This is a genomic window from Streptomyces sp. NBC_01446, assembly GCF_026340095.1.
Taxonomy (GTDB): domain Bacteria; phylum Actinomycetota; class Actinomycetes; order Streptomycetales; family Streptomycetaceae; genus Streptomyces; species Streptomyces aureus.
Genome location: NZ_JAPEPO010000001.1, coordinates 3,519,683 through 3,632,980, shown reverse-complemented (window position 1 = coordinate 3,632,980; position 113,298 = coordinate 3,519,683). Strand labels below are relative to the sequence as shown.

Here is a 113,298-nt window from a genome sequence, read left to right as displayed (position 1 = left end):
AGGGGTCGACTCCCATGCCGACACCCTCCACGTCGCAGTCATCAGCAGTAACGGCAGCCACCTCGCGGACGCCGAGTTCACCACCACAGGCGCCGGATACGCCGCGGCCCTGGCCTATCTCGACGCCCACGGCCGCGTACTCGCCCTCGGCGTGGAAGGCACCGCTTCCTACGGAGCGGGCTTCACCCGCGCCGCCCGCTCACACGGACACCGGGTCTTCGAGGTGAACCGGCCGGACCGGGCCGAACGCCGCCGCACCGGCAAGTCCGACCCCATCGACGCCTACGCGGCCGCCAGGGCCGCCCTGTCCGGCCGGGCCTCCAGCGCACCCAAAGACGACACCGTCGCCGGCATACGTGCCCTGCACAACGCCGCCCGCTCCGCCATCAAGGCACGCACCGCGGCCCTCAACCAGATCGGGCAGATTCTCGTCACCGCGCCCGAAGGCATCCGCGCCAAATACGGGCAGCTCAAGGGAACCAACCGCACCGAGACCCTGGCCCGGATACGGCCGACCGGTGACACGGTCCACGTCGCGGTCCTCACCGCGCTCAAAAGCCTCGCCCGACGTGTCAAGGACCTCACCGCCGAACACGAGGCCCTGACCCGCACCCTGGACAAGGAGGTCACCGACCACAATCCCGGCCTGCGAGCCACCCACGGAGTCGGCCCCGACACCGCCGCCCAGCTCCTGGTCAGCGCCGGAGGCAATCCCGACCGGATGCGCACCGAGGCGGCATTCGCCGCCCTCTGCGGAGCCGCACCCGTCCCCGCCTCCAGCGGCAAGACCAACCGGCACCGCCTGTCACGAGGCGGTGACCGGGCAGCCAACGCGGCTCTCTACCGCATCGCTCTGGTCCGCATGGCCAGCGACACCCGCACCCGCGCCTACGTGGAGCGACAAATCGCCGCCGGCCGCACGAAGAAGGAGACCATCCGACTCCTGAAGCGAGCCATCGCCCGGGAGATATTCCGCTGCCTGACCACCAAAGTCGCCGTCCCCGGCATCGCAGACCTACGCCCCCTGAGGCAATCGAAGAACCTCACCCTCACCGCCGCAGCCCAACACCTCGGAGTCTGGCCCGCCACCATCTCCACCCTCGAACGCGGAACCCGCCGAGACGACAACCTCGCCCACGCCTACCGCGAGTGGCTCACTGCCGCTTGACAGCCAATAGGAGCATCAACGCAGCGCCGACCACCACCCCGCCGCCCCCGAGGCCTTCCCGCCGCTGCCCGGGAGGGCCCTGCGCCGGGCGTGCTCCCGTGCGCCCCGGCGCACATATATGCGCCGAGCGCATGTTCCCCTGGACGGAATTTGGAATTCCCGTCCTCTTTTGAGGGATCGTTTCACCCGTACGGATTAAATGTCCCCAAGGGGGAGGAAGGGTGCGGCACCACCCGCCTACGGTCGCACGGGTGATGACCAGCAGGCCGGAAACCCCCACGCAGACCACCGGCGCACACCGGGCGCACCGCGACGGGCGCGGGCGACCTGCGCCGCGGACCGTGACCCAGCGCCCGACATCGCGCTACGAGCCTTATCTGGACGGCCTGTTCACGTACTGCCTGTCCGTTCTGTGCGATCACGACGACGCCATCGCGGCGCTGGGCGATGCCTTGGCGCTCGCCGAACGCCGCGGCTCCCGCGGCCCCGAAACCGAGAGCGACCGTAAGGCGTGGCTGTACGCGCTCGCGCGCTGGTCGTGCCTGCGGGCCCTGACGGAGGCGAAGCGCCGCAGACAGGGGGCGCACGCCTCGGGCCGGCCCCACCCCGAAGCCCCGCACGCCAAAGAGGCCCCTTCCGAAGAGATCCAGGCGCAGCGCCGCCGAGAGCTCGCGCTCCTGGCCTGGCCGGAGGCCGCCGGTACGACGCCCGAGCAGCGCGAGGCGCTGGAGCTGGCCGTACGGCATCAGCTGTCGCCCCGAGAGGTCGCCGCCGCACTGGGCACGGACCCGGGTCTCACCCGGGAACTGCTCGCCTCCGCCGCCTGCGAGGTGGAACGCACCCGCGCGGCCCTCGCCGTGGTGGAGACAGGCACCTGCCCGAGCGTCGCCCGCCTCACCGGAGACAACCAGCTGCTGCTGAGCTCCGCCCTGCGCCGCGAACTGGTCCGGCACGTCGACGACTGCCCCCGCTGCCGCCGCACCGCCGAGCGCGCCGCCCCCGGCGCCTGGCCCGGCACGGCCGTCACCCCGGCCGCCCTGCCCCTCGCCACGGCCCCGCGCGCGGCCCTGCACCGGGCGATGGCCCACGCCGACCGCCCCCAGCGAGGCGCGGCCCCCCGCTTCGACCGGCGCGGCTTCCCGATGGACCCCAAGGACAGGGCGGCCCGCCGGGACCGGCTGCGCGCGCGTGCCGTCACGACGACGGTCGTCGCCACCGTCGTGGCCGCCCCGGTGCTGGCGCTGTGGGCGGCGTACCGGGGGGCGCCGCAGACGGGCGAGGGTCAGGACGGGCGCTCGATCAGCGCGAGCGAGGCCGGCGACCCGGGCGGGCTCGACGGCAACCGCGCGGACGGTGCCTACGAGAACGCGGGCAACGCGCGCACGACCCCCGACCCGCGTTTCACCGCGGGCAGCCGCTCCCCGGACGTCTCCGTGGAGGTCATCAGCCCCGGCGGGCCCTCGCAGTCCGGCCCGGGCCGGCTCACCGTGGAGGCGCAGCCGAGCGGCTCCGCGACCCTCATCACGCTGACGGCGTCCGGGAGTTCACCGGTCCACTGGTCCGCACACACCGGAGCCGGCTGGCTCTACCTGACGAGCACGTCGGGAACCCTGCGGCCCGGAGAGTCGTTCACGATCCGGGTGTACGTCGATCACGACCGGGAGCCCGCCGGTCACTGGTCGGCGCGCATCGGCATCGACCCCTCAGGGGCAGTCATCTCAATAGAGGGACACGGGAGTTCGGGCCCCTCGCACCCCGGCACCTCGGACCCGGGCCCCGACCCGACGAACACGGGAAACCCAGGCCCCGGCCCGTCCGACCCCACGCCCTCCGACCCGGGCCCGTCCGACCCGCACCCCACACCGTCCGACCAGAGCCCCACGCCGTCCGACCCGTCACCGAGCCCGTCGGCCCCCACGGACTCGTCACCGCCGCCGGGCGACGGCGGCGGCGCGAGCCCGAGCGGCGGCTAGCGCGGGCCCGGCGGGGGCAGTTCTCAGGAAGCGGTGGTGGGATCCGCCGGATGCGGCGCGAGCAGCGGCAGCTGGGAGGCCAGGCGCTCCTCGCACAGCTCGGCGAGACGGTCGTAGCCCTCCTTGCCCATGAGCTCGGTCAGCTCGGGCCGGTAGGAGACGTACACCGGGTCGCCCGCCCCGTGGGCCGACGTCGCCGAGGTGCACCACCAGTGCAGATCGTGGCCGCCCGGGCCCCAGCCGCGGCGGTCGTACTCACCGATGGACACCTGGAGCACGCGGGTGTCGTCGGGCCGGTCGATCCACTCGTAGGTCCGGCGGACCGGCAGCTGCCAGCACACGTCCGGCTTGGTCTCCAGGGGCTCGCGGCCCTCCTTGAGCGCCAGGATGTGCAGAGAGCAGCCCGCGCCGCCCTCGAAGCCGGGCCGGTTCTGGAAGATGCACGAGCCGTTGTACGGGCGGGTCTGGCGCTCGCCGTCCTCGTCCTTGGAGACCCAGCCCGTCTCCGTACCGACCTCGTGGTTCTGCCAGATGTCGGGCGTGAGCCGCTCCACGAACCCGGCGACGCGCTTCTCGTCGTCCTCGTCGGAGAAGTGGGCGCCGAGCGTGCAGCAGCCGTCGTCCGCGCGGCCCGCCTGGATGCCCTGGCAGCCGCTCCCGAAGATGCAGCTCCAGCGCGAAGTCAGCCACGTCAGGTCGCAGCGGAAGATCTGCTCGTCGTCCGCGGGGTCGGGGAACTCGACCCAGGCGCGGGCGAAGTCCAGACCCTTCTCGTCAGGGGCGGAACCTTTCCGCGACGACACCTTCCGCGATGACACCTTTGGCGATGAACCCTTCGTCCCGGACCGCTCCGTCCCTGATTCCTTGGACTTCGGCGCCTTCGACGGCTTAGTGGCCGACTTGGCTTCCTTGTCGCTCTTACCGCGCTTGTCGCTCTTGTCGGCGTTCGCCTTTTTCGTCTTTGGCACAGTTCCAGGGTAAGCGCGCTCCGGTGCCCTCGGGGACTGACGCCCGCCCTACGCGCAGTAGCGTTCCGTATATGAGACTCGGTGTCCTCGACGTGGGTTCGAACACGGTGCACTTGCTTGTGGTGGACGCGCACCCGGGCGCGCGCCCGCTGCCCGCGCACTCGCACAAGGCGGAGCTGCGGCTCGCGCAACTCCTCGACGACCGCGGCGCCATCGGCCCCGACGGCGTGGCCCGGCTGACCGCCACCGTGCGGGACGCCCTGGAGGCGGCCGAGGACAAGGGCGTCGAGGACCTCGTGCCCTTCGCCACCTCGGCCGTACGCGAGGCCAGCAACGCCGACGAGGTCCTCGCCCGGGTCAAGGAGGACACCGGCGTCGAGCTGCGCGTCCTCACCGGCGAGGAGGAGGCCCGGCTCACCTTCCTCGCGGCCCGCCGCTGGTTCGGCTGGTCGGCCGGGAAACTGCTCGTCCTGGACATCGGCGGCGGCTCCCTCGAGATCGCGTACGGCATCGACGAGGAGCCCGACGCCGCGGTGTCGCTGCCGCTCGGTGCGGGGCGCCTGACGGCGGGCTGGCTGCCGGGCGACCCCCCGGACCCCGCGGACATCAAGGCACTGCGCAGGCATGTACGCGCGCAGATCGCGCGCTCGGTCGGCGAGTTCACGCGCTTCGGCAAGCCCGATCACGTCGTGGCCACGTCCAAGACGTTCAAGCAGCTCGCGCGTCTGGCCGGAGCGGCCCGCTCCACCGAGGGCCTGTACGTCCAGCGGGAGCTGAAGCGCAAGTCCCTGGAGGACTGGGTGCCGCGCCTGGCCGCGATGACGGAGGCGGAGCTCGCCGAGCTCCCCGGGGTCTCGGAGGGCCGCGCGGGCCAGCTGCTCGCGGGCGCGCTGGTGGCGGAGGGGGCCATGGACCTGTTCGGGGTCGAGACCCTGGAGGTCTGCCCCTGGGCGCTCCGGGAGGGCGTGATCCTCAGGCGGCTCGACCACATGCCGGCGGTCTGACGGGACGTACCGCAGCCGGAGGCCGGGGCGCGGCCACGGACAGCCGCGCCGCGGCGGCTCCCGTCGCCGCCCGGGTCCGCCCGCCCGGGGCCCGCCCTGCAGTACGGGCCCCGTACTGAGGCGCACCCCACAGCACCCGCGGGCCGACCACCTCCCCGGGGCTCAGCCGGGGCCCGTACTCTGTCTCCGTGGCAGAACCAGTGGTGCGCATCCCGGATGCGAAGGTCGCCCTGTCGACGGCCTCGGTCTATCCGGAGTCGACGGCGACGGCCTTCGAGATCGCGGCACGCCTGGGCTACGACGGCGTCGAGGTCATGGTCTGGACCGACCCCGTCAGCCAGGACATCGAGGCCCTGCGCCGGCTCTCCGACTACCACCGGGTCCCGATCCTCGCCGTGCACGCGCCCTGTCTGCTGATCACGCAGCGCGTCTGGTCCACGGACCCGTGGACCAAGCTCCAGCGCGCGAAGTCGGCGGCCGAGAAGCTGGGCGCGTCCACGGTCGTCGTCCACCCGCCCTTCCGCTGGCAGCGCCAGTACGCGCGCGACTTCGTCGACGGCATCTGGCGCATGGCCGACGAGACGGACGTCCGCTTCGCTGTCGAGAACATGTACCCCTGGCGCTACCGCGACCGCGAGATGCTCGCGTACGCCCCCGACTGGGACGTCACCAAGGACGACTACCGGCACTTCACGATCGACCTCAGCCACACCGCGACGGCCCGCACCGACGCGCTGTCGATGATCGACCGCATGGGCGACCGCCTCGGCCACGTCCATCTCGCGGACGGCAGGGGATCGGCGAAGGACGAGCACCTGGTCCCCGGCCGCGGCACGCAGCCCTGCGCCGAGCTCCTGGAGCGCCTCGCCCTGACCGGCTTCGACGGGCACGTCGTGATCGAGGTCAACACCCGCCGCGCCATGTCCAGCGCCGAACGTGAGGCCGACCTCGCCGAGGCCCTCGCCTTCACCCGCCTGCACCTCGCGTCGTCGGTCCGGGTCCCCCGCTCATGACCGACCCGGACGTCCCTCCCGTACGCCGCAGGGGGCGGCCCTCCCGTTCGCAGACGGAGGCGGCCGGGCCCGCGACCCGCGACCGCATCCTGGAGGCGGCCCGCGCGGAGTTCTCCGAGCGCGGTTACGAGAAGACGTCGGTACGCGGCATCGCCAAGGCGGCGGGCGTGGACGGGGCGCTGGTGCACCACTACTTCGGTACGAAGGAGCAGGTCTTCGAGGCGTCCATCGAGGTCGCCCTCGCCCCCGCCCTGGACGCACCGGCCGCGATCGAGGACGGGCCGCTGGACGGCGTCGGCGAGCGCCTCACCCGCTTCATCTTCTCCGTGTGGGAGAACCCGGCGACCCGCACCCCGCTCCTCGCGATCGTCCGCTCGGCCGTGAACAACGAGACCGCGGCGGCCGTCTTCCGGCGCCTGGTCGCCGTACAGCTGATGCGGAAGATCGCCCGGCGGCTGGACCTGCCGCCCGAGGAGGCCGAGCTCAGGGCGGAGCTGGCGGCGGCGCAGCTGGTGGGGACCGCGATGCTGCGCTACGTGATCAAGGTGGAACCGCTGGCGTCGGCGGACGTGGAGCGGATCGTCGAGCGGGTGGCACCGGTGGTGCAGGGGCATCTGACGGGGGAGTGACGCACGCCCCCACCTGGCATACCCCACCCGAACCGTCGCGAGACCCGGCCACCGGGCGCCCGGACGGGACGCGAGGGCCGGGGTGTCCGTACGGGACACCCCAGTCGGGGGCACGTACAGCGAGACGCGCGTCCCGTATTCCGGACACCCTGTCCGGATCTTGGATCGGCGGCGTACGCTCAATAGCAGCCCTATCTGCCGCACGGGCCCCTGAACGGGCCCTTGAAGGAGCGAGCGACGATGCCCGAGCTGAGGTCCCGCACAGTCACCCACGGACGCAACATGGCGGGCGCACGCGCCCTTATGCGCGCCTCCGGGGTACCCGGTGCGGACATCGGCCGGAAGCCGATCATCGCCGTGGCCAACTCGTTCACCGAGTTCGTGCCCGGCCACACCCACCTCCAGCCGGTCGGCCGCATCGTCTCCGACGCGATCACGGCGGCGGGCGGCATCGCGCGCGAGTTCAACACGATCGCCGTCGACGACGGCATCGCGATGGGCCACGGCGGCATGCTCTACTCGCTCCCCTCCCGCGACCTCATCGCGGACAGCGTCGAGTACATGGTCGAGGCGCACTGCGCCGACGCCCTGATCTGCATCTCGAACTGCGACAAGATCACGCCCGGCATGCTGATGGCGGCCCTGCGCCTGAACATCCCGACGGTCTTCGTCTCCGGCGGCCCGATGGAGTCCGGCCGCGCCACCCTGGTCGACGGCACGGTCCGCACGCTCGACCTGGTCGACGCGATCTCCGACGCCGTGAACGACAAGATCTCGGACGAGGACATCCTCCGTATCGAGGAGAACGCCTGTCCGACCTGCGGCTCCTGTTCCGGCATGTTCACGGCCAACTCGATGAACTGCCTGACGGAGGCCATCGGCCTCTCCCTCCCCGGCAACGGCACGGTCCTCGCGACGCACACGGCCCGCAAGGCGCTGTACGAGAACGCGGCCCGCACCGTCATGGACATCACGCGCCGGTACTACGAGGAGGACGACGAGTCGGTCCTGCCGCGTAACGTCGCCACCTTCGCCGCCTTCCAGAACGCCATGGCCCTCGACATCGCGATGGGCGGCTCCACCAACACGATCCTGCACCTGCTGGCCGCCGCGCAGGAGGCGGGCGTCGCCTTCGGCCTGGACGAGATCAACGAGGTCTCGCGCCGCGTGCCGTGCCTCGCCAAGGTCGCGCCGAACGTGGCGAAGGACCGCACGTACTACATGGAGGACGTGCACCGCGCCGGCGGCATCCCCGCCCTGCTGGGCGAGCTGCACCGCGCCGGCCTCCTGAACGAGGACGTCCACTCCGTCCACAGCCCGTCGCTCTCCGACTGGATGAAGACGTGGGACGTGCGCGCTGGCTCCCCGTCCGCGGAGGCCGTCGAGATGTGGCACGCGGCCCCCGGCTGCGTCCGCTCGGCGGAGGCGTTCTCCCAGTCGGAGCGCTGGGAGGCCCTCGACATGGACGCCGAGAACGGCTGCATCCGGTCCGCCGAACACGCGTACTCGAAGGACGGCGGACTCGCGGTCCTCAGGGGCAACCTGGCGGTCGACGGCTGCGTCGTGAAGACGGCGGGCGTCGACGAGTCGATCTGGACGTTCGAGGGTCCGGCGGTCGTCTGCGAGTCGCAGGAGGACGCCGTCGACAAGATCCTCAAGAAGGAGATCACGCACGGCGACGTCGTGGTCATCCGCTACGAGGGTCCCAAGGGCGGCCCCGGCATGCAGGAGATGCTCTACCCGACGTCGTTTCTCAAGGGCCGCGGCCTCGGCAAGACCTGCGCCCTGGTCACGGACGGCCGCTTCTCCGGCGGCACGTCGGGCCTGTCCATCGGCCACGCCTCGCCCGAGGCGGCGTCCGGCGGCACGATCGCCCTCGTCCAGGACGGCGACCGCATCCGCATCGACATCCCGAACCGTTCGATCGAGCTCCTCGTCTCCGACGACGAGCTGGCCACCCGCCGCACCGCCCTGAACGGCGTCTACGCCCCGGTCGCCCGCGACCGCAAGGTCTCGGCCGCCCTGCGCGCGTACGCCGCGATGGCAACGAGCGCGGACAAGGGCGCGGTGCGCGACGTCTCGAAGCTGGGCTGAGAACCCCGGCCGCCTGCCGCCTCTGGTTGAAACCGTGGCCTGACCCTGGCTGTGGCCATGGGTCTGGCTATGGGGGCTGGGTCTGGTTCGGACTTCGGCTATGGGCTGGGTCTGGTTCCGACTTCGACTCTGGCGCTAGCTATGGGGCTGGGTCTGGCTCTGGTTCTGACGTCGACTCTGGATCTGGATCTGGATCTGGTTCTGTCTGAGGCGTGAGCCCGCCCGGTGGCGAATTCGCTGCGGGGCGGGCTCATGTCTGTACGAGGACGGGTCAGGCCACAGGCCTGACTGTTGCCGCGGCCGCGGACATCAGGGCCGCCCCGACTGCGGTCGCCCCCGGCCCGGCCCGGCCGGGCCGAGGTCTCCAGGGCCCGTACGGCCCCACGTCACCAGCGCCCAGGTTCCCGCCCGTCCACCCCGAACACACTTCCGTCGGGCGCGCTCCCGTAGACGCGTCCTCCCTCACCCACGACGGGCGCGGGCAGCTCCCCGACCACCCGCCCGGGTTCACTCCCGAGCCGGGGGCGCGTCTGGCCGAGGGGCTTGCCGGTGCGGATGTCGGTGGCGAGCAGGCGGCCGTCGGGGGCGGTGAGGTAGAGCGTCCGGTCCGATACGACGGGTCGCGAAGGGCGGCTGACTGAGGTCTCCAGGCGCCAGCTGACCGCGTTCTGCGGCCTCGTGGCCGTGGTGTCGACGGCGACGAGCGAGCCGCCGGCCCCGTACACGTAGGCGATGCCGCCGCTCTCGGTGGCCTCCGCCTGGTCCGCGGGCGTGGTCAGCGGGAAGCGGTGTGCGGTCCGGTCGGCGGTGTCGAGCCGTACGACGGCGTCCACGAGGAGGTCCGTGTTCGCGGACAGCAGGTACACGGCGCCGTCCGACGCGCCGAAGGGGCTGAGGCTGCCCGCAGCCTCGGCGGTCCACCGCACGGCACCCCCGTGGGCGTCGATCGCGCTGATCGACGTGGTGCCTCCGTCGGCGGACGCCGTCACGGCGAAGAATTCGCCGTCACCGCCCGGTCCGGCGATCCACTGGGTGCCGAGGCCTCCGACGTGCTTCGTCCACCGCGGCTTGCCGGTCGTGCTGTTCAGAGCGCGCACGGTTCCGCCCGATCCGATCAGCAGCGTCGTGTCCGCGCCGTGCTCCACGGCCTCGTACGCGGACGCGTCGACGACCCAACGGTCCTCGCCCGTACGCGGATCCAGAGCCCTGATCCGGCCGCCGTCGACCAGGTGCAGCAGTCCCCCGGACAGCGTGGGCGCAGCCGGAGTGGCCCGCTGTGCGGCCGTGCCAGAGCTGTGCCGCTCGCCGGAAGCGGCCGAGGCCCACACGACGTGGCCGTTCAGCGGATCGAGGCGCATTGTCCTGCCGCCGCCACTGACGCAATAGAGGGCACCCGGCCCGGACGCACACGCCGGGGCGGTGTCGCTCGCGCCGCCGAGGTTCTTGTGCCAGGGCTTGAAGGATCCTGCTTGTTGCCGCACGGCCGTTCCGCCGGGGCCGGTCCCGTCACCGTCCTCCGTCGTGTGCAGCGCGATGCCTGCGCCGACGGCCGCCAGCGCGAGTGCGGCTCCTGCCGTCAGCGCCCAGCGGCCACGGTGCCGCGGTGACTCGGGCGTGGCTCTTTCGCTTGGCCGGGGATGGGTGGGCTGGTCCGCCCGGGACGCGGGGGAGTCCTGGCCGGCGGATGCGGATGCGGATGCGGATGCGGCTGAGGGCGCGGGCCGGTCCTGGCGGCGGATCCGCCGGGTCCACTGGGTGCCCTGTTCGCGTCCGCCCTCCGCGTGCGGCTCCCCGCTCGGGCGCCGCTGGGCGGGTATGAACGCACCGGCACCGGCCGCCCCCGGCCCGGCAGTGGAAGGCTGCCGAAGCGCCTCCATGATCTCGCCCGGCAGGGGCCGTTCCCCGGGTTCCTTCGCGAGGCAACGCCTGATCAACGGCGCGAGGCCCTCGGGTGCGCCGGCCAAGTCCGGCTCGTTGTGGACGACTTGGTAGGCGACGATGTACGGGCTGTTCGAGTCGAAAGGTCCACGCCCTGTCGCCGCGTGGGCCAACACGGCTCCCATGGCGAACACATCTGCGGCGGGCCCCACTTCACGCGGCCGCTGGAACTGCTCGGGCGCCATGAAGGGCGGCGAGCCGATCAACTTGCCCGTCTCGGTCCGCAGATCACTGTCCGTCGGGCGGGAGATGCCGAAGTCGATGACTTTCGGGCCGTCGGCGGCGAGCAGGACGTTGCTCGGCTTGAGGTCGCGGTGCACGACGCCGACGCGATGGATGTCGCGCAGCGCCTCTGCGAGCCCCGCACCCAGCCTGCGTACGTCGTCAGGCGCCAGCGCGCCGTTCCGCTTCACCCGCTCGGCGAGTGTGTCACCCGGGATGAACAGCGTGGCCATCCAGGGCAGTTCGGCATCCGGATCCGCGTCGACCACCGGCGCGGTGAAGGCGCCGCTGACCCTTCGCGCGGCATTGACCTCTTGCCGGAAACGGGCCCGGAACTCGGAATCCGCCGCGTACTCGGCATGTACGACCTTGATGGCCAGGCGCAGCCCCGAAGCGGACGTCGCCAGGTGCACCACACCCATGCCGCCCGCGCCGAGGCATGACTCAAGACGGTACTGCCCGGCGTACTCAGGATGTTCCGCTTCCCGGCCCGGCCCGGTGCTGCGCAGCGGCGGCATCGCCCACCCCCGTGTCTGTGTCCGCAAGCGCGACGCACGGAGCCTAGTCGATGGTGCGTGCGATGTCGGAGGGGCTTGCTAGCCTGCGCGGGTCGCAGGACACGTACGCATGTTCATGGATGTCAGAGACAGACGTCAGAGTGGTCAACGGGGGAGAACGGCATGGCTGTTGAAGACGGTGCGGGAACGGTTGAGGACATCGCGGCGCATGAGGCCGGAGGGCCGGCGGAGGAGCTGAGCGCCGACGCGCTCGCCATTCGCTATCCGGTCGCCCCTGGAGTCCGCCTGAAGGTACGCAGCGGACCTGGCACCCACTACCAGCTGGTCAAGGTCCTGCCGCTGGGCGCCCGCGTACCGATCAACTGCCAGAAGCCGGGCGAGACCATCAGCGGCACCTACGGCACGACGAACCTCTGGGACAACATCGCCAACGGCCAGTACGTCTCCGACGCGTACGTGAAGACCGGCAACGACGGTTATGTGGCTCCACGTTGCGCCTGACCGGTCGGCGGCAGCTCACGACCCACGACGAAATGGGGACCACATGAAGTTCACAGGGGCCCGAGCGGCCTTGCTCGCGGGAGCGACGGCCGGGGCCTTCCTGATGGTGATGGGTTCACCCGTGGCGGCGGGGGCCGCCGAGCCGACCGTGGCACCGGCCGCGGCCCAGCAGCGGTACTACCCGATCGCCCCGGGCACGACGCTGAACGTCCGCAGCGGACCGGGCACGCAATACCGCCTGGTCCGTGTCCTTCCCATAGGCGCCACCGTCCCGATCTTCTGCCAGCGTCCGGGGGAGACCGTCAGTGGCCCCTACGGCACGTCGAATGTCTGGGACAACATCGGAGTCGGCGAATACGTCTCCGACGCCTACGTGAAGACCGGCAGCGACGGCTACGTGGCGCCGCGCTGCGCGTAGCGGATGGCGGGAGCCGGTCGCGTACTCCGACGTGCGCGACCGGCCCCGTCCTTCACCGCCGTCCCAGGGCCGCCCTTATCCGTCCCTCAACCCCCCGCCTCCTCAAGAAGAATCCGCGCCAGCTCCCCCGGCCGGGAGAACATCGGCCAGTGCCCCGTGTCCATCTCCCGCAGCCGCCAGTTCTCGCCGCGCAGAAGCTCGGCCACATCGTCCGTCGGCTCGGGTCCGTCGAGCAGGCACTTGATGTACGTCGCCGGAAGCTCGCCCGGCGGGCGGGACAGCACGGCCGGCTCCGACAGGGACGCCCCCGGGTGCGGCGTGGCTCCGCCCACGATCCGCGCGACCTGCGCGTCGTCGAGCCCCTGCCCCTCGCATTCGGGCGCGGTCAGCGGCGGCCAGTAACCGTCGTTCGCCGCGATGACGGCCTCCAGCGCCGCCGGCCCCTGCCACCACACGGACACGAACGACTCCCCGTCCGCCGGAACATTCGAGTCGACGAACACCACGCGTTTCAGCCGGTCACCGATCCGCTCGGCGGCCTGGCCGACCGGGATGCCCGAGTAGCTGTGCCCGACCAGGACGACATCGCGCAGTCCGAGGCGCTCCACCTCGTCGACGATGTCCTGGACATGAGTCTTCTGCCCGGCCGGAACGCCCTGCTTGTCGGCGACCCCGGAGAGCGTCACGGTGTGCGCGCCATGCCCGGCCGCGCGCAGCTCCGGCACCACGTCGTCCCACGCCCACGCTCCGAGCCACGCGCCTGCGACTAGTACGTATTCCGTCATGCGGGCAACGTAGAGGAGAGGTCCGACAATGCCCGCAACCCCGGACCCCGGACCCTGCCTGGCGGCACCCCAGCCCCGCCCAGTCATCACACCAGCCCCACCCAGGCCCAGGCCCCGCCCCCACCCCCAGCCCCACCTCCGACCCCGGAGCCGCCGGGGGCGCGCGCCATAATCGACCCGTGAGCGACGAATCCGGCACCCCCCGCCCCACCCCCGAGACCCCGGAAGCAGCCGGCGGCATCCCCGCGGGCCCCCAGCCCGAGGAGATCCGTTTCTTCGGCAGGACCTGGGTCGAGCACGACGGCGGCTACATCTGGCGGCGCGTCGCGGTCGCCGCGGGCGCGCTCGTCGGTGCGGCGGCCGGCTGCTTCGTGCTGCGCTTCGCGTACGAGGGACTGGCCATCGCCGATGTCGGTTCCTTCGTGAACGTACTCGTGGTCCTGATGTTCGCGGTCTGCAGCGCCCTCGCCTTCCGCCGCACGTGGGACGGCTTCTCCAAGCGTCCGGATCCCGAGGCGCAGGCGTCCCTGCGAGGCTTCATGTCGATCGGTTTCGTCGGCGTGCTGCTCGCCTACTGCCTGCGCTGCTTCTCCGAGGCCCCGGGCGAGAAGCTCCGCAGACAGGAGTACGCGACCGCCCGCGAACAGTACGAACGCCGCAGCACGCGCCGCACCGGGAACCCGTCGAAGAAGAAGCGCAAGGGCTGACGCCCAGGGGTCTACTAGCTCACGGGCTCACGGGCTCACAGGCACATGGGTTCACGGGCACATGGGCACATGGGCACACAAGGCACACAGGCACGCGAACGCACGGGCACATGGGCACACAGGTACGCGCTCACCCGCCACCGCCCGAGCCACACACCACGTACTGACGAGAGTCCCCCGCACAGGACAGGATGGCGGCATGCCCACCGTCTCGCGCGCCCACTCGTTCAACGCCGCGGCCGCCCAGTACGCCGCGAACCGCCCGTCCTACCCGCCCGCCCTCCTGGACGCCGTCGAGGACGCCGCCGGACGGCCCCTCGCCGGCGCCCGCGTGGCCGACGTAGGCGCGGGAACCGGCATCTCGACCGCCCTCCTGCACGCGCGCGGCGCCCGCGTGGTCGCCGTCGAGCCGGGCGAGGGCATGGCGGTCGAATTCCGCCGGGCGCTGCCCGGCGTACCGATCGTGCGGGGCGACGGCAACGCCCTCCCCCTCGCCGACGCCTCCCTGGACCTCCTCACCTACGCCCAGTCGTGGCACTGGACCGAGCCGGCCCGCTCGGCCCCCGAGGCGATGCGGGTCCTGCGTCCGGGCGGCGCGCTCGCGCTGTGGTGGAACACCGTGGCCCTCGACGTTCCGTGGATCGCCGCGCAGCACGAACGCATCGCGCGCCACGTAGGCGTGGAAACGGGCGCCAGGCAGCGCCCCGACGAGGCCCGCGCCACCGAACTGTCGGGCCTTACGAACCTGCCGGGACGCGGCGACGTCACCCTTCGCCATGTGCGCTGGAGCCGGCTTGTCCCGCTGGACACGCACCTCGCCAACATCGGCAGCCACTCGGCGTTCCTCGTCCTCGAAGAGGGCGACGCGCAGGCCTTCCTCACCGAGGAGCGCGCCCGGGTCGGCGAGCTCTTCCCGGACGGCACGGTGGAGGAGACCTACGTGGTCGAACTCCTGGTGGCCACCCGCACCTGACCCACAGCCACTACGACTACGACACCGGTGGCCACCCCCGTCACCTCACGAAATCGGCGGCCACCCTCACAGCCGCTACGACACCGGCGGCCGCCCCCACCTCACGACACCGTCGTCCGCACGAGCCCCGCCACCCATCCCTTCAGCGCCGTGGCGCACGCGTGATCAAGATGCCTCAGCCAGCCAGCCAGCCAGCCAGCCAGCCAGCCCACCCACCTCCGGCCGCACCTCCCGGTCGGCAGGCAACGCTTCCAGCGCGTCGAGCAGCTTCGGCAGGCGCAGAAACGTGGCATTGCCGGCCACCCGTACGACCAGCCCCGTAGCCCCCCGGTCCTCGGTCCGCACCTGTACGTGGCTGACGTCCCACGCCGTCTTCGCGACGGCCGGCGCAACCACCGCCCGAGCCGCAGCACCCCCAGCCCGATCTGCAGGAGCCCGGCGGCCGCCACCAGGACGCCGAGCGCAGCGGGGCCGTGGGTGTGCATGGCCCCGTAGACGAGGACGGTCAGCCCGGCCGCGGGCCCGCTGACCTGGAGGCTGCTGTCGGGCAGAGCCCCGGCGACGAGACCGCCGACGATGGCCGTGATCAGCCCGAGCTCGGCCGGCACTCCGGAGACGACGTCAACGCCGACACACAAGGGGAGCGCGACAGGAAAGACGACGAGGGACGCGCCCAGATCGGCACGGAAGAAGCGACGGGGGAGGCGACGGATGAGGCGGCGGGGGAGGCGACGTGAGGGGGAGTCAGGGGTGGGCGAGAGACGGGCGAGGGAGCGGGAAACAGCTGCATGACGCATCTGGGGCGCACCTTTGAGGGAGATGCGTGGGCGCCGGAAGCGAAGGAGGCCCCGCCACTGAAATCCATCTCAGGTAAAGGAGTTGAGGACGGGCCGAGCTGCGGATACATCCCGATGCCCTCGGAAGCGCGGAGTCACCCGCCCTCGGACCCCCCGCTTCCGATCACCCCCACGAGCGCCGGCGACGCCAAAGCGCCCCTGGCGCTTGACGCCCCGGCCCCGCCGGAGGAATATTCATCACATGATGAATATCCCCGGAGATCCATCCTCCCCGGAGCCTGCTCCCTTGCCCTCCCCCTCCCCCTCTCCCTCTGCTTCGCCCTCCCCTTCGCCGGAACCACCGGCGGCCGCCGTCCGCGCCACGGACCTCACTGTCGTCCGAGGCCCCCGCCCCGTCCTGCACGCCCTGGACTTCACCGTCCCGCGAGGTCAGATCACCGGTCTCCTCGGCCCCTCGGGCTGCGGCAAGTCCACGCTCATGCGCGCGATCGTCGGAACCCAGGCCAAGGTCACCGGCACGCTCACCGTCCTCGGCCACCCGGCAGGCTCCGCCGAACTCCGCTCCCGCATCGGATACGTCACCCAAGCCCCCTCCGTATACGCGGACCTGACGGCCCGCCAGAACCTGGACTACTTCTCGGCAGTACTCCAGCCGGGCCGCGCCGCCGCCTCCCACCGCCGGGACGACGTCGCCCGCGTCATCACCGAAGTGGACCTCACCTCCCACGCCGACGCCCTCGCCGGCAACCTCTCGGGCGGCCAGCTCAGCCGGGTCTCCCTCGCCGTGGCCCTTCTCGGCACTCCCGAACTCCTCGTCCTCGACGAACCCACCGTCGGCCTCGACCCCGTCCTGCGCCGCGACCTGTGGAACCTCTTCCACTCCATCGCCGCCGAGCGCGGCGCCACGCTCCTCGTCTCCTCCCACGTCATGGACGAGGCCGAGCGCTGCCACCGCCTCCTCCTCATGCGCGAAGGCGAGATCCTCGCCGACGACAGCCCCGACGCACTGCGAGCCGGTACCGGCGCGGCGACCGTCGAAGACGCCTTCCTCCACCTCGTCGACCAGGCCAACACCCTCCAGCGGAGCCCCCGATGAACGCAGCCCGCACCCTCGCCACCGCAGCCCGAGTCCTGCGCCAGCTCCGCCACGACCCGCGCTCCATCGCCCTGATGCTGCTCGTCCCGTGCGTGATGCTCTTCCTGCTCCGCTACGTCTTCGACGGCAGCCCCGGCACCTTCGACTCCATCGGCGCCTCCCTCCTCGGCATCTTCCCGCTCATCACGATGTTCCTGGTCACGTCCATTGCCACCCTGCGCGAACGCACCTCGGGCACCCTCGAACGCCTCCTCGCCATGCCCCTCGGCAAGGGCGACCTCATCGCCGGTTACGCCCTTGCCTTCGGCGCCCTCGCGGTCGTCCAGTCCGTACTGGCGACGGCCCTCGCCCTGTGGGGCCTCGGCCTCGACGTCACCGGCTCAGCCTGGCTCCTGCTCCTGGTCGCCCTCCTCGACGCCCTGCTCGGCACCGCGCTCGGCCTCTTCGTCTCCGCCTTCGCGGCTTCCGAGTTCCAGGCCGTCCAGTTCATGCCGGCGGTGATCTTTCCCCAGCTGCTCCTGTGCGGCCTGTTCATCTCGCGCGACAAGATGCAGCCCGTCCTCGAAGGGATCTCCAACGTCCTCCCCATGTCGTACGCCGTCGACGGCATGAACGAAGTCCTCCGCCACACCGACCTCACGGCGGACTTCATCCGTGACGCGGCCGTCGTCGCCGGCTGCGCCGTCCTCGTCCTGGCCCTCGGCGCCGCAACGCTCCGCCGCCGTACGGCCTGACCGCCGCCGATGCGAGGATGACCCCGACGGACGCAACCGCACCGAACCCCGCGCCCCGAAGGGTGGCCTCCATGCCCCAGCAGCACGTCGCAGTCCTCGGCACCGGAAAGATCGGCGAGGCCCTGCTCAGCGGAATGATCCGAGCGGGCTGGGCCCCTGCCAACCTCCTGGTGACGGCCCGCCGTCCGGAACGCGCCGAAGAGCTCCGTACCCGCCACGGCGTCACCCCCGTCACCAACGCGGAAGCCGCCAAGCAGGCCGACACCCTGATCCTCACGGTCAAGCCCCAGGACATGGGCGCCCTCCTCACCGAACTCGCCCCGCACCTCCCCGCCGACCGCCTGATCATCAGCGGCGCGGCGGGCATCCCCACCACCTTCATCGAGGAGCGCCTCCCCGAAGGCACCCCCGTCGTGCGCGTCATGACGAACACGCCCGCCCTCGTCGACGAGGCCATGTCCGTCATCTCCGCCGGCTCCCACGCCACGACCGCCCACCTCGCCCACGCCGAGGAGATCTTCGGCGCCGTCGGCAAGACGCTCCGCGTCCCCGAGTCCCAGCAGGACGCCTGCACCGCCCTGTCCGGCTCGGGCCCGGCGTACTTCTTCTATCTGGTCGAAGCCATGACCGACGCGGGAATCCTGCTCGGCCTGCCCCGCGACAAGGCCCACGAGCTGATCGTCCAGTCCGCGATCGGCGCCGCCACGATGCTCCGCGACAGCGGTGAACACCCCGTCAAGCTCCGCGAAAACGTCACCTCCCCCGCCGGCACCACCATCAACGCCATCCGCGAACTCGAAAGCCACGGAGTCCGCGCCGCCCTCATCGCCGCCCTGGAAGCCGCCCGAGACCGCAGCCGCGAACTGGCCTCCGGAAACAGCTGACCCACCGACGTACGCCCTTACGGGCCCATGCCCCCACGGACGTACGCCCCCTACGGGCCTCAACACCCACGTGGCTGATTACTCACCTGGGGCGACGTCCAGCCTGCCGGTCCCAGGCCTGGCTAATCCAGGCCTGGGGCGATGACCGGCCTGGCTGCCCAGGCCGGGATACCTCCGGCCTGGTCATCTCCGAACCGGCTGATCCTGGCCCTTGCTGGAGCTCGGCCCGTCCTGCTCCCACGCGGCTTGCCGGGAACCGGGGGGCTGGCCCGACGGGGCGGCGAGCTTCACCTCGCCCGAGCCGACCCGACCCGCCCCGGGATGCGGTGGACCGCAGCGGCTCGCCTCACCTGCTGCCGACCTGGCCGTCCCACCACGGTGGCGCCCCGTCGCCCCCTCGTGCCGCAATCCGCTCGCCCGCGCGAGACAGGACTGCAGGGACGACCCACCCCAGCGCCGCGACGACCCGCACCGGCCTGGACGCAGCAACTCACCCCGCGGCCGGCCGATCCGGTCATCCCGGCGCCCCACGAACTACGCGGCACGGTGATGCCGCACCGGCTTCGCGACGGCTCACACCCGACGTGAACGCGGCTGCCCGCGCCACCCGGCCGCCCCGTTGCCCCATGCCCCCCCCGCACGCATGCTGGCGACACGGAACCAGTACCCACCGTCACCCGCGAAGCGCCCCCGCCTCCGCCGCAGCCACAACCTCCGCCGTCGTGACCACCCGGGCGAAGCCGCCCCCGTGCAGTGACACCGCTGAGGCCTGGGCCAGCTCCTCCGCTGTGCGGCGCCAGCCGAACGGGCCCTCCAGGTCGAAGGTGTGCGTCGCGTCCAACGCGAACAGCACCTCGTACCCCAGATTCCCGCCCATGCGCGCCGTGGTCTCCGCGCACATGTTGGTCTGGATCCCGGCCACCACGAACTGCCCGATGCCAGCTGCCCTGAGCCACGCGTCCAGGTCCGGCGCCCCGTAGAACGCCGAGTTCACGGACTTCGTCACCAGGAGCTCCGCCCCGCCCCCCTTTCCACGCCGCTCCTCCACGTACTCCTTGAAGCCGTTCCCGGCATACCTCGGCCGCAACGGCGACTGAGGCTTCGGCGAGTCATGCCGCACGAAGACGACCGGTCGCCCCGTCGATTGCCACGCGTCGATCAGCGACGCGATGTTCTCGTCAGCCCCAGGGTTGTTCCGCGGCCCCCAGAACTGCTCCTCCTCGAACCCCTTCTGCACGTCCACCACGATCAGCGCTGCGTTCTCTGCGATCTCCATGCCCACGATGCTCCCGCCGGGAGCGCGCCTGCCCCAGAGGCACAAAAGACAGCGATCGATGGTTTACTGCCACCGTGCCGCACTCAGACCCGCACACGCTGCCGCGCCCCACTCAGCGCATCGCCCTCCTCGCCTTCCCCGGCATCCGGGCATTCGACGTCTCCGTCATCACCGAGGTCTGGGGCACCGACCGCACCGACCGCGGCGTCCCCGCCTTCGACCTGCGGCGCATCGCCGAAGACCCGCGACCCGTCCCCATGCGAGGCGGACTCACCCTCACCCCGGATCGCACCCTCACCTGGCTGACACGCCTCGCGCCAGCCACGGACCTGCTCGTCGTCCCCGGCCTCGACGACCACCTCACCCCCGCGCCCGAACCGGTCCTCGAGTCCCTGCGCCGCGCCCACGCCCGCGGCGTCACCATCGCGGCGCTCTGCGGAGGCGCCTTCACACTCGCCCAAGCCGGCCTACTGGACGGCCGCCGCGCGATCACTCACTGGAACCTCGTCGACCTGCTCCGCGCCCATCACCCCCTCGTCACCGTCGAACCCGACGCCCTCTTCATCGAGGACGACAACATCTGGACCGCCGCCGGCACGGCCGCCGGCATCGATCTCTGCCTGCACCTCGTCCGCAGGACCCACGGCGCGGAGACCGCCGCCACCATCGCCCGATCGATGGTCACAGCCCCCTTCCGCACCGGAACGCAGGCCCAGTTCATCGAGCACCCCACGCCACGAGCCGACCGCGACGCCGATGCCCTCACCTCCGTCCGCGCATACGCCTTCCAGCACCTCCACGAACCGCTCACCGTCGCCGGCCTCGCCGCCCGCGCCGGCATGTCCTCGCGCTCCTTCGCCCGTCACTTCACCGCAGCCACTGGCACCACCCCTCTGCGCTGGCTCCTGGATCAGCGCATGGCAGCAGCGCAGAAGCTGCTCGAACGCACCGACCTCCCCATGCCCGAGGTCGCACGCCGCGCGGGCTTCGGCAGCGAGGTCACGATGCGCCAGCACTTCGCATCGCGCCTCGCCACCAGCCCACGCTCTTACCGGGCTTCCTTCGCCCAGCGACCCTTCACCCCCTTCTAGGAACGCCTCTCCTAGGAACGCTCCTCTTCTAGGAACGCCTCTCCTAGGAACGCTCCTCCAGGAACGTGCCGCCTCTAGGCACGCTCGTACAGGGACGCTCAGGTAGGGGGAAGCAGCCCGATCGCCCGATAGGCGGCGTCCACGGTCGGCTTCGCCATCTCCCTCGCCCGCTCAGCTCCCCGCCGCAGCACCTCCTCTACATACGCGGGATCCGCAACCAGCTCCTTGTGCCTCTTCTGCAGCGGCGCAAGAAGCTCCACCACGGCCTCCGCGGTCGCCCTCTTCAGCGCGCCATACGACTCATATACACCGCTCAAGCCTTCTGGGTTCCCACCCGCACAAGCGGCCAGAATCTCCAGCAGATTCGACACCCCGGGCTTGGCCTCGCGGTCGTACTCGACCTCCGTGCCGCTGTCCGTGACAGCCCGCAGGATCTTCTTCCGCACGACGTCCGGCTCGTCGAGGAGATAGACGATCCCGGCCCCGCTGTCATGCGACTTCCCCATCTTGGAAGCCGGGTCCTGGAGGTCCATGACTCGCGCCGCGACAGCGGGCGGCGTCGCCCGCGGCACGACGAAGGTGCGCCCGTAACGCTGGTTGAACCGCACCGCCAGATCCCGGGAGAGCTCGACGTGCTGCGTCTGGTCATCACCCACAGGAACCTCGTCCGCCCCGTAAGCGAGGATGTCCGCCGCCATCAGCACGGGGTACGTCAGGAGCGACAGCCGCACACTCCCGCCCCGCTCCCGCTCTCGCGCGGATTTCTCCTTGTACTGGATCATCCGCCGCATCTCGCCGTCCGTGGCGACGCACTCGAGCAGATAGGACAGCCGGGCATGTTCGTCCACATGACTCTGTACGAACACGGTGCACGCCTCGGGATCGAGCCCCGAGGCAAGCAACAACGTCGCCGCCTGCTTACTGAGTCGCCGCACCCGCCCAGGGTCGTGGTCCACGGTCAGCGCGTGCAGATCGACGACGCTGAACAGCGCGTCAGCCCTGTGCTGATCGACTTCAGCCCACTGACGTACGGCGCCCAGATAGTTCCCCAGCGTCAGATGCCCGGTCGGCTTGACCCCGCTGAAGATTCGCGTCATTACTCCACCTCCTGGTCTGGACCGCCGCGACCCGGCTGCCGGGCTCCGTGGTCTCCAGGAGGGAGATACAAGAACGGCCGCCGAGGCGGCGGCCGTTGGGTGCATGCTTCTGCCGGCCGCCGTCAGGCGGCCCACCACTGCTGGGTGTGCGCATGCGTAGTCACGAGGCCAAGAGTAGACCTCACAGGCGTGAAGTTGACACTCCTAGGCCCGGTACGTAGTGTTCTCCGAGTTGCCCGACGTGAGCTCCGGTTCCTGACCGGTCCCCGGGTGGCCATTCCGCAGGAACCATTCAACGATCGATGTCGCGTCTCCTTGAGATGCGCCACGGTTCGTTTTCATGCGTCTTTGCGAAATGAGGAATCCGCGTTCGAAAGGACGCCCCCGATTAGCTCGGGAGCCAGGATTCCGCTAAAGTCTCACTCGTCGGAACGGCCCAACAGCCGCGAAGACAAGCCCCGCTGACTGGGAGTCAGGCCCGAAAGGATCTGATAGAGTCGGAACCGCCGGAAAGGGAAACGTGAAAAGCCGAAAGGCCGGAGCGGAAACCTGAAAGGCACCGAGGAAATCGGACACGAAAGAGTCTGATAGAGTCGGAAACGCAAGACCGAAGGGAAACTGCCCGGAGGAAAGCCTGAGAGAGTATCTCGGGTGAGTACAAAGGAAGCGTCCGTTCCTTGAGAACTCAACAGCGTGCCAAAAGTCAACGCCAGATTGACAACCCCGGCCCACCTTTGGTGGGTTGGAGGTTCCTTTGAAAAAGTCCTCACTCCCACACCGGGGTGAGGCGCACTAGCGAGGACGCAGTGAATCGTGGGGATTATTCCTCCCGACGGTTCCGCTCTCGTGGTGTTCACCGGGATATCCCGGAAACATTCACGGAGAGTTTGATCCTGGCTCAGGACGAACGCTGGCGGCGTGCTTAACACATGCAAGTCGAACGATGAAGCCCTTCGGGGTGGATTAGTGGCGAACGGGTGAGTAACACGTGGGCAATCTGCCCTGCACTCTGGGACAAGCCCTGGAAACGGGGTCTAATACCGGATGACACCCCCTCTCGCATGGGAGGGGGTTGAAAGCTCCGGCGGTGCAGGATGAGCCCGCGGCCTATCAGCTTGTTGGTGAGGTAGAAGCTCACCAAGGCGACGACGGGTAGCCGGCCTGAGAGGGCGACCGGCCACACTGGGACTGAGACACGGCCCAGACTCCTACGGGAGGCAGCAGTGGGGAATATTGCACAATGGGCGAAAGCCTGATGCAGCGACGCCGCGTGAGGGATGACGGCCTTCGGGTTGTAAACCTCTTTCAGCAGGGAAGAAGCGAAAGTGACGGTACCTGCAGAAGAAGCGCCGGCTAACTACGTGCCAGCAGCCGCGGTAATACGTAGGGCGCAAGCGTTGTCCGGAATTATTGGGCGTAAAGAGCTCGTAGGCGGCTTGTCACGTCGGTTGTGAAAGCCCGGGGCTTAACCCCGGGTCTGCAGTCGATACGGGCAGGCTAGAGTGTGGTAGGGGAGATCGGAATTCCTGGTGTAGCGGTGAAATGCGCAGATATCAGGAGGAACACCGGTGGCGAAGGCGGATCTCTGGGCCATTACTGACGCTGAGGAGCGAAAGCGTGGGGAGCGAACAGGATTAGATACCCTGGTAGTCCACGCCGTAAACGGTGGGAACTAGGTGTTGGCGACATTCCACGTCGTCGGTGCCGCAGCTAACGCATTAAGTTCCCCGCCTGGGGAGTACGGCCGCAAGGCTAAAACTCAAAGGAATTGACGGGGGCCCGCACAAGCAGCGGAGCATGTGGCTTAATTCGACGCAACGCGAAGAACCTTACCAAGGCTTGACATATACCGGAAAGCATCAGAGATGGTGCCCCCCTTGTGGTCGGTATACAGGTGGTGCATGGCTGTCGTCAGCTCGTGTCGTGAGATGTTGGGTTAAGTCCCGCAACGAGCGCAACCCTTGTTCTGTGTTGCCAGCATGCCCTTCGGGGTGATGGGGACTCACAGGAGACTGCCGGGGTCAACTCGGAGGAAGGTGGGGACGACGTCAAGTCATCATGCCCCTTATGTCTTGGGCTGCACACGTGCTACAATGGCAGGTACAATGAGCTGCGATGCCGTGAGGCGGAGCGAATCTCAAAAAGCCTGTCTCAGTTCGGATTGGGGTCTGCAACTCGACCCCATGAAGTCGGAGTTGCTAGTAATCGCAGATCAGCATTGCTGCGGTGAATACGTTCCCGGGCCTTGTACACACCGCCCGTCACGTCACGAAAGTCGGTAACACCCGAAGCCGGTGGCCCAACCCCCTTGTGGGGAGGGAGCTGTCGAAGGTGGGACTGGCGATTGGGACGAAGTCGTAACAAGGTAGCCGTACCGGAAGGTGCGGCTGGATCACCTCCTTTCTAAGGAGCACTTTGGCTGCCGGGTTTCACCTGGTGGTCCAAGAGCCATTTCGTCGGCAAATGTCCGGCGGTGGTTGCTCAAGGGTGGAACGTTGACTATTCGACCGGGTTCACGGGTCGGAGGCTGTGAGTACTGCTCTTCGGGGCGTGGAAAGCATGATCTCCGGGCGGAACCGGGTCGGGCACGCTGTTGGGTATCTGAAGGTACGGCCGATTGGTCGCCTTCAGTGCCGGCCCCAGTGCACTCGAATCTGTTGGTTCGGGGTGATGGGTGGTTGGTCGTTGTTTGAGAACTGCACAGTGGACGCGAGCATCTGTGGCCAAGTTTTTAAGGGCGCACGGTGGATGCCTTGGCACCAGGAACCGATGAAGGACGTGGGAGGCCACGATAGTCCCCGGGGAGCCGTCAACCAGGCTTTGATCCGGGGGTTTCCGAATGGGGAAACCCGGCAGTCGTCATGGGCTGTCACCCATACCTGAACACATAGGGTATGTGGAGGGAACGCGGGGAAGTGAAACATCTCAGTACCCGCAGGAAGAGAAAACAACCGTGATTCCGGGAGTAGTGGCGAGCGAAACTGGATGAGGCCAAACCATATGCGTGTGATACCCGGCAGGGGTTGCGCATGTGGGGTTGTGGGATCTCTCTTTCACAGTCTGCCGGCTGTGAGACGAGTCAGAAACCGTTGATGTAGGCGAAGGACATGCGAAAGGTCCGGCGTAGAGGGTAAGACCCCCGTAGTCGAAACATCAGCGGCTCGTTTGAGAGACACCCAAGTAGCACGGGGCCCGAGAAATCCCGTGTGAATCTGGCGGGACCACCCGCTAAGCCTAAATATTCCCTGGTGACCGATAGCGGATAGTACCGTGAGGGAATGGTGAAAAGTACCGCGGGAGCGGAGTGAAATAGTACCTGAAACCGTGTGCCTACAAGCCGTGGGAGCGTCGCGCAAGGAACTTGTTCCTTGCGTCGTGACTGCGTGCCTTTTGAAGAATGAGCCTGCGAGTTTGCGGTGCGTTGCGAGGTTAACCCGTGTGGGGAAGCCGTAGCGAAAGCGAGTCCGAATAGGGCGATTCAGTAGCGCGCTCAAGACCCGAAGCGGAGTGATCTAGCCATGGGCAGGTTGAAGCGGAGGTAAGACTTCGTGGAGGACCGAACCCACCAGGGTTGAAAACCTGGGGGATGACCTGTGGTTAGGGGTGAAAGGCCAATCAAACTCCGTGATAGCTGGTTCTCCCCGAAATGCATTTAGGTGCAGCGTCGTGTGTTTCTTGCCGGAGGTAGAGCACTGGATAGGCGATGGGCCCTACCGGGTTACTGACCTTAGCCAAACTCCGAATGCCGGTAAGTGAGAGCACGGCAGTGAGACTGTGGGGGATAAGCTCCATGGTCGAGAGGGAAACAGCCCAGAGCATCGACTAAGGCCCCTAAGCGTACGCTAAGTGGGAAAGGATGTGGAGTCGCACAGACAACCAGGAGGTTGGCTTAGAAGCAGCCACCCTTGAAAGAGTGCGTAATAGCTCACTGGTCTAGTGATTCCGCGCCGACAATGTAGCGGGGCTCAAGCGTACCGCCGAAGTCGTGTCATTCCAGCATGTAGGGCCAACGCCCGCTGGGATGGGTAGGGGAGCGTCGTGTGCCGGGTGAAGCAGCCGCGGAAGCGAGTTGTGGACGGTTCACGAGTGAGAATGCAGGCATGAGTAGCGATACACACGTGAGAAACGTGTGCGCCGATTGACTAAGGGTTCCTGGGTCAAGCTGATCTGCCCAGGGTAAGTCGGGACCTAAGGCGAGGCCGACAGGCGTAGTCGATGGATAACCGGTTGATATTCCGGTACCCGCTGTGAAGCGTCAAACATTGAATCAGGCGATGCTAAGTCCGTGAAGCCGTTCCGGACCCTTCGGGGAAAGGAAAGTGGTGGAGCCGACGGACCAGACTTGTAGTAGGTGAGTGATGGGGTGACGCAGGAAGGTAGTCCAGCCCGGGCGGTGGTTGTCCCGGGGTAAGGGTGTAGGCCGTGTGATAGGTAAATCCGTCACACATTAAGGCTGAGACCTGATGCCGAGCCGATTGTGGTGAAGTGGATGATCCTATGCTGTCGAGAAAAGCCTCTAGCGAGTTTCATGGCGGCCCGTACCCTAAACCGACTCAGGTGGTCAGGTAGAGAATACCGAGGCGTTCGGGTGAACTATGGTTAAGGAACTCGGCAAAATGCCCCCGTAACTTCGGGAGAAGGGGGGCCATCACTGGTGAGAGGACTTGCTCCTCGAGCTGGGGGTGGCCGCAGAGACCAGCGAGAAGCGACTGTTTACTAAAAACACAGGTCCGTGCGAAGCCGTAAGGCGATGTATACGGACTGACGCCTGCCCGGTGCTGGAACGTTAAGGGGACCGGTTAGTGCACTTTCGGGTGTGCGAAGCTGAGAACTTAAGCGCCAGTAAACGGCGGTGGTAACTATAACCATCCTAAGGTAGCGAAATTCCTTGTCGGGTAAGTTCCGACCTGCACGAATGGCGTAACGACTTCTCGACTGTCTCAACCATAGGCCCGGTGAAATTGCACTACGAGTAAAGATGCTCGTTTCGCGCAGCAGGACGGAAAGACCCCGGGACCTTTACTACAGTTTGATATTGGTGTTCGGTTCGGCTTGTGTAGGATAGGTGGGAGACTTTGAACTCTGGACGCCAGTTCAGGGGGAGTCGTCGTTGAAATACCACTCTGGTCGTGCTGGATGTCTAACCTGGGTCCGTGATCCGGATCAGGGACAGTGTCTGATGGGTAGTTTAACTGGGGCGGTTGCCTCCTAAAGAGTAACGGAGGCGCCCAAAGGTTCCCTCAGCCTGGTTGGTAATCAGGTGTTGAGTGTAAGTGCACAAGGGAGCTTGACTGTGAGACCGACGGGTCGAGCAGGGACGAAAGTCGGGACTAGTGATCCGGCGGTGGCTTGTGGAAGCGCCGTCGCTCAACGGATAAAAGGTACCCCGGGGATAACAGGCTGATCTTCCCCAAGAGTCCATATCGACGGGATGGTTTGGCACCTCGATGTCGGCTCGTCGCATCCTGGGGCTGGAGTCGGTCCCAAGGGTTGGGCTGTTCGCCCATTAAAGCGGTACGCGAGCTGGGTTTAGAACGTCGTGAGACAGTTCGGTCCCTATCCGCTGCGCGCGCAGGAATATTGAGAAGGGCTGTCCCTAGTACGAGAGGACCGGGACGGACGAACCTCTGGTGTGCCAGTTGTCCTGCCAAGGGCATGGCTGGTTGGCTACGTTCGGAAAGGATAACCGCTGAAAGCATCTAAGCGGGAAGCCTGCTTCGAGATGAGTATTCCCACCCCCTTGAGGGGTTAAGGCTCCCAGTAGACGACTGGGTTGATAGGCCAGATCTGGAAGCCCGGTAACGGGTGGAGGTGACTGGTACTAATAGGCCGAGGGCTTGTCCTCAGTTGCTCGCGTCCACTGTGTTGGTTCTGAAACCACGAACAACCCCACGTTTGTCACAGAGCGTGGTGCGGTTGACAGTTTCATAGTGTTTCGGTGGTCATAGCGTGAGGGAAACGCCCGGTTACATTCCGAACCCGGAAGCTAAGCCTCACAGCGCCGATGGTACTGCAGGGGGGACCCTGTGGGAGAGTAGGACGCCGCCGAACTATTTTTGAAGAAAACCCCCGTAACGGATGAGAATCCTGTTACGGGGGTTTTCTGCGTTTAGGGTCGAGCTATGCGATACGACCTGGTCATTTTCGACAACGACGGTGTTCTCGTCGACAGCGAGCCGATCTCCAACAAGCTTCTCGCCGGCTATCTCACCGAACTCGGGCACCCCACCTCGTACGAGGAATCCCTCAGGGAGTACATGGGTTCTGCCATGCACCGCGTGCACGACCTTGTCGAGGAGCGCGCCGGGCAACGGCTGCCCGAGGACTTCGACGATGTTTTTCACGGGCGGGTATTCGCCGCTTTCGAGCGGGAGCTGGAGCCCGTGCCCGGGGCCGTGGAGGTCGTGGAGAAGCTGGCCGTCGATGGAGTGCCGTACTGCGTGGCCTCCTCGGGGAGTCACGAGCGGATCCGCGTCGGGCATCGCAAGACCGGGCACGACAAGTGGTTCGACGACGGCCGCATCTTCAGTTCGCAGGATGTCGGGCGGGGGAAGCCGGCGCCGGATCTCTTCCTGTACGCGGCCCGGCGCATGGGTGTGGCGCCGGAGAGGTGCGCGGTCGTGGAGGACAGTCCGCTCGGCGTCCAGGCCGCCGTGGCCGCCGGGATGGACGTGTACGGGTTCACGGCCATGACGCCCGCGAGCCGGTTGAGCGCGGCCACCGAACTCTTCGGCGACATGCGGGAGTTGCCTGACCTGCTCGCATGACATCTCCGTACGAGGCGCCCTGACATTTGTCATCGCGAGCTCCGGACGATCGTTTCTGTTGGGCGGAGAGGGTTCTCCACGAAGCTGAGTACATCGAGAACGGGACGTACACAGTGACGACGGAGGAACCCGATCATGAGCCAGCTCGTTGTACAGACACCGGTCAAGTCCGCTGACGTGGCTGACGCCCCGCAGAGCGACCGTGCGGCCCTCCTGGGGAGTCTCAAGCCGCTGGTCGTGGACGTGGTCGTGCCGATGGCCTCGTACTACGTGCTGAGCAAGGGGTTCGGCATGAGCACGCTGGCCGCCCTGGGATGGAGCAGCGTGCTGCCGGCGCTGCGGACCGTGTGGGGGGTGCTGCGGGATCGGCGGCTCAATGTGCTGGCCGGAGTCATCCTCGTCGTCAACATGGTGGGGCTGCTGCTGAGCACGGTGACGGGCGATCCCCGGCTGATGCTCGCCAAGGACAGTGGGATCAGCAGTGTCGTCGGCATCTCGATGCTGGTGTCGGTCGTGGCCGGCAAGCCGCTTCTCACGTCCGCGCTGAAGCCCTTCGTCACCAAGGGGGATGCCGGGCGGACCGCGGCCTGGGAGCGTCTGTCGGCGGGGTCGGGCCGCTTCGTGCGGGCCGAGCGGGTGTTCACGGCGGTGTGGGGTCTGGCGCTGGTCACGGAGTGCGTGGTGCGGATCGTGGGGGCGTACACGCTGCCGGTCGACACGATGGTCTGGCTGGGCAATGTGATCATGGCGGGCGCCGTGGTCCTGGCCGTCCGGTTCGGCGGGCGTCTGGCCGTGGGGCCGATGGAGCGGATGGTCGAGGACGAGCTGGCGAGTGGCCGGGCCCAGGTGGAGCGCGTCGCCTGACACGGCTCCGGTACGTACGCAGCGCACACCCTCTTCCCGGTCGCCCGATGACGGCGGCCGGGAACTTTCGTTCGAGATGCATCGAGATCCATCTACCCACGGGTAGCTCTGGGGCATACGCTGTGCGGCCATGACAGAAGTGCTGCGGCGTGGCAGAGGCTCGCTGGCGTTCAGTTTCTTGGTGCAGGGCGCCGCGTTCGCGCTCCTGGTGACTCGAATACCAGCTATCCAGGATCAGTACGGCATATCGGATGGGCTGTTGCCCGTCTTTCTCGCTGCGGTGCCGATCCTCGCCGGCGTCGGGAGCGTGTGTACCGAGAAGTTGGTCAAGCGGGTGCGGCCCAGCCGGGTCCTGCGGTGGTCGCAGCCGGTTGTGCTGCTGGCTCTGCTAGGGGTCGGGGCGGGGGGCTCGCTGTGGCAAGCGGCCCTGGCGCTGGGGGCGTTCGGGCTCGCGGTGGGTGCGCTGGACGCGTCCATGAACATGCTCGGGGTGAGCCTGCAGAGGGCGTACGGGCGCAGCATCATGCTCGGGTTTCATGCGGCGTACAGCCTGGGCGGGATCGTGGGGGCATCGCTCGCGTGGGTGGGTGCGCACTGGGAGCTCTCGCTGTTCGTGTCGTATCTGCCGGTGGTCGTGCTGCTGTTGCCGGCGGCATTCGTGGGGAGTCGCTGGTACGTCGACGGGGAGAGCGGCGCCGGTGAGGGTGTTCAGGGCGCCTCGGGTGGCCCGGTGGTGTTCAAGCTGCTGTTGCCGCTGTGTCTGGTGATGACCTTCGCGTACATCGGGGATTCGACAGTCTCCAACTGGAGTGCGAAGTACCTCCAGGACGTGCTGGGCAGTTCGGAGCAGCTGTCGACGGTTCCGTACAACGTCTACATGGTCATGACGCTGGTGGGGCGGGCGCTCGGGGATCTCGGGGTGCGGCGGTTCGGGGCGGTCGTGGTGGTGCGGTTCGGGGCCGTGGTGGCGGCGCTCGGGTTCGCTGTCGTGGCGGTGGCGCCGGGGCCCTGGGTGGGGATGCTCGGGTTCACGCTGCTGGGGCTCGGGCTGTGCGTGATCGTGCCGCAGACGTTCGCCGCTGCGGGCAGGCTCTTTCCGAACGCTTCGGATTCGGCGATTGCCCGGCTGAATGTCTTCAACTATGTGGGATTTCTGATCGGTTCGCCGCTTGTGGGCGCTCTGGGCGATGCGTGGAACTACCGGGGGGCGATGCTCGTTCCCATGGTGTTGGTGCTCGTGACACTCGTGTACGCCCGGTCCTTCGCCCCTGCAGCGGACCGATACGGTGACGGGCATGAGCGGCCGCGCACAGCTGATGTGGGACGAGGCAGTAACGGGCTATGACTTCGGACCGGATCACCCGATGGATCCGGTCCGGCTGGCCCTGACGAGAAGTCTCGTCGGGGCTCTTGGGCTCGATCGTGAGGTGGACGTCGTCGCCGCCAAGCGGGCGGGTGAGTCGACGCTGCGGCTTGTGCACCGCGAGGACTATGTGGAGGCGGTCAAGGCCGCGTCCGCCGATCCGGCTTCGGCGGACGGGGCCTATGGGCTGGGGACGGTCGACGATCCGGCCTTCGCCGGTATGCACGATGTGTCGGCGCTGATCGCCGGGCAGTCCGTGGGTGCGGCGGAGGCCGTGTGGCGGGGTGAGGCGCTGCACGCGGTGAACTTCGCGGGCGGGCTGCACCATGCGATGCCCGGGGGTGCTTCCGGGTTCTGCATCTACAACGACGCGGCGCTGGCCATCGCTCGTCTCCTCGAGCTGGGAGCCGAGCGGGTCGCGTACGTGGATGTGGACGTGCACCACGGGGACGGGGTGCAGGCGGCGTTCTGGGAGGACCCGCGGGTGCTCACCATTTCGCTGCACGAGCATCCGCGGACGCTGTTTCCGCAGACCGGGTGGCCCGAGGAGACGGGGGCCGACGGTCCGGCGGAGGGGGCGGCGGTCAATGTGGCGTTGCCGGCGGGGACCGGGGACGCGGGATGGCTGCGGGCTTTTCACGCCGTCGTGCCCGAGTTGCTGGCGGAGTTCAGGCCGCAGGTCCTGGTGACGCAGCACGGGGCCGATACGCACTTCGAGGATCCGCTGGCGCACTTGGCGGTGTCGCTCGACGCGCAGCGCGCCGTGCAGGTCGCCTGTCATGAGCTGGCGCACGAGCATGCGGACGGGCGGTGGGTCGCGCTGGGCGGTGGCGGGTACGCCGTGGTGGACGTGGTGCCGCGGTCCTGGTCGCATCTGGTGGGGATTGCAGCCGGGCACGAGGTCGCGCCCGAGGCGGTGATTCCGGAGAGCTGGCGGCAGGAAGTGTTCGCCAGGACGCGGCAGTTGGCTCCCACGCGGATGACGGACGGGCGGTGGCCGGTCTCGTACAACGAGTGGGAGTCGGGGTACGACCCGGCGGACCGGCTCGACCAGGCGGTTCTGGCGACTCGGCGTGCGGTGTTCCCGCTGCGCGGTCTGTTGCCGTAGCGGTGTGGGGGCGGGCGGCCCGTGAGGATACGGGGCGTTACGCCAAGTGTGGGGTGTTTTCGGGGTTTTAGGGGTGGCAGGGACCCCAATGCGCCAGCATCACACGGGTGTTGAGCACCGGAGCGCTGCGTGCGCATCTGCTGGCCGCCCATCTGGCCGGGCCCGTTGCGACTTCCCGTGAGGTGAGTCTGCGCAGCTATCGGCTCTTCGCGGCCAGGGATCCCCGGATACTTCTGGGCCTCGACCCGGAGTGGAGCTGGGGGCAGCGGGATCTGCTCGCGCTGATGGCCGACAAGTGCGGGGTGTCGGGCGATCCGGGGGACACCTCGGGGTTCGACGTGATCGATCCGGAGCGGACGCTGGCCGCGCTCGACGCGTTCGCGAAGCGGCTCGGTGAGGCCGCGCGGGGTCGTGTCCCGGTGCTGTTCGGGACGGGGCACCCGCATCGACTCCTCGGTTTCTACGCCGCGTTGGCGGACGCCTTGTCGGCGGCGGGATGCCTCGTCCTCACCCCCGCGCAGGGTGAGAGTGTCGACATAACGACCCGGTTCGGCCTACGCACGTACGACCTCGACTACGTCCATGGAGTCGCGCTGGTGCGGGAACCCGGCGCGCGTGAGCCGGGGAGTGAGACCGGCGCACACACCCACTCGCCTCTCCCGGTTCGCACGGTGCTCGCGGCCGCCGCGCAGGCCGGCGGGCCGCTGCCGGAGCTGGTCGTGGGTGACCACGGATGGGTCTGCGGCGCAGGTCAGTTGGGGTTCGATGCCATCGGGCTCGCGGATACGGATGATCCCGCACTGTTCGTGGGGGAGGCCGAGGGGCAGGTGTCCGTAGCCGTTCCGCTTGATGACGCTGTGCGGTCTGATTACTACCGACCGCTTACTCGCTATGTACTCAATCGAGCGTGTCTGTCACAGTAGGCGGCCATCCGCTGCTCCTCTTCCCCACTCGCACCACACGCCCCTAGTCTGGGGAGTGAGCACGCAACGACGTTGAGTCACCGGAAGGGGAAGCCGGTGGCCGTCGAGTGCGGAAGGTTCAGGTGTGTCATGGCTGCTGGTGAGAGTAGGCCTCTGAACGAGGTGCAGTTCCTGACCGTGGCGGAAGTCGCCTCGGTGATGCGAGTCTCGAAGATGACCGTGTACCGGCTGGTGCACAGTGGTCATCTGCCCGCGATCCGGGTCGGAAGGTCTTTCCGAGTCCCGGAACAAGCGGTTCACGAGTACCTCCGCGAGTCCTACGTGGGGGTGGAGACAGCCTGACGGCATCCTCCGGGATCCCTCGATTACAGGCTCAGCGCTGGGCCGGGTAGGCTAGGCCGACGTAGGTCGTGTGGGCCCAGACGCCCCGCACCGAGTGAAGAGAAGTGAGCGAGGGTAGTCGTGGGCTCTGTTATCAAGAAGCGGCGTAAGCGGATGGCCAAGAAGAAGCACCGCAAGCTGCTGAAGCGCACCCGCGTGCAGCGTCGCAACAAGAAGTAAGGCGACCGCTGCAACAAGCGCGCTCTGTGGCCCCTCCACCGTCCGGTGGAGGGGCCACAGTCGTTCCACGGGCCTTATGAGGCCGGTTTCGCGGTGTTGTGTGGGAACGTAGGGCCACGTCCCGGCGACCTCGGTCTGTACGTACGTCTGTGGCTGTCGTCACTTCCTGCATCGCGCGGTCATCACAGCGCAACATCGACCCGCTAACGTGGCGGCGAGAGCCAGGCGGTGCGGAACTGGGGCGCGGCAAGGCTGCGACGGAAGGTAGGCGCTGATCTTGGGCAAGGTCGTGCTCGTGACCGGGGTGGCCCGGCAGCTCGGGGGCCGTTTCGTACGACGCATCCAGCGTGATCCCGAGGTGGACCGGGTGATCGCTGTGGACGCGGTGGCGCCCGCGCATCACCTGGGGGGCGCCGACTTCCTCCAGGCGGACATACGGCAGCCGGCGATCGCCCGGGTGCTCGCGGAGCACTCCGTCGACACGGTCGTCCACCTGGACGTCACGGGCACCCCGCTGGCCAGCGGCGGCCGGGGCTCCGTCAAGGAGACCAACGTCATCGGCACGATGCAGCTGCTCGGGGCGTGCCAGAAGTCGCCGGCGGTCAAGCGGCTCGTGGTGAAGTCCAGTACGAACGTGTACGGGTCCGCGCCGCGCGACCCGGCCGTGTTCACCGAGACGACGCCGCCCAAGTCGCTGCCCAGCGGCGGCTTCGCCAAGGACACCGTCGAGGTCGAGGGGTACGTGCGCGGGTTCGCCCGGCGCAGGCCCGACGTCGCGGTGTGCGTGCTGCGGTTCGCGAACATCCTGGGTCCCGCCGCGGATTCGCCGCTCGCCGAGTACTTCTCGCTGCCGGTCCTGCCGACCGTCCTCGGCTATGACCCGCGGCTGCAGTTCGTGCACGAGGACGATGTCATCGAGGTGCTGCGGATCGCGTCGCACGAGCCGGCGCGGGGGACGCTCAACAGCGGCACGTTCAACATCGCCGGTGACGGCGTGCTGCTCCTGTCGCAGTGCTCGCGCCGGCTCGGGCGGCCGACGGTGCCGGTGTTCCTGCCGGCCGTGACCTGGGTGGGATCGGCCCTGCGTACGCTGGGCGCGACGGACTTCTCGCCCGAGCAGATCAGGCTGCTCACGCATGGGCGGGTCGTGTCGACGGCCCAGATGCACGAGACACTGGGCTATCGGCCTGAGTACACGACGGCGGAGACCTTCGCGGAGTTCGCCCGTGGCCGCGGCCCCGGACTACTGCCGCCGGAGGCCCTCGCGGGGGCCGTCGACCGGATCGCCTCGCTGCCCTTCCTGGGCGGCGGCCACCCCCAGAGCGCCAGCTGAGGAGCGCATCAACGATGGCGGATGCCAAGGTCATTCCGTTCGACGACGACCGGTCGCGGACCGGCGCCGGCAAGGTGGTTCCGCGCCGCCGTGGCGCGAGCGGCCGGCGCAAGGGCGAGTCCGCGGCCGTACGTGAGGTCGCTCCGCTGCCCGAGCAGCAGGACCGCGAGCCGTCACCGCCCACCGCCGCGCGGGAGCCGGATCCGCGGGAGCGGACGCAGGCCGGTGGCGGCCTGGACCGGCGCGTCGCGGGCGGCCTCGCGTTCCTGCGGCGGCGTCTGACGGGCGATTACGACGTCGACGAGTTCGGCTACGACAAGGAACTCACCGACCAGGTGCTGATGTCCCTGGTGCGGCCCCTGTACGAGAAGTACTTCCGGGTCGAGGTGAAGGGCGTCGAGAACATCCCGGCGGACGGCGGTGCGCTGATCGTCGCCAATCACTCGGGGACGCTGCCGCTGGACGGCGTGATGATGCAGGTCGCCGTGCACGACAACCATCCGCAGAACCGGCATCTGCGGCTCCTGGCCGCGGACCTCGTGTTCATGCTGCCGGTGGTCAACGAGCTGGCGCGCAAGGCCGGCCACACGCTGGCCTGTGCGGAGGATGCGCAGCGGCTTCTGGAGCGGGGCGAGTTGGTCGGCGTGATGCCGGAGGGGTTCAAGGGCATCGGCAAGCCGTTCAGCGAGCGGTACAAGCTCCAGCGGTTCGGACGTGGCGGCTTCGTCTCGACGGCGCTGAAGGCAGGCACACCGATCGTGCCGTGCTCGATCGTCGGGGCGGAGGAGATCTACCCGATGATCGGCAACGCGAAGACCCTGGCGCGGCTCCTTGGCTTCCCGTACTTCCCGATCACGCCGACGTTCCCGTGGCTCGGCCCGTTGGGTGCGGTGCCGTTGCCGACGAAGTGGACGATCCAGTTCGGCGAGCCGATCCCGACGGACGGCTTCCCGCCGGAGGCGGCCGAGGATCCGATGTTGATGTTCAACCTGACGGATCAGGTGAGGGAGCAGATCCAGCACACGCTGTACAAGCTGCTGGTGCAGCGGAGGTCTGTGTTCTTCTGAAGCCGGCCGCGGCCCGGGGGAAGTTCCCGTAGGGACATACGGCATGGGGACATACGTGAAAGGGGGCAGTCACCGGATTTCGGTGGCCGCCCCCTTTCACGTAACACGTGACGGAGTGACTAGTCCGCGTCCTCGCTGTCGATTCCCAGGCCGGGCAGCAGGCCTGGGAGGAGGGGCGGGAGGGTGACGTCGGGCTTCGGGGTGGTGTGTCTGCCTTCGGACGGGGTGGGACTGGTGTCGTCCTTGGGCGGGTCAAGGAGGCCGCCGGTGGTGTCGCCGAGGAGGCCGTCGTCGTGGGTTCCGGAGGAGGACGGGCGGGGTTTGCCCGAGCTGTCCTGGTGGCCGTGCGAGCTTCCGCCGGCCGTCGGGGTGGAGCGGTCGTCGCCGGAGGAGCCGGGCGTCCTGTCGTGGACGCTGGGCTGTCCGCCGGTGCGGCCGTCCTTTTCGGGGGCCTGCGGGAGCAGGGACCGCAGCGGGTCGACCTCTTGGTCTATGGCGTCGAAGACCGAGCTGACCTGTGCGCCCACGTCGCCGAGTTGTACGGGCAGGCGGTGGCGCAGCGCGTCCCAGTTCTCGCGGTGGGACCGGGTGAACGACGACAGGGCCTGGATGGGGCCGAGCGAGCCGTCCCTGCGGTAGGCCTCGAGGAGGAGGCGGTGGCCCTCGGAGGCGTCGTACTGGACGCCGGAGAGCGTGCGCCTGACTTCGCCGAGGGATTCGTGGTCGAGCTGTCCGCTGCGGCCGCGCTCCATGAGCCGGCGCGCTTCGCTCAGGCGGGTGGAGGCCTGGTCGAGATAGATCCGGCCGCGGTCGGAGTCGCCGTCGGCCATGCCGAGTTTCAGGTCCTCCATCCCGCGTTTCAGTCCGTAGAGGTGGTCACCGGGGAGGGCGTCGGAGCTGGCAGCGGCGACGCCGCCGAAGGCTCCCGCGGCGACACCGACGGTGAGGCCGCCGGCCGCGATGCCCTTGGACAGGCGTGAGCGGGGTCGCAACTTCCGCAGTGGGCTCGCCCGGTGAGCGCCCTTGCGCGCGCGCTGCTCGGGCACGGAAGGGCCTGGGCCCGCACCCCCCGCAGCTGTGCCTTCGAGCAGCATGGCCTCCATGGCGGCCACGAGCTGGGCTCGTTGAACCACCTTGACCTCGGGGTCAAGCTCAGGCTTGGGCAGCTCGTCCAGTCCGGTCGCCAGAGCCAACAGCTTGCCCTGCTCGCCTTGTTCGGCGGGGGGCTCTTCTTGCTGTACGGCCGCAGCTTCCCGGTCGGACTGCTCCTCCAGGGCCTGGGCGAAGGCGTTCGCCCGCCGGTGTGCCGATACGTTCGCGATCACTGGCGGCACCTCCTCTCGTCATGACGGTCGACTCCCCAGGGGGTCCTGAGGGTTGCACACCCTGAGCGCTTCCACACGATCGAGTGAGTGGAAGCAGTCGGGGAGTGACCACAGGGAGCCTGCATCCCGCATAACGAGCGACGCGGCACTTGGGTTACGGACGGCGGATGATCGGACCGCGATCCCATCTGCCCCTCACAGAAGGTGAGTTGACGGCTACAGAGCGACGCGTCTGGTGGGGTGGGCCCCACCGGTCGCTAACGGGCGTCGTCCGGGAGCAGGCGCGCCAGGGTGCGTACGGCGCGGTACTGGAGCGTCTTGATCGCGCCCTCGTTCTTGCCCATGACCTTGGCGGTCTCGGCGACCGAGAGGCCCTGCAGGAAGCGCAGGGTCACGCACTCCTGCTGCTGGGGGTTGAGCCGGTGCACCGCGTCGAGCAGGGCGGCGTTCGACAGGGACTCCAGGACGGAGTCCTCGGGGCTGCGCTCGACCTCATTCGCGTCGAGCATTTCACCTGTGGTCACTTCGAGGCGGAAACGGCTCGACTTGAAGTGGTCGGCGACCAGGTTCCGCGCGATCGTGACCAGCCAGGCGCCGAAGTCGCGCCCCTGCCAGGTGAACGTGCCGATGCGGCGCAGGGCCCGCAGGAAGGTCTCGCTGGTGAGATCCTCGGCCGTCGCCTTCCCGCCGACGCGGTAGTAGATGTAGCGGTAGACGGTGTCGCTGTACTGGTCGTAGAGACGGCCGAACGCGTCGGCCTCGCCCGCCTGGGCGCGCTCGACGAGATCCATCATGCGGGCGCTGTCGCTGTCCGCGGCGGGGCGGCGTGCGGTGGACGTACCGGCCGAACCGGAGCGGGCTCGTCTTCCGACCGTGGTGCTCCCGTCAGCCAGGGCATAGCAAGGACCGGTAGGGCCGTTCGCGGCGGGTGCCGCGACGGCGAGGGCGGGGACGGCGTACGCGGTGGGGACGAAGCCGCGCAAGCGGTCGGAGACCGTTGCGCGCAGCGTAGCCAGGCCCGAGGCGTCAACCCCGACGTGTGGGTACACGGGACTCCCAGAGGCAGAGCTTCCATCACGTGCAGTGCGGGACCGTTCACTCGTCGTGTTGACGTGTGGGTACCGGTTTGCGTCTGAGGAGAATAACGCTTCGTGCAGGGAGCGCTACACCCAGTTGCTCAAATCACCGATTACGTCGCTTCCGTAACTGAACGGAGTCGATTCAAGTACCGGAGAGTGACCGCTTGTTGATCGGATTAGGTCATGTTCCGTCTGAGCGCGGGGCGTGTTGTGGCCGAGTTGAACCAACGGGACTGGCGGGAGCCGTGCGGGGGTAAGGGGATGCGATTGGCGCTCCCGCCCGGGAGCGCCGCGGGTCAGCGGCGACGCCGGTGCAGGGCGACCGCCGCGGCCGTGCCGCCGGCCAGTGCGCCGACTCCCGCCGCGGCCGGGATGCCGACCTTCGCGGCCTTACGGCCCGTGCGGTAGTCGCGCAGTCGCCAGTCACGTTCGCGTGCGTGCTTGCGCAGTTTGGTGTCCGGATTGATCGCGTACGGATGTCCTACGAGCGACAGCATCGGGATGTCGTTGTGCGAGTCGCTGTACGCGGCGCAGCGGTTGAGGTCGAGGCCCTCGGCGGCGGCGAGGGCGCGGACGGCCTCGGCCTTCGCGGGGCCGTGCAGGGGTTCGCCGACGAGTTTGCCCGTGTAGACGCCGCCGACGGACTCGGCGACCGTGCCGAGGGCGCCGGTCAGGCCGAGGCGGCGGGCGATGATCGTCGCGGTCTCCACGGGGGCCGCGGTGACGAGCCACACCTTCTGGCCGGCGTCCAGGTGCGCCTGGGCGAGGGCGCGGGTGCCGGGCCAGATGCGCTCGGCCATGTACTCGTCGTAGATCTCCTCGCCGATGGACATCAACTCGGCGACGCGGTGGCCCTTGACGATGGACAGCGCGCTGTCGCGGGCGTCCTGCATGTGCTCGGGGTCCTCGACCCCGGCGATTCTGAACCAGGCCTGCTGCCAGCCGAACTTGACCAGCTCGCGGCGCTGGAAGAACTTCCGCTTGTAGAGGCCGCGCCCGAAGTGGAAGATCGCGGCGCCCTGCATGACGGTGTTGTCGAGGTCGAAGAAGGCGGCGGCCCTGTCGTCGCCGACGACAGGGAACTCCGTTTCCGGGGTGCCTTCGTCGGGCTGTGTCGCCTCGCCGAGCTGTTCCAGCTCCTGCGACGACTTGCGGGCGGCCTCGGCCGAGGCCTCGCCAGCCAATACGCTCCGCGCGGTGGCGGAGCGCCTACGGGGTGTGAGCCATCCGAGAGCGGCCATGTCGTGAGCATAGCCAGTTCGTTCGGTGGTTCCGGAGTCGTGAGGATTCGGCGCTGTGAACTCTCCGCGACCGAGCCGTTAAACAACTGGCGGGAGAGGTGCGCCGAGAGGCGTCGGGAGAGCGAGAATGGCCGGTATGAGCCCCATTTTTCGCCGGAGCGAGAAGAAGAGCCCCGAGGAGCGTCTGGTCACCCTGGTCGGGAAGCCCGGCTGCCATCTGTGCGACGACGCGCAGGAGGTGATCGAGAAGGTGTGCGGCGAGTTCGGTGCGTCCTGGGAGAAGAAGGACATCACTCAGGACGAGGAGCTCTACCGCTTGTACTGGGAGCAGATTCCCGTGGTGCTCGTGGACGGAGCACAGCATGACTTCTGGAAGGTGAACGAAGATCGACTTCGGCGTGCGCTGGCGGGCTGATCCGCCGGTGGTCCGCGGGGGAGTAGCGCCCGTCACTGACCGAGCAGTCCAAGTGGTCCGGAAAGTCGCTTAGGATCGGGGGCGGTTTGGTCTCGGGGGCGCGGATCGTAGAGGAGAGTGTGCGGTTTTGCCCCCTTCAAACAGGCAACGAAGCGGCTTGCGCGCCGGTTCCATATGCGCGCGCCAGGGGCGCGTGACCCCGGTCACGTTGCCCGGGCAAATCGGACACCATCTTTGTGCACGCGTTCACAAAGACATAGCCTGCATTCGACGGGGCGGTCCTGGGACGTACGACCGCCCGCAGCCCCGCTCTACCCGCAGGAGCACCGTGGCAACTGGCCGAACTCACCGACCGGCGACCCGCAGCCGAGGAATTCCCGAGGCCACCGTCGCCCGCCTTCCGCTGTACCTCCGGGCCCTCACCGGCCTGTCGGAGCGCTCGGTTCCCACGGTCTCGTCCGAGGAGCTCGCGGCCGCCGCGGGGGTCAACTCCGCGAAGCTGCGCAAGGACTTCTCGTACCTCGGCTCGTACGGCACCCGCGGTGTGGGCTACGACGTCGAGTACCTCGTCTACCAGATCTCCCGCGAACTCGGCCTCACCCAGGACTGGCCGATCGTGATGGTCGGTATCGGTAACCTCGGCGCCGCTCTGGCCAATTACGGCGGGTTCGCCTCCCGTGGCTTCCGCGTCGCCGCCCTGATCGACGCCGACCCGGCGATGACCGGCAAGTCCGTCGCGGGCATGGCCGTGCAGCACGCCGACGACCTCGAGAAGATCATCGACGACAACGGCGTGTCCATCGGCGTCATCGCGACGCCCGCGGGCGCGGCCCAGCAGGTCTGCGACCGGCTCGTCGCCGCCGGTGTCACCTCGATCCTCAACTTCGCGCCGACCGTCCTGTCCGTGCCGGACGGCGTCGACGTGCGCAAGGTCGACCTCTCCATCGAGCTCCAGATCCTCGCCTTCCACGAGCAGCGCAAGGCCGGCGAGGGCCAGGACGACACGGCGGATGAAGCCGGCACCGAGACCCCGGCCGCCGCGGCGAAGCCGGCCCGCAAGGGACCCGACGGGGACGTCCCCGCCGTGATGCAGGCATGAGTCTCCTCGTCGTAGGCCTGAGCCACCGCAGCGCCCCCGTGAGCGTCCTGGAGCGCGCCGCGCTCTCCGTGGACGCCCAGGCGAAGCTGCTCCAGGACACGCTCGCCGCGGAGCCCGCCGCCGAGGCCTCGGTGCTCTCGACGTGCAACCGCATCGAGCTGTACGCCGACGTGGACAAGTTCCACGCGGGCGTCGCCGAGCTCTCGACGCTGCTCGCCCAGCACAGCGGCGTCGGTCTCGAGGAGCTCACTCCTTATCTTTATGTGCACTACGAGGACCGGGCCGTCCACCACCTCTTCTCGGTGGCGTGCGGGCTCGACTCGATGGTCGTGGGCGAGGGTCAGATCCTCGGCCAGATCAAGGACGGCCTCGCGCGCTCCCAGGAGCTGCACACCGCGGGCCGCCTCCTCAACGACCTGTTCCAGCAGGCCCTGCGGGTCGGCAAGCGGGCCCACTCGGAGACCGGGATCGACCGAGCCGGCCAGTCCCTGGTCACGTTCGGCCTGGAGCAGCTGGCCGCCGGGCGCGCCGTCGACGTATGGGCCAAGGACAAGCGCGCCCTGGTGATCGGCGCGGGCTCGATGTCGTCGCTGGCCGCGGCGACGCTCGCGCGCGCCGGGGTCGCCGAGGTCGTCGTCGCCAACCGCACGCTGGAGCGCGCCGAGCGTCTCGCACAGATCCTGAGCGAGCCCGGCGGTACCGGGGTGGCCGCGCGAGCGGTTCCCATGGACGCCGTCGGCGACGAACTGACACGTGCCGATGTCGTCGTCTCCTGCACCGGAGCGACCGGCCTCGTCCTGACCGAGGCCCAGATCCTGCGCGCCACCGAGGGGCGTACGGGCGGGCTCTCGCTCCTCGACCTCGCGATGCCGCGCGACATCGACGGCGCCGCGCACCGCATCGGCGGCGTGCGCTTCGTCGACATCGAGTCGCTCGCGGAGGCCTCGGCCGACGCGCCGATGGCCGCCGACGTGGACCAGGTGCGGGGCATCGTCTCCGACGAGGTCGCCGCGTTCGGCGCCGCCCAGCGCGCCGCGACCATCACGCCGACCGTCGTCGCCCTGCGCACGATGGCCGCCGACGTGGTCACCGGCGAGATCGCGCGCCTCGACGGGCGCCTGCCGGAGCTCGACGAGAAGCAGCGCGCGGAGATCACCCAGACCGTGCGGCGCGTCGTGGACAAGCTCCTGCACGCGCCGACCGTACGGGTCAAGCAGCTGGCCGCCGAGCCCGGCGGTGCCGGGTACGCGGACGCGCTGCGGACCCTTTTCGACCTTGACCCGGAGGCGGTGGCCGCCGTCTCACGGGCCGATCTGAACGAGCTGAACGAGCCGGTAGCCAAGAATCGAGGCCGGGCATCATGACGGACAGGGCACTCAGGCTCGGGACCAGGCGCAGCAAGCTCGCCATGGCCCAGTCGGGGCGCGTGGCTGAGGCCGTACGGCAGGTGACGGGACGGCCCGTCGAGCTGGTCGAGATCACCACGTACGGTGACACGTCCCGCGAGCAGCTGGCGCAGATCGGCGGTACCGGCGTGTTCGTCGTGGCGCTGCGCGAGGCGCTGCTGCGCGGCGACGTCGACTTCGCCGTGCACTCCCTCAAGGATCTGCCGACCACGCCCCACCCGGACCTCACGCTGGCGGCCGTGCCGCTGCGCGAGGACCCGCGCGACGTACTCGTCGCCCGCGACGGACTGACCTTCGCGCAGCTCCCGAAGGGAGCGCGTGTCGGTACCGGTTCGCCGCGCCGCATGTCGCAGCTGAACGCGTACGCGCGCAGCCACGGCATGCACATAGAGACCGTGCCGATACGCGGGAACATCGACACCCGCCTCGGTTACGTGCACAACGGGGAGCTCGACGCCGTCGTGCTCGCCGCCGCCGGACTGAACCGGATCGGCCGCATCGGGGAAGTGACGGACTTCCTCGCGGTCGACACTGTTCTGCCCGCCCCCGGCCAGGGGGCTCTGGCGGTCGAGTGCTCCGCGTCCAACGCGGACCTCGCCGCCGTGCTCGGAGAGCTCGACGACTCGTTCACCCGAGTCGCCGTGACCGCCGAGCGATCCCTGCTCGCCGCCCTGGAGGCCGGCTGCAGTGCACCTGTGGGTGCACTGGCCGACCTGCTGGCCGACGGGCAGATTGCCAACGAAATGCGCCTGCGTGGCGTCGTCGGTACGACCGACGGCTCCGAGCTGGTGCAGCTGTCCACCACCGGTCCCGTGCCCGAGACGGAAGACCAGGCGCTGGCGCTCGGTCGCGAACTCGCTACCGAGATGCTCGCCAAGGGCGCGGCCGGTCTGATGGGGGAGCGAGCACTTTGAGCCCCACCACCTCTGACCCTTCGGCCACCTGGGCAACCGGGCACGTCACCTTCCTCGGTGCCGGTCCCGGAGATCCAGGACTACTGACACTGCGCGCCGTGGAGGCGCTCGCCCGAGCGGATGTGCTGATCGCCGAGCCCGAAGTGCTCGACGTCGTACGCACACACGCGAAGGCGGGCGTGACCGTCCTCGGCGCGGAGAGCCCGGGCACACCGGGGCAGACGGCTGCTGACAATGCGTCAACTGCCGTCGTGGTCCCCGCGTTGAGGGACTGCGCCAATCTTGTCATGGAGGCCGCGCGGGGCGGCAAGCGGGTCGTACGTGCCGTCAGCGGCGACCCCGGACTCGACACCGACGCGGCCGGGGAGATGCTGGCCTGCGCGGCCGGCGGGGTCTCCTTCGAGGTCGTGCCCGGCATCGCGGCGGCTGTCGGTGTGCCCGCGTACGCCGGTGTCCCGCTGCGGGACGCGCAGGGAGCGGACGTGCGGTTCGTCGACGCCCGTACCGCCTCCGAGCGCTGCTGGACCGAGGTCGGCGCGTCCGACGGCACGGTCGTCGTCTCGACGACGCTCGACGCGGTGGCCGCGGCCGCCGGCGAGCTGGTCGCGGCGGGCCGCAAGCCGGACACCCCGCTGACCGTCACGGTCGCCGGTACGACGACGCGCCAGCGGACCTGGTCCGCGACGCTCGGCACGATCGCCCAGACCTTCAAGCAGGCGAAGGTGCTGCCCTCCCCGGAGGGCGGACGCCCCGTCATAGCCGTGGTCGGCGAGCGCTCCGCGGCTGCCCAGCGCGACCAGCTCTCGTGGTTCGAGTCCAAGCCGCTGTTCGGCTGGAAGGTGCTCGTGCCGCGCACGAAGGAGCAGTCGGCGTCGCTCTCCGACCAGCTCACGTCGTACGGCGCCGTGCCGCACGAGGTGCCGACGATCGCGGTCGAACCGCCGCGCACGCCCCAGCAGATGGAGCGCGCGGTCAAGGGCCTCGTCACCGGACGCTACGAGTGGATCGCCTTCACCTCGGTGAACGCGGTCAAGGCCGTGCGCGAGAAGTTCGAGGAGTACGGGCTCGACGCCCGTGCCTTCGCCGGGATCAAGGTCGCCGCGGTGGGCGAGCAGACCGCCAACGCGCTCATCGCGTTCGGTGTGAAGCCCGACCTCGTGCCGAGCGGTGAGCAGTCCGCCGCCGGTCTCCTCGAGGACTGGCCGCCGTACGACCCGGTCTTCGACCCGATCGACCGCGTCTTCCTGCCGCGCGCCGACATCGCCACCGAGACGCTCGTCGCCGGGCTCATCGAACTCGGGTGGGAGGTCGACGACGTGACCGCCTACCGGACGGTGCGGGCGTCGCCGCCGCCGGCGGAGACGCGCGAGGCGATCAAGGGCGGCGGGTTCGACGCCGTGCTGTTCACGTCGTCGTCGACCGTGCGGAACCTGGTCGGTATCGCCGGCAAGCCGCACAACGTGACCGTGATCGCGTGCATCGGCCCCGCGACGGCCAAGACCGCCGAGGAGCACGGGCTGCGCGTGGACGTCATGTCTCCGGAGCCGTCCGTGCACCGGCTGGCGCAGGCGCTGGCCGACTTCGGTGCCAGGCGGCGTACCGCCGCGCTCGAGGCGGGGGATCCTGTGTCCCGGCCGAGCGAGCGGCGGCCCGGTGCGCGGAGGCGTCGGGCGGCGCCGTAAGGCGGCTGCCGACGCAGGGAACAACGGGGGACAGCGGGGGCAACGGGACAGTGAGACACGGAGTGTTGGTGTGACTGAGTACGGATCCTTCCCGGGTGCGCGGCCGCGGCGGCTGCGCACCACCCCCGCCATGCGGCGCATGGTCGCCGAGACGCGGCTGCACCCGGCCGACCTGATCCTTCCCGCGTTCGTGCGGGAGGGCATCGGCGAGCCGGTCGAGATCGGGTCCATGCCCGGTGTCGTGCAGCACACCCGGGACACGTTGAAGAAGGCGGCCGTCGAGGCGCTGGAGGCCGGGGTCTCCGGCATCATGCTCTTCGGCGTGCCGGACGACGCGAAGAAGGACGCCCTCGGGACGGCCGGTACGGACCCCGACGGCATCCTCCAGGTGGCGCTGCGCGATGTGCGCGCCGAGGTCGGCGACGACCTCATCGTCATGTCCGACCTGTGCCTCGACGAGTTCACGGACCACGGGCACTGCGGCGTCCTGGACGCCGAGGGGCGCGTCGACAACGACGCGACGCTGGAGCGGTACGCCGAGATGGCGCAGGTCCAGGCCGACGCGGGCGCCCATGTCGTGGGCCCCAGCGGCATGATGGACGGGCAGGTCGGGGTGATCCGCGACGCGCTCGACACCATCGGCAAGGAGGACGTCTCGATCCTCGCCTACACCGCGAAGTACTCGTCGGCGTTCTACGGGCCGTTCCGTGAGGCCGTCGGCTCCTCGCTGACCGGCGACCGCAAGACGTACCAGCAGGACCCGGCCAATGTCCGGGAGTCCCTGCGGGAGCTGGCGCTCGACCTCGAAGAGGGCGCCGACATGGTGATGGTCAAGCCGGCCGGTCCCTACCTCGACATCCTCGCCAAGGTCGCCGAGGCGGTGGACGTGCCGGTCGCCGCGTACCAGATCAGCGGCGAGTACGCGATGGTCGAGGCTGCCGCGCAGCGCGGCTGGATCGAGCGCGACCGGGCCATCCTGGAGACGCTCCTCGGCATCAAGCGGGCCGGTGCCAACATGATCCTCACGTACTGGGCGACGGAGGTCGCACGCGGCCTGTGACCGCGCCCGACCCCTGAACTCCCGCTGCCCCGCCGGTCCATGACCGGCGGGGCAGCTTTTTCACGTTCGGCAGGTCACCGGGTCACCAGGTCAGCGCGTCGCTCATCGACTGCTGCCAGTACGTGACCTTGAGCGAGTCGTCGATGTAGACGCCCTTCGCGGGCAGCGCGGCCTTGGCGCCGGGGCCGCCGTCGTTCGTGTTGCGGCCCTTGAAGAACACCTCGAGCGTCTTCTCCGTACGCCCGTTGGAGCCGCCGCCGTCGTCGCCGCCGGAGAGTGCGACGCCCGCGTAGGCGGACTGGCCCGGCGGCAGGGAGACCACCGCCTGCGGCTGCGAGTCGTCGATCACCGGCGGGACCGACTGTGCCTCGCCGAAGCGGACGGCCGGGTAGCCGTACAGGTCGCATCGCTTCGAGCCGGTGTTGGTCACCGTCAGGAGCATGTGGTTGACGGGGCGCGAGACGGACTGGGCGGTGACCTTGAGCGTGGAGCCGTTGCAGGTGACGCGGGAGGTGGCGGCGGTGGGGTTGTTCTTGCCCGTGGAGGCGGGCTGGGGCTTCGGCTTGGTGGTGGCGCCGGCGCCGGTGTCGTTTCCGCTGCCTGTGCTGGTGCCCGTTCCGCTGCCGGTCTTGTCGCCCGTCGTGGATCCGGCGCTCGTGTCCTTGCCGCTGTCGCCGTCGGCCGGCGCCGACTTCGACGGCTGCTGCGACGCGCCCTCGTCGCGGACCCCGTCGCCGTTGTTGCAGGCGGTCAGGGAGAGCGCGGCCAGGGCGACCGTGGCGGCGGCCGTGAGGAGGCGGACACGGGAGCGGGTGGGTGCGGCGATGGACACTGGTGATCCCCTTCGGAAGCGGCGTGCTTGGATGACCAGAGCTTGTGCGGTGATCCGTCCCCATCGCCAGCACCGCAGGACCACTTGGGACGCTGGAACGTTCGTACCGGCTCTGACCTGGGGAAACGACCATGCCCTGGAACGCCGGAATGGGATGAGGGGGTTGGGGAACGGTGGCTGAGGCTGACGGGACGGCCGAGTTCGCGACGCTGCTGCGAGGGCTGAAGGAGCGCTCGGGTCTGAGTTACGGCGTACTCGCGAAGCGGCTGCACATGAGCACGTCGACACTGCACCGGTACTGCAACGGGGACGCGGTGCCGGTCGACTACGCGCCGGTCGAGCGGCTGGCGCGGCTGTGCAAGGCCGGTTCCGAGGAGCTCGTCGAGCTGCACCGGCTGTGGGTCCTCGCGGACGCGGCGCGGGGGACGAAGCCGGTGGCGGCGTCGAAGGAACCGGCGGCCGTGGCGGAGTCGGCGGCCGTAGCGGCGGAACCAGTGGCGCCCGTGCCCGATGCGGAGCCCGTACCCGCCCCCGAGAAGCGCCGCTCACGGCGCGCGGTCGTGCTCGCCGCCGCCCTCGCCGTCGTCGTGGCCGGGGGAGCCGGCGCGTTCGCCGTGCACCTCGCCGGAGACGATGGTGGTGACGGCGGCAGCGACCGGAAGGACCACGCCGGGGCCACCTCGTCCGTCACGCCGGGAGCGCGCTCCGCGGACCCGTCGGGCACGGCGTCCCCGTCACCGGGCCACCAGCGCAAGCCCTCCGCGAGCCCGTCCCGCAGCGACAACGCGGCCGGTGACGCGCCGGGCACCCCGTCCGCCCCGGCGGCAGGTGCGGCCACCGGCACCCCGCTGACTGTCGCCACCACCCCGTACATCTACGAGAGCCCCTGCAGCCAGCACTTCCTGATCGACCGGCCGCCGGCCCAGGTGCCCCCGCCGCCCCTCGAACAGGACGCCCCGAACTGGGTCGGCGCGATCGGAGCGGTCGCGTCGGGGGAGCAGCTGATCAAGCTCACCGTTCAGGGGACGGGCCGCGACACCGTGGTCCTGGAGGACATGGACGTCCGCGTCATGAAGTCCGGTGCGCCGCTCGCGTGGAACGACTACTCGATGGGCGTGGGCTGCGGGGGCAACGTGGAAACGAAGTCGTTCGGAGTGGATCTCGACGCGCCCCGCCCGGTCTCGGCGCCGAAGAACGGGCAGCGCGACTTCCCGTACAAGGTCAGTGAGAGCGACCCCCAGGTCTTCTACATCAAGGCGAACACCAAGGCCCACGACGTCAGTTGGGTCCTGGAGCTGAAGTGGTCGAGCGGCAGTCGCCACGGTGTCCTGAAGGTCGACGACCAGGGGCGGGCGTTTCGCACCAGCGCCGATGTCGGCCGTCCCGGCTACGACTACCCGATCGGGTCGGGCAGCTGGGGCGAGCGCCCCAGCGCATAGCGGCCGGGCCCGAACGACTGTGCCCCGCCGACTCCGGCGGGGCACAGTCGGCGTATCGGGCTGCCGGGTATCGGAAGACCGCGGCCGGGTCAGAGGCGCTCGGGCGTCCTGATGCCCAGGAGCGCCATGCCCTGGTGCAGCGTGCGGGCCGTCAGGTCGCACAGGAACAGCCGGTTCTCGGCGACCTCCGGCGCGGGCGCCGGCTTCACGACCGGGCACTGGTCGTAGAACGTCGTGTACAGCGAGGCCAGCTGGTACAGGTACGCGGCCAGCTTGTGCGGCTCGTACGACGACGCGACCTCGGCCAGCGTCTCGCCGAACTGGTCCAGGTGCAGGCCGAGCGCCCGCTCCGCCGGCGCCAGCTCCAGCTCCGGGTGCGCGAGAGGCCTGCGGTCGCCCGCCTTGCCGAAGATCGAGCGGATACGGGCGTACGCGTACTGGAGGTACACGCTCGTGTCGCCGTTCAGCGACACCATCTGGTCCAGGTCGAACTTGTAGTCCCGCACGGCGGAGGTCGACAGGTCGGCGTACTTCACCGCGCCGATGCCGACGTACATGCCGTTCTCGACGATCTCCTCCTCGGTCAGGCCCACCTTCTCGGCCTTCTCGCGCACGACGGACGTGGCGCGGTCGATCGCCTCGTCGAGGAGGTCCACCAGGCGCACCGTCTCGCCCTCACGGGTCTTGAACGGCTTGCCGTCCTTGCCGAGGACCGTGCCGAAGGCCAGCTGGTGCGCCTTCACGTCCTCGTTGAGCCAGCCGGCGCGGCGGGCCGTCTCGAAGACCATCTTGAAGTGGAGCGCCTGCCGGGCGTCCACCACATAGAGGAGCGTCGACGCCTTGAGGTTCTGGACGCGGTCCCGGATCGCGGAGAGGTCGGTCGCGGCGTAGCCGTAGCCGCCGTTCGACTTCTTGACGATCAGGGGGACCTTGTTGCCGTCGGGGCCCAGCACGTCGTCGAAGAAGACGCACAGCGCGCCCTCGGAGCGGACGGCGACGCCCGACTCCTCCAGGATCCGGCAGGTCTCCTCGAGCATGTCGTTGTAGCCGGACTCGCCGACCACGTCCGGGTCGTCGATCTGCATGTCGAGCTTGTTGAAGACCGAGTAGAAGTAGATCTTCGACTCGTCGACGAACCGCTGCCACAAGGCGATGGTCTCCGCGTCCCCGGCCTGGAGGGCCACCACGCGGTCCCGCGAGCGGGCCTTGAACTCCTCGTCGGAGTCGAAGAGCGCGCGCGAGGCCTTGTAGAGCCGGTTCAGCGACGACATCGCCGCCTCGCCGTCCTCCTTGCCGCCCTCGTGGTCCAGCTCGTGCGGGTGCTCCAGGAGGTACTGGATGAGCATGCCGAACTGGGTGCCCCAGTCGCCGATGTGGTGGCGCCGGACGACCTTCTCGCCGGTGAACTCCAGGATCTCGACCATCGCGGCGCCGATCACGGCGGACCGCAGGTGGCCGACGTGCATCTCCTTGGCCACGTTCGGCTGGGCGTAGTCGATGACCGTGATGCCCGCGTTGTCCTTCAGCGGGACGCCGAGGCGGGCGCCGTCGGCGGCGCGGGCCGCCAGCGTCTCGGTGATCGCCTTGTCGGTGACCGTGATGTTCAGGAAGCCGGGGCCCGAGACCTCGACGTCGGCGAGCAGATCGCCGGTCGTGATCCGCTCGACGACCTGCGTGGCCAGCTCCCGCGGGTTCGCCTTCGCCTTTTTGGCGAGCGCCAGAATCCCGTTGGCCTGGTAGTCGGCCCGGTCGCTACGTCGCAGCAGCGGGTCCACGCCCGCACCGGCCTCGGGGAGGGCGGCGCTGAGGGCGTCGGCAAGACGCTGGTGGACGGAGGACGTGAGGGACGTGACCGAGGCCATGGAGTGGTTGCCGTTCCGCTCGTAGGAGTACAGAAGAGATGCAGAAAACGTCTTCAGTCTCCCATGGGGGCGGGCGGGCGGTCGCATGGATTCCCGCCCGCCCGCTCCCCGGTGGCCGTCGCGTCAGGACGCGGGCGCCAGCGTCACGGCCGCGAGCGCCGGAGCCGACTCGGTGCCGTCCGCGTACACCGCCGTCACCCGGTAGTAGGCGGCGGTCCCGGCGGGGGCGTTCTCGTCGCGGTAGTGACGGAACTGCGCCGTGTTCGGGTTCTCCAGCGCGCCGTCGGCGATCCGCTCGTACGTGCCCGTGGCGCGGTCCCAGCGGTAGACCCGGTAGCTGGTGGCGCCGTCGAGGGTGTCCCAGTTCAGGGCCACGTCACCGGCGTTCTCCACGGCTTCCAGACCCGTGATGGGGGAGCCCGGAGGGGTCGCCTCCGTGGGGCGGGTGTCCTGCTCGGTGGCGTAGACGGTGACCGGCTCGGAGTAGTTGTTCGAGCCGTCCGCCGCACGCACCTCCCAGCAGCGGTCCTCGCCGTCCGGCAGGCCCGCCGTGTCCTGGAAGGACGTGGCGTCCCCGTCGAGGACCTCCGTGGTGCCGCCCGCGCAGGTCCGCACCCCGTCGACCGTCTCCGGCCGGCCGGCCCGCAGCCAGTACGCGTGCACGTCGGCGGCGGTGGAGGCGTCCCAGCGCAGGGCCGTTCCCCACGGTTCGGGGGTCGCGGTGAGGCCGGCCGTGGCGGGCGGCGCCTTGGTGTCGTCGTAGCGGATCGTCTTGAGGTCGGTCGAGGTCACGCCGTTGCCGGCCACGGCGATGACGGTGACGTAGTGGTCCGTCGAGTCGCCGAAGTCGGTGAGGACGCAGCCGTACTCGATGTACGTGTCGGTGGCGAGGAGTTCCTTCGGCTCGCAGGCGCGCGGGTTCGTGCGGGCCGTGGACGCGGTGGTGCCGGAGTAGACCCGGAAGCCGCCGCTGTGGTCGTTGTCCGCCGCCACCCTGAAGCGCAGCTCGGGACGGCCGTCCGCGGCCGGGCTCAGATACACGGGCACGGCCGGCGCCACCTGGCGCCGCGCGGAGATCTTCACCCCGGACGAGCGGTGCCCGGCCGCGTCGACCGCGTACACGGTGTACGTACGGGTGACGCCCGGCTTCGCCGTGGGGTCGGAGTACGCGGCGGCCGTGGCGGTGCCGAGCAGGGCAGGTGTCGCGGTGCCGTCGGCCCCGTACACCTGCCAGCGCACCGCGTCGTCGGTCGGCGCGGCCCACGTCAGCGCGACCTTGTCGGCGTCCGTCTTGGCCGCGAGGCCCGTCACCGCACCCGGCGCCGAGGTGTCCGGCGTGGTCACCGCGACGGGCGTGGTGCGCGCCGAGGTGTTGCCGACGCCATCGGTGGCCGACGCCGCGTAGTAGTACGTCTGCTTCTCGGCGGGCGTCTCGTCGTACAGGTACTGCTCGTCCGGGGTCTCGCGCAGGTCGAGCGTCGAGACCTTGGTGTACGGGCCCGCCTCGGCCGTGGCCCGCCACAGCGTGAACACGGGGCCGTCGGACGGCTGCACCTGGCCCAGCCAGACGTTGACGCGCGGCGTGCCCACGTCGTTCGACACCGTGACGTCCGAGGTACGCACGGCCGGGACGGCCGGGGCCGTCTTGTCCGGCGTGGTGACGTACGGGCCGCACGCGGTGGCGCCGTAGTTCGTCCACTTGTCGACGGCCTGGATGCAGAACCGGTACTTCCGGCCGTCCTTCGGCAGCGCGTACGAGGTGCTGGTGCCGGTGGTGTTCCAACGCGCCACCCCGGACGCGGAGGTCTCCACCAGGACCCGGTAGTGGTCGATGTCCAGCTCGCGGTTCTTCTTCCAGCTCGCGGTCGCCTTGCCGGTCGCCGCGTCGTACGAGGTGGTGATGCCTGTCGGGGCCAGCGGCGCCTTGCTGTCGGAGGAGGCGGGCCAGGTGAACTTCACCCGGGACAGGCCCGTCCAGTTCGCGTGGTCGACGCGGACGGTGTGGCTGCCCGAGCCGATGCAGAAGGTGCCCGGAACGCTGTTGCCGGAGTCACCGGTGTTCGTCCACTCGTTCACCTTGCGGACGCCGTCCACGTACAGGCGCAGGCCGTCCGTGCCGGAGAGGCGGTAGGTGAAGCAGCCGCCCGAACCGAAGTCCCGGGTGAGCGACCAGCGCACGGAGAAGTTGTTCGTGGCCATCCCGGAGAGCGGAGCGCCCGTCCAGTTCTGGTCGATGGTGGTGTCGCAGTCCGTCTTCTTCGGCGTACCCGAGAACGACGTATTGGTGTAGAACGTCCGCTTGAACGTGGTGTCGCCGCAGGTCACGGCGGCCGCGGCGGAGGGCGCTGCCAGGACGAGGCAGGCCGAGGGCAGGGCCATGGCGAGCCCGGCGGCCCCCACGCGCAGCCCGGCGCGGAATCTGTCTGTGATCACGAAGTGAGGACACGCGTGGGGCCCGTGGGGTTGTACGGCGGGCCTCTCCGATGTGGCGCAGCCCCCGCCACCGCGGAACGCGTTTCCCCCAAGCGCCCGGTAACTGGGAGAATGGCCCCAGCAGAGCTCACCCGCTCCACCCGACTCGCAGAGAAGGACGACCGAATCGTGGCCCAGAGCACAGGCGCGGAGACCCAGGACTGGGTCTCCCGTTACGCGGACGATGTCATCGCCGAGTCCGAGCGCCGCGCCCCGGGCAAACCGGTCGTCGTGGCCTCCGGCCTCTCCCCCTCCGGCCCGATCCACCTGGGCAACCTCCGCGAGGTCATGACCCCGCACCTGGTCGCCGACGAGGTCCGCCGCCGCGGGTACGAGGTCCGGCACCTGATCTCCTGGGACGACTACGACCGGTACCGCAAGGTCCCGGCCGGTGTCCCCGGCGTCGACGAGTCCTGGGCCGAGCACATCGGCAAGCCGCTCACCTCGGTCCCGGCGCCCGCCGGATCGGCGTTCCCGAACTGGGCGGAGCACTTCAAGGCCGCGATGACCGGGGCGCTCGGCGAGCTGGGCGTCGAGTTCGACGGCATCAGCCAGACCGAGCAGTACACGTCGGGCGTCTACCGCGAGCAGATCCTGCACGCGATGAAGCACCGCGGCGACATCGACGCGATCCTCGGCCAGTACCGCACGAAGAAGACCCCCCAGCAGAAGCAGCAGAAGCAGCAGAAGCCGGTCGACGAGGCCGAGCTGGAGGCCGCCGAGGGCTCCGGCGCGGCGAACGAGGACGACGGCAGCGGCGGCGCGGGCGGCTACTACCCGTACAAGCCGTTCTGCGGCGAGTGCGGCAAGGACCTCACCACCGTCACGTCGTACGACGACGAGACGACGGAGCTGTCCTACACCTGCACGCTCGACGGCCACAGCGAGACGGTCCGGCTGACGGAGTTCAACCGCGGCAAGCTGGTCTGGAAGGTCGACTGGCCGATGCGCTGGGCGTTCGAGGGCGTGATCTTCGAGCCGTCCGGTGTCGACCACTCGTCCCCGGGCTCGTCGTTCCAGGTCGGCGGGCAGATCGTCGGGATCTTCGGCGGCAAGCAGCCGATCGGCCCGATGTACGCGTTCGTCGGCATCAGCGGCATGGCGAAGATGTCCTCCAGCAAGGGCGGGGTCCCGACCCCGGCCGACGCGCTCCAGATCATGGAGCCGCAGCTCCTTCGCTGGCTGTACGCCCGCCGCCGGCCCAACCAGTCCTTCAAGATCGCCTTCGACCAGGAGATCCAGCGGCTCTACGACGAGTGGGACAAGCTCGCGTCCAAGGTCGCCGACGGCTCGGTCCTGCCGGCGGACGCCGCCGCGTACACGCGCGCGGTGGGCACCGCGGCCGGTGAACTGCCGCGCACCCCGCGGCCGTTGTCGTACCGCACCCTGGCCTCCGTCGCCGACATCACCGCCGGCGCCGAGGACCAGACCCTGCGCATCCTCAGCGAGCTCGACCCGGAGAACCCGGTCACCGCGCTCGACGAGGTACGGCCGAGGCTCGACCGGGCCGAGGCGTGGATCAGCAAGTACGTGCCCGCCGAGTCGCGCACCCTGGTGCGTGCCGAGCCGGACACGCAGGCGCTGGCCGCGCTCGACGACGAGGCCCGCGAGTCGCTGCGGCTCCTCCTCGACGGTCTGGACTCGCACTGGTCCCTCGACGGCCTGACGCACCTCGTCTACGGCGTGCCGAAGGTCCAGGCGGGCTTCTCGCCGGACGCGACGCCGAAGGAGCTGCCGCCGGAGATCAAGTCGGCCCAGCGGTCGTTCTTCGCGCTCCTGTACGACCTGCTCGTCGGCCGTGACACCGGGCCGCGGCTGCCCACGCTGCTGCTCGCCGTGGGCGCGGACCGGGTACGCAAGCTGCTCGGCGCGTAAGTGCGGAAAGGGCCGCACCGGATGCTCCGGTGCGGCCCTTTCGCGTGTACGGCGGGTCAGGCGATGTGGTCCTCGATGAACTCGCTGTTCAGGCGCTGCATGAACGCCTCCATGTAGCGCTGCAGTTCACGCGGCTCAAGATTCAGCCCGTACGTCGCCTCGACGTTCGCGTGGAACGTGCCGGGCGTGGGGCCGCCTTCGCCGTCTATCGACTTCCGGAACACCTGGTAGAGGTCCTCGTCGCTCGGCGCCGCGTCGCCGGTCTCCGTGATGCCCTCACCGAGCTGGCGCGTGCGGTTGGGCCCGGACGGAACGGGAAACTCCGGCTCCTGGACCGACTGCGCAGGGATGAAGGCCTCCGCCGGAGGCTGCTCCTCGTACCACTGCTCGTACTGCTGCTCGGGGTCGTACGTGGGGTCGTAGCCGCCGTCGTACGACATCGCCTGCGGCGGGGTCGCGAACCACGGGCTCGACTCCTCACCGGCGGCAGCGGCAGCCGCAGCCTCGGCCGGAGTGCCGGGCTCGGCGGGGACCGGCTGCGGACCGGTGGCGGCCGGAGCGGGACGCGCCAGCTCGGGGACGGGCACGGGAGCGGCCGGTGCCGGGGCCGGGGGCAGCAGCGCGGGCTCGATGCCTGCGGCGGCCAGGCCCGAGGGGGCGGTCTCCGAGAGCGGGACGCCGTAACGCGCCAGGCGCAGTGGCATCAGGGACTCGACCGGGGCCTTGCGGCGCCAGCCGCGCCCGAAGCGGGAGTGCAGCCGCGCCTGGTAGACCATGCGCTCCTGCTCCAGCTTGATGACCGCCTCGTAGGAACGCAGCTCCCACAGCTTCATGCGGCGCCACAGCAGGAACGTGGGCAGCGGGGAGAGCAGCCAGCGCGTGAGGCGCACGCCCTCCATGTGCTTGTCGGCCGTGATGTCCGCGATCCGGCCCACCGCGTGCCGCGCCGCCTCGACCGAGACGACGAACAGGATCGGGATGACGGCGTGCATGCCGACGCCGAGCGGGTCCGGCCAGGCGGCCGCGCCGTTGAACGCGATCGTCGCCGCGGTCAGCAGCCACGCCGTCTGGCGCAGCAGCGGGAACGGTATGCGGATCCAGGTCAGCAGCAGGTCCAGGGCGAGCAGGACGCAGATACCCGCGTCGATGCCGATCGGGAACACATAGCTGAAGTTCCCGAACCCCTTCTGGAGCGCGAGTGAGCGAACGGCCGCGTACGAACCCGCGAAACCGATGCCGGCGATGACCACCGCACCGGCGACGACCACGCCGATGAGTATGCGGTGCGTCCGTGTCAGCTGTGGCGCGGCCACACGTGCTCCCCTCCCTGTACGCCTTGTTGCGCGCAACAGCCTCGCACATCGGCGCGGGGGTCCGTGGCCCGGTACGGCGGGAGCCCGGCCCCATAAGGGACCGGGCTCCGCAAAAGGCGTGACCGGCAAGTGAGTTGAGGCCTGCTCGGTGCCGACCGGGGGCCACGGAGGGCCACTTGGCGGCCGGTCGCCTACGGGGTCACGACTTCGAGGACGCCTTGTCCGACGGCGTGGCCGAGGTCTTCGAGGACGACTTCTCGGACGGCTTCGCGGAAGACTTGCCGGACGTCGTGCCCGACGGCTTCGAGGAGGCCTTGTCCGACGGCTTCGCCGACGCGGAACCGGCGGTGTCCGAGCCACCCGCCCCGTTCGCCGCGACGACCGCCGCGACGGCGTCCTTCGCCGCCTTCTCGGCGTCCTTCACCAGCTCGTCGGCGCCCGGCGTCGTCTCGCCCGCGAGGCCCGCGCCGTTGTAGTCGATCGTGACGACGACGTTCTCGACGCGCGTGACGACCGTCTGCTGCTTGAAGGTGCCTTCCTTCTTCTTCAGCTCGTACGTCACCGCGGTCGCCTCGTCGCCCGTGCCGCTGACCGGCTCCGACTTCGGGGACTTCGCGCCGTCCACGGACTGCGCGTCGGTCACCTGCTTGGTGAAGTACTCGTGCGCCAGCTTGTTGCCGCTGCCGCGAGCGGCGTCCGAGTCGAAACGCATCAGCGACGCGTTCAGCCAGCGGAACTGCGACCCCTTCACGCCCTTGTTGTCGAGGCTCGACCAGGAGCACGTGCCCCGCACCGACTCGTCGTCGGAGGAGCCCGCCTTGCCCGACTTCGCCTCCGGGACGAGAGCGTCGATCGTCTTCTTCGAGATCGCGGCGCACGGCTGCGGCAGCGAGTCGTACGCGGCCGCCTTCACCTTGGCGGCCGCGTCACTCGCGGAGGCCGACGCCTTCGAAGAGCCCTTGTCGGCCCCGTCGCCGGAGTCCGAGCCGGAGGAGCAGCCGGATGCCACGAGGATCACCGGCACGGCGGCTGCGCAGACAAATACGCGGGTGAGTCGCTTGGTCGGTCGGTGCATGGTTCCTTATTCTCCGGGTTTGCCTGGTACGTACCCGAGAGGTGCGGCCCGGGTCCGATGGGCCACCGTACGCCCAAGCCGGGCGGCGCGGCTCAGCTTCCGCGGACCCGCGCACCCGCGCTACCGCCGGTTACCCGCCCAGTGTCCCGGCCAGCTTCCGGGCCAGTTCCCGCGCCCTGTCCTGCATTTCCTTGCTGTCCGGCACCTTCGCGGCGGGGCCCGGCTGCTGCTCGTACTCGACGGTCACGATGACGTTGGACGTGCGGAACACCACAGTCACCGTGCGGTGGCCGCCCGCCGACGCGCGCGCCGTCAGCTGGTCGTCGAGGAACGCCTCGTCGGCCAGCCCTTCGAGAGCGCGGGGCTGCAGTTCGGCGTCCGGAGCGGAGTCGTCCGACGGGCTCGACGAGGTGTCGTCCGACACCTCGTCCGAGGCCTCGTCGTCCGTCCTGCCCGACTTCTTCCCTGCCTTCTCCGTGTCGTCCCCGGCGTTCTCGTCGGTGCCGGCCGAGGGGGAGTGGGAAGGGGTCGGCGACGTCGTGTCCGTCGGGACCGGCTCCGGCAGATGCGCTTCGGTCCGCTTCGACGCGAAGACCTGGCCGGCCTCCGTGTCGTCGCTCACCGTGTTGTCGTAGGACACGACCCGCTCGAAGTCGACCAGCAGGCGATGCGTCGCGTCCCCCCCGTCGTCCTTCCAGCGGCAGCCCACGCGCCGGTCCGTGTCGTAGGTGACCGTGGCCGCGCCCTCGTACGCCTTGTCGCGCTGCTCGCCCTCGGGGAGCTCCTTGATGCCGGGCAGCATCTTGTCGAGGGTGCCCTTGTCGAGCTGTCGGCACGGCTCGGGCAGGGTGCGGTACTTGCCGGGCCGGGCGGCCACGGCGCTGGTGCCGACGTCGCCGGGCTTGGAGTCGGTCGCGTCACCGGTGGCCCCGGAACCTCCGGTGCAGCCGGTGAGCAGCGCTGCGAGGAGCGCGGCGACGCCGGGTACGTACGCCTTCCGCTGCACGGTGATGGCCCCTCTCGACAAGGTGACACGTCGTCGGACGTGCTTATTCGGTTGCCGTCGCAGGACGGCCGATGGACACAATGTGTATCGCACGCACTGCTGTGAACGCCGGTCCGATATCCCATTCGTTGACCTTGGCGCCGGTATTTGCGATTACTGACTTTTGATCAAGTACGCGAACGTACGGGAGCGTACGGGGGAAACGAGGACACCATGTCGTATGTAGAGGTTCCGGGGGCGAGGGTGCCGATCCGGATGTGGACGGATCCGGCGTCGGTCGAGGACGTGGCGATGCAGCAGTTGCGCAACGTCTCGACCTTGCCGTGGATCAAGGGTCTGGCCGTGATGCCCGATGTGCACTTCGGCAAGGGCGCCACGGTCGGCTCGGTCATCGCGATGCACGGCGCGGTCTGCCCGGCGGCGGTGGGCGTGGACATCGGCTGCGGCATGTCGGCGGTGAAGACGTCCCTGACGGCGAACGACCTGCCCGGGGACCTGTCCCGGCTGCGCTCGAAGATCGAGCAGGCGATCCCGGTGGGCCGCGGTATGCATGACGACCCGGTGGATCCGGGGCGGCTGCACGGCTTCGGCGCGGGGGCCTGGGACGACTTCTGGGGGCGGTTCGAGGGGGTCGCGGACGCGGTGAAGTTCCGTGAGGAACGGGCCGCGAAGCAGATGGGGACGCTCGGCAGCGGGAACCATTTCTGGGAGTTTTGCCTCGATACCGACAATTCGGTCTGGGTCATGCTCCATTCGGGGTCGCGGAACATCGGCAAGGAGCTGGCCGACCACCACATCGGCGTCGCGCAGAAGCTGTCGCACAATCAGGGCCTGGTCGACCGGGACCTCGCGGTGTTCATCGCGCAGACCCCGCAGATGGCGGCGTACCGCAACGACCTGTTCTGGGCGCAGGAATACGCGAAGTACAACCGCGCGGTCATGATGGCGCTCTCCCTGGACGTGATCCGCCGCGAGTTCAAGAAGGCGAAGCCGACGTTCGAGCCGGTGATCTCCTGCCACCACAACTACGTGTCGGAGGAGCGCTACGACGGCATGGACCTGCTCGTCACCCGGAAGGGCGCGATCCGTGCGGGTTCCGGCGAGTACGGGATCATCCCGGGCTCGATGGGCACGGGCTCGTACATCGTGAAGGGCCTCGGGAACGTGGCGTCGTTCAACTCGGCGTCGCACGGCGCCGGCCGCAGGATGAGCCGGAACGCCGCGAAGAAGCAGTTCTCGACGAAGGACCTGGAGGAGCAGACGCGGGGCGTGGAGTGCCGTAAGGACTCCGGCGTCGTCGACGAGATCCCGGGTGCCTACAAGCCGATCGAGAAGGTCATCGACCAGCAGCGCGACCTGGTCGAGGTCGTCGCGAAGCTGAAGCAGGTCATCTGCGTGAAGGGCTGAACCGCCCTCGGCAGGCACCTGCTTCGTTTCTGGGCTGCTTCGCTACTTCGTGTGGGTGACCGCGTAGATCATGACCAGGGCCACCAGGTGGATACCGAAGAGGAAGTAGGCCAGGTACCACCACATGTGGCGCTCGCCGCGTTTTTCCTCTTCGCGGCGGCGCTCGTCCGCTTCTCGCTCCAGGACCTCCAGCGGGTCGGGGGGTTCCGGGGGCATCACAGCTCCCTGTGGACCTTGGTGTTGGAGGCCTGGGCGCGGGGGCGGACGACGAGCAGGTCGATGTTCACGTGGCTGGGGCGGGTGACCGCCCACGTGATGGTGTCGGCCACGTCGTCCGCCGAGAGCGGTTCGGCGACGCCCGCGTAGACCTTCTCGGCCTTCTCGGTGTCGCCGCCGAAGCGGGTCAGGGCGAACTCCTCGGTCTTGACCATGCCGGGCGCGACCTCGATGACGCGGACCGGGGTGCCGACGATCTCCAGGCGCAGCGTCTCGGCGAGGACGTGCTCGGCGTGCTTGGCCGCCACGTAGCCGGCGCCGCCCTCGTACGTGCCGTGTCCGGCCGTGGAGGAGAGGACGACGACCGTGCCGTCGCCGCTCGCGGTGAGCGCGGGGAGCAGGGCCTGGGTGACGTTCAGCGTGCCGATCACGTTCGTCTCGTACATCTGGCGCCACTCGGCGGGGTCGCCCGTCGCCACGGGGTCCGCACCGAGCGCGCCGCCCGCGTTGTTCACGAGGACGCCGATGGTCTTGAAGGCCGTGGCGAACTCGTCGACCGCGGCGCGGTCCGTGATGTCGAGCGCGTAGGCCGCCGCCTGATGGCCCGCTTCGTTGATCTCGGCGGCCAGCGTCTCGATCCGGTCCTTGCGGCGCGCGGTGAGCACGACCCGGTAGCCGGCCGCCGCCAGCTGTCGTGCGGTGGCTGCGCCGATTCCGCTGCTCGCGCCGGTGATGACGGCGATGCGGGAGGCGGCTGCGGGCGCGGCGGCGGTCATGGCTTGCTCCTCGGACGTGCGATCGACTCCCGCCAGGATAGGCAGGCGGCGCGCGGTGGTGTCACCGGCCGCCGCGGGGCGCGTACATGATCACGGCCATGCCGGCCAGGCAGATGAGGGCTCCGGTGACGTCCCAGCGGTCGGGCCGGTAGCCGTCCGCGACCATGCCCCAGGCGATCGAGCCCGCGACGAAGACACCTCCGTAGGCGGCGAGGATGCGGCCGAACTCGCCGTCGGGCTGGAGTGTGGCCACGAAGCCGTAGATGCCGAGGGCGATGACGCCCGCGCCGATCCACGCCCATCCCTTGTGTTCGCGCACGCCCTGCCAGACGAGCCAGGCGCCGCCGATCTCGAAGAGGGCGGCGAGGACGAAGAGGAGGGCGGAGCGGGCGACCGGCATGCGGGACAGGCTGCCATGCCGGTCCTGTGCGGCCGTCGCACCGTCACCTGTTGGACGGCGCCTGCGGGGCGGGATGCGTGGGATACATCAGGAGACCCGCCTGGCCGTGACCGGTGATTCGTGGTCGGTGATCTGTGGCGGAGCACGAGAGGGCGGAGAGAACATGCAGGTGAGGCGTGGTGTAGGACGTGCGGTCGGGCGTGGATTCGGGGCTGTCGGGCTGAGTGCCGCCGCGGTGCTGGCGGCCGGTCCCGCCGCTGCCGAAGGGCCCCGGCCGCGGCCCGTTCCGGAGGTAGATCTGGCCTACCACGGGCAGGTCGCCATGTCCCGGGGCCGGGTGGAGACCCGGCTGATCCCGCAGAACCACGGACCGTCGTCGGTGGCGGACGCCACGCTGCGGCTGCGCTGGTCGGCGCCGGTCACGGCCATGCGGGGGCTGCCGCCGATGTGTGTGCGGGCGGACACGCAGACGGTCCTGTGCCGGACCGGAGCGCTGCCGGCGGACGGCAGGGGCAGGCGGATCCGGGTGTCGGCGCGGCTGGCCGGGGCGCCTTCGGAGGTGACGGTGCGGATCGACACGATGTGGAGCGGAGGCAGCGCGGACCACAATCCGCAGAACAACACCCACAAGGTGCTGGCTCTGGACACCGGGGACGTCTACTACTTCTGACTCCTGTGAGCTGGGCCGCTCCTTGTGAGACGGGGGTGTGCGGCCCCGGGCGGGGCTCCTATCGTTCGGGTATGAAGATCACTGACATGGAGCCCGGCGATCCACGCCTCGGCGCCGAGGTCCTGCCCGTGCTCCAGGAGCTGCGCCCGCACCTGACCGGCGAGCTGTTCTTCGAGGTGTACGCGGAGGGGTACCCGCAGGGGCTGCGGTTCACGGCCGCGTACACCGACGACGGGTCGTGCGCGGGCGTCGCGGGGTGGCGGGTGGTCGCCAACACGAGCGCGCTGCGCAAGCTCTACGTCGACGACCTCGTGACCGCCGAGCGGGCCAGGTCGGGCGGCGTGGGCCGGGCGCTGCTCGCGCATCTGGAGGAGCGGGCGCGTGAACTGGGCTGCCACACGCTCCAGTTGGACTCGGGGACGCGCCGGACGGACGCGCACCGCTTCTATCTGCGGGAGCGCATGGACATCACGGCGTTCCACTTCGCGAAGAAGCTCGGCTGAGGGTCCGCAGGTCGAGGTGCCAGTCGTGGCAGCGGATCGCGCGGCCCTTCGGGTACTCGAAGTCGCAGGGGCCGCGCAGGGTGAAGCCGGCGCTGCGGCAGACGCCGTTCGACGCGCGGTGGTCGACGGCCGGGAACGCGTGCAGGTGGCGCAGGCGTGCCCGGTCGGCGGCCGCGTGTGCGGCGACGAGGCGGGCGGCCGCGGCGGCGATGCCGCGGCCCTGGTAGCCGGGGAGGACGCCCCAGCCGGTCTCCCAGATCCGTTCGCCCTGCCACGGTGTCGCCCAGTAGCCGATGGAGCCGGCCGCGGGGGCGTCGGGTCCCGCGGTGATGCGGAACATCCGGCCGTGCCCGTCGAGCGTGGACAGCGCGAGGTAGCGGCGGTGGCGGTCCATGAGCTGGTCGAGGGTCTCGGGGCCGCCGAGGTGGGCCGTCATCTCGGGCGCGTTGTTCTTGAGCAGGAGGTCGAAGTCGGCGTCCGCCCAGGGCACGAGGCCTATGTGCGCCGTCTTCTCCCCGGGCGTCCTGTGTTCGGTGCTGTGCGTCATCGGCTCATCGGTTCCTCGGTGCGTAGGCCGTCGGCGGGACGCCCACGGTCGCGGTGAAATCTCTGACGAGGTGGGCCTGGTCGGCGTATCCGAGGTCGGCGGCGAGCGCGGACCAGTCCACGGCGGCGTCCGAGTCGGCGCGTTCGAGGGCTTGGTGGATGCGGTGGCGCAGGATGATCCACTTCGGTCCGACGCCGACGTAGGCGGAGAAGAGGCGCTGCAGGGCCCGTACGGAGAGGCCCTGTGCCGCCGCGAACTCGCCGACGCGGTGCACGGTGGCGTCGGTGCGGATGCGGTCGACGAGGTCCATGGCGAGGTCGGCCTGCGGGTCGTCGGCGGCGGCGCGGGCGAGCAGGAAGGCGTCGAGCGCGGCCACGCGCGCGTGCTCGTCGTCGGGGCCGGTGACCGCTCGCGCGATGTCGGGCGGGGCGCCGGTGAACACGTCGCCCACGGGCAGCTCCTGGCCGGTCCAGTGGATGACCGGTACGTCAGGGGCGTAGGGGCGGAAGCCTCCGCTGCGGAACTTCACCCCGCACACCCGGCCGCGGCCGGTCAGTTTCTTGGTGAACAGGCCGAGCGCGACGCCGGTGACCACGCCGACGGGCGCTCCGCCGGGGCCATCGGCGCGGGCGGACCGCCCGTCGGCGTATCGCTCGAAGGTCAGGTTGACCGAGGGGTGCGGGACGATGTGCGAGGCGTAGGGCTCGGAGAGGTCCCAGTCGATGAACCAGTAGTTCTCGACGTGGTGGCGCAGCGGCTCGGCGGGCTCGTGGCGGCGGAACCGTACGCGGGTCAGGAGCTCGTTCGGGTCGACGATGCCGCGGGTGTCACGGCTGGTTGCGGCCATGGCCGGATCGTATGTCGCCTTTCTTCAAGACGGGCCGGGTTCGGGCTCGTAGCTTGGCGCCATGAACGACATCCACGGGAACAACGGGAGTCTCGGGAACCCGCGCGGCATCGGCGATCTTCTGGACGTGGCCGTGGAGCGGGCCGTCCCGGTCGTCCGCGCCCTGCCCGACGGCCGTCTCGAAGCGGCGACGCCGTGCGCGGAATTCGATGTGAAGGCCCTGGTCAACCACCTCTTCCAGGTGATGGAGCAGTTCCAGCGGCTGGCCGCGAAGCAGGACTCCGACTTCGCGGAGTCCCCGGACCGGGTGGCCGAGGGGCCCGACTGGCGCGAGCGGTTCGGCGAGGAGGCCCGGAAGCTGGTGGCGGCCTGGCCGGCGCCGGGTGCCGAGGAGGGGACGACCGGCGCGATGAACATGCCGGCGGCCACGGTCGGCTCCATGGTGCTGCTCGATCTGACCGTGCACATCTGGGACCTGGCGCGGGCGACGGGGCAGGAGTACGTGCCCGAGGGGGAGGCGCTCGCCGTCGTGGAGCGGCTGGCCGGGACCGTCGCGGAGCTGGCGCCGACGGCGCGGTCGATGGGGGTGTTCGGGGAGGCGGTGCCGGAGCCCGCGGGGGCGTCGGCCTTCGAGCGGCTGCTCGCGGCGACGGGGCGGGATCCGCGGTGGGCGGCGCCGGTGAGCTGAGGACCCCCGAGGAATAGAGGCGGGGCCGTCGCCGTTCGAGGGTATAGTTGAATCATCAACAACCTCGAAGGGTGAAAGCCATGCAGTTCGGGATCTTCAGCGTCGGTGACGTCACGGCCGATCCGACGACGGGCCGTACGCCGAGCGAGCACGAGCGCATCAAGGCCATGCTCGCCATCGCCCTGAAGGCGGAGGAGGTCGGGCTCGACGTCTTCGCCACGGGTGAGCACCACAACCCGCCCTTCGTGCCGTCGTCGCCGACCACGATGCTCGGCTACATAGCCGCCCGCACCGAGAACCTGATCCTCTCCACCTCCACGACGCTGATCACCACGAACGACCCGGTGAAGATCGCCGAGGACTTCGCGATGCTCCAGCACGTCGCGGACGGCCGCGTCGACCTGATGATGGGCCGCGGCAACACCGGCCCCGTCTACCCCTGGTTCGGCAAGGACATCCGCGAGGGCATCAACCTCGCCGTCGAGAACTACGCCCTGCTGCGCCGCCTGTGGGACGAGGACGTCGTGACGTGGGAGGGCAAGTTCCGTACGCCGCTGCAGTCCTTCACCTCGACGCCGCGCCCGCTCCACGGGGTCGCGCCCTTCGTGTGGCACGGCTCGATCCGCTCCCCCGAGATCGCCGAGCAGGCCGCGTTCTACGGCGACGGGTTCTTCCACAACAACATCTTCTGGCCGATGGAGCACACCAAGCAGATGGTGAACCTCTACCGCCGGCGCTTCGCCCACTACGGGCACGGCGCCCCCGAGCAGGCCATCGTCGGCCTCGGCGGCCAGGTGTTCATGCGCAAGAACTCGCAGGACGCGGTGCGGGAGTTCCGCCCGTACTTCGACAACGCGCCCGTCTACGGACACGGCCCCTCCCTGGAGGACTTCACCTCGCAGACCCCGCTGACCGTGGGATCCCCGCAGCAGGTGATCGAGCGCACCCTCGGCTTCCGGGAGCACGTCGGTGACTACCAGCGCCAGCTGTTCCTGATGGACCACGCCGGTCTGCCGCTGAAGACCGTCCTGGAGCAGCTCGACATCCTCGGCGAGGAGGTCGTGCCGGTGCTGCGCAAGGAGTTCGCGAACAGCCGCCCGGCGAACGTGCCGGACGCGCCGACGCACGCGTCCCGCGTCGCCGAGGCAGAGCTGAGGACCCAGCAGGACAAGGAGGTGCCGACCGTATGAAGCTCGTCGTCGTGTCGGCGGGGCTGAGCGCCCCGTCGTCGAGCAGGATCCTCGCCGACCGGCTCACGCAGGCGGTGACCTCGCAGGTCACGGGCGCCGATGTGTCCGTGACCGTCGTCGAACTGCGTGACCTGGCCGTCGAGATCGCGCACAACCTGGTCACCGGGTTCCCCGGGCCCGCCCTCAGGGAGGCGCTCGACGCGGTGACCGGTGCGGACGGCCTGATCGCCGTGTCGCCGGTGTTCTCGGCCTCGTACAGCGGTCTGTTCAAGTCGTTCTTCGACGTGCTCGACAAGGACGCGCTCACCGGGAAGCCGGTGCTCGTCGGGGCGACCGGCGGCACGCCGCGGCACTCGCTCGTCCTGGAGCACGCGATGCGTCCGCTGTTCGCCCACCTGCGGGCCGTGGTCGTGCCGACCGCCGTGTACGCGGCGTCGCAGGACTGGGGAGCGGAGGGTCTCGAGCAGCGCGTCGAACGGGCCGGCGGCGAGCTCGCCCGGCTCATGACCGGGCTCGCGGCGGCCCGCCCGGCGCCGGTGGAGTGGGGCGACGACGTCATCCCCTTCGAGCGGCAGCTCGCCGCGCTGCGGGCGGAGTAGGCGCCGTCCGTCGGGTTACGGGCCCTGCGGGCCGGCCGGCGCGAGCCAGGCCGTCCAGCCGGGGGTGTGGTGCAGGGGATACGGCGTCCAGTCGCGCGCATAGTGCGGTGGGCGCTGTCCCTTTGCCGTGAGGAGGGCGGTCGGCACCTTCGCGGCGCGGTCGAGGATGCCCGCGACGGTCGTCGAGACGTTGTTGCCGTCCACCTGGGCGGAGGCGCATCCCGCGTCGTAGGCGATGGGGAGGGCGCGCGGGCCCGAGACCAGACAGGGCGGGCGCAGGCCCAGGGTGCGCAGGCTGTCGGCGGCGGCGCGGTAGCGCTCGTTCGTGATGGCGGTGGACGCGGTGACCCGGGTCAGGACAGTGGCCTGCGAGACGAGCTGCGCCGCGATGAGCAGTCCTGCGAGGACGAGGCCGCGGCGCGGGTTCAGGCGCGTGACCAGGCCGGCGACCGGCAGCGCGAGGAGTGCGTAGGCCGGGAGCAGGAAGCGCGGAGCCGAGTAGTCGATCATGAGCAGATACGGCACGGAGAGCGCGGCGGCGACGGCCATGGGGAGCGCGGTCGGCAGGAGCCGGCGCTCGCGCATGGCGTGGGCGAGCGCGGCCGCGGCGAGCAGGGGCAGGGCCAGCCACCACAGGGTGAGGCCGGGGGAGTCCACGGTCGCCGTGCACGGGCGGCACAGCAGGGGGCCGTTGAGGCTGGACCAGGCGTTGTCGAAGTTGAGGTGCAGGCCCATGTCGCCCTCGGTGGCGCTCGACACGTGCAGCCGGTCCTGCACCGAGCCGAAGCGGATGTACGCCTCCGCGACCCACTGGGCGAGGCCGGCCGCGAGTCCGCCGACCAGGTAGGCCAGGGTGCGGCGGCTGCGGAACAGGGCCGTGGCGATCAGGGGCAGGGCGAGCCAGACGGCGTCCGGGGCGCGGAACAGGGCGGTCACGGCGACACAGCCCGCGAGCCACCAGTTGGCGCGGGGTTCGCGCCCGGTCACCGCGCGCAGGAACCAGCCGGTGGCCGCGACCGCGCCGAACGCGACCCAGAGGTTGGGCATGGCCTGAGGCCCGGAGATCTGGGTGATCCACAGTCCCGCGAACAGCAGCGCGGCGAGGGCGGTGGTGCGGGCCCCGGCGACGGGGCGCCATACGCGGAACGCGGCGTACAGGGCGGCCGACGAGAGCAGCGTGAGCCCGATGCGCAGGACGAGGACGGACGAGGTGGCCGCGATGAACGGCGCGGTCAGGAAGCTGACGCCGCGGGAGCGCGGAGCGCTGAAGAAGGCGGCGGGGACACGCGGGTCGTACTGCGACACGTACACGGTCTCGTCCCACCCGAGCGCGTGCGCGAGCGGCGGCACGACGAGCAGGCACTGAACGAGGGCGTAGGCGAGGGCTACGAGGGCGAGCCACGGGGTGGCGCCGGGGCGCTTCCCGGCGGCGCCGGATGTGGCACCGGGGGCGGCGGTGGTGGCTGGGTGGCTGGGGGTGGGCCCGGTGTGGCGGCGGGGGGTGGCGATGGCTGCGGCGCCGGCCCCCGGGCGGGCGGCCCCGGCCTCCGGCCGACTTGTCTCCGGCCGACTTGTCTCCGGCCGGCCTGTCTCCGGCCGGCCCGTCTCCGGTCGGGTGGTGGAGGCTGTCGGGTTCGTGTCCGGGCGAGCGGTGGCTGTCGGGGCGGGCGGCTGGGCGAGATGCCGCCGGGGCGTCGAGTGGCCTGGCGTGGCAGGGCGCTCGGCCCGCCTTCGTGCCGTGGTTCCGGTCTCCGGTCGGGCAGTGGTGGCCGCCGTACCCCGCTGGGCGGCGGGCCGGGACACGGATGGCTCGGGCTCGGATGGCTCGGACACGGATGGGCCGGGGCCGGATGCGGACGGCCCGGATGCGGATGCGGACGGTCCGGGCTTCGGGTGGGGGTCGGGCCGGGGGGCGGGTCGCCGCCGGTTTTGATCGGCCCGCCTCCCCCGGCCCTCGGTGGCCCGGTCCCGCTTGGCTCCGGGGGCCTTGGGGCCTTGCGGGCGGGCCGGTTCTGGGGTGGGGGTGCCGAGGTGTGCGTCGTTGGTCGTCATGTGCCTTCCCGCTCGTGCGTCACGTGGGGCGTGGGTCCGAGCGGGCACCGCGCGCGGGCGCTGTCCGGTCCGGGCCGCGGGTCGAACGGGTCTTGCGCCGTGCCCAGTTGGCCGCCCGGTGGCGCAGCCGCTGCCATGAGCGCAGGCGCCGCGTCTCACGGAGTTCGGCGAACAGGAGCTCGTAGCGGGCGACGATCGGATCGGGGTCGTAGCGGCGGGCAGACGCGAACGCGGCGCGGGCCATGGAGTGCCGGCGCGGCGCGTCCTGGATGAGGTCGATCACGGCCTCGGCGAGGGCGCGTGTGTCCCCGACCGGTACGAGCCGGCCGTCGACGCCGTCCGTGATGATCTCGGCGGGGCCGAGCGGCGCGTTGGTGCTGACCGCCGGAACCCCGCACCGCATGGCCTCGACGAGCGTCATCCCGAAGGACTCCGCGTCGGAGGCGGACACCACGATCGAGGCCTTGGCGAACTCCGGCTCGATGGGTGAGCGCGCCCCCATGAGATGGGCACGCCCGGTCAGCCCGAGCCCGGCGATGAGATCGCGCAGCTTCGCTTCCTCGGGGCCGCCGCCGTAGATCCGCAGCTGCCACTCGGGTTCCTGCGAGGCCACGGCCGCGAACGCCTCCAGGAGCAGGTCGAAGCGCTTGCCCGGCGCGAGACGCCCGGCGCTCGCGATGATCTTGGAAGTTCCCTCGGACGGGGGACAGGGCGCCTCCGGCACGATGTTCGGGACCGACAGAACCCGTACACCCGGCAGGGTCATGCGCGCCCGGTAGACCTCGGCGTCGGCCGCGGTCATGGTGACGACGGCGTCGAGGGAGCGGTAGTGGCGGGCGAGTACTGCCCGGAGCTTCTTGCTGTGGGCGTCGTGGCGCAGGTGCTCCTGCCCGATGCGCAGCGCGGTGCGCGGGCCGTGCATCGCCAGGTAGACGTTGATGCCGGGGCGCGTACCGATCACGACGTCAGCGTCGCAGCGCTCCAGGTACTCACGCACGCGCAGATCGTGCAGACGGGTGTACTGCTTGTGGCGCTTCTCGGCGGCGGGAAAGTCCTGCGCGGGTTCCCCGTACGCCGCGTACTGCGTGTCGACGCCGCCGATGCGCGTGTCGACGAGCGGGACCAGCGAGACGGCGGGGTCGACCGTGAAGCGCGGCACCTCGCGGTGCCGGGACATCGAGACGATCTCCACCTCGTGGCCGCCGCACCCGGTGAGCGCCGCGGCGAGGTTGAGCGTGGTCCGTACGGTCCCGCCGATCGCGTACGCGTTGTGCAGCAGGAACACGATCTTCATGGACAGCCCTCCCGGCGGGCCCTGTGCCCGCTACATACGTCGGCAGCCTGGTCCAGCGAGGTAAGCCGCTGTTCGCGCCCGAGTGAGAGGCGGGTAAGAAGACGTCCGGCGGGCCCCTGGTCAGGGGGTACGCCCCCGGGGACGGGGGGCACACTGGAACGCGTGTCCCCAACCGCTGCGTCCGCCACGCCCCGCGCCGCGTCCCCGACCGTGCTGCTCGCCGAGGACGACCGTGCCATCCGCCATGCCCTGGAGCGGGCCCTGACTCTGGAGGGTTACGAGGTCACGGCCGTGGCCGACGGGGTGGAGGCGATCGCCCAGGCCCATCGCAGCGCGCCCGACATACTCGTCCTGGACGTGATGATGCCGGGCATCGACGGCCTTCAGGTGTGCCGGGTGCTGCGCGCCGAGGGCGACCGCACGCCGATCCTGATGCTGACGGCGCTCGTCGAGACGCCGGACCGGATCGCGGGCCTGGACGCGGGCGCGGACGACTACGTCGTGAAGCCGTTCGACGTGGACGAGGTCTTCGCGCGGCTCCGTGCCCTGCTGCGCCGCACCAACGGCGCGGCCTCGGGCGACGGGCACGACGCATCACCGGCCGAGCCGGACGGCCAGGTCGCCGCGGCCGACCTCCGGATGGACCCGCAGGCGAGGCGGGCCTGGCGCGGTGAGCGCGAGCTGGAGCTCACCCGCACCGAGTTCGACCTTCTGGAGCTGCTCGTGCGCAACGCGGGCATCGTCCTCGACCACGCCACGATCTACGACCGCATCTGGGGCTACGACTTCGGCCCCGGGTCGAAGAACCTCGCCGTCTACGTCGGCTATCTGCGCCGCAAGGTCGACGAACCCGGCGCCACCTCCCTGATCCACACCGTGCGTGGCGTCGGCTACGTGCTGCGGGAGGACTGAGGATGCCGCGTCGCCGCCTGCGCGCGTTTCTGCGGAAGCGGCCGCGCGCCCGGTCCCTGCGGACCACGTTCGCCGTGTCGTTCGCGGCCGTCGCGGCGGCCGTCACCGTCCTGGTCGGCTTCCTCTCCTACGACGCCGCGGCGCGCCTCGTCCGCGTCGACCAGCAGGCCGTGTTCGACGAGGTCGTCACCGACCTGCGGCAGCAGGTGAAGCAGACCGAGCTCACCCCGTACGACTTCGCGTCGGGGGACCCGGACCACGACGGGCCGCGCGACGACCTGATCAGGCCGGCCCGTACGGATGTCCAGGTCCTCGGGCCGGGCGGCCGGATCGTCGACCGCGGCAGCCCGCAGCTGCCGGTGAACGCTGCCGACCGGCGCACCGCCGACGAGGCGCACGCCGGTGTGACGGAGGAGGCCGACGGGGCGGAGACGGGCGGGTCGCGGCGCGATGTGGAGATCCGCGGGGACGAGTACCGGATGACGGCCGTGTCGCTGGGCGGCGGGCGCGGCGCGGTCCAGGTCGCGCAGGAGTTCAGCGACACGGAGGACCTGCTGCGTGAACTCCAGCAGCGCACGGGCCTGTTGGCCGGTTCCGTGATCATCGCGGCGGGTCTCGTCGGCTGGTGGCTGGCGCGCCGGATCACGGGGCGCCTGGTCAGGCTGGCCGAGGCGGCGGAGGACGTGGCGGGCACGGGGCACCTCGATGTGCGGGTGCCGGTCACCGGCGGCGACGAGGTGGGCAGCCTGGGGCGCTCCTTCGACCGGATGCTGGGGCGGCTCGCGCGCTCCATGGAGGACCAGCGCCGCCTGGTGCAGGACGCCGGCCATGAACTGCGTACGCCGCTCACCTCGCTGCGTACGAACATCTCGCTGCTGCGCCGTATCGAGGACCTGCCGCCCGCCGCCCGCGAGGAGCTGATCGTCGACCTCGCGCAGGAGTCGCGTGAACTGACCGATCTGGTCAACGAGCTGGTGGAGCTGGCCGCGGGCAAGGAGGACGACGAGCCGGTCGTCGAGGTGGCGCTCGCCGAGACGGCCGAGGACACGGCGGTCCTCGCGCGCCGCCGCACGGGCCGCACGGTCGTTGTGCGTTCGAGGGGAGACACGGTGATCCGTGGCCGCCCGTCCTCGCTCCAGCGCGCGGTGTCCAACCTGGTGGAGAACGCCGCCAAGTTCGACAGCGACGGGACGGAGCCGATCGAGATCGTGGTCACGGGAGGCCTCCCGGACGGCGTGCGCGTCGAGGTGCTCGACCGGGGTCCCGGGATCGCGGCCTCGGACCTGGACCGGGTCTTCGACCGCTTCTACCGCGCGCCGGCCGCCCGCAGCCTGCCCGGATCCGGCCTCGGCCTGTCGATCGTCCAGGAGGTGGCGGCGGCCCATGGGGGCGTGCCGTTCGCGAAGGGGCGAGACGGCGGGGGAACGGCGATCGGCTTCACGGTGCGGGGGGTGCCGGAGGAGCGCGCCTGAGGGCCGGCGGCCGCGGCGCGGGCGGCCCGGCTCGTACGGGCCGCGCAGTCCTGTTCGACTCGGGCCCCGGGGACGCGGGTCATGGCGCCGCCCCGTCCAGGGCTTCGGTGCCGCCCTGTTCATCGGATGCGGAGGACGTGCCGGGATCCTGCGGTGGTACGGCCGTACGGGTGCTGCCGGGCCCCTCGGTGAGCGCCCCGCCGACCACCAGGCCGACCGCGAGGGCGGTGACGATCGTGACGAGCCTGCGGCTCGCCTCCGCGATACCGATCCGGCCCGCCCGCAGCCTGGCGAGCAGCGGTTTCAGCGCGGCGACCTGGTCGAGGCGGAAGACCTCCGGGAAGCCGTGCACGGTGACGGTGCGAGTGCGGCCGTCCGCCGCGGTGACCGTGAGTGCGGCCGCCTCCGGTACCAGCAGCAGGGACACCGAGCCGCCGAAGGCGCGCCCACCTCGTCGGCCACGGCTTGCTCGACGAGGTGGGCGCCCTCGCCGGAGGAGCGCAGAAGAAGGCCGGTCAGCCGGGCCAGGAATGCCGTGAGGTCGTCCAGATCGGCGGCTGCGTGTCTTTCCACGCCCGTCTCCTCGCTCCGGGATTCCAGCCTGCACGGCGGGTCGCAGGTCGGCATCTCGAGGCATGGCGCGTCAGTACCGCAGTCGCAGTGCCGTGAGCGCCCGCCCGGCGCCCTCGTCCGCACATGACGAAGGCGGGGCCCGAAAACCCCGCCCGAAACCGGTGAAGCCCCGGCTCAGGGCCACACCAGGCAATACGGCTGATGTCCCGCCTCATGGAGCCGGTGGCTGAAGTCCTGCCATTCGTGCAGCAGTTGGTACACGTTGAACGCGTCGCGCGGGCCGCCGCGGTCCGGGACCGTCGACCAGATGAACGCCGCGGCGCCCACAGCCTCCTCGCCGACGCCGCGCAGCGGGTCGACGACCGTCATCGGCAGCTTCACGACCGCGTAGTCGGGGTGCAGGACGACCAGTTCCAGCGGGGGGACCTTGTGCAGAGGTATGCCCTCTATGCCGGTGAGGACCATCGCGGCCATCGTCTCCGGCTTGATCTTGGTGAACATGCCGCCCATGCCGAGCTCGTCACCGCCGAGCTCCTCGGGGCGCATCGAGATGGGGACACGGGCCGCCGTGGCACCGTCGGGCGCGCCGAAGTATTTGTACGTCACCCCCACCCGGCCACCATTCCTGCTCCCGGTCCCGCCCAGTGCCTGCCCGGCGTCCGCTTCTTCCGCCGGTGCCGCTGCCGCCTCCGCGTCGCGCCGGTGCTTTCCCCGCCGGGCACGCCGGGGGCCCAGATCGTCGGTCCCCTCGCCCAGTCCGCCACCGCGATGCATATCTCCACCCGACTGCTTTTCCAGGGCGCCTCGCCCCTTTTCTAGGCCGCGCGGCCACCACCGCGCAACCCGATCATCGTGTCAGTGACCTCCCCCACGGTCACTCGCCGAAACGTGCGGTGAAACACCTGCGCGGGCCGGGGAGCGAACCCCACGCCGATGTACAGCGTGAACTGTCCGCGAGCGGCCCAACCCCTGGGAGTTTAGGTAGTCGGTTCCCGCCGTGGCCAGAGAAGCAGGGGATGAGCCGGGCTCCGGAGAGCCTGCCCGTACGCTGAGAGGCATGGCAGAGGCGAACAACATCCCCGGGTCCGCGGCGCCGCCGTCGGGCGCGACCGCACCGTACCCCTATGAAGCACCGGTCTCGCAGGGTCTCTTCGACCGCGCGGCCCTCGTGACGCCGGGCGGCGTGAACTCGCCCGTACGCGCGTTCCGTGCCGTGGGCGGTACGCCCCGGTTCATGGTGTCCGGTACCGGTCCGTACCTCACGGATGCCGACGGTCGCGAGTACGTCGACCTCGTCTGCTCCTGGGGGCCGATGATCCTCGGCCATTCCCGTCCCGAGGTCATCGCGGCCGTCCAGGACGCCGTCGCGCGCGGCACGTCCTTCGGTACGCCGGGTGAGGGCGAGGTCGCCCTGGCCGAGGAGATCGTCGCGCGGATCGCGCCGGTCGAGCAGGTGCGGCTGGTGTCCAGCGGCACCGAGGCGACCATGTCCGCGATCCGGCTCGCCCGCGGGTTCACCGGGCGCGCCAAGGTGATCAAGTTCGCCGGCTGCTACCACGGACACGTGGACGCGCTGCTCGCCGCCGCGGGTTCGGGTGTGGCGACCTTCGGGCTGCCGGACACCCCGGGTGTGACCGGTGCCCAGGCGGGCGACACCATCGTCGTCCCGTACAACGACCTCGACGCCGTGCGGGCCGCGTTCGCCGCGAACGAGGGCCAGGTCGCCTGTGTCATCACCGAGGCGTCGCCGGGCAACATGGGCGTCGTGCCGCCGCTCGACGGCTTCAACCAGGGCCTCGCGGACCTGTGCCGCGAGAACGGCGCGCTGTACATCTCCGACGAGGTCATGACCGGCTTCCGCACGTCGAAGGCCGGCTGGTACGGCGTCGACGGGGTGGCGCCCGACCTGATGACGTTCGGCAAGGTCATGGGCGGTGGCTTCCCGGCCGCCGCGTTCGGTGGCCGCGCGGACGTCATGGGGCACCTCGCCCCGGCGGGACCCGTCTACCAGGCGGGCACGCTGTCCGGGAACCCGATCGCGACGGCGGCCGGTGTCGCGCAGTTGCGGCTGCTCGACGACGCCGCGTACGCGAAGATCGACGCGGTCTCCGAGGAGCTGCGCACCCTGGTGGGCGCCGCGCTCACCAAGGAGGGCGTCGCGCACCGCGTGCAGAGCGCCTCGAACATGTTCTCCGTGTTCTTCACGGAGAACGAGGTGCGCAACTACGAGGACGCGAAGCGCCAAGAGTCCTTCCGCTTCACCGCGTTCTTCCACTCGATGCTGGCGCAGGGCGTCTATCTGCCGCCGTCGGCCTTCGAGTCCTGGTTCGTCTCCACTGCCCATGACGAGCGGGCGGTCGAGCGCATCGCCGCCGCGCTCCCCGGTGCCGCGCGCGCGGCTGCGGAGGCCACGCAAGCATGACCACTGCCGGCAAGTCCGACCAGGACATCACCGTCGTCCACGTGATGCGGCACGGAGAGGTGCACAACCCGGAGGGGATCCTGTACGGGCGGCTGCCCGACTACCACCTCTCCGAGCTCGGCCGGCAGATGGCCGACCGGGTCGCCGAGCACCTGTCCTCGCGTGACGTGACCCATGTCGTGGCCTCGCCGCTGGACCGGGCGCAGGAGACGGCGACGCCGATCGCGAAGGCGCACGGGCTCGACCTGGCGACCGACGACCGGCTCGTCGAGGCGGGCAACGTCTTCCAGGGCAAGACGTTCGGCGTCGGCGACGGCGCGCTGCGCAAGCCGGAGAACTGGAAGCACCTCGTCAACCCGTTCAAGCCGTCGTGGGGCGAGCCGTACGTCGAGCAGGTCGTGCGGATGATGGGCGCCCTCGACGCGGCGAAGGACGCGGCGCGGGGTCACGAGGCGGTGTGCGTCAGCCATCAGCTGCCGATCTGGATCGTGCGCAGCTTCGTGGAGAAGCGTCGGCTGTGGCACGACCCGCGCAAGCGGCAGTGCACGCTCGCCTCGCTCACGACGTTCACCTATCGCGGCGACAAGATCGTGTCCGTCGGCTACACGGAGCCCGCGCGCGATCTCGTGCCCGCCCATCTCCTCGCGGGCGCCAAGCCCGTGAAGGGGAAGGGCAAGGCGTTCGGCGCGTAGCGCGCTCGGCCCTCAGCACTCGGTGCATTCGGCCGATGACCGTCGGCATTGCCCAATTTTGTTCTCCCTGCCGGAACCGCAGTGTTCGTCGCGCCCTCTAAGGGGGTGCCCGTCTCGTACGGGAACGGGGCGCGACGAATGGGGACCAGGCAATGCCGGACATCACACGAAGGGGACTGATCGGGCTCGGAGCGGGGGCGGCCGCCGCCGCGCTCGCCGGGTGCGGTACCAGTAACGGGCAGGTCGGCGGGACGTCCGTGCCGCCGGGCGACAGCTCCAACGGCGGGGCCGGCAGGCCCGACAAGCCCGCGGCCCGGCCGATCGGCGACGGCTCGACGTCGTACACCGGCAAGCAGCCGAACCAGCCGGGCAGGCCCGTCCCCCTCGAACCCGGCCAGCAGCCGCCGCAGTTCGTGATCTTTTCCTGGGACGGCGCGGGCGAGGTCGGCAACGGCCTCTTCCCGCGCTTCCTCGAACTGGCCGAGAACCACGGCGCGCACATGACGTTCTTCCTCTCCGGCATCTATCTGCTGCCGGAGTCGAAGAAGCGGCTGTACCGCCCGCCGAACAACGGGGTCGGCGCCTCCGACATCGGCTACCTCACCGACGCCCACATCAAGGAGACGCTGAAGTACGTGCGCCGGGCCTGGCTGGAAGGCCATGAGATCGGCACGCATTTCAACGGCCACTTCTGCGCGGGCACCGGCACCGTCGCCAACTGGACCCCGGCGCAGTGGCGCAGCGAGATCGACCAGGCGAAGTCGTTCGTCAAGGAGTGGCGCACGAACACGGGCTGGCACGACCTGCCCTCGCTGCCCTTCGACTACGAGAAGGAACTCGTCGGCGGCCGCACGCCCTGCCTGCTCGGCCAGGACAACCTGCTGCCCACGGCTCGCGAGCTCGGCTGGCGCTACGACGCCTCGTCGCCGGGCGGCCGGCAGCGCTGGCCCTCCAAGCGGGGCGGGGTGTGGGATCTGCCGCTCCAGGCCGTGCCGTTCCCCGGGCACAGCTTCGAGGTCCTCTCGATGGACTACAACATGCTGGCCAACCAGTCGGTGAACACCACCAGGGCGCCCGCATACAACTACCCGCGCTGGCGCAAGCAGTCGGCCGAGGCCTACATAGCCGGCTTCAACCGGGCATACGAGACGAACCGGGCGCCGTTCTTCATAGGCAACCACTTCGAGGAGTGGAACGGCGGGATCTATATGGACTCCGTCGAAGAGGCGCTCAAGCACATAGCCGGCAAGAAGGACGTACGCCTCGTCTCCTTCCGGCAGTTCGTCGACTGGCTGGACGTCCAGGACCCCGAGGTCCTTGACAAGCTGCGCTCGCTCGACGTCGGAGTGCGCCCCGACGGCGGCTGGAACAGCTACCTCAAAGCCGCGGCGTGAGCATCGCGCCGTACCTTGAATGACCCCTCCTGAAATGGGGTTTTCCGTACGCAAGGGGGGTGCGGGAGATCCCCTAAACAGACATGCGAAACTTTTCACATGAGTGCCGACTGCCGCGTTTCCCCCCTCGCTGCATCCAAGCGCCGTACCGCCCTCCTCGCCGCAGGAGCCGCGGTCGCTGCGCTGACGCTCTCCGCATGCAGCTCGGGCGGAACGTCCGGCGGTGGCAACAACACCAACTTCGTGACGAACTCCGGCGGCATCTCCACCGTCGACAAGGGTGACCGGCACGACGCGCCGAAGCTGGACGGCAAGGATCTGGAGGGCAAGGCCCTCGACCTCGCCGACTACAAGGGCAAGGTCGTCGTGCTGAACGTGTGGGGCTCCTGGTGCCCGCCGTGCCGTGCCGAGGCCAACTACTTCTCGAAGGTCGCGAACGAGACCAAGGGCAAGGATGTCCAGTTCATCGGCATCAACACCCGTGATCCGCAGACCGAACCGGCGCTCCAGTTCGAGAAGGACCACAACATCCCGTACCCGAGCTTCTACGACCCCTCGGGCAAGCTGATGCTGCGGTTCGACAAGGGCACCCTCAACCCGCAGTCCATCCCGTCCACGCTCGTCATCGACCGCGACGGCAAGATCGCCGCCCGCTCGCTGCGCGCGCTCAGTGAGGACAAGCTGCGCAAGATGGTCGACCCCGTGATCGCGGAGAAGTGAGCGACGGTGCACGCCACGCTCACCGCTCTCGCCGCTGAAGGCGGAGTGAGCAGCACCGTCGAGAGCGGTACGCTCCTGCTCGCTCTGCCGATCGCCGTGCTCGGCGGTCTCCTCTCGTTCTTCTCGCCCTGCGTCCTGCCTCTCGTGCCCGGCTATCTGTCGTACGTGACGGGCGTCAGCGGCACCGACCTGGCCGACGCGCGGCGGGGTCGGATGGCCCTGGGCGCCGGACTCTTCGTCCTCGGCTTCACCGCCGTTTTCGTCTCCGGCGGGGCCCTCTTCGGCTACTTCGGCGAGACGCTCCAGGAGTACCAGGACACCCTCACCAAGATCCTCGGTGTCCTGATGGTCCTCATGGGGATCTTCTTCATGGGCATGATGCCCTGGCTCACCCAGCGCGAATTCCGCTTCCACAAGCGGCCGGTGACCGGGCTGATCGGCGCTCCGGTGCTCGGCGCCCTGTTCGGGATCGGCTGGACCCCCTGCATCGGGCCGACGCTCGCCTCCGTGACCGCCCTGTCGTTCAACGAGGCGAGCGCGGGGCGCGGGGCCATACTGACCGTTGCGTACTGCGCCGGGCTCGGTGTCCCCTTCGTGCTCGCCGCGGTCGCCTTCCGCAAGGCGCTCGGCGCCTTCGGCTGGGTCAAGAAGCACTACGCCTGGGTGATGCGGATCGGCGGCATCATGATGATCTTTACCGGAGTGCTGCTGCTCACAGGAGCCTGGGACACCCTCGTCCAGCAGATGCAGACCTGGTCCAACGGCTTCACGGTGGGAATCTGATTCATGAGCACGACTGAATCCGGCAAGACCGGCGAGGTGAGCGGCGACGAGCTCGGCGCGGCCGGCTCGCACCTGTCCACCGCTCCGCAGGAGGACCGCGGCCCGACCCTGCCCCGGCTGGGTGTCATCGGCTGGATCCGCTGGTTCTGGCGGCAGCTCACCTCGATGCGCGTCGCGCTGATCCTGCTCTTCATGCTCTCGCTCGGGGCGATTCCCGGCTCGCTGATCCCGCAGTCCGGGGTCGACGAGATGAAGGTGCAGACGTTCAAGGACGCGCACACGACGGTCGCGCCGGTCTACGACAAGCTGGGCCTGTTCCACGTCTACAGCTCGGTGTGGTTCTCCGCGATCTACATCCTGCTGTTCATCTCCCTCATCGGCTGCATCGTCCCGCGCACGTGGCAGTTCGTCGGGCAGCTGCGCGGCCGCGCCCCGGGCGCCCCCAAGCGCTTCAGCCACCTGCCCGCGTCCGCGACCTGGCGCACCGACGCCGAGCCGGAGCAGGTCCGCGCGGCGGCTCTCGAGATCCTCCGCAAGCGCCGCTTCCGCGCCCACGTCGCCGGTGACGCCGTCGCCTCCGAGAAGGGCTATCTGCGCGAGGCCGGCAACCTGATCTTCCACATCGCGCTGATCGTGATGCTGATCGCCTTCGCCTGGGGCCAGCTCTTCAAGTCCGAGGGCGGCAAGCTGATGGTCGAGGGCGACGGAGGCTTCTCCAACGCCCTGCCGATGTACGACGACTTCAAGTCGGGCAACCTCTTCAACTCCGACACCGACCTGACGCCGTTCAGTTTCCAGCTCGACAAGTTCGACGGGACGTACGAGCGCAACGGGCCGAACAAGGGGAGCCCGCGCGTCTACCGCGCCAACGTGACCTACAGCGTCGGCGCGACCGGCAAGGAGCAGAAGACCGCGATCCAGGTCAACGACCCCCTCGAGATCGACGGCACCAAGGTCTACCTCAACGGCCACGGCTACGCGCCCACCGTCACCGTCCGGGACGGCCGCGGCAGGATCGTCTCCCGGCAGGCCGTGCCGCTGCTGCCCATCGACTCGAACGTCACGTCCACCGGTGCCATCAAGATCATGGACGGCTACCGCGACAAGAACGGCAAGCGGGAACAGCTCGGCTTCAACGCCTTCTTCGTGCCGACCTTCGCGGGGTCCGGGAAGGGCAACATGTTCTCCCAGTTCCCCGCGCTCGACTACCCCGTCCTCGCGCTGTCCGCGTACCACGGAAGCCTGGGTGTCGACTCCGGTATCCCGCAGAACGTGTACCAACTGGACACCTCCAAGATGAAGAAGTTCACGGACTCCAAGGGGGAGCTGCTCAAGACGCGGCTGCGGCCCGGCGAGACCATGAAGCTTCCGAACGGTGCCGGGTCGATCACGTTCGACAAGGACATCAAGCAGTGGGCGAGCTTCCAGATCACCCACCAGCCCGGCGACGGCTGGGCCCTCGCCGGAGCGCTCGCCGCCATCGCGGGCCTCGCCGGTTCCCTGTTCATCCAGCGCCGCCGCGTCTGGGTCCGGGCGACCCCCGGAGCCGACGGAGTCACCGTCGTCGAGATGGGCGGTCTCGGCCGCAGTGAGTCCTCGAAGGTGGCCGAAGAACTCGGCGACCTGGCCGCACACCTCCACGAACAGGCGCCCAGCGCCGCCGATCCCCAACCTGCTGTTCCTGCCGAAGGGGCTGAGAAGTGAATCTCGCCGCCGCAACCAACGAGAATCTCGCGCACATCAGCAATGTGCTGATCTACTCGTCGATGGCCGTGTACCTCCTGGCCTTCTTCGCGCACATGGCCGAGTGGGTCTTCGGCAGCCGCAGCAAGGTCGGCCGCACCGCCGCCGCGCTGACGCAGAAGCCCACCGCGCAGGCCGCGGCCGGCTCCGTGAAGGTGCAGGTCAAGGAGAAGAACGGCGGCACTGCCGTTCTGGAGCGGCCCAGCGTCGTGACCCGCGCCGTCTCCGGCACGCGTGACGTACCGGACGGTCCCGGCGCCTCCGGCGGGGACGAGCAGGGCGACCTCTACGGCCGTATCGCGGTGTCCCTCACCGTGCTCGCGTTCCTCGTCGAGGCGAGCGGTGTTCTCACCCGCGCACTCTCCGTGCAGCGCGCGCCGTGGGGCAACATGTACGAGTTCAACATCACCTTCTCCACCGTCGCCGTCGCTGTGTACCTCGGCCTCATGCTGGCGAAGAAGAACATCGGCTGGCTCGGCCTCCCGCTGGTCACCACGGTCCTCCTCGATCTCGGCCTCGCTGTCACTGTCTTGTACACCGCCAGCGACCAGTTGGTTCCCGCCCTTCACTCGTACTGGCTGTACATCCACGTCTCCACCGCGATCTTCTGCGGCGCGGTGTTCTACGTGGGCGCGGTCAGCACGCTGCTCTACCTCTTCCGCGACGCGTACGAGAGCAAGCTGGCGAACGGCGGCAAGCCCGGGAAGTTCGCGGCCTCCGTCCTGGAGCGCCTGCCCGCCGCGGCCTCGCTCGACAAGTTCTCCTACCGCGTGAACGCGGCCGTCTTCCCGCTGTGGACGTTCACGATCATCGCGGGCGCGATCTGGGCCGGCGACGCCTGGGGCCGCTACTGGGGCTGGGACCCCAAGGAGACCTGGTCGTTCATCACCTGGGTCGCCTACGCCTGCTACCTGCACGCCCGCGCGACCGCCGGATGGAAGGGCCGCAAGGCCGCCTACCTGGCCCTGATCGCGTTCGGCTGCTGGCTGTTCAACTACTACGGCGTGAACATCTTCGTCACCGGCAAGCACTCCTACGCCGGCGTCTGACACCGCGACAACCACCGACGGCCGACCTCTTGTGACGCGAGTCACAAGAGGTCGGCCGTCGGCGTACGGACGGACAGCGAGGGGGCCGGGCGGGGCGCCGCACGGATCCCGGTGCCCAAGGGTGCGCGAAGCGCGCGGTCGCGCCAGCCTGGAGGTATGACCGAATCCAGCCACCCCACCGAGCCCGCGGCCTCCGCCACACCCGTGGCGCCCGGCACGAGCCGGACCGAGGGTCACACCCACACCCTGCACTTCACGATCGCGCTCCCCCACCCCGTGGAGCAGGTCTGGGAGGCGGTGGCCACCCCCGCGGGACTGCCGGGGTGGCTGGCCGCCGCCGATGTGCTCGAACCACGGCTCGGCGGGGCGGTCACGCTGCGGTGGCTCAACAGCGGGCGGGCCCACACGGGCCGCGTCACCGCGTGGGACGGCGAACGCGTCGCCGAGTACACGCTCGAAGGCCCGTACGGCCGCATGCGCTTCCACCTGGAGCCGACGGCCCCCGACGCGACGACCCTGCGGTTCACCGGCGAGATCGACGGCGACGACGCGGCGCGCCTGGACTGCCTGGCCGCCTGGCACGACCACTTCGAGCACCTGACCGCCGCGCTCGACGGGCGCCCGACGGACGAGCGGGCCTGGGCGGCCTGGACCCCGGACCGCTGGCAGCAGATCCGGAACAGCTACCTCAAGACCCCACAGTGATCAGGCCCCACGGCGGTCAAGGCTCTACGCCGGTCAAGGTGCCACGGCGATCAAGGCTCCACGCCGGTCAAGGTGCCACGGCGATCAAGGCTCCACGCCGGTCAAGGTGCCACGGCGATCAAGGCTCCACCGTGATGGCGTCCAGCTTCGCCCGCAGGTACGTGTGCGAGTCGACGGGCTCGTACGCGACCCGGCCCTTCGGCGCGGGGACGGACTCGACGCTCGTGCGCGGGTCGCACTCGTAGAAGTAGACGAGCGACATCAGCTCCTCGGCGGGCAGGTCCGCCGGGGGCGGCAGGACGCGGTGCCGGCCGGAGCGCCAGCGGTCGCCGGTCCAGCGGGCCATCAGGTCACCGATGTTGATGGTGAACGCGTCCGGGTCGAACGGCGCGTCCTCCCAGCCGCCCTCGTCGGTGCAGACCTGGAGCCCGCCCTTGCCCGCCTGCCGGTCCAGGACCGTGACCGTCCCGAAGTCGGTGTGCGGGCCGATGCGGAACTGGCCCTCCTCGGGCTCGCCCACGACGTCCGTGCCCGGGTACCAGTTGATGTTGAAGCCCCAAGTGGGGTGCGTGGTGTGCCGGGTGAAGAAGTCCTCCTCCTCGCCGAGCGCGACCGCGAGGAGTTCGAGCAGCAGGTCGGACAGCTCCCGCATCCGCCCCAGATACGTCTCGACGAGCGCGCGCAGCCCGGGCGCCTCGGCGGGCCAGGTGTTGGGCAGGAACCACTCCGCGTCGATCTCCGCGTCGCCGGTGGGCAGTTCGGAGGCGTACGACAGGGACTCCTTCAGGTCGGGCGGGGTCTCGGTGCCCTCCGCGTAGCCGTTCGCCTCGGCGCCGGGGCCCAGCCAGCCCCGCCCGCCCACCTTCACGGCGTACGGCTCCTTCACCGCGGGCGGCAGCCGGAAGAAGTCGCGCGCCGCCTCCCGGATCCGGGCGCGCAGGCCCGGGTCCACGCCGTGCCCGGTGACCAGCAGGAATCCGGCGGTCCGCAGCGCCTCGTCGACGGTACGGGCGATCTCGGCGCGCGCGTCCGGGCCGCCGGAGAGCCAGGGCCGCAGATCGATCGTGGGGATGCGGGGCCGCGGCGCGGAGAGTTCGGTCATGCCCCTACTGTGGACGCGGCCCAGCACCTGGGCAACGGCGCCTGACCCGGCCGGACGCGAGCGCTAGGCGCCGATGTCCTCGTTCCACAGCTCGGGCCGGGCCGCGATGAACTCCTCCATCATGGCGACGCACTCGGGGTCGTCGAGCACCACGATCTCCACGCCGTGCTCGGCCAGCCAGTCGTGGCTGCCGTGGAACGTCCGCGCCTCACCGACGACGACCCGCGAGATGCCGAACTGCCGCACCAGACCGGAGCAGTACCAGCACGGCGAGAGCGTCGTCACCATCGTCGTGCCCTTGTACGAGCGCTGCCGTCCCGCGTTGCGGAAGGCGTCGGTCTCGCCGTGCACGGACGGATCCCCGTCCTGAACGCGCCGGTTGTGCCCGCGCCCGAGGACCTTCCCGTCCGCCGAGTAGAGGGCCGCGCCGATCGGGATGCCGCCCTCGGCGAGCCCCGCCCGCGCCTCCTCGACGGCCGTGGCCAGCCAGGTCCGCGCCAGTTCGGCGGCGAAGGCGGTCACGCCTGCTCGCCGCCCTGCTCGCGCTCGCGCTTCTTGAGCTCCTCCTCGCGGCGGCGCAGATCGGCCTCCCAGTCCTTGAGGAGCGACTCGTCCTTCACTTCTTCGGAAGACGCAGCGTCCTCGCGCAGGGAGTGCAGGAACTCGGGGTTGTCGTCGGGCGCGACCCACTGGGTGCGGTGGCCGCGGTGCCACTCGGACGGGGTCGAGCCACCCGCGGGCGCGTGCCGGCGCCTGCCCGCGACGAGCCAGGCGATCGGGCCGACGAGCACCTCGCCGAAGAGCAGGATGATGATGACCCACACGACCTTCGGCAGGCCCCTGACCTCCTCCTCCGGAGTGTTCAGGCAGTCGATGAAGGCGTAGATCCACAACGCCAGTACCAGCAGGAACGGCAAGTAGCGGAGCATGGTGTCGCGATCCCCCAAGGAGCGGCATGGGGACGACTCGGGCCCCCGGTGACCGGGTCAGGGTAGCCGGTGCGCGCTGCGCCATCCCGGGAGACGACCCCTGCACCTCCGGCCGAAGGGCAGGGGCGGGCGCAGGGAGTGCGTGCCCCCTCAGCGATACTGGGACGCATGGCTTACGACGATCTTCGCTCCCTCCTGCGGGCGCTGGAGCGCGAGGGCGACCTCAAGCGCATCAAGGCCGAGGTCGACCCCTATCTCGAGGTCGGTGAGATCGTCGACCGGGTGCAGAAGTCCGGCGGCCCCGCTCTCCTCTTCGAGAACGTGCGCGGCTCCTCGATGCCCCTCGCGATGAATGTGTACGGGACCGACCGGCGCCTGCTGAAGGCGCTCGGCCTGAAGTCCTACGAGGAGATCAGCGACAAGATCGGCGGCCTGCTGCGCCCCGAGCTGCCGCACGGTTTCGTGGGCGTGCGCGAGGCGTTCGGCAAGCTCGGCTCGATGGTCCACGTGCCGCCGAAGAAGGTGAAGGACGCGCCGGTGCAGGAGGTCGTCCTGCGCGGCGACGACGTGGACCTGGACCAGCTCCCGGCCCTGTTCACCTGGCCCGAGGACGGCGGCTCCTTCTTCAACCTGGGCCTGACGCACACCAAGGACCCCGAGAGCGGCATCCGCAACCTCGGGCTCTACCGGCTCCAGCGCCACGACCGGCGCACCATCGGCATGCACTGGCAGATCCACAAGGACAGCCGCAACCACTACCAGGTGGCCGCCAGGAAGGGCGAGAAGCTGCCGGTCGCGATCGCCTTCGGCTGCCCGCCCGCCGTGACGTACGCGTCGACGGCGCCGCTGCCCGGGGACATCGACGAGTACCTCTTCGCCGGGTTCATCCAGGGCAAGCGGATCGAGATGGTCGACTGCAAGACGGTGCCGCTCCAGGTGCCGGCGAACGCCGAGGTCGTCCTCGAGGGGTGGCTGGAGCCCGGGGAGATGCTCCCCGAGGGCCCGTTCGGCGACCACACCGGCTTCTACACGCCGCAGGAACCCTTCCCCGCGCTCACGATCGACTGCGTGACGATGCGCAAGCGCCCGCTGCTCCAGTCGATCGTGGTGGGGCGCCCGCCGACGGAGGACGGCCCCCTCGGCCGGGCCACGGAACGTTTCTTCCTGCCGCTCCTCAAGATCATCGTGCCGGACATCGTGGACTACCACCTGCCCGAGTCGGGCGGATTCCACAACTGCGCGATCGTCTCGATCGACAAGAAGTACCCGAAACACGCGCAGAAGGTGATGCACGCCGTGTGGGGCGCGCACATGATGTCGCTGACCAAGCTGATCGTGGTCGTCGACTCGGACTGCGACGTGCACGACCTGCACGAGGTCGCGTGGCGGGCGCTCGGCAACACGGACTACGCCCGTGACCTGACCGTCGCCGAGGGTCCCGTCGACCACCTCGACCACGCGTCGTACCAGCAGTTCTGGGGCGGCAAGGCGGGCATCGACGCGACGAAGAAGTGGCCCGAGGAGGGCTACACGCGGGACGGCGGCTGGCCCGAGATGGTGCTGTCCGACCCGCAGACGGCGGCGACGGTCGACCGCCGTTGGAAGGAGTACGGCCTGTGACCAGCGCTTCCGCCGCGATCCCGCAGCCGGGCCGGACCAAGGCGTTCCTGCGCCTCGTCATGATCGAGCACTCGGTGTTCGCGCTGCCCTTCGCGTACATCGCCGCGCTCACGGCGATGTTCCAGATGGACAGGAACATCCACTGGTGGCGGCTGCTGCTCGTGACGATCGCGATGGTCGGCCTGCGCACGTTCGCGATGGCCGTGAACCGGATCATCGACCGCGAGATCGACGCCCGTAACCCGAGGACCGCCCACCGCGAACTCGTCACGGGCGCGATGTCCGTGAAGTCCGCCTGGACCGGCGCGCTCATGGCGCTCGTCGTCTTCCTCGGTGCGGCCGCCCTGCTCAACCCGCTGTGCCTGGCGCTCGCGCCCATCGCGGTGATCCCGATGGTCGTCTATCCGTACGGCAAGCGGTTCACGAACTTCCCGCAGGCCATCCTGGGTCTCGCGCAGGCGATGGGCCCGGTCGGCGCCTGGCTCGCGATCACCGGCGAGTGGTCGTGGGACGCGGTCGTCCTCGGGCTCGCGGTCGGCATCTGGATCGGCGGCTTCGACCTCATCTACGCCTGCCAGGACGTGGAGACCGACCGCGAGGTCGGCGTGATGTCGGTACCGGCCCGCTTCGGAATCCCGGCGGCGATCTGGGGAGCGCGCGGCTGCCACACGCTCACCACGGCGCTGTTCGTCTGGTACGCCCTCGCCACGGACGCGGGCGCGTTCTTCTGGCTCGGCCTCGTCATCGTCGCGGGCGCCTTCCTCTACGAGCACACGATCGTGCGGCCGCGCGACCTGTCCCGGCTCAACCGGGCCTTCTTCCAGGTCAACAGCTTCATCGGGATCGCCCTCTTCGCGTGTGCGCTGCTCGACCTCCTCGTGCGCGGCCTGACTGTCTGACCGCGGCCGGGTGCCGGATAGGCTCGATGGCATGACCGCAGGAGAAATTGGGCGCCGGCCTTGGATCGTGGGGGTGTCCGGCGCGTCGGGGACCCCGTATGCCGCCGCGGTTCTGCGCGCGCTGCTCGACGCGGGGGAGAGTGTGGACCTCGTCGTCTCGCGTGCCTCGCGGCTGACGCTGCTCGACGAGACGGGTCTCGCCTTCCGGGACGCGCACTGGCGTCAGGACCTGGGGGAGTGGCTGGCGCGCGGGGCGGACGGGAAGCCGGACACGTTCGCGGTGGGCGCCGCTCTCGACCGGGTCAGGTACTGGTCCGCCGGAGATCTGGCGGCGGGACCGTCGTCCGGGTCGTATCCGGCGAAGGGCATGATCATCGTGCCCGCGTCCACGGCGTGCGTGGCGGGCGTGGCGCTCGGCCTGTCGAAGGATCTGCTCCAGCGCGCGGCGAGCGTGACGCTCAAGGAGGGGCGCAGGCTGGTCGTCGCGGTGCGCGAGACGCCGCTGAACGGACAGACGCTGAAGCATCTGGTGGCGCTGGACGAGGCGGGCGCTGTGGTGCTGCCCGCCTCTCCGGCGTTCTACGCGGGGGCGACGCACATCCAGGATCTGGTGGACTTCGTCGCCGGGCGGGCGCTCGACGCGGCAGGGGTGCCGCATCGGCTCTACCGCCGGTGGGAGGGAGAGCTCGGGGGCGGCTCTCCGGACCGTTAGCGCTTCTTGGCGCGCGCGGCCCGCTTCTCAGCGGTACGCGCCTCGACGGCGGACTGGTGGGCACGCGAGCGGTTGGCCTGGTCCTGCAGCTCGCGCATACGGGCGTAGGCCATCTCGATCGTGTACACGGTGACAACACTCCTGAATGATCGTCTTTGATCGGTAGTCGAAGATCGCTTGGTAGGGAAGCCGAAGGCGAAACCGGGTTTCGGCTAAAAGATTCACAGGGGCAACGCCCTGAACGCCTTAGATTCTACACGTAAACTCGCGTCAACGCAGAATAATGAAAGGCATGGACCCATGGACGCCGTGGACAGGCAGCTCATTCAGGCCCTGCGCGAGAACGGCCGCGCCTCGTATGCCGAGCTGGGACGCCTCGTAGGCCTGTCCGGGCCCAGCGTCACCGACCGCATCAACCGCCTGGAGGCGGCCGGTGTCATCACCGGCTACCGCGCGACCGTCGACTCGCCCTCGCTCGGTCTCGGGGTCACCGCCCTGATCGGCATCTCGCTCTCCGACGCCGCCGACCACGAGGACGTGGCACGCCGGCTCAAGGACCTGTACGAGATCGAGGACTGCTGGTTCATCGCGGGCGACGACTCGTACATGCTCAAGGTGCGGGTCGGCGACGTGGACGGCCTGGAGCGCACCATCCGCCGGCTCAGCGGCACGAAGGGCGTCTCGCGCACGCGCACCACGATCGTGCTGTCCACCAAGTGGGAGAACCGGGTGGGGGAGCTGCCTGAGGGGGAGTAGAGGCGGGCACGAAGTGCCTGATGGGGGCCCTCCCGCCCGAAGGGTGGGGGAGTACGGTTGGCCGCAGTCTTTGGTGAGGAGCAATGGCAATGGACGTAGGGCTCAAGCGCGAGCTGGAGCAGAAGGTGCGGGACGGCGAGCGGCTGTCCCGTGAGGACGGCATCGCGCTGTACGAGTCGGACGACCTGGCCTGGCTGGGCGGGCTCGCCCACGAGGTGCGCACGCGCAAGAACGGCGACGTCGTCCACTTCAACGTCAACCGCCACCTCAACATGACGAACGTGTGCACCGCCTCGTGCGCGTACTGCTCGTTCCAGCGCAAGCCGGGCGAGAAGGACGCGTACACGATGCGCATCGAGGAGGCCGTCCGCCTCGCCAAGGCGATGGAGAACGAGAACCTCACCGAGCTGCACATCGTCAACGGCCTGCACCCGACGCTGCCCTGGCGCTACTACCCGCGCTCCCTGAAGGCCCTCAAGGAGGCGCTGCCGGACGTCGCGCTGAAGGCGTTCACGGCGACGGAGATCCACCACTTCGAGACGATCTCCGGGCTCTCCGCCTCCGAGATCCTCGACGAGCTGATCGACGCCGGTCTGGAGTCGCTGACCGGCGGAGGCGCCGAGATCTTCGACTGGGAGGTCCGGCAGCACATCGTCGACCACGCCACCCACTGGGAGGACTGGTCGCGGATCCACCGCCTCGCGCACGAGAAGGGTCTCAAGACCCCGTCGACGATGCTGTACGGGCACATCGAGGAGCCCCGTCACCGCGTCGACCACGTGCTGCGCCTGCGTGAACTCCAGGACGAGACCGGCGGTTTCCAGGTCTTCATCCCGCTGCGCTACCAGCACGACTTCGTCGACATGAAGGACGGCAAGGTCCGTAACCGCCTCCAGGCGCGTACGACCATGGCGACCGGCGCCGAGGCGCTCAAGACCTTCGCGGTCTCCCGGCTCCTGTTCGACAACGTGCCGCACGTGAAGTGCTTCTGGGTCATGCACGGCGTGCAGACCACCCAGCTCGCGCTCCAGCACGGCGCCGATGACATGGACGGCTCGGTCGTCGAGTACAAGATCACGCACGACGCGGACAACTACGGGACGCCGAACAAGCTGACCCGCGAGGACCTGCTCGACCTGATCCGCGACGCCGGCTTCCGGCCCGTCGAGCGGAACACCCGGTACGAGATCATCCGCGAGTACGACGGCCCGGACCCGGCGCGTCGTGAGACGCCGCAGGCGATGCGCGTCTGACGACGTCGCCGACAACGTCTTTGGCGGCAGGCGTGACGACGAAGAGGGGTTCCGGCCGGTGGCAGGGCCCCTCTTCCCGTATCGCCCTCCGTGGGTCAGGCCACCGGCAGCAGCATCGTGATGTCGTCGCGGTCGTCGCCGGGGGCCACCCGGATCGCGCCCGGGACGCGGCCGACCTCCTTGTAGCCGCACGCCGCGTAGAAGCGGTCGGCGCCGGTGCCGCCGCGGCAGGTGAGCCGGATCGCCTCGATGCCGTCGAAGGCGCGGGCGGCGTCGGCCGCTGCGGCCATCAGCTCCCGCCCGTACCCCTTGCCCTGGTACCGCGGGTGGACCATCACCGTGTACAGCCAGATGTAGTGCTTCTGCAGGCGGTGCTGGTTGTACGTGAAGAAGGCCGTCGCCGCTACGGTGCCCTCCTCGTCGCGTCCGACCAGGAGCCGGGTGCGGCCCTCTGCCATCGCGGCGAGGTGCCTGACCAGCTCGGGGCGTATGTCCTCGGTGGTGACGGGCGGGACGAAGCCGACCGCTCCGCCCGCGTTGGACACGTCGGCCCAGAGCGCGAGGACGTCGTCCCGCAGCGCCGGTCCGATTTGCGGGTCCAACTGAAACGTAAGGGTCATTGGGTCACTCTAGCCATTACTTGCGGTACCGCTCAATGCCCTTCGGGGGCCGCATGCTTCACTGGACGTGCGTAGGACCGATTCGGAACGGAAGAGTGGATTGACATGCTCCGCTACACGCTGATGCGCTTCGGGATCTTCGCGGGCTGCTTCCTTGTCGTCTGGGGCCTCGCCTCGACGGGCATCGTGCCCCGCGGTGCCGGCAGCTCGTACTTCCTGTGGATCGCCCTGCTCGGTCTCGTCATCTCCGCGCCCATCAGCTACGTCGTGCTGCGCAAGGAGCGCGACCGGGCCTCGGTCCAGATCGTCGAGCGCGTCGACCGCACGAAGGCCAACTACGAGCGCAATCGCACGCAGGAGGACCTCGCGGACGACGCGGCCCGCGCGCAGAGCGCCTCGTAACGCGCCTCGTCCGAACCCGAAGTCCCATGTAAGGGACTCGTAAGCTTCGTCACAGCGCAGGTGGCCCCGGCATCGCTCGATGCCGGGGCCACCTGCGTTTTCCAGGCCCAAGGGCCATAGAGAGGTCATTTCTGTCCCAAAGAACCCCTTTGATGTTCTCAAAGCATGAGTGTTAACGTGATTGTCATGAAGACATCCGCAGCCCGCATGCCCCTGAGCGTTCCGCTCGTGGCGCGCCTGCATGTCGATCTCTGCCGTTGCATGTCCGCGGCCTGTCGCCTCTGAAGCGACCCCCGATGCAGCGGCGCCCCTGGTTCTTCCTCCCGCGGTGGCCGCTTCCTTACGTCCGACCCCACCCGCGCGTCATCACTGGAGTGTGTCCGTGTCCGCGAACACCGCGTCCGCGTCCGAGAAGCAGAAGCCCCGCTTCCGGATACCCATACCCTTCTGGGCCCAGGTCCTGCTCGGCCTCGTCGTCGGCCTCGTGCTCGGCTACGTCGCCCGCACCTACGACGTGTCCTGGCTCGCCACGACCCTCGACAAGGTCGGCGGCATCTTCATCCAGCTCCTGAAGCTGGCCGTGGCCCCGCTGGTCTTCTTCGCGATCCTGGTGTCCATCACCAACCTGCGGAAGGTCAACAACGCCGCGCGGCTCGCCAGCCGTACCCTCCTCTGGTTCATGATCACCTCGCTGATCGCGGTCGTCATCGGCCTCGCGATCGGCCTGATCACCAACCCGGGCAACGGCTCGAACCTCACCCCGGCCGACGGCTCCAAGCCCGACCACGCAGGCTCCTGGCTGGACTTCCTGACCGGCATCGTCCCGACCGATGTCGTCACGCCGTTCACCGAGCTCAACGTCCTGCAGATCGTCTTCATGGCGGTCGTCGCCGGTGTCGCCATCCTGAAGATCGGCCCGAAGGCCCAGCCGATCCTCTCCCTGTCCGAGTCGGTGCTCGAACTGCTGCAGAAGGCCCTGTGGTGGGTCATCCTGCTCGCCCCGATCGGCTCCGCCGGCCTCATCGGCCGCGCCATCGTCCAGTACGGCTGGGACCTCCTCGGCAACTACGCGACGTTCACGATCGACATCTACGTCGGCTGCGCCCTGGTCCTCTTCGGCGTCTACCCGCTGCTCCTCGCGACCGTCGCCAAGCTGAACCCGCTCCAGTTCTTCAAGGGCGCCTGGCCCGCGATCCAGCTGGCCTTCGTCTCCCGCTCCTCCGTCGGCACGATGCCCGTCACCCAGCAGTCCGCCGAGCGCCTCGGCGTCCCGCGCAACTACGCCTCCTTCGCCGTGCCGTTCGGCGCGACGACCAAGATGGACGGCTGCGCCGCGATCTACCCGGCGATCTCCGCGATCTTCGTCGCGCAGATCTTCGACGTACAGCTCGGCATCAAGGAGTACCTGCTCATCGCGTTCGTCTCGGTGATCGGCTCCGCCGCGACCGCCGGACTGACCGGTGCCACGGTCATGCTGACGCTGACCCTGTCGACGCTCGGCCTCCCGATGGAGGGCGTGGGTCTGCTCCTCGCCATCGACCCGATCCTGGACATGATGCGCACCGCCACGAATGTTGCAGGCCAGGCGCTCGTGCCGGTCATCGTGGCCGCCCGCGAGAACATCCTGGACCGGGTGAAGTACGACAACGCCACCGCGTCTCCCGTCGAGGAGCTCGCGGCCGAGAGCCAGTTGCAGGACGAGCCTCAGGCGGTGGGCGCCGCCGCCTGAGTCCCCAGGCTCGTACCCGTCCGCACCCCGCACCCGCCGGTTTTCCTCCGGTCGTGGTGCGGGGTGTGTGCGTTGTGGTGGCTACGCTTGCGGGCGGACGCGGTGTGGAGAGAGGCGGGCGGCCGGGGTGGGCGAAGTGAGGGCCAAGCGGATGCCGCGGGCCGTTCGGGAGCGTCAGATGCTCGACGCGGCGGTGCGGGTGTTCGGGGAGCGTGGGTACCGGGCCGCGTCGATGGACGACATCGCGGAGCTCGCCGGGGTGTCGAAACCGCTGGTGTACCTCTATCTGAACTCCAAGGAAGAGCTCTTCTCGGCGTGCATCCAGCGCGAGTCGGCGGCCCTGGTCGCTGCCGTACGCGCGGGTGTCTCCGGCGACGGGGGAGCCGACCGGCAGCTGTGGGACGGGCTCCGGGCGTTCTTCACGCACACGGCGCACAACCCCGACGGCTGGGCCGTTCTGCACAGCCACGCGCGGACGGGCGGTGAGCCGTTCGCCGTCGAGGTCACGGCCATGCGGGAGGAGATCGTCGCGTTCGTGACCGGGCTGATCGCCGCGGCGGCCCGGGAGGCGCACGGCGATCCCGCGCTGCCCGACCGCGAGGTCGCCGGGCTCGCGCAGGCACTGGTCGGGGCCGCGGAGGCGCTGGCCGGCTGGGCCGTCACGGACCCGTCGGTCACGGCCAAGGAGGCCGCGGCCACGCTGATGAACTTCGCCTGGTCGGGCCTCGGGAACCTGATGGAGGGCCGGCGCTGGTCACCCGCCCCCGGCGCGTAGCACCTCGCCCGTGACATGGGTGCGCGCCGAGCGGAGCTCGAAGGCGGGCCCCCGGGACGCGTAGGTCACGGTCGCCGGCAGGAGTACGGGGGCCTTGAACGCGGCGCGTACCTGCACCTCGCCGTCCGCGCCGTGTTCGGCGAGACAGCGGGCGACCGTCCACATGCCGTGCGCGATGGCGCGCGGGAAGCCGAAGAGGCGGGCCGTGAGCGGGTGCAGATGGATGGGGTTGCGGTCGCCGGACGCGGCGCCGTAGCGGCGGCCCAGGTCGGCGGGCAGCTTCCATTCGGCCACGGCGGGCAGCGGCTCGGGGCGCTCCTCTGCCGCCGCCGCGGCGGGTGTGTCGGTGCGGTGGCGCGCCAGGTAGGTGCTGGTCGAGGTCCACGCGCGTGTGTCGCCCGACCGCAGCTCGGTGACGACCGTGGCCTCTGTACCGCGCCGGTGGGGCGCCAACTCCTTTACATATACGGAGAGTTCGTACGCCTCGTCGACCGGCAGATCGTGCCCTTGGGTGACGGTGATGGAGGTGTGGACGAGGCCGAGCAGGGGGAGCGGGAAGCGCCGCTCGGCCATGATCCGCATCGCCAGGGGGAAGCCGAGGACGTGCGGATACGTGACCGGGAGTGCGGCCTGGTCCGGGGCGAAGCCGCACACCTCGCGATACGCGGCCAGGCGGGTACGGTCGGCGCGGGCGGCCGGCAGGACCAGGCGGGTCGCGGGGGCCTCGGCGCCGGGGCCCGGGCGCTTGAGGGGTGAGAGCAGGGCGCCGCGGGCCAGGAGCGGAGGCAGGGACGGGGCGGCGGTGAGCGTGACGGTCGTCATGGTCGTCAGGCCCCCAGCAGGCTCTGGCCGCAGACGCGGACGACCTGGCCGTTGACGGCGCCGGAGGCGGGGTGGGCGAGCCAGGCCGTCGTCTCCGCCACGTCCACCGGGAGCCCGCCCTGTCCGAGGGAGTTCATGCGGCGGCCCGCCTCGCGGATGAACAGGGGGACGGCGGCCGTCATCTTCGTCTCGATGAAGCCGGGCGCCACCGCGTTGACCGTGACGCCGTGTTCGGCGAGCGCCTTGGGGGCGAGGGAGCGGGTCAGTCCGGCGATGCCCGCCTTGCTTGCCGCGTAGTTCGTCTGGCCCGCGTTCCCCGCGAGACCGGCGATGGACGCGGTGGCGACGACGCGGCCGCCGCGGCTGAGCGTGCCGGACTTGAGCAGGGCGTCCGTGGTGGTCAGGACGCTCGCGAGGTTCACGTCGAGGACCGTGGCCCAGCGGTCGGCGGGCATCTTGGCGAGGGTGCGGTCCCGGGTGATGCCCGCGTTGTGGACCAGGGTGTCCAGGGCGGGGACGGCGTGCGTGATCCGCTCGGCCGTGTCGGGGGACGTGATGTCGAGGGGCAGCGCGGTCGCGTCGAGGCGGGCCGCAAGGGCCTCGAGATCGGCCTGTGCGGACGGCACGTCCAGGAGGATCAGGCGGGCCCCGTCTCGCGCGAGGACCTCTGCCACCGCCTCGCCGATGCCGCGGGCGGCGCCCGTGACCAGGGCCGTGCGGCCGGCCAGGGGGCGCGCCCAGTCGGCGGGGGCGGTGGTGTCGCCGGCCGCGACCTCGATCACCTGGCCGCTGACGTACGCGGACTTGGGGGACAGGAGGAAGCGGAGGGTCGACTCGGCGGCTGCCACGGGCCCTTCGACGCGTACGAGGGTGACGGTGCGGCCGTGGCCGATCTCCTTGCCGAGGGAGCGCGCGAACCCTTCGATCGCCTGCTGGGCGGCGGCCTGGTGGTGGTCGTCGCGGGAGAGCGGGGCGCCGAGCACCACGATGCGGCCACTGGGCGCGACCGAGCGCGCGACCGGGTGCAGGGCCGCGTGCACCTCGGCGAGCGTGGCAATGCCCGTGACCGCGGTGGCGTCGAGGACGATCGCGGCGGGGCGCTCGGCCGCCGCCCGTACGTCGGCGCCGGTGCGCGCCAGCAGCCCCGCGAGCTCCGCCGTGTGCCCGGACTCGCCCGCCGTGAGATGGAGCAACGGGCCGGCCAGCGCCGGCCGTTCGGGTGTCCAGCGGTGCAGCTGTGCGGGCTGGGGGAGGCCCAGGCGGCGGGTCAGGAAGCGGCCCGGGGCCGTGCCGGTGAAGTTCAGATAGCGGTCGGCCATTGTCCGACTCCCTGCTCGGTCGGTAATTTACTTCTGAGTAAGGTTACTGAACAGTCAGGAGTTGGTCGAGATGGAACGCCCAGACCGCCGAGTGCGCGCAGATCTGCCGCGCCGCGTCGCGGTCGTCGGCGGCAGCCGCATCTCGTTCGCCCGCTCCGACGGCCCTTACGCGACCACCTCGAACCAGGACATGCTGACCGCGGCCCTCGACGGCCTCGCCACGCGCTACGGCCTCCGGGCTCCGGGCGCCGTCGGCGAGTTCGTCGCCGGAGCCGTCCTCCAGCACAGCCGCGACTTCGCCCTCGCGCGCGAGACGCTCTCGGCTCCGCACTCGACCCGCGCACTCCGGCGTACGACATCCAGCAGGCCTGCGGCACCGGGTTCCAGGCCGTGATCGCAGCTGCCAACAAGTCCTGAGCGAACGCGACGCCCTCTCCCGTGGACTGATCTCGATGCGCCGCCGGCGGGCAGGGCGTCGCCGCGATATTCGAACGCGCTTGAGGAGTAAGGGAGTTCAGGGCTCCCGGCGGTCCGGGCGGGCCGCCGGGTCCAGGCGGAGCATCGCCGCCTCGTCCGGGCTGCCGGGCTCGGCCTGATACGTGACGAGGCGCTGGCCGCCCGTGCGGGCCAGCTGCATGACCTCGAAGGTGAGGGTCATCCGGCCGACCTTGGGGTGCGCGAACGTCTTGGTGCCGCCGCCGCGCTCAAGGACCTCGTAACGGTCCCAGAGTTTCGCGAACTCCGGGGATTTCAGGACGAGTTCACCGACGAGGGCGGCCAGCTCCGGCGAGTTCGGGTCCTTGCCGCCCACCGCGCGCAGGTGCGCCACCGACTGGGCGACCGTCTCCTCCCAGGGGACGTAGAGGACGCGGCCCACGGGGTGCAGGAACAGATACCGCGTGATGTTGCGCTCCTCGTCCGGCCAGTCCCACAGGCCGGGCAGGAGGCGGCGGCCCGCCGGGTTCGCCGCCAGCACGTAGTTGTGCGGGCTCACCACGTACGCGGGCAGCGGACTCAGCGCCTCCAGGACCCGCAGGACCGAATCGCGCACCGTGCGGTCGGTCGTGGGGTGCGGCTCGGTGAGGCGGCCCGAGGCCAGCTCGGCCAGGTCGTGGAGGCGCTCGTGCGCGTCGCCGCACAGCCGCAGGGCGCGGCTGATGGCGTCGATCACGGCCGTGGAGGGGTTCGTCTCGCGGCCTCGCTCCAGGCGCGTGTAGTAGTCGACGCTGACGCCGGCGAGCGTCGCCAGCTCCTCGCGGCGCAGGCCCGGCGTCCGCCGGATACCCGCGCCCGCGGGCAGCCCTGCGTCCGCCGGGCTCACGAGCGCGCGCCGCGCCTTGAGATATCTGCCCAGTTCAGTGCCGTCGTTCGTCGCTCCACCAGCCATACCTCCATTGTCCCCGCTCGGCGAGGTCTGTGGGGGGCCGTGTCAGGACCAGGAACAGCGCGCCCCGGTGAACGGCGCCCTGCCACCTCGCGCCAACACCGCGCAGAGTTGGACCCGTTGCGGGCGGCGAGGCCACCGCGGACCCAGGGGGTGCACGACACCGGGCCGCGGCCGCGGTTGCCGAAGCCGCCCGCACGAAGCCTTGCCGGGAAGGACCGACGGACCACGTCGCCCACCCGTTTCTCCACCCGAGGAGCCCCGAATGCCGTCCGTCGCCACCCGCTCCGACCAGCGGAACCCGACCCGCGTCCGCAGACCGGTGGTTGGTTCGCCGGCACCCGCACAGGCGTCCGGCTTCGCCCTCGTCGCCGCACTCCTCGGCTTCACCGTCATCTCCATCGACGTGTCCGCGGTGAACATCGCCCTCCCCGCCATCCGTACGTCCCTGCACGGCGGCATCACCGGGCTCCAGTGGATCGTCGACGCGTACACCCTGATGTTCGCCGCGCTCATGCTCTCCGCCGGGGCGCTCGCCGACCGGGCCGGTGCGCGGCGCGCCTACGCCTGGGGCGTCGGACTGTTCACCCTCGCCTCGCTCGCCTGCGCTCTCGCGCCCGGCATCGGCACGCTCGTCGCGGCCCGTGTCGTCCAGGGCGGCGCCGCGGCCATCGTGATGCCGGCCTCGCTCGCGCTGATCCGCCAGGCCTACGAGGACGCGCGCCACCGCGCACGGGCCATCGCCCTGTGGACAGTGGGCGGTTCGGTCGCCATGGCCGTCGGCCCCGTCCTCGGCGGCATACTCACCGAGGCCGCAGGCTGGCGCGCCGTCTTCTTCCTGAACCTGCCGGTGGGCGCCCTGATCCTGGCCCTCCTCGCCCGTGTCCCGCGCTCCCCGCGCCGTCCCGCCCCGCTCGACCTGGCCGGCCAGGTCACCGCCGTCCTCGCGCTCGCCGGGCTCGCCTTCGCGGTCATCGAGGGCGGCCACGCGGGCTGGACCGCCCCGTCCGTCCTCGCGGCACTCGCCGTGGCCGTCGCCGGGGCGCTCGCCTTCCTCGCCGCCGAGAAGCGCCACCGCGCGCCCATGGTCCCGCTGCCGCTGCTGCGGCGGCGCGACGTGAGCGTGTCCCTCGCCATCGGCTTCGCCGTCAACGTCGCCTTCTACGGCACGATCTTCCTGCTCGGCCTCTACTACCAGCAACTGCGCGGCATGTCCGGCACCGAGGCGGGCCTCATGTTCGTACCGCTGGCCGCGATCATCACGTCGACCAACCTCGTCTCCCCGCCGATGGCCGAGCGCTTCGGCCGCCGTCCCGTCATCGTGACCGGGCAGGCCGTCCTCGCCCTCGGCATGTTCTGCCTGCTGCCGCTGGCCGCGCACACCCCGGTCTGGCTGATCCTGCTCCTGCTCGTCCCGACGGGCATGGGCGGCGCGTTCGCGGTCCCCGCGCTCACCGCCCTGCTCATGGACAGCGTTCCGGCGGCCCGCGCGGGCACGGCCTCCGGCCTCCTGAACGCGTTCCGCCAGACCGGCGGCGCCCTCGCCGTCGCCCTCTTCGGCTCGCTGATCGCGGGCGGCGCCGGTGACGGCTTCTCGCTCGGGGGCATGCGGACGAGCCTGATCGTCGCGGGCGGCCTCCTGTGCGTGACGGCGGCGCTGGCGGCCTGGGCCCTGCCCAGGAAGAAGGAGGGCTAGGACGGGGCGGAGGGCGCGTTGCGCAGGCAGTGCGCCAGGCACCGCCGCCGGAACTCGGCGTCCTCGCCCAGCCGTTCCAGCAGATGCTTGCCGTACGCGCGCGTGGCCGCCGTCATGCGGAAGGCGCCGGGGATCGACGGCTCGGGTGTGAACAGGAAGTGGGCCGCGAGCTCCTCGAAGGCGTGGGCGAGCTCGTCGGGCGGCAGCCGGTCGTCCGCGCACACCGTCACCGTGTCGGACAGGGTGAAAGGCCCCGTGAAGACGGAGGCCCGCGCCCACAGCAGCCGTTCGCCGGGCGGGCAGAGCCGCTGGCTCCAGCGCAGCGAGGCGCGCAGCGTGCGCAGCCGGTGCGGCAGTCCGGGCATCGGGGCGGGCAGGTCGAGCAGGTGCTCCGGGCGGCCGATGAGCGACAGCAGGTCGTCGGCGTCGTGGCGTTTCAGCTGGCCCGCCGCGATGCGCAGGGCGAGCGGCAGACCGCCGAGTGCCGCGCAGACGCGGCGGACCGGCTCGGCGTCCGGGTCCCCCGGCGCGCCGAGTGCCCGCGCGGCCGTCCTGAGCAGGCGGGCCGCGTCGCCGGGGGTGAGCGGGGGCAGCGGGAACGTGACCGGGGTGTCCAGTGGGACCCTGCTGGTGGCGAGGACGCGCAGCTCCGGGCACGCCTGTACGAGGTGCAGCAGCGTGGCGGCGCACTCCTCGGCCTGCCGCTCGCAGGTGTCGACGACGAGGAGCACCGGGCGCCGCCCGATCGCGGCGGCCAGCGCGGGGAGTTGCGGCACCGCGGGATCGCCGTCGATGCGCAGGGCGCGGGCGAGCGCGTGCGGCACGAGCCCGGGGATGTCGAGCGTGGCCAGATCGGCGGTGCCCTTGGCGGACCAGGGCTCGCGGCGCAGGCGCCGGACGACTTCGGCGGCGAGCGCGCTCTTGCCGACGCCGCCCGGCCCGGCGACCGTCACCAGGCGCTCCGCGCGCAGCAGCCCTTCGAGCGCGGCCGCGGCGCCGCCCCGGCCGACGAGTCCCACGGCCCGGGTGTGCAGGAGCTCCGGCATGTTCTGGTGCCTCCGTCGTGCTGCCTCTTGCTGCGTTCCGGTCGGATGCGGCCAGCATGTGCCGGGCGGGCGGTCCCCGGCACAGGTGCGTGCGCAGGGATCGGCACACCTGTCCTCTGCGCGGGGTCCGGTCGGTGACGCGGGCCGATCACAGTAGCGGCGGTTCGTCCGACGCCGGTCTGCGCGACCGATCGGAACCGCTATCTGTTCGTAGGTTGCCGAACGTGCCCGACCGGGAGCGAGTTGGAGGCGTTACCCGCCCGATCCGGAACGGATTGACGTACTCGCGTGGCCGCTACGGCACGCCCGCGAGCCGCAGGAGGCCCGTCGTCGCGGCGGCGCCCACCACGACGACGGCGAAGGGCGCCTTCCGCCACGCGAGCACCCCGCCGGCCAGCACTCCGGCGGGCCGCGCCCACCCGGCGAAGCCGTGCCCCTCGGTCAGCGCCCCCGTCGCGAGCAGACCCACCAGCAGCACGGTCGCCCCTACGGTCAGCAACTCCTGCACCCGCGCGGGCAGTTCGACCCGCCCGTGCAGCAGGGGCCCGGCGAGCCGGAAGACGTACGTCCCGGCGGCCAGGACGAGGACGGCGACGAGCGTGGCGTTCACGAGGGGGCTCCCGGGGAGGTCTTACGGGAAGGGGATCCCGAGCGGGGCGTGCGGGAAGGGGTTCCCCGCCAGGGCGTTCGGGCCACGAGCAGTCCGGTCAGCGCCAGCAGGACCGGCACCCCCGCGGGCAGCACCGGCGTCGCGGCGACCGCGATCACCACGCCGGCCGCCGCGGCCCGCCGCACCCCGGCCGAGCCGCGCAGCGCGGGCAGCACGAGCGCAAGGAGCACCGCCGGGAACGCCGCGTCCAGGCCGAACCTGGCGGTGTCCCCGAGTGCGGAGCCCGCGAGCGCCCCGGCGAGCACGCTGAGGTTCCAGGCGGCGAAGAGCCCGAGGCCCGATATCCAGAACGCCGCCCTGCGCCGCCGGGGATCGCGCTGCGCGAGGACGAACGCCGCCGTCTCGTCGGTGACGAGGTGCGCCCCGACGAGACGCACGGGCCAGGACCGGCCGAGCGCGTCGGCGACGGCCAGACTGAACGCCGCCGTGCGGGTGTTGAGCAGCAGCCCGGTCGCCGCGGCGGCCACGGGACCGCCACCCGCCGCGAGCACGGCGACGGTGCTGAACTGCGCCGATCCGGCGAAGACGATCAGCGACATCAGCACGGGAACCCAGACGGGCAGCCCGCCGGTGACCGCGATCGCGCCGAAGGAGACACCCACGACGGCGTCGGCGAGGCAGACGAGCGCGATGTCGCGCAGGAGGCGCCGGTCGGCGCGGGCGGGAACGGCGGCGGGGTCCGAGGGCGTGACGGAGGCCACCGTTCGCTCAAGGGGACTGTCTGTTCGGTGTGGCGAACGCATACTCGTAGAATGGACACGAGACCGCCCGTTCGTCAAGGCGAACGTTTTGGTCCGCCTCAGCGAACGAACGGTGAGTAGGAGCAGCATGGCCGGCGACACCCCCCGCCTCCCCCTCGACCGCATCGCCGCGGCCCTGCGCCGGGAGCGCGGCCGGGCCGGGATCTCCCTGTCCGAGCTGGCCAAGCGTGCGGGGATCGCCAAGTCCACGCTTTCGCAACTGGAGTCGGCGAGCGGGAACCCGAGTCTGGAGACCCTCTGGGCGCTGAGCGTCGCGCTCGACGTCCCGCCGAGTCTGCTGCTCGACCCGCCGCGCCCCGTCGTCCAGGTCATCAGGGCGGGCCAGGGCGTCGCCGTTCCGTCGGAGCAGGCCGACTACGCGGCGACGCTGCTCTCGCCGAACCCGCCGGGCTCCCGCCGTGACCTCTACTTCCTTCAGGTCGAGCCCGGCGCGCCCCGTGAATCGGAGCCCCACATGCCGGGCGCCGTCGAGCACATCGTGGTGGGCACGGGCCGGGTCCTCGCGGGACCCCAGGACGACCCGGTCGAACTCGGTCCGGGCGACTACATGTCGTACCCCGGCGACGTCCCGCACACCTGCCGCGCCCTGGAGCCGGGTACGACCTGCGTTCTGGTCATGCAGTACGCGTGAGCCGAAAGGCAGGAGCCCCGTCTCCGCCGTGTGCCGGGGCACTTGGCGGAGCGGGGCTCCTTGGGTACTGCATCCGTTCCGGAGTCACGACGTCCCAAGGGCAAACCTGGGGACGCCCCACTTACATGGGGGTGACGTTCTCCGCCTGCGGGCCCTTCGGACCCTGCGTGACGTCGAAGCTCACGGCCTGGTTCTCCTCGAGGGAGCGGAAGCCGTTTGCGTTGATCGCGGAGTAGTGGACGAAGACGTCCGGGCCGCCGCCTTCCTGGGCGATGAAGCCAAAGCCCTTTTCAGCGTTGAACCACTTCACGGTTCCGGTAGCCATAAGCCCTCCTTGGGCCAAAGGGTCGCCCTGCTCCAGAACCTGCAAATGCACTTGCGAACAACTGCAAAAGTCTGAATACGACGAGAGCCCGCGGTCACATGCTCCGCAGGCTCTGTACTGCAAGGGAAACCAAACTGCAACTTGCGGGCGAGCCTAGCACGCAGGCACCGGAATGCAATAGAGGGAAAGATCACGTCACCCGGAGGTTTGACACGGGGCGCCAAAGGGTTGACGGGGCCGACTCGGGGACCCTGAAGCCTGCACCGTACCGCATGGGGTCTAGCCTCGCGATGTGGACAATTCTCCCGAGACCCCGCAGCGCAACCGGCCACGAGTCGGCCACATCCAGTTCCTCAACTGCATGCCCCTGTACTGGGGACTTGCCAGGACGGGAACGCTCCTCGACCTCGAGCTCACGAAGGACACCCCGGAGAAGCTCAGTGAGAGCCTCGTCCAGGGCGACCTCGACATCGCGCCCATCACCCTCGTCGAGTTCCTGAAGGCCGCCGACCAGCTCGTCGCCTTCCCCGACCTCGCGGTCGGCTGCGACGGCCCGGTGATGTCGTGCGTGATCGTCTCGCAGGTACCTCTCGACCAGCTCGACGGGCGGCGGGTCGCGCTCGGCTCCACCTCGCGCACGTCCGTGCGCCTCGCGCAGCTGCTGCTCGCCGACCGTTTCGGCGTACAGCCCGACTACTACACGTGCCCGCCCGACCTGGGCCTGATGATGCAGGACGCGGACGCGGCCGTGCTCATCGGGGACGCGGCCCTGCGCGCCAACCTGCACGACGCGCCGCGCCTGGGACTGCAGGTGCACGACCTGGGCGCCCTGTGGAAGGAGTGGACGGGACTCCCGTTCGTCTTCGCCGTGTGGGCCGCCCGCAAGGACTACGCGGAGCGCGAGCCGCTCATCACGCGCAAGGTGCACGAGGCGTTCCTCGCCTCCCGGGACGTGTCCCTGGAAGAGGTCACCAAGGTCGCCGAGCAGGCCTCCCGCTGGGAGGTCTTCGACGAGCAGGTCCTCGAGCGCTATTTCACGACGCTCGACTTCCGCTTCGGCGCGCGGCAGCTGGAGGGCGTCACGGAGTTCGCCCGCCGGGTGGGTCCGACGACCGGCTTCGCGGCCGATGTCCGGGTCGATCTGCTGCAGCCGTGACGCGGTAGCTCCGCCGGCCCCGGAAGGCGTACGGGAATTCCCCCGCGGGAATTCGCGTACGCCTTCTGTGTGCCGCCCCTCTCGCCTGCGGGGCAATTCCGGCTATCCGGGAAACAACGGGCCGTTCGGCTGCGATCGACGGTGAACGTCAGGAATTTCACCGGTGAACGTTTTGAATACGCCGGGCACGCGGATATCGGAGCGATACGTTCCGCGAGGCAGCGACTGAGGCGGCGACTACGGGAAGCCGTGACAGGGGAGTACTACCCTGGCCCGACCGGAGCGTGGGCACAGGGGGAGGCCAGGTCATGCAGCCGCTGGAAGCCGGCGAACCGACCACGATCGGGCCCTACCGGCTGCTCGGAAGACTCGGTTCGGGCGGAATGGGCCGCGTCTACCTGGGGCGCAGCGCCGGAGGCCGCACCGTCGCGGTGAAGGTCGTCCATCCGCACTTCGCGCTCGACGAGGAGTTCCGGGCGCGCTTCAGGCGCGAGGTCGACGCCGCGCGCCGCGTCGGGGGTGCCTGGACGGCGCCGGTCCTCGACGCCGACCCGGAGGCGGCCGTCCCGTGGGTGGCGACCGGGTACGTGGCAGGCCCCTCCCTCGCGCAGGCCGTGAAGGAACACGCCCTGCCCGACCACTGCGTACGGGTCCTGGGCGCGGGCCTCGCCGAGGCGCTGTCGGCGGTGCACGGTCTCGGGCTCGTCCACCGCGACGTGAAGCCGTCGAACGTGCTGCTCACCGTGGACGGCCCGCGCCTGATCGACTTCGGCATCGCCCGCGCCACCGACGGCACCGCCTCCCTCACCTCCACCGGCGTCTCGATCGGGTCGCCCGGATACATGGCGCCCGAGCAGATCCTCGGCAAGGGCGTCACGGGCGCCGCCGACGTCTTCTCCCTCGGCGCGGTCCTGGTCTACGCGGTGACCGGCACGTCCCCGTTCTCCGGCGACTCGTCCGCCGCGCTCCTCTACAAGGTGGTGCACGAGGAACCCGAACTCGGCCTGGCGCGCGGGGAACTGCGCGACGTCGCCGCCGCGTGCCTGGCGAAGGACCCGGCCGCGCGGCCCACCCCTGACGAGGTGGCGAGCGCTCTCGCCCCGCGGGGCGCGGCCCGGCTCGTGGCGGCGGGGTGGCTGCCGGGCGCACTGGTGGAGCAGGTGGGGCGCAGCGCGGTGGCACTCCTGGACCTGGAGGGCGCGGCGCCGGCGGGTACCGCGGAGCGTTCGGGGCCGGTCGGCTTCAGCACGCCCTCGGTCGACTGGCCGTCGGACGCGGCGGGATCGCCGGCCGGGGTGTTCGGGCCGCCCGATCCCGCGTACGGGCCGGCCGCCGTGCACGTGCCCGCCCCTGCCGACGCCGCCGTGCCCGCGCCGCGCACCGAGGTGCCGGGCGCCGGGAAGCTCTCCGTCAGCGTGGCCGCGACGTCCGTGCCCGGCGCCGGCGGGCGTGGACGCAGACTCAGCTGCACGGTCGCGCTCGGTGTCGCGGGCGCCCTCGCCGCCGTCACCCTGGGCTCGGTGTTCCTGCTCGACCTGCTGCCCGGCTCCTCGAAGGGCGGAAGCGACACGGCGGGCGGCCGTCCGCCCGCGGCGACGGCCTCGGCCTCCGCCTCCGCCCCGAAGGGCACGATCCCCGCCTCCTACGTGGGCACCTGGGAAGGCCCCGGCACCGGGCTCGGCGGCACGCTGCCGATGGGCACGTTCCGCGTCACCGTCGAACAGGGCCGGATCGGCGAGGAGTTCGGCACGTTCCATCAGACCGACCCGATCGGCGCGGTCTGCGAGGACGTCCTCGTCCTCAAGAGGGTCGAGAAGGACCGGATCGTCGCCACGGGCATCGCCAAGAAGTCGAACGGCGGGCAGTGCACCACCGGCCGCCACGAAGTCCGCCTGGTCAAGTCGAAGTCGGGCGACCGCCTCACCTACGAGACGGACAACCCGCGCGCGGGCGACCCCGTCGCCACGATGCGGCCCGCCGGCTGACGGGGCCGAGGCGGGCCGTGCGCGACACATGGAGGGGGAGCGGGGACTTGGGATGCGGCAGGAACTGGGGAGCGAACGGGCCGCTGGTCGGTCCGGTGGCGTGGAAGGGCGTCAGCGCGTTCGTCGTGACCGACGTCGAGCGGGCCGTCTCGTGCCCGCGCAAGCCGGTGAAGGAACGCCTCGCTGTACGCGTCCCCATGGCGGCCGCGGGCGTGCGCCACTTCGCGCCCGCGGCGTACGTCGTGTGCGGCGGCGAGGACGCCGTCAAGTCGTATGTGGCGGAGGCCGGTCGGCTCGATCGGCGGCGCGCGTTCGCTCCGGCGGCGCTCGGCCGGTAGGCGACGCCGGTACGTGAATCGCCGGTGGATACGGGGAAGAGGCGGGGATGGTGGATGTGCTGCTGGTCGTGGCCGGGGCGGTGTGGGGCGCCGCCGCCGGGCTGTTCGTGCCGCGTGCCGCGTACCGGTTGTCCGTGGAGCCGGACGAGACGTGGCGGGCGAGTTGCCCGGACGGGCATCCGCTGCCGGGCGGTGCGCGCGGGTGGCTGGGCCGCGGACGGTGCGCGGTGTGCGGCCACGCGCTCGGCCCCGGCGCCCTGACGCCCGTACTGCTCACCGCCGCCGTCTGCGCCGCGCTGGCCGCAGCCACCGGAACCCGCCCCGAACTCGCCGCCTGGCTGCTCCTCGCACCGCCCGCGGTACTCCTCGCGGTGGTCGACGCCCGGGTGAAGCGGCTGCCCGACGTCCTCACCCTGCCGCTCGCCGCGGCCGCCCCGGCCCTGCTCGGCCTGGCCGCGCTGCTGCCCGAGCCGGGCGGCGACTGGCAGACGGCGCTGCTGGGCGCGCTCGCGCTCGGCGGCGGCTACCTCGTGCTCTTCCTCATCCACCCGCAGGGGATGGGCTTCGGCGACGTGAAACTGGCCGTCGGCCTGGGTGCGGTGCTCGGCTGGTACGGGTGGGGGCTCGTGTTCGTCGGCACGTTCGCCGGGTTCCTGTTCGCCGCGCTGTACGGCGTGGTTCTCGTGATCGCACGGCGGGCCGGCCGCAGGACGGCGATCCCGTTCGGGCCGTTCCTGCTCGCGGGCGCGCTGGCCGGCGTACTGATGGGCGCCTACGCCGCCTGACGTCGGGCGACAGGAGGTGCTGGCGTACGCTGAGACGGTCCGCCCACCCGTCTCCACGAACACAACGAAAGGGACGCCCGGTGACCGAGAAGGCCGACCTTCAGACCGTCCTCGACCGTGCCGCCGCGGGTGGACGCATCACCCCAGAAGAGGCGCTCGACCTCTACCGCGACGCTCCCCTGCACGCGCTCGGCGCTGCCGCCGACGCCATCAGGCGCCGCCGGTACGCCGGCACCGAGCACATCGCGACGTACATCATCGAGCGGAACATCAACTACACGAACGTCTGTGTGACGGCGTGCAAGTTCTGCGCCTTCTACGCCGCGCCCAAGGACACCGCCAAGGGCTGGACGCGCGACCTCGACGACATCCTGCGCCGCTGCGCCGAGACCGTCGAACTCGGCGGCACGCAGATCATGTTCCAGGGCGGCCACCACCCGGACTACGGCGTCGAGTACTACGAGAAGCACTTCTCCGCCATCAAGCAGGCGTTCCCCCAGCTGGTCATCCACTCCCTCGGCGCGTCCGAGGTCGAGCACATGGCCCGCATCTCCAAGGTCTCCGTCGAGGAGGCCATCGAGCGCATCCACGCGGCCGGCCTCGACTCCTTCGCGGGCGCCGGCGCCGAACTCCTCCCGGCCCGCCCCCGCAAGGCGATCGCCCCGCTGAAGGAGTCCGGCGAGCGCTGGCTGGAGATCATGGAGGCGGCCCACCGCCTCGGCGTCGAGTCGACGTCCACGATGCTGATGGGCACCGGCGAGACCAACGCCGAGCGCATTGAGCACCTGAGCATGATCCGCGACGTACAGGACCGCACGGGCGGCTTCCGCGCGTTCATCCCGTACACGTACCAGCCGGAGAACAACCACCTGAAGGGCCGCACGCAGGCCACGCTTTTCGAGTACCTGCGGATGATCGCCATCGCGCGGATCTTCCTCGACAACGTGGCCCACATCCAGGGCTCCTGGCTGACCACCGGCAAGGAGGTCGGCCAGCTGTCGCTGCACTACGGCGCCGACGACCTCGGTTCGATCATGCTGGAGGAGAACGTCGTCTCCTCGGCCGGTGCCAAGCACCGCTCGAACCGCCTGGAGATCATCGACCTCATCCGCAAGGCGGGCCGCGTCCCCGCGCAGCGCGCCACGACGTACGAGCACCTCGTCGTGCACGACGACCCGGCGAACGACCCGGTCGACGACCGCGTCCAGTCGCACATCTCGTCCACCGCGATCGAGGGCGGCACGGCACACCCCGAGCTGAAGCTCGTCTCCACCAACTGAGGCTCATTTGCTGACGATCCACGTGGCCGAGGCCTCGCCCGAGGCCGCGGTCCTGGTCGACGGGGCGTCCGTCGCCGCCCTCGGCCCGTACGAGGACCTCGCCGCCGTCCGCCCGCAGGCGCGGGTGCGGCGGTGGCCCGGCGTCCTCACACCCGGCCTGCTCAACCCGTACGGGCCCGAGATCCTCGAGGGCACGTACCACCCGGACCCGCGCGAGGCCGACGAGTTCGGCACGCGGCCGGTCGTCAGGGAGCGTGCGCGGGAGATCTTCCGCGCCGATCCGTCCCGGGCCGGGGCCAGCGCGCGGCGCGGCATCCAGCAGCTGTTCGCGCACGGCACGGTCGCCGTGGCCGGGGAGCTGCGCTCCCGCGCCGTGGTGGACGCGGTGCGCAGGGCCGGGCTCGCTCTCGGGCAGCGCCCGCCGAACCAGCCGGGTCCGGTGTCCTTCTCGCCGGTGCCGCTCGTCCTGCTGCCGCCGCTGGTCGTGGGCGGACCGGCCCGGTTCGCCGTGTTCGACGTGCCGGACCGTGCCTCGCTCGCCCGGCTCGGCCCGGCCACCTGTGTGGCCACGGTCGTCGAAGGGCGCCTGGTGTACCGGCGCCGCTGACGCCGGCCCGGGGGCGTGCTGCCACAATGGACGCGTGACCCGCGCATCCCTGGACAAGCAGCCGCACGAAGTCGCTTCGATGTTCGACGACGTGGCGGACCGGTACGACCTCACCAACGACGTGCTCTCGCTCGGCCAGGCCCGGCTGTGGCGCAAGGAGGTCGCGAAGGCCGTCGACGCGCGGCCCGCGCAGAAGGTCCTCGACCTCGCGGCCGGTACGGCGACGTCCTCGCAGCCCTTCGCCCAGGCCGGCGCCTATGTCGTGCCCTGCGACTTCTCGATCGGGATGCTCCAGGTCGGCAAGAAGCGGCACCCGTGGATGCCGTTCACCGCGGGCGACGCGACGAAGCTGCCGTTCAAGGACGACACCTTCGACGCCGTGACCATCTCCTTCGGCCTCAGGAACGTGCAGGACACGGACACGGCGCTGCGCGAGCTGTACCGGGTGACGAAGCCCGGCGGGCGCGTCGTGATCTGCGAGTTCTCGCAGCCGACGTGGGCGCCGTTCCGCACGGTCTACACCGAGTACCTGATGCGAGCCCTGCCGCCGGTGGCCCGCACCGTGTCCTCGAACCCGGACGCGTACGTCTACCTCGCCGAGTCGATCCGCAGCTGGCCCGACCAGCCGGCGCTCGCGGCCCGCCTCAAGAAGGCCGGCTGGTCGGACGTGGCCTGGCGCAACCTGACGGGCGGCGTCGTGGCGCTGCACCGGGGCGTCAAGTAGCGGGCTTCCAAGCAGCGGGCTTCAAGTAGCGGACTTCCAAGTGGTGGTCCCTCAATTCCCGCTCCGCGCCCGTCCGTTGTGCCGAATCCCCGCCGCGGGGAACCGGTCACCGGGAAAGATGTGTCCGTTGAGTACGTGGTGACAGCCGGTCACCTCTGGTGACGGTACGACTTTCCCGGATGACGGAGCACTTCCCATGGCGTCGTTCTGCCCGCACTGCGGAGCCCAGGCTCCCGACGAGGCCCGCTTCTGCATGAAGTGCGGGCGGGAACGAACGCCGGAGCGCGAGCCCACGGTCCAGGGGCCCGCGGCTCCTCCCGCGGCGCCCCCTGGCCGGCCGCCCGTTCCGCCGCTCGCGCCGCCCACAGCTCCGCCGCCCGCGTTCGCCCCCGGCGGGCCCTCGCCCGTCGGCGCCTTCTTCGGGCGCGCCTTCCGCGGCGACTGGGCCGGCTCGGCGCAGGCCGCGCTGTGGCCCGTCGGACTCCTGGTGGTCGCCTCCGTCGCCCTCGCCCTCCCTTCGTACGGGCAGGGCAGCGACGTCGTCGTAGGGTTCGGCGACCGGATGCGGATCTCGCTCGCGCTGCTGCTCCAGTCGCTCGGCGGCGGCTTCGAGGTGTCGGCCTCCGGCGGCTCCTCGTCCTTCGGCGGCGGGGGCTCACCCTTCGGCTCCGGCGGCGGTGACATGGGCGCGGAGCTCAGCGGCGGCGCCGCGCTCTCCCTCGTTCCTCTCACCGTCACCGCCCTGTGGATCCTGGCGCTCTGGATCGGCGTACGCGTCCTGCGCTCACGCCTCCGGACCCGCGCGACGAGCCCGGCCGTCCCCGGCGGTCACCCCGTCCCCGGCACGTCCGGCCCCGGCACTCCCGGGCTCGAAGCCGCCCTGCGGGTAGCCCTGTTGGTGACCGCCGGCGTTCTCGTACTCGGCCTGTTCGCGCAGCCCTCGATCCAGGGCGTGCGGATCTCGTCGTCGCCCGTGCTCGCCGCGCTCGGCGCGCTCCTCATCTCGCTCGCCGTCGCCGCGGGAACGCTGCACCGGGACGACCTGGCCCAGTGGCTCGCCGCCCGGCCGGCGGCGCTGGCGCTGGTGCGGGCCACCGGGACGGCGCTGCGCGCGCTCGCCGTCGTCCTCGTGATCTGCTCGATCGCCGCGTTCATCAGCGTCGCCCAGATCGACGACCTGGGCGAGGTCTCCGACGTGTCCGACCTCGGCCAGGCCGATCTGTCGCCGCTGGTCGTCGCCCTGCTCGTGCTGCCGAACCTCGGCGCCATGGCGCTCGGCCTCGGCTGGGGCGCGCCCATCTCCTTCGAGGCGGGCGGCAGTTCGACGTACGGGGGCGGGTACCAGCACCAGTCGTTCGGGCTCTCCGAACTCGGCGACGTCACCAACTCCTGGGCGGTCGTGGGGGTGCTGGCCCTCGGCACCGTCTGCGCGCTGACCGTGGGCGTGATGGCGGCCCGACGGTCGGCCGACCGGCGCGAGCAGCTCCTTTCCGCCGGGATCTTCCTCTGTCTGTTCCTGCTGCTCGGCGCGCTCGGTGGCCTCGGCGTGCGGGCCACCGGGACAGCGTCCGACCTCGGCGGCAGCGGCACGGGCAGTGCCGGCGTGGGCCTCGGCATGGCGGAGGCGCTTCTGTTCGGGCTGCTGTGGGTGTTCGCGGCGGCGTTCCTCGCGCCGTATCTGATGCAGATGGCGGGGGCGCGGACCGGGATCGTCCCGGAACCGCAGGTGCCGCCGGGGGCGTTCGGGCCGGCGCCGGACGCCCCTGCGCCGGACGCCCTTGCGCCGGACGCCCCTGTGCAGGCGTATCCCGCTTCGGCGGCTCCCGTCCAGGCGCCTACCGCGCCGGAAGCGCCCGACGAACCGCCCGCCCCCAACGACCCGCCGAACCCCGCCGCGGCAGCCGCCCTGCCGACGGCCACCGCCGCTCCCGGGCCCACCCCCACGCCTCCCCCCGGGCCCAGCCCCGGCCCCGCCCCCGCTGCTCTGTACGACCCGCACACCTTCCAGCTCGGTGTGCAGCCGGCCGCCGCGCCGGCCAAGTCCCCGCGCCGCGCCGGGATCTGGGTCGCCACCATCGCCGGCGCGTTCGTCATCGGGGGCGGTGTGGCGGCCGGGGTGCTGCTGCTCCAGAACAACGGCGGCAAGGACGACAAGGCGGGCCGCGACGACAAGCCCGCCGTCAGCACCGAGCAGCCCGCCACATCGCAGGCGCCGACCCCGGCGCCGAGCCCCACCCCGAGTGCGACGCCGGACCGGGCCACGGACGCCACGCCGAGCACGCCCCCGGACGCGACCGTTCCGTCCGGCTACCGCAAGGCCGTCGACCCCATGGGCTTCTCCTTCGTGATCCCCGACGTGTGGTCGCGCCAGGGCGTGCAGAACGGCAGCCAGATCACCTACGCGGGCAGCACCGGTGCCGAGCACTACCTCATCGGCGTCATCCCGGACGCGGGCTACACCTCGTACGGCAACGTCCTCAACATGGAGAAGCACGCCGAGGAGGACAAGAAGAAGCAGGACTACCAGCGGATCGACCTGCGCCGGAACACCTTCCAGGGGCGGCCCGGCGCGATCTGGGAGTACACCTACCGCGACGAGGGCGGCCGGACGATGCACGGCATCGACCAGTCGTACGTCGCCGAGGACGGCACCGAGTACACGATCTTCCTCGTGGGGCAGCAGGACGTGTGGGCCGACCTGAAGAGGACGTACCGGACCGGCCTGGAGTCCTGGCGTCTGACGTACTGACGCCGGCCGGGCGCCACGACGGTCACGGCCGGTCGTACGTGCCGACCACTACGTGCCGACCACCGTGTATGTCTCGTCCGGCTCGTCCAGTTCGCGCTGCAGCCCGCCGCCGCGCGGCCCCGGCATACGGGGCTCGTTCACCCCGGAGCCACCGTGGCCCTCGCCCTCCGCCAGGTCGAACCAGACGGTGACGACGGCGCCGCGCGGCACCTCGGTGTCGGGCAGCGGGTACTGGCGAACGACGTAGTCGACCACGGTGAGACGGAAGTCGGGGCGGTCGGGCGCGGCCAGCTGTACGCCGCGCGCCGCCGCGGCCTCGCGCGCGTCGACGGCCATCAGGCCGACGAACTTCGGTACGCGCACTTCGGGCGTCTTGGGTGTAATGCGCACAGACTTCACCCCCAGCGGTACCCGAAGGGTAGCTCCGCCGGACCCCCGACCGGAAGCGGCAGGGCTTACGAGGCGAGTCCGAAGGGACCTACAGCGCGAGCCTGAAGCAGAGGCCCGTACGCGGGTCACCCGGGACGGTGAACGTCTCGGCGGGTTCCATGCCGAGGCGTCGCGTCACCGCCACCGACCGCTCGTTGCGCGAGTCGACCATCGCCACCACGCTCCGTACACCCGCGGCCCGTACGCGCTCCACGGTCGCCAGGGCGGCCGCCGTCGCGTAGCCGCGGCCCCAGTGCGCCCGCCCGAGCCGCCAGCCGATCTCGATCTCGCCCGCCGGACCCCAGGCGTGCGGCCAGGGCTGCGCGCCCGTGAAGCCGATGACGTCGCCGTCCGTGTCGGTCATCGTCCACAGGCAGAAGCCGCGTTCCGCGTCGTGCCGGCGCTGCCGGGCGGTCAGCTCCTCGTACACGGACAGCTCGGCAGAGGCCCCGCCGTGGAACTCCATGACCTCCGGGTCGTCGAAGACGCGGTGCCAGGCGAAGGCGTCCTCGTCAGTGGGGACACGCAGCTGTACATCAGGCAGAGCTCGGTTCACAGGGCGGCCCTTCGGCTGGGTGATCAGTACCGCTGCATAGACTGCCCATATCCGGTGCCGCGCGGCACGCAGATTTCGAGTCTTCGGGAGAACCCGCCGTGACCGAGCCCCTCTCCGAGCACAGCGCAGATGTGATCGTCGTCGGGGCCGGGCCAGCCGGTTCGACGACCGCGTACTACCTGGCCAAGGCCGGACTCGACGTCCTCCTTCTGGAGAAGACCGCGTTCCCCAGGGAAAAGGTGTGCGGCGACGGCCTCACCCCGCGGGCCACCAAGCAGCTCGTGTCGATGGGCATCGACATCTCCGAAGAGGCGGGCTGGCTGCGCAACAAGGGCCTGCGGATCATCGGCGGCGGCGTCCGGCTCCAGCTGGACTGGCCGGATCTCGCCTCCTACCCGGACTACGGACTCGTCCGCAAGCGCGACGACTTCGACGAGCAGCTCGCCCGGCAGGCGCAGAAGGCGGGCGCGCGCCTGTACGAGCGCTGCAACGTCGGCGCCCCGATCATCGACGACCGCACGGGCCGCATCACCGGCGTCAACGCCAAGATCGGTGAGGAGAAGCGCGAAGTCACCTTCCACGCGCCCCTCGTCGTCGCCGCGGACGGCAACTCGACCCGGCTGTCCCTCGCGATGGGCCTGCACCGGCGCGACGACCGCCCGATGGGCGTCGCCGTCCGCACGTACTTCACCTCGCCCCGCCACGACGACGACTACCTGGAGTCCTGGCTGGAGCTGTGGGACCGCCGCGGCGCCCAGGACCGGCTGCTGCCCGGCTACGGCTGGATCTTCGGCATGGGCGACGGCACGTCGAACGTCGGCCTCGGCATCCTCGACTCCTCCGCCGCGTTCAAGGAGCTCGACTGGCGCGAGGTCCTGAAGGCCTGGTGCGCCTCGATGCCGGAGGACTGGGGCTACACCCCGGACAACATGACGACGCCGATCCGCGGCGCCGCCCTGCCCATGGCCTTCAACCGCCAGCCGCACTACACCAAGGGTCTGCTCCTGGTCGGCGACGCGGGCGGCATGGTGAACCCGTTCAACGGCGAGGGCATCGCGTACGCCATGGAGTCCGGCCAGATCGCGGCCGACGTCATCGTGCAGGCGCACGCCCGCGCGACCGACGCCCAGCGCGAACTCGCCCTCCACCGCTACCCGAAGGTCCTCAAGGACACCTACGGCGGCTACTACACGCTCGGCCGCGCCTTCGTGAAGCTCATCGGCAACCCGAAGGTCATGAAGATCGCGACGCAGCGCGGCCTGACGCACCCGGTACTCATGAAGTTCACGCTGAAGATGCTCGCCAACCTGACCGACCCGACGGGCGGCGACGCGATGGACCGCATCATCAACGGCCTGAGCAAGGTGGCGCCGAAGGCGTGAGCGGCCCGGACGCGCGCGGTCGGTGGCTTCCGCCGACCGTCGCGTTCCGCGGCAGGCAGCGGGCGCTCACGGCGCTCCTGGGGCGCTCCGCCCGCGCCGCGCGCAGGACCGGCTTGTGGAGCGCTTCCGGAACCGCGCGCGCCGAACTGGCCGTGCGGGGGCCGCACGGAGCACCCTGGCTGCATGATTTTCATCGCCGTGAAGTTCACCGCCCGGCCCGAGTACGCCGACTCCT

At 70.4% G+C, this 113,298-nt stretch carries 105 protein-coding genes, 3 rRNA genes and 2 pseudogenes (2 of these 110 only partly in view); 71 read left to right on the top strand and 39 right to left on the bottom strand.

What is annotated here, in order from left to right:
* Together OG456_RS16170 and OG456_RS16165 are read left to right on the top strand one after the other, a co-directional pair.
* Window positions 1–1,168: the 3' portion of an IS110 family transposase gene (locus OG456_RS16170; RefSeq protein WP_266560762.1), read on the top strand. 47 nt of this gene lie to the left of the window's left edge; only the last 1,168 of its 1,215 coding nucleotides appear in the window; the start codon falls outside the window, past its left edge; it ends in the stop codon at window positions 1,166–1,168.
* A gap of 254 nt (window positions 1,169–1,422) precedes the next feature.
* On the top strand, window positions 1,423–3,141 hold the full coding sequence (locus OG456_RS16165; protein WP_266561538.1) for a hypothetical protein: 1,719 nt from the start codon (window positions 1,423–1,425) through the stop codon (window positions 3,139–3,141).
* Window positions 3,142–3,164: 23 nt separating this feature from the next.
* Here OG456_RS16165 and OG456_RS16160 read toward each other — a convergent pair whose 3' ends face one another.
* Window positions 3,165–4,109 (bottom strand): hypothetical protein, encoded by a 945-nt coding sequence (locus OG456_RS16160; protein ID WP_266561536.1) that lies wholly within the window; start codon window positions 4,107–4,109, stop codon window positions 3,165–3,167.
* Window positions 4,110–4,180: 71 nt separating this feature from the next.
* Between OG456_RS16160 and OG456_RS16155 the strand changes: the two genes are divergently transcribed.
* From OG456_RS16155 to ilvD, 4 genes are all read left to right on the top strand, one after another.
* Window positions 4,181–5,113: a Ppx/GppA phosphatase family protein gene (locus tag OG456_RS16155; RefSeq protein ID WP_266561534.1), complete on the top strand. Its 933-nt coding sequence runs from the start codon at window positions 4,181–4,183 to the stop codon at window positions 5,111–5,113.
* Between the two features lie 188 nt (window positions 5,114–5,301).
* On the top strand, window positions 5,302–6,126 hold the full coding sequence (locus OG456_RS16150; protein ID WP_266561532.1) for a sugar phosphate isomerase/epimerase: 825 nt from the start codon (window positions 5,302–5,304) through the stop codon (window positions 6,124–6,126).
* Complete coding sequence (locus tag OG456_RS16145) at window positions 6,123–6,755, top strand: TetR family transcriptional regulator (RefSeq protein ID WP_266561530.1); 633 nt, start codon at window positions 6,123–6,125, stop codon at window positions 6,753–6,755. Before OG456_RS16150 ends, OG456_RS16145 begins: the two co-directional genes overlap by 4 nt.
* 240 nt (window positions 6,756–6,995) lie before the next feature.
* Window positions 6,996–8,849 carry a dihydroxy-acid dehydratase gene (ilvD, locus tag OG456_RS16140; RefSeq protein ID WP_266561528.1) on the top strand — a complete coding sequence of 618 codons (1,854 nt, stop codon included), beginning with the start codon at window positions 6,996–6,998 and terminating at the stop codon, window positions 8,847–8,849.
* A 386-nt stretch (window positions 8,850–9,235) separates the two neighbouring features.
* On the opposite strand, the gene OG456_RS16135 is transcribed toward ilvD, so the two are convergent.
* Window positions 9,236–11,554 (bottom strand): serine/threonine-protein kinase, encoded by a 2,319-nt coding sequence (locus OG456_RS16135; RefSeq protein ID WP_323136332.1) that lies wholly within the window; start codon window positions 11,552–11,554, stop codon window positions 9,236–9,238.
* A gap of 135 nt (window positions 11,555–11,689) precedes the next feature.
* On the opposite strand from OG456_RS16135, the gene OG456_RS16130 reads away from it, so the two are divergent.
* Both OG456_RS16130 and OG456_RS16125 read left to right on the top strand, forming a co-directional pair.
* On the top strand, window positions 11,690–12,028 hold the full coding sequence (locus tag OG456_RS16130) for a peptidase (RefSeq protein WP_266561526.1): 339 nt from the start codon (window positions 11,690–11,692) through the stop codon (window positions 12,026–12,028).
* Window positions 12,029–12,131: 103 nt separating this feature from the next.
* Window positions 12,132–12,446: a peptidase gene (locus OG456_RS16125; protein WP_266569277.1), complete on the top strand. Its 315-nt coding sequence runs from the start codon at window positions 12,132–12,134 to the stop codon at window positions 12,444–12,446.
* An 86-nt stretch (window positions 12,447–12,532) separates the two neighbouring features.
* On the opposite strand, the gene OG456_RS16120 is transcribed toward OG456_RS16125, so the two are convergent.
* A complete protein-coding gene (locus OG456_RS16120; RefSeq protein WP_266561524.1) occupies window positions 12,533–13,231 on the bottom strand; it encodes an alpha/beta fold hydrolase in 699 nt (232 codons plus the stop codon).
* 179 nt (window positions 13,232–13,410) lie between these two features.
* On the opposite strand from OG456_RS16120, the gene OG456_RS16115 reads away from it, so the two are divergent.
* On the top strand, window positions 13,411–13,938 hold the full coding sequence (locus OG456_RS16115; RefSeq protein WP_266561522.1) for an EamA/RhaT family transporter: 528 nt from the start codon (window positions 13,411–13,413) through the stop codon (window positions 13,936–13,938).
* Between the two features lie 199 nt (window positions 13,939–14,137).
* Window positions 14,138–14,911: a class I SAM-dependent methyltransferase gene (locus OG456_RS16110; protein WP_266561515.1), complete on the top strand. Its 774-nt coding sequence runs from the start codon at window positions 14,138–14,140 to the stop codon at window positions 14,909–14,911.
* A gap of 165 nt (window positions 14,912–15,076) precedes the next feature.
* Here OG456_RS16110 and OG456_RS16105 read toward each other — a convergent pair whose 3' ends face one another.
* Window positions 15,077–15,214, bottom strand: a complete 138-nt coding sequence (locus OG456_RS16105; RefSeq protein ID WP_266569568.1) for a hypothetical protein — start codon at window positions 15,212–15,214, stop codon at window positions 15,077–15,079.
* An 83-nt stretch (window positions 15,215–15,297) separates the two neighbouring features.
* Window positions 15,298–15,624 (bottom strand): annotated as a pseudogene (locus OG456_RS16100) (SulP family inorganic anion transporter); the annotation flags it as partial.
* Between the two features lie 325 nt (window positions 15,625–15,949).
* Here OG456_RS16100 and OG456_RS16095 point away from each other — a divergent pair.
* The 3 genes from OG456_RS16095 (at window position 15,950) to proC (ending at window position 18,422) form a co-directional block, all read left to right on the top strand.
* A complete protein-coding gene (locus OG456_RS16095) occupies window positions 15,950–16,804 on the top strand; it encodes an ABC transporter ATP-binding protein (RefSeq protein WP_266561513.1) in 855 nt (284 codons plus the stop codon).
* Window positions 16,801–17,538, top strand: coding sequence for an ABC transporter permease (locus tag OG456_RS16090; protein ID WP_116511397.1), 738 nt, complete (start codon window positions 16,801–16,803; stop codon window positions 17,536–17,538). The genes OG456_RS16095 and OG456_RS16090 overlap by 4 nt, the downstream gene beginning before the upstream one ends.
* Before the next feature lie 71 nt (window positions 17,539–17,609).
* Window positions 17,610–18,422: a pyrroline-5-carboxylate reductase gene (proC, locus tag OG456_RS16085; RefSeq protein ID WP_266561510.1), complete on the top strand. Its 813-nt coding sequence runs from the start codon at window positions 17,610–17,612 to the stop codon at window positions 18,420–18,422.
* 673 nt (window positions 18,423–19,095) lie between these two features.
* Here proC and OG456_RS16080 read toward each other — a convergent pair.
* Window positions 19,096–19,698, bottom strand: coding sequence for a cysteine hydrolase family protein (locus tag OG456_RS16080; RefSeq protein ID WP_266561508.1), 603 nt, complete (start codon window positions 19,696–19,698; stop codon window positions 19,096–19,098).
* A gap of 98 nt (window positions 19,699–19,796) precedes the next feature.
* Between OG456_RS16080 and OG456_RS16075 the strand changes: the two genes are divergently transcribed.
* A complete protein-coding gene (locus OG456_RS16075; RefSeq protein WP_266569275.1) occupies window positions 19,797–20,789 on the top strand; it encodes a GlxA family transcriptional regulator in 993 nt (330 codons plus the stop codon).
* Window positions 20,790–20,887: 98 nt separating this feature from the next.
* Here OG456_RS16075 and trpS read toward each other — a convergent pair whose 3' ends face one another.
* The gene (gene trpS / locus OG456_RS16070; protein ID WP_266561506.1) at window positions 20,888–21,886 is read right to left on the bottom strand and encodes a tryptophan--tRNA ligase; all 999 of its coding nucleotides are present in this window, start codon (window positions 21,884–21,886) and stop codon (window positions 20,888–20,890) included.
* Between the two features lie 875 nt (window positions 21,887–22,761).
* On the opposite strand from trpS, the gene OG456_RS16065 reads away from it, so the two are divergent.
* The 12 genes from OG456_RS16065 (at window position 22,762) to OG456_RS16010 (ending at window position 35,872) form a co-directional block, all read left to right on the top strand.
* A 16S ribosomal RNA gene (locus OG456_RS16065) occupies window positions 22,762–24,289 on the top strand.
* Between the two features lie 318 nt (window positions 24,290–24,607).
* A 23S ribosomal RNA gene (locus OG456_RS16060) occupies window positions 24,608–27,731 on the top strand.
* Window positions 27,732–27,820: 89 nt separating this feature from the next.
* Window positions 27,821–27,937 (top strand): 5S ribosomal RNA (gene rrf, locus OG456_RS16055).
* The 16S, 23S and 5S rRNA genes sit together here, the layout of an rRNA operon.
* Window positions 27,938–28,008: 71 nt before the next feature.
* Window positions 28,009–28,653, top strand: coding sequence for an HAD family phosphatase (locus tag OG456_RS16050; RefSeq protein WP_266561504.1), 645 nt, complete (start codon window positions 28,009–28,011; stop codon window positions 28,651–28,653).
* Between the two features lie 135 nt (window positions 28,654–28,788).
* Window positions 28,789–29,517 carry a VC0807 family protein gene (locus OG456_RS16045; protein WP_266561502.1) on the top strand — a complete coding sequence of 243 codons (729 nt, stop codon included), beginning with the start codon at window positions 28,789–28,791 and terminating at the stop codon, window positions 29,515–29,517.
* Between the two features lie 130 nt (window positions 29,518–29,647).
* Entirely contained in the window at window positions 29,648–30,862 is a 1,215-nt protein-coding gene (locus OG456_RS16040) for an MFS transporter (RefSeq protein ID WP_266561500.1), read from the top strand.
* Window positions 30,813–31,988 carry an acetoin utilization protein AcuC gene (locus OG456_RS16035; protein WP_266561498.1) on the top strand — a complete coding sequence of 392 codons (1,176 nt, stop codon included), beginning with the start codon at window positions 30,813–30,815 and terminating at the stop codon, window positions 31,986–31,988. Before OG456_RS16040 ends, OG456_RS16035 begins: the two co-directional genes overlap by 50 nt.
* A 107-nt stretch (window positions 31,989–32,095) precedes the next feature.
* On the top strand, window positions 32,096–32,911 hold the full coding sequence (locus OG456_RS16030) for a phosphatase (RefSeq protein ID WP_266561496.1): 816 nt from the start codon (window positions 32,096–32,098) through the stop codon (window positions 32,909–32,911).
* A gap of 129 nt (window positions 32,912–33,040) precedes the next feature.
* On the top strand, window positions 33,041–33,253 hold the full coding sequence (locus OG456_RS16025; protein WP_159032723.1) for a helix-turn-helix domain-containing protein: 213 nt from the start codon (window positions 33,041–33,043) through the stop codon (window positions 33,251–33,253).
* 120 nt (window positions 33,254–33,373) lie between these two features.
* A complete protein-coding gene (locus OG456_RS16020; protein WP_003948845.1) occupies window positions 33,374–33,472 on the top strand; it encodes an AURKAIP1/COX24 domain-containing protein in 99 nt (32 codons plus the stop codon).
* 277 nt (window positions 33,473–33,749) lie between these two features.
* Complete coding sequence (locus OG456_RS16015; protein ID WP_266561495.1) at window positions 33,750–34,805, top strand: NAD-dependent epimerase/dehydratase family protein; 1,056 nt, start codon at window positions 33,750–33,752, stop codon at window positions 34,803–34,805.
* Window positions 34,806–34,819: 14 nt separating this feature from the next.
* Window positions 34,820–35,872 (top strand): lysophospholipid acyltransferase family protein, encoded by a 1,053-nt coding sequence (locus OG456_RS16010; protein WP_266561494.1) that lies wholly within the window; start codon window positions 34,820–34,822, stop codon window positions 35,870–35,872.
* Window positions 35,873–35,991: 119 nt separating this feature from the next.
* On the opposite strand, the gene OG456_RS16005 is transcribed toward OG456_RS16010, so the two are convergent.
* The 3 genes from OG456_RS16005 to OG456_RS15995 form a co-directional block, all read right to left on the bottom strand.
* Window positions 35,992–37,197, bottom strand: coding sequence for a DUF5667 domain-containing protein (locus OG456_RS16005; protein ID WP_266561492.1), 1,206 nt, complete (start codon window positions 37,195–37,197; stop codon window positions 35,992–35,994).
* A 257-nt stretch (window positions 37,198–37,454) separates the two neighbouring features.
* The gene (locus OG456_RS16000; protein WP_100599392.1) at window positions 37,455–38,246 is read right to left on the bottom strand and encodes an ECF subfamily RNA polymerase sigma factor, BldN family; all 792 of its coding nucleotides are present in this window, start codon (window positions 38,244–38,246) and stop codon (window positions 37,455–37,457) included.
* Window positions 38,247–38,572: 326 nt separating this feature from the next.
* The gene (locus OG456_RS15995; RefSeq protein WP_266561488.1) at window positions 38,573–39,517 is read right to left on the bottom strand and encodes an HAD family phosphatase; all 945 of its coding nucleotides are present in this window, start codon (window positions 39,515–39,517) and stop codon (window positions 38,573–38,575) included.
* A gap of 127 nt (window positions 39,518–39,644) precedes the next feature.
* Between OG456_RS15995 and OG456_RS15990 the strand changes: the two genes are divergently transcribed.
* The 6 genes from OG456_RS15990 to hemB all read left to right on the top strand — a co-directional run bounded on the left by OG456_RS15990 (window position 39,645) and on the right by hemB (window position 46,093).
* Window positions 39,645–39,932, top strand: a complete 288-nt coding sequence (locus OG456_RS15990) for a glutaredoxin family protein (protein ID WP_266561487.1) — start codon at window positions 39,645–39,647, stop codon at window positions 39,930–39,932.
* 328 nt (window positions 39,933–40,260) lie between these two features.
* Window positions 40,261–41,031 (top strand): redox-sensing transcriptional repressor Rex, encoded by a 771-nt coding sequence (locus tag OG456_RS15985; protein WP_266561485.1) that lies wholly within the window; start codon window positions 40,261–40,263, stop codon window positions 41,029–41,031.
* A complete protein-coding gene (locus OG456_RS15980) occupies window positions 41,028–42,395 on the top strand; it encodes a glutamyl-tRNA reductase (protein WP_266561483.1) in 1,368 nt (455 codons plus the stop codon). Before OG456_RS15985 ends, OG456_RS15980 begins: the two co-directional genes overlap by 4 nt.
* Window positions 42,392–43,351, top strand: coding sequence for a hydroxymethylbilane synthase (gene hemC, locus OG456_RS15975; protein WP_266561481.1), 960 nt, complete (start codon window positions 42,392–42,394; stop codon window positions 43,349–43,351). Before OG456_RS15980 ends, hemC begins: the two co-directional genes overlap by 4 nt.
* Window positions 43,348–45,033 (top strand): uroporphyrinogen-III synthase, encoded by a 1,686-nt coding sequence (locus OG456_RS15970; protein WP_266561479.1) that lies wholly within the window; start codon window positions 43,348–43,350, stop codon window positions 45,031–45,033. The genes hemC and OG456_RS15970 overlap by 4 nt, the downstream gene beginning before the upstream one ends.
* Before the next feature lie 70 nt (window positions 45,034–45,103).
* Window positions 45,104–46,093, top strand: coding sequence for a porphobilinogen synthase (gene hemB / locus OG456_RS15965; protein ID WP_266561477.1), 990 nt, complete (start codon window positions 45,104–45,106; stop codon window positions 46,091–46,093).
* Window positions 46,094–46,175: 82 nt separating this feature from the next.
* Here hemB and OG456_RS15960 read toward each other — a convergent pair whose 3' ends face one another.
* The gene (locus OG456_RS15960) at window positions 46,176–46,919 is read right to left on the bottom strand and encodes a DUF4232 domain-containing protein (RefSeq protein WP_266569271.1); all 744 of its coding nucleotides are present in this window, start codon (window positions 46,917–46,919) and stop codon (window positions 46,176–46,178) included.
* A 179-nt stretch (window positions 46,920–47,098) separates the two neighbouring features.
* Here OG456_RS15960 and OG456_RS15955 point away from each other — a divergent pair, with 179 nt between their 5' ends.
* The gene (locus OG456_RS15955) at window positions 47,099–48,364 is read left to right on the top strand and encodes a helix-turn-helix transcriptional regulator (protein WP_266561475.1); all 1,266 of its coding nucleotides are present in this window, start codon (window positions 47,099–47,101) and stop codon (window positions 48,362–48,364) included.
* Between the two features lie 89 nt (window positions 48,365–48,453).
* Here OG456_RS15955 and argS read toward each other — a convergent pair whose 3' ends face one another.
* Together argS and OG456_RS15945 are read right to left on the bottom strand one after the other, a co-directional pair.
* The gene (gene argS / locus OG456_RS15950; RefSeq protein WP_266561473.1) at window positions 48,454–50,226 is read right to left on the bottom strand and encodes an arginine--tRNA ligase; all 1,773 of its coding nucleotides are present in this window, start codon (window positions 50,224–50,226) and stop codon (window positions 48,454–48,456) included.
* 123 nt (window positions 50,227–50,349) lie between these two features.
* Window positions 50,350–52,659, bottom strand: a complete 2,310-nt coding sequence (locus OG456_RS15945; protein WP_266561471.1) for a PA14 domain-containing protein — start codon at window positions 52,657–52,659, stop codon at window positions 50,350–50,352.
* A gap of 111 nt (window positions 52,660–52,770) precedes the next feature.
* Here OG456_RS15945 and lysS point away from each other — a divergent pair, with 111 nt between their 5' ends.
* A complete protein-coding gene (lysS, locus tag OG456_RS15940; RefSeq protein WP_266561469.1) occupies window positions 52,771–54,573 on the top strand; it encodes a lysine--tRNA ligase in 1,803 nt (600 codons plus the stop codon).
* Window positions 54,574–54,629: 56 nt separating this feature from the next.
* Here lysS and OG456_RS15935 read toward each other — a convergent pair whose 3' ends face one another.
* From OG456_RS15935 to OG456_RS15925, 3 genes are all read right to left on the bottom strand, one after another.
* Window positions 54,630–55,886 carry a DUF2637 domain-containing protein gene (locus OG456_RS15935; protein ID WP_266561467.1) on the bottom strand — a complete coding sequence of 419 codons (1,257 nt, stop codon included), beginning with the start codon at window positions 55,884–55,886 and terminating at the stop codon, window positions 54,630–54,632.
* 199 nt (window positions 55,887–56,085) lie between these two features.
* Window positions 56,086–56,961 (bottom strand): DUF3558 domain-containing protein, encoded by an 876-nt coding sequence (locus OG456_RS15930; protein WP_266561465.1) that lies wholly within the window; start codon window positions 56,959–56,961, stop codon window positions 56,086–56,088.
* A gap of 130 nt (window positions 56,962–57,091) precedes the next feature.
* Window positions 57,092–57,967, bottom strand: a complete 876-nt coding sequence (locus tag OG456_RS15925; RefSeq protein ID WP_266561463.1) for a DUF3558 domain-containing protein — start codon at window positions 57,965–57,967, stop codon at window positions 57,092–57,094.
* A 213-nt stretch (window positions 57,968–58,180) separates the two neighbouring features.
* Here OG456_RS15925 and OG456_RS15920 point away from each other — a divergent pair, with 213 nt between their 5' ends.
* Window positions 58,181–59,374, top strand: a complete 1,194-nt coding sequence (locus OG456_RS15920; RefSeq protein ID WP_266561461.1) for an RtcB family protein — start codon at window positions 58,181–58,183, stop codon at window positions 59,372–59,374.
* Between the two features lie 42 nt (window positions 59,375–59,416).
* Here OG456_RS15920 and OG456_RS15915 read toward each other — a convergent pair whose 3' ends face one another.
* The 3 genes from OG456_RS15915 to OG456_RS15905 all read right to left on the bottom strand — a co-directional run bounded on the left by OG456_RS15915 (window position 59,417) and on the right by OG456_RS15905 (window position 60,766).
* The gene (locus OG456_RS15915) at window positions 59,417–59,590 is read right to left on the bottom strand and encodes a hypothetical protein (RefSeq protein ID WP_266561459.1); all 174 of its coding nucleotides are present in this window, start codon (window positions 59,588–59,590) and stop codon (window positions 59,417–59,419) included.
* Window positions 59,590–60,366: an SDR family NAD(P)-dependent oxidoreductase gene (locus OG456_RS15910; RefSeq protein WP_266561457.1), complete on the bottom strand. Its 777-nt coding sequence runs from the start codon at window positions 60,364–60,366 to the stop codon at window positions 59,590–59,592. The genes OG456_RS15915 and OG456_RS15910 overlap by 1 nt, the downstream gene beginning before the upstream one ends.
* A gap of 61 nt (window positions 60,367–60,427) precedes the next feature.
* Complete coding sequence (locus OG456_RS15905; RefSeq protein WP_266561455.1) at window positions 60,428–60,766, bottom strand: YnfA family protein; 339 nt, start codon at window positions 60,764–60,766, stop codon at window positions 60,428–60,430.
* A gap of 163 nt (window positions 60,767–60,929) precedes the next feature.
* Between OG456_RS15905 and OG456_RS15900 the strand changes: the two genes are divergently transcribed.
* Both OG456_RS15900 and OG456_RS15895 read left to right on the top strand, forming a co-directional pair.
* Window positions 60,930–61,436: a hypothetical protein gene (locus OG456_RS15900; RefSeq protein WP_266561453.1), complete on the top strand. Its 507-nt coding sequence runs from the start codon at window positions 60,930–60,932 to the stop codon at window positions 61,434–61,436.
* Window positions 61,437–61,507: 71 nt separating this feature from the next.
* Complete coding sequence (locus OG456_RS15895) at window positions 61,508–61,939, top strand: GNAT family N-acetyltransferase (RefSeq protein ID WP_266561451.1); 432 nt, start codon at window positions 61,508–61,510, stop codon at window positions 61,937–61,939.
* Here the strand turns inward: OG456_RS15895 and OG456_RS15890 are convergent.
* A complete protein-coding gene (locus tag OG456_RS15890) occupies window positions 61,905–62,486 on the bottom strand; it encodes a GNAT family N-acetyltransferase (protein WP_266561449.1) in 582 nt (193 codons plus the stop codon). The genes OG456_RS15895 and OG456_RS15890 overlap by 35 nt on opposite strands.
* Window positions 62,487–62,490: 4 nt before the next feature.
* Window positions 62,491–63,333, bottom strand: a complete 843-nt coding sequence (locus OG456_RS15885; protein ID WP_266561447.1) for an AraC family transcriptional regulator — start codon at window positions 63,331–63,333, stop codon at window positions 62,491–62,493.
* Window positions 63,334–63,394: 61 nt separating this feature from the next.
* Here OG456_RS15885 and OG456_RS15880 point away from each other — a divergent pair, with 61 nt between their 5' ends.
* The 3 genes from OG456_RS15880 to OG456_RS15870 all read left to right on the top strand — a co-directional run bounded on the left by OG456_RS15880 (window position 63,395) and on the right by OG456_RS15870 (window position 65,810).
* Window positions 63,395–64,021 (top strand): TIGR03086 family metal-binding protein, encoded by a 627-nt coding sequence (locus OG456_RS15880; protein ID WP_266561445.1) that lies wholly within the window; start codon window positions 63,395–63,397, stop codon window positions 64,019–64,021.
* 80 nt (window positions 64,022–64,101) lie between these two features.
* On the top strand, window positions 64,102–65,211 hold the full coding sequence (locus tag OG456_RS15875) for an LLM class flavin-dependent oxidoreductase (RefSeq protein WP_266561443.1): 1,110 nt from the start codon (window positions 64,102–64,104) through the stop codon (window positions 65,209–65,211).
* On the top strand, window positions 65,208–65,810 hold the full coding sequence (locus tag OG456_RS15870) for an FMN reductase (protein ID WP_266561441.1): 603 nt from the start codon (window positions 65,208–65,210) through the stop codon (window positions 65,808–65,810). Before OG456_RS15875 ends, OG456_RS15870 begins: the two co-directional genes overlap by 4 nt.
* Window positions 65,811–65,825: 15 nt before the next feature.
* Here OG456_RS15870 and OG456_RS15865 read toward each other — a convergent pair whose 3' ends face one another.
* Together OG456_RS15865 and OG456_RS15860 are read right to left on the bottom strand one after the other, a co-directional pair.
* Window positions 65,826–67,643: a hypothetical protein gene (locus tag OG456_RS15865; protein ID WP_266561439.1), complete on the bottom strand. Its 1,818-nt coding sequence runs from the start codon at window positions 67,641–67,643 to the stop codon at window positions 65,826–65,828.
* A gap of 238 nt (window positions 67,644–67,881) precedes the next feature.
* Window positions 67,882–69,156: a glycosyltransferase family 4 protein gene (locus OG456_RS15860; RefSeq protein WP_266561437.1), complete on the bottom strand. Its 1,275-nt coding sequence runs from the start codon at window positions 69,154–69,156 to the stop codon at window positions 67,882–67,884.
* A gap of 162 nt (window positions 69,157–69,318) precedes the next feature.
* Here OG456_RS15860 and OG456_RS15855 point away from each other — a divergent pair, with 162 nt between their 5' ends.
* Entirely contained in the window at window positions 69,319–70,068 is a 750-nt protein-coding gene (locus tag OG456_RS15855) for a response regulator transcription factor (RefSeq protein WP_323136331.1), read from the top strand.
* A 2-nt stretch (window positions 70,069–70,070) separates the two neighbouring features.
* Complete coding sequence (locus tag OG456_RS15850; protein WP_266561435.1) at window positions 70,071–71,540, top strand: HAMP domain-containing sensor histidine kinase; 1,470 nt, start codon at window positions 70,071–70,073, stop codon at window positions 71,538–71,540.
* 79 nt (window positions 71,541–71,619) lie between these two features.
* Here OG456_RS15850 and OG456_RS15845 read toward each other — a convergent pair whose 3' ends face one another.
* Window positions 71,620–71,967 (bottom strand): hypothetical protein, encoded by a 348-nt coding sequence (locus tag OG456_RS15845; RefSeq protein ID WP_266561433.1) that lies wholly within the window; start codon window positions 71,965–71,967, stop codon window positions 71,620–71,622.
* Window positions 71,968–72,287: 320 nt separating this feature from the next.
* Window positions 72,288–72,887, bottom strand: coding sequence for a hypothetical protein (locus OG456_RS15840; RefSeq protein ID WP_266561431.1), 600 nt, complete (start codon window positions 72,885–72,887; stop codon window positions 72,288–72,290).
* A 283-nt stretch (window positions 72,888–73,170) separates the two neighbouring features.
* Between OG456_RS15840 and hemL the strand changes: the two genes are divergently transcribed.
* The 8 genes from hemL (at window position 73,171) to OG456_RS15800 (ending at window position 81,621) form a co-directional block, all read left to right on the top strand.
* Entirely contained in the window at window positions 73,171–74,535 is a 1,365-nt protein-coding gene (gene hemL / locus OG456_RS15835) for a glutamate-1-semialdehyde 2,1-aminomutase (protein ID WP_266561429.1), read from the top strand.
* Window positions 74,532–75,227: a histidine phosphatase family protein gene (locus tag OG456_RS15830; protein ID WP_266561427.1), complete on the top strand. Its 696-nt coding sequence runs from the start codon at window positions 74,532–74,534 to the stop codon at window positions 75,225–75,227. Before hemL ends, OG456_RS15830 begins: the two co-directional genes overlap by 4 nt.
* Window positions 75,228–75,379: 152 nt before the next feature.
* Window positions 75,380–76,621, top strand: coding sequence for a hypothetical protein (locus OG456_RS15825; RefSeq protein WP_266561425.1), 1,242 nt, complete (start codon window positions 75,380–75,382; stop codon window positions 76,619–76,621).
* Between the two features lie 99 nt (window positions 76,622–76,720).
* Entirely contained in the window at window positions 76,721–77,341 is a 621-nt protein-coding gene (locus tag OG456_RS15820) for a TlpA disulfide reductase family protein (RefSeq protein ID WP_266561423.1), read from the top strand.
* 6 nt (window positions 77,342–77,347) lie between these two features.
* Window positions 77,348–78,124 (top strand): cytochrome c biogenesis CcdA family protein, encoded by a 777-nt coding sequence (locus OG456_RS15815; RefSeq protein WP_266561421.1) that lies wholly within the window; start codon window positions 77,348–77,350, stop codon window positions 78,122–78,124.
* Between the two features lie 3 nt (window positions 78,125–78,127).
* Window positions 78,128–79,828, top strand: a complete 1,701-nt coding sequence (locus OG456_RS15810) for a cytochrome c biogenesis protein ResB (RefSeq protein ID WP_266561419.1) — start codon at window positions 78,128–78,130, stop codon at window positions 79,826–79,828.
* Window positions 79,825–80,916, top strand: a complete 1,092-nt coding sequence (gene ccsB, locus OG456_RS15805; protein WP_266561417.1) for a c-type cytochrome biogenesis protein CcsB — start codon at window positions 79,825–79,827, stop codon at window positions 80,914–80,916. Before OG456_RS15810 ends, ccsB begins: the two co-directional genes overlap by 4 nt.
* Before the next feature lie 156 nt (window positions 80,917–81,072).
* Window positions 81,073–81,621 (top strand): SRPBCC family protein, encoded by a 549-nt coding sequence (locus OG456_RS15800; protein ID WP_266561415.1) that lies wholly within the window; start codon window positions 81,073–81,075, stop codon window positions 81,619–81,621.
* A 118-nt stretch (window positions 81,622–81,739) separates the two neighbouring features.
* Here the strand turns inward: OG456_RS15800 and OG456_RS15795 are convergent, their stop codons facing one another.
* The 3 genes from OG456_RS15795 to OG456_RS15785 all read right to left on the bottom strand — a co-directional run bounded on the left by OG456_RS15795 (window position 81,740) and on the right by OG456_RS15785 (window position 83,652).
* On the bottom strand, window positions 81,740–82,723 hold the full coding sequence (locus tag OG456_RS15795; protein WP_266561413.1) for an isopenicillin N synthase family oxygenase: 984 nt from the start codon (window positions 82,721–82,723) through the stop codon (window positions 81,740–81,742).
* Window positions 82,724–82,786: 63 nt separating this feature from the next.
* The gene (locus tag OG456_RS15790) at window positions 82,787–83,245 is read right to left on the bottom strand and encodes a nucleoside deaminase (RefSeq protein WP_266561406.1); all 459 of its coding nucleotides are present in this window, start codon (window positions 83,243–83,245) and stop codon (window positions 82,787–82,789) included.
* A complete protein-coding gene (locus OG456_RS15785; RefSeq protein ID WP_266561404.1) occupies window positions 83,242–83,652 on the bottom strand; it encodes a PLD nuclease N-terminal domain-containing protein in 411 nt (136 codons plus the stop codon). Before OG456_RS15785 ends, OG456_RS15790 begins: the two co-directional genes overlap by 4 nt.
* A 168-nt stretch (window positions 83,653–83,820) precedes the next feature.
* On the opposite strand from OG456_RS15785, the gene OG456_RS15780 reads away from it, so the two are divergent.
* Genes OG456_RS15780 through OG456_RS15770 form a run of 3 tightly spaced genes read left to right on the top strand, consistent with a single transcriptional unit; the run spans window position 83,821 to window position 86,883 of the window.
* Window positions 83,821–85,272 (top strand): menaquinone biosynthesis decarboxylase, encoded by a 1,452-nt coding sequence (locus OG456_RS15780; RefSeq protein WP_100597997.1) that lies wholly within the window; start codon window positions 83,821–83,823, stop codon window positions 85,270–85,272.
* Complete coding sequence (gene mqnP / locus OG456_RS15775) at window positions 85,269–86,171, top strand: menaquinone biosynthesis prenyltransferase MqnP (RefSeq protein ID WP_266561401.1); 903 nt, start codon at window positions 85,269–85,271, stop codon at window positions 86,169–86,171. The genes OG456_RS15780 and mqnP overlap by 4 nt, the downstream gene beginning before the upstream one ends.
* 31 nt (window positions 86,172–86,202) lie before the next feature.
* Window positions 86,203–86,883 carry a UbiX family flavin prenyltransferase gene (locus tag OG456_RS15770; protein ID WP_266561399.1) on the top strand — a complete coding sequence of 227 codons (681 nt, stop codon included), beginning with the start codon at window positions 86,203–86,205 and terminating at the stop codon, window positions 86,881–86,883.
* On the opposite strand, the gene OG456_RS15765 is transcribed toward OG456_RS15770, so the two are convergent.
* Window positions 86,880–87,011, bottom strand: a complete 132-nt coding sequence (locus OG456_RS15765; protein WP_264484737.1) for a hypothetical protein — start codon at window positions 87,009–87,011, stop codon at window positions 86,880–86,882. The two genes, OG456_RS15770 and OG456_RS15765, sit on opposite strands and share 4 nt — an antisense overlap.
* 172 nt (window positions 87,012–87,183) lie before the next feature.
* On the opposite strand from OG456_RS15765, the gene OG456_RS15760 reads away from it, so the two are divergent.
* Window positions 87,184–87,639: an Lrp/AsnC family transcriptional regulator gene (locus OG456_RS15760; protein ID WP_266561397.1), complete on the top strand. Its 456-nt coding sequence runs from the start codon at window positions 87,184–87,186 to the stop codon at window positions 87,637–87,639.
* An 89-nt stretch (window positions 87,640–87,728) separates the two neighbouring features.
* Window positions 87,729–88,892 carry an aminofutalosine synthase MqnE gene (gene mqnE, locus OG456_RS15755; protein ID WP_266569267.1) on the top strand — a complete coding sequence of 388 codons (1,164 nt, stop codon included), beginning with the start codon at window positions 87,729–87,731 and terminating at the stop codon, window positions 88,890–88,892.
* 95 nt (window positions 88,893–88,987) lie between these two features.
* Here mqnE and OG456_RS15750 read toward each other — a convergent pair whose 3' ends face one another.
* Window positions 88,988–89,512, bottom strand: a complete 525-nt coding sequence (locus OG456_RS15750; RefSeq protein WP_266561395.1) for a GNAT family N-acetyltransferase — start codon at window positions 89,510–89,512, stop codon at window positions 88,988–88,990.
* A gap of 105 nt (window positions 89,513–89,617) precedes the next feature.
* On the opposite strand from OG456_RS15750, the gene OG456_RS15745 reads away from it, so the two are divergent.
* From OG456_RS15745 to OG456_RS15735, 3 genes are all read left to right on the top strand, one after another.
* Window positions 89,618–89,914 (top strand): DUF4229 domain-containing protein, encoded by a 297-nt coding sequence (locus tag OG456_RS15745; RefSeq protein WP_116511299.1) that lies wholly within the window; start codon window positions 89,618–89,620, stop codon window positions 89,912–89,914.
* A gap of 382 nt (window positions 89,915–90,296) precedes the next feature.
* On the top strand, window positions 90,297–91,643 hold the full coding sequence (locus tag OG456_RS15740; protein WP_266561392.1) for a dicarboxylate/amino acid:cation symporter: 1,347 nt from the start codon (window positions 90,297–90,299) through the stop codon (window positions 91,641–91,643).
* 127 nt (window positions 91,644–91,770) lie between these two features.
* Window positions 91,771–92,418, top strand: coding sequence for a TetR/AcrR family transcriptional regulator (locus OG456_RS15735; protein ID WP_266561390.1), 648 nt, complete (start codon window positions 91,771–91,773; stop codon window positions 92,416–92,418).
* Here the strand turns inward: OG456_RS15735 and OG456_RS15730 are convergent.
* Both OG456_RS15730 and OG456_RS15725 read right to left on the bottom strand, forming a co-directional pair.
* Complete coding sequence (locus tag OG456_RS15730) at window positions 92,398–93,240, bottom strand: MaoC/PaaZ C-terminal domain-containing protein (RefSeq protein ID WP_266561388.1); 843 nt, start codon at window positions 93,238–93,240, stop codon at window positions 92,398–92,400. The genes OG456_RS15735 and OG456_RS15730 overlap by 21 nt on opposite strands.
* Window positions 93,241–93,245: 5 nt before the next feature.
* The gene (locus OG456_RS15725) at window positions 93,246–94,559 is read right to left on the bottom strand and encodes a 3-oxoacyl-ACP reductase (protein WP_266561386.1); all 1,314 of its coding nucleotides are present in this window, start codon (window positions 94,557–94,559) and stop codon (window positions 93,246–93,248) included.
* Between the two features lie 70 nt (window positions 94,560–94,629).
* On the opposite strand from OG456_RS15725, the pseudogene OG456_RS15720 reads away from it, so the two are divergent.
* Window positions 94,630–94,970: pseudogene (locus OG456_RS15720) on the top strand (acetyl-CoA C-acyltransferase); the annotation flags it as partial.
* 103 nt (window positions 94,971–95,073) lie between these two features.
* On the opposite strand, the gene OG456_RS15715 reads toward OG456_RS15720, so the two are convergent.
* The gene (locus OG456_RS15715) at window positions 95,074–95,946 is read right to left on the bottom strand and encodes a helix-turn-helix domain-containing protein (RefSeq protein WP_266561384.1); all 873 of its coding nucleotides are present in this window, start codon (window positions 95,944–95,946) and stop codon (window positions 95,074–95,076) included.
* Between the two features lie 262 nt (window positions 95,947–96,208).
* Between OG456_RS15715 and OG456_RS15710 the strand changes: the two genes are divergently transcribed.
* On the top strand, window positions 96,209–97,639 hold the full coding sequence (locus tag OG456_RS15710) for an MFS transporter (RefSeq protein WP_266561382.1): 1,431 nt from the start codon (window positions 96,209–96,211) through the stop codon (window positions 97,637–97,639).
* Here OG456_RS15710 and OG456_RS15705 read toward each other — a convergent pair.
* The 3 genes from OG456_RS15705 to OG456_RS15695 form a co-directional block, all read right to left on the bottom strand.
* Window positions 97,636–98,685, bottom strand: coding sequence for a hypothetical protein (locus OG456_RS15705; RefSeq protein ID WP_266561380.1), 1,050 nt, complete (start codon window positions 98,683–98,685; stop codon window positions 97,636–97,638). The two genes, OG456_RS15710 and OG456_RS15705, sit on opposite strands and share 4 nt — an antisense overlap.
* Window positions 98,686–98,980: 295 nt before the next feature.
* Window positions 98,981–99,295, bottom strand: a complete 315-nt coding sequence (locus OG456_RS15700; RefSeq protein WP_266561378.1) for an AzlD domain-containing protein — start codon at window positions 99,293–99,295, stop codon at window positions 98,981–98,983.
* Entirely contained in the window at window positions 99,292–100,098 is an 807-nt protein-coding gene (locus tag OG456_RS15695; RefSeq protein WP_266561376.1) for an AzlC family ABC transporter permease, read from the bottom strand. Before OG456_RS15695 ends, OG456_RS15700 begins: the two co-directional genes overlap by 4 nt.
* Window positions 100,099–100,183: 85 nt before the next feature.
* Between OG456_RS15695 and OG456_RS15690 the strand changes: the two genes are divergently transcribed.
* Window positions 100,184–100,747: a helix-turn-helix domain-containing protein gene (locus OG456_RS15690; RefSeq protein WP_266561374.1), complete on the top strand. Its 564-nt coding sequence runs from the start codon at window positions 100,184–100,186 to the stop codon at window positions 100,745–100,747.
* A 121-nt stretch (window positions 100,748–100,868) separates the two neighbouring features.
* Here OG456_RS15690 and OG456_RS15685 read toward each other — a convergent pair whose 3' ends face one another.
* Entirely contained in the window at window positions 100,869–101,072 is a 204-nt protein-coding gene (locus OG456_RS15685; protein ID WP_006138897.1) for a cold-shock protein, read from the bottom strand.
* Window positions 101,073–101,364: 292 nt separating this feature from the next.
* Here OG456_RS15685 and OG456_RS15680 point away from each other — a divergent pair, with 292 nt between their 5' ends.
* From OG456_RS15680 to OG456_RS15645, 8 genes are all read left to right on the top strand, one after another.
* Complete coding sequence (locus OG456_RS15680) at window positions 101,365–102,228, top strand: menaquinone biosynthetic enzyme MqnA/MqnD family protein (protein ID WP_100598013.1); 864 nt, start codon at window positions 101,365–101,367, stop codon at window positions 102,226–102,228.
* 308 nt (window positions 102,229–102,536) lie between these two features.
* Entirely contained in the window at window positions 102,537–104,213 is a 1,677-nt protein-coding gene (locus OG456_RS15675) for a serine/threonine-protein kinase (protein ID WP_266561365.1), read from the top strand.
* A gap of 47 nt (window positions 104,214–104,260) precedes the next feature.
* Entirely contained in the window at window positions 104,261–104,551 is a 291-nt protein-coding gene (locus OG456_RS15670) for a hypothetical protein (RefSeq protein WP_266561363.1), read from the top strand.
* 47 nt (window positions 104,552–104,598) lie between these two features.
* A complete protein-coding gene (locus OG456_RS15665; protein ID WP_266561361.1) occupies window positions 104,599–105,336 on the top strand; it encodes an A24 family peptidase in 738 nt (245 codons plus the stop codon).
* 80 nt (window positions 105,337–105,416) lie between these two features.
* Window positions 105,417–106,616 (top strand): cyclic dehypoxanthinyl futalosine synthase, encoded by a 1,200-nt coding sequence (gene mqnC, locus OG456_RS15660; protein WP_266561359.1) that lies wholly within the window; start codon window positions 105,417–105,419, stop codon window positions 106,614–106,616.
* 7 nt (window positions 106,617–106,623) lie between these two features.
* Window positions 106,624–107,223, top strand: coding sequence for a hypothetical protein (locus OG456_RS15655; RefSeq protein ID WP_266561357.1), 600 nt, complete (start codon window positions 106,624–106,626; stop codon window positions 107,221–107,223).
* A gap of 34 nt (window positions 107,224–107,257) precedes the next feature.
* The gene (locus OG456_RS15650) at window positions 107,258–107,947 is read left to right on the top strand and encodes a demethylmenaquinone methyltransferase (protein ID WP_266561355.1); all 690 of its coding nucleotides are present in this window, start codon (window positions 107,258–107,260) and stop codon (window positions 107,945–107,947) included.
* Window positions 107,948–108,143: 196 nt separating this feature from the next.
* Entirely contained in the window at window positions 108,144–110,696 is a 2,553-nt protein-coding gene (locus tag OG456_RS15645) for a zinc ribbon domain-containing protein (RefSeq protein ID WP_266561353.1), read from the top strand.
* A 48-nt stretch (window positions 110,697–110,744) separates the two neighbouring features.
* On the opposite strand, the gene OG456_RS15640 is transcribed toward OG456_RS15645, so the two are convergent.
* Window positions 110,745–111,086 carry a PASTA domain-containing protein gene (locus tag OG456_RS15640; protein ID WP_266561352.1) on the bottom strand — a complete coding sequence of 114 codons (342 nt, stop codon included), beginning with the start codon at window positions 111,084–111,086 and terminating at the stop codon, window positions 110,745–110,747.
* Between the two features lie 88 nt (window positions 111,087–111,174).
* A complete protein-coding gene (locus OG456_RS15635) occupies window positions 111,175–111,681 on the bottom strand; it encodes a GNAT family N-acetyltransferase (protein ID WP_266561350.1) in 507 nt (168 codons plus the stop codon).
* 98 nt (window positions 111,682–111,779) lie between these two features.
* Here OG456_RS15635 and OG456_RS15630 point away from each other — a divergent pair, with 98 nt between their 5' ends.
* Together OG456_RS15630 and OG456_RS15625 are read left to right on the top strand one after the other, a co-directional pair.
* Window positions 111,780–113,063, top strand: a complete 1,284-nt coding sequence (locus OG456_RS15630; RefSeq protein ID WP_266561348.1) for a geranylgeranyl reductase family protein — start codon at window positions 111,780–111,782, stop codon at window positions 113,061–113,063.
* Between the two features lie 183 nt (window positions 113,064–113,246).
* Window positions 113,247–113,298, top strand: partial view of a putative quinol monooxygenase gene (locus OG456_RS15625; protein ID WP_227296707.1) — the 5' portion only. The gene runs 275 nt beyond the window's last position; 52 of the gene's 327 nt are visible here — the first part of the coding sequence; the start codon lies at window positions 113,247–113,249; its stop codon lies off the right edge, out of view.

What these genes read in the sequence shown, in the direction of transcription:
- OG456_RS15685 (WP_006138897.1), bottom strand. Translation starts at nt 101,072, where the DNA reads ATGGCTACCGGAACCGTGAAGTGGTTCAACGCTGAAAAGGGCTTTGGC.
- OG456_RS15710 (WP_266561382.1), top strand. Translation starts at nt 96,209, where the DNA reads ATGCCGTCCGTCGCCACCCGCTCCGACCAGCGGAACCCGACCCGCGTC.
- OG456_RS15760 (WP_266561397.1), top strand. Translation starts at nt 87,184, where the DNA reads ATGGACGCCGTGGACAGGCAGCTCATTCAGGCCCTGCGCGAGAACGGC.
- OG456_RS15690 (WP_266561374.1), top strand. Translation starts at nt 100,184, where the DNA reads ATGGCCGGCGACACCCCCCGCCTCCCCCTCGACCGCATCGCCGCGGCC.
- OG456_RS15880 (WP_266561445.1), top strand. Translation starts at nt 63,395, where the DNA reads ATGAACGACATCCACGGGAACAACGGGAGTCTCGGGAACCCGCGCGGC.
- hemL (WP_266561429.1), top strand. Translation starts at nt 73,171, where the DNA reads ATGGCAGAGGCGAACAACATCCCCGGGTCCGCGGCGCCGCCGTCGGGC.
- OG456_RS15830 (WP_266561427.1), top strand. Translation starts at nt 74,532, where the DNA reads ATGACCACTGCCGGCAAGTCCGACCAGGACATCACCGTCGTCCACGTG.
- OG456_RS15715 (WP_266561384.1), bottom strand. Translation starts at nt 95,946, where the DNA reads ATGGCTGGTGGAGCGACGAACGACGGCACTGAACTGGGCAGATATCTC.
- proC (WP_266561510.1), top strand. Translation starts at nt 17,610, where the DNA reads ATGCCCCAGCAGCACGTCGCAGTCCTCGGCACCGGAAAGATCGGCGAG.
- OG456_RS15895 (WP_266561451.1), top strand. Translation starts at nt 61,508, where the DNA reads ATGAAGATCACTGACATGGAGCCCGGCGATCCACGCCTCGGCGCCGAG.
- OG456_RS15890 (WP_266561449.1), bottom strand. Translation starts at nt 62,486, where the DNA reads ATGACGCACAGCACCGAACACAGGACGCCCGGGGAGAAGACGGCGCAC.
- OG456_RS15850 (WP_266561435.1), top strand. Translation starts at nt 70,071, where the DNA reads ATGCCGCGTCGCCGCCTGCGCGCGTTTCTGCGGAAGCGGCCGCGCGCC.
- OG456_RS16045 (WP_266561502.1), top strand. Translation starts at nt 28,789, where the DNA reads ATGAGCCAGCTCGTTGTACAGACACCGGTCAAGTCCGCTGACGTGGCT.
- OG456_RS15920 (WP_266561461.1), top strand. Translation starts at nt 58,181, where the DNA reads ATGTCGTATGTAGAGGTTCCGGGGGCGAGGGTGCCGATCCGGATGTGG.
- OG456_RS16010 (WP_266561494.1), top strand. Translation starts at nt 34,820, where the DNA reads ATGGCGGATGCCAAGGTCATTCCGTTCGACGACGACCGGTCGCGGACC.
- OG456_RS15905 (WP_266561455.1), bottom strand. Translation starts at nt 60,766, where the DNA reads ATGCCGGTCGCCCGCTCCGCCCTCCTCTTCGTCCTCGCCGCCCTCTTC.
- OG456_RS16040 (WP_266561500.1), top strand. Translation starts at nt 29,648, where the DNA reads ATGACAGAAGTGCTGCGGCGTGGCAGAGGCTCGCTGGCGTTCAGTTTC.
- OG456_RS15860 (WP_266561437.1), bottom strand. Translation starts at nt 69,156, where the DNA reads ATGAAGATCGTGTTCCTGCTGCACAACGCGTACGCGATCGGCGGGACC.
- OG456_RS16130 (WP_266561526.1), top strand. Translation starts at nt 11,690, where the DNA reads ATGGCTGTTGAAGACGGTGCGGGAACGGTTGAGGACATCGCGGCGCAT.
- OG456_RS16050 (WP_266561504.1), top strand. Translation starts at nt 28,009, where the DNA reads ATGCGATACGACCTGGTCATTTTCGACAACGACGGTGTTCTCGTCGAC.
- OG456_RS16035 (WP_266561498.1), top strand. Translation starts at nt 30,813, where the DNA reads ATGAGCGGCCGCGCACAGCTGATGTGGGACGAGGCAGTAACGGGCTAT.
- OG456_RS15870 (WP_266561441.1), top strand. Translation starts at nt 65,208, where the DNA reads ATGAAGCTCGTCGTCGTGTCGGCGGGGCTGAGCGCCCCGTCGTCGAGC.
- OG456_RS16145 (WP_266561530.1), top strand. Translation starts at nt 6,123, where the DNA reads ATGACCGACCCGGACGTCCCTCCCGTACGCCGCAGGGGGCGGCCCTCC.
- OG456_RS15820 (WP_266561423.1), top strand. Translation starts at nt 76,721, where the DNA reads ATGAGTGCCGACTGCCGCGTTTCCCCCCTCGCTGCATCCAAGCGCCGT.
- OG456_RS15745 (WP_116511299.1), top strand. Translation starts at nt 89,618, where the DNA reads ATGCTCCGCTACACGCTGATGCGCTTCGGGATCTTCGCGGGCTGCTTC.
- mqnE (WP_266569267.1), top strand. Translation starts at nt 87,729, where the DNA reads ATGGACGTAGGGCTCAAGCGCGAGCTGGAGCAGAAGGTGCGGGACGGC.
- OG456_RS15810 (WP_266561419.1), top strand. Translation starts at nt 78,128, where the DNA reads ATGAGCACGACTGAATCCGGCAAGACCGGCGAGGTGAGCGGCGACGAG.
- OG456_RS15675 (WP_266561365.1), top strand. Translation starts at nt 102,537, where the DNA reads ATGCAGCCGCTGGAAGCCGGCGAACCGACCACGATCGGGCCCTACCGG.
- ilvD (WP_266561528.1), top strand. Translation starts at nt 6,996, where the DNA reads ATGCCCGAGCTGAGGTCCCGCACAGTCACCCACGGACGCAACATGGCG.
- OG456_RS15770 (WP_266561399.1), top strand. Translation starts at nt 86,203, where the DNA reads ATGACCGCAGGAGAAATTGGGCGCCGGCCTTGGATCGTGGGGGTGTCC.
- OG456_RS15725 (WP_266561386.1), bottom strand. Translation starts at nt 94,559, where the DNA reads ATGGCCGACCGCTATCTGAACTTCACCGGCACGGCCCCGGGCCGCTTC.
- trpS (WP_266561506.1), bottom strand. Translation starts at nt 21,886, where the DNA reads ATGACGCGAATCTTCAGCGGGGTCAAGCCGACCGGGCATCTGACGCTG.
- OG456_RS16110 (WP_266561515.1), top strand. Translation starts at nt 14,138, where the DNA reads ATGCCCACCGTCTCGCGCGCCCACTCGTTCAACGCCGCGGCCGCCCAG.
- OG456_RS15990 (WP_266561487.1), top strand. Translation starts at nt 39,645, where the DNA reads ATGGCCGGTATGAGCCCCATTTTTCGCCGGAGCGAGAAGAAGAGCCCC.
- argS (WP_266561473.1), bottom strand. Translation starts at nt 50,226, where the DNA reads ATGGCCTCGGTCACGTCCCTCACGTCCTCCGTCCACCAGCGTCTTGCC.
- OG456_RS15730 (WP_266561388.1), bottom strand. Translation starts at nt 93,240, where the DNA reads ATGACGACCGTCACGCTCACCGCCGCCCCGTCCCTGCCTCCGCTCCTG.
- OG456_RS15665 (WP_266561361.1), top strand. Translation starts at nt 104,599, where the DNA reads ATGGTGGATGTGCTGCTGGTCGTGGCCGGGGCGGTGTGGGGCGCCGCC.
- OG456_RS16165 (WP_266561538.1), top strand. Translation starts at nt 1,423, where the DNA reads ATGACCAGCAGGCCGGAAACCCCCACGCAGACCACCGGCGCACACCGG.
- OG456_RS15695 (WP_266561376.1), bottom strand. Translation starts at nt 100,098, where the DNA reads ATGCGTTCGCCACACCGAACAGACAGTCCCCTTGAGCGAACGGTGGCC.
- lysS (WP_266561469.1), top strand. Translation starts at nt 52,771, where the DNA reads ATGGCCCCAGCAGAGCTCACCCGCTCCACCCGACTCGCAGAGAAGGAC.
- OG456_RS15750 (WP_266561395.1), bottom strand. Translation starts at nt 89,512, where the DNA reads ATGACCCTTACGTTTCAGTTGGACCCGCAAATCGGACCGGCGCTGCGG.
- OG456_RS15645 (WP_266561353.1), top strand. Translation starts at nt 108,144, where the DNA reads ATGGCGTCGTTCTGCCCGCACTGCGGAGCCCAGGCTCCCGACGAGGCC.
- OG456_RS15825 (WP_266561425.1), top strand. Translation starts at nt 75,380, where the DNA reads ATGCCGGACATCACACGAAGGGGACTGATCGGGCTCGGAGCGGGGGCG.
- OG456_RS15910 (WP_266561457.1), bottom strand. Translation starts at nt 60,366, where the DNA reads ATGACCGCCGCCGCGCCCGCAGCCGCCTCCCGCATCGCCGTCATCACC.
- OG456_RS15875 (WP_266561443.1), top strand. Translation starts at nt 64,102, where the DNA reads ATGCAGTTCGGGATCTTCAGCGTCGGTGACGTCACGGCCGATCCGACG.
- OG456_RS15800 (WP_266561415.1), top strand. Translation starts at nt 81,073, where the DNA reads ATGACCGAATCCAGCCACCCCACCGAGCCCGCGGCCTCCGCCACACCC.
- OG456_RS15900 (WP_266561453.1), top strand. Translation starts at nt 60,930, where the DNA reads ATGCAGGTGAGGCGTGGTGTAGGACGTGCGGTCGGGCGTGGATTCGGG.
- OG456_RS15980 (WP_266561483.1), top strand. Translation starts at nt 41,028, where the DNA reads ATGAGTCTCCTCGTCGTAGGCCTGAGCCACCGCAGCGCCCCCGTGAGC.
- OG456_RS16120 (WP_266561524.1), bottom strand. Translation starts at nt 13,231, where the DNA reads ATGACGGAATACGTACTAGTCGCAGGCGCGTGGCTCGGAGCGTGGGCG.
- OG456_RS16080 (WP_266561508.1), bottom strand. Translation starts at nt 19,698, where the DNA reads ATGGAGATCGCAGAGAACGCAGCGCTGATCGTGGTGGACGTGCAGAAG.
- OG456_RS15780 (WP_100597997.1), top strand. Translation starts at nt 83,821, where the DNA reads ATGGCTTACGACGATCTTCGCTCCCTCCTGCGGGCGCTGGAGCGCGAG.
- hemC (WP_266561481.1), top strand. Translation starts at nt 42,392, where the DNA reads ATGACGGACAGGGCACTCAGGCTCGGGACCAGGCGCAGCAAGCTCGCC.
- OG456_RS15795 (WP_266561413.1), bottom strand. Translation starts at nt 82,723, where the DNA reads ATGACCGAACTCTCCGCGCCGCGGCCCCGCATCCCCACGATCGATCTG.
- OG456_RS15705 (WP_266561380.1), bottom strand. Translation starts at nt 98,685, where the DNA reads ATGCCGGAGCTCCTGCACACCCGGGCCGTGGGACTCGTCGGCCGGGGC.
- OG456_RS15915 (WP_266561459.1), bottom strand. Translation starts at nt 59,590, where the DNA reads ATGCCCCCGGAACCCCCCGACCCGCTGGAGGTCCTGGAGCGAGAAGCG.
- OG456_RS16125 (WP_266569277.1), top strand. Translation starts at nt 12,132, where the DNA reads ATGGTGATGGGTTCACCCGTGGCGGCGGGGGCCGCCGAGCCGACCGTG.
- OG456_RS16095 (WP_266561513.1), top strand. Translation starts at nt 15,950, where the DNA reads ATGATGAATATCCCCGGAGATCCATCCTCCCCGGAGCCTGCTCCCTTG.
- OG456_RS15840 (WP_266561431.1), bottom strand. Translation starts at nt 72,887, where the DNA reads ATGCATCGCGGTGGCGGACTGGGCGAGGGGACCGACGATCTGGGCCCC.
- OG456_RS16025 (WP_159032723.1), top strand. Translation starts at nt 33,041, where the DNA reads ATGGCTGCTGGTGAGAGTAGGCCTCTGAACGAGGTGCAGTTCCTGACC.
- OG456_RS15995 (WP_266561488.1), bottom strand. Translation starts at nt 39,517, where the DNA reads ATGGCCGCTCTCGGATGGCTCACACCCCGTAGGCGCTCCGCCACCGCG.
- OG456_RS15885 (WP_266561447.1), bottom strand. Translation starts at nt 63,333, where the DNA reads ATGGCCGCAACCAGCCGTGACACCCGCGGCATCGTCGACCCGAACGAG.
- OG456_RS16155 (WP_266561534.1), top strand. Translation starts at nt 4,181, where the DNA reads ATGAGACTCGGTGTCCTCGACGTGGGTTCGAACACGGTGCACTTGCTT.
- OG456_RS16090 (WP_116511397.1), top strand. Translation starts at nt 16,801, where the DNA reads ATGAACGCAGCCCGCACCCTCGCCACCGCAGCCCGAGTCCTGCGCCAG.
- OG456_RS15785 (WP_266561404.1), bottom strand. Translation starts at nt 83,652, where the DNA reads ATGCTCCGCTACTTGCCGTTCCTGCTGGTACTGGCGTTGTGGATCTAC.
- OG456_RS15930 (WP_266561465.1), bottom strand. Translation starts at nt 56,961, where the DNA reads ATGCACCGACCGACCAAGCGACTCACCCGCGTATTTGTCTGCGCAGCC.